This is a genomic window from Streptomyces sp. 5K101 (assembly GCF_046506645.1).
Classification (GTDB): domain Bacteria; phylum Actinomycetota; class Actinomycetes; order Streptomycetales; family Streptomycetaceae; genus Streptomyces.
The window spans coordinates 113,906-225,179 of the sequence record NZ_JBKFFO010000008.1 but is presented as its reverse complement, the minus strand read 5'-3'; the positions used below and the strand labels follow the sequence as shown (position 1 = coordinate 225,179).

104 protein-coding genes, 4 tRNA genes, 2 pseudogenes and 1 riboswitch (2 of these 111 cut by a window edge) are annotated in these 111,274 nt (G+C 72.1%); of the genes and pseudogenes, 62 read left to right on the top strand and 48 right to left on the bottom strand.

Annotated elements, in window-relative coordinates:
* Both ACLB9X_RS17985 and tesB read left to right on the top strand, forming a co-directional pair.
* A protein-coding gene (locus tag ACLB9X_RS17985) for an acyl-CoA dehydrogenase family protein (protein WP_410361385.1) crosses the window boundary here: on the top strand, positions 1 to 112 show its 3' end. The gene continues 1,046 nt to the left of window position 1, outside the view; only the last 112 of its 1,158 coding nucleotides appear in the window; the start codon falls outside the window, past its left edge; the stop codon is at positions 110 to 112.
* Positions 113 to 125: 13 nt separating this feature from the next.
* Positions 126 to 986: an acyl-CoA thioesterase II gene (gene tesB, locus ACLB9X_RS17980; protein WP_410361384.1), complete on the top strand. Its 861-nt coding sequence runs from the start codon at positions 126 to 128 to the stop codon at positions 984 to 986.
* 145 nt (positions 987 to 1,131) lie between these two features.
* Here tesB and ACLB9X_RS17975 read toward each other — a convergent pair whose 3' ends face one another.
* Together ACLB9X_RS17975 and ACLB9X_RS17970 are read right to left on the bottom strand one after the other, a co-directional pair.
* Positions 1,132 to 2,211 (bottom strand): sensor histidine kinase, encoded by a 1,080-nt coding sequence (locus ACLB9X_RS17975; protein ID WP_410361383.1) that lies wholly within the window; start codon positions 2,209 to 2,211, stop codon positions 1,132 to 1,134.
* A gap of 143 nt (positions 2,212 to 2,354) precedes the next feature.
* Complete coding sequence (locus tag ACLB9X_RS17970) at positions 2,355 to 3,017, bottom strand: response regulator (protein WP_410361382.1); 663 nt, start codon at positions 3,015 to 3,017, stop codon at positions 2,355 to 2,357.
* Between the two features lie 226 nt (positions 3,018 to 3,243).
* On the opposite strand from ACLB9X_RS17970, the gene ACLB9X_RS17965 reads away from it, so the two are divergent.
* Positions 3,244 to 3,537, top strand: coding sequence for a hypothetical protein (locus ACLB9X_RS17965; RefSeq protein ID WP_410361381.1), 294 nt, complete (start codon positions 3,244 to 3,246; stop codon positions 3,535 to 3,537).
* Positions 3,538 to 3,555: 18 nt separating this feature from the next.
* On the opposite strand, the gene ACLB9X_RS17960 is transcribed toward ACLB9X_RS17965, so the two are convergent.
* Positions 3,556 to 4,344 (bottom strand): phosphatase, encoded by a 789-nt coding sequence (locus tag ACLB9X_RS17960; protein ID WP_410361380.1) that lies wholly within the window; start codon positions 4,342 to 4,344, stop codon positions 3,556 to 3,558.
* Positions 4,345 to 4,476: 132 nt separating this feature from the next.
* Positions 4,477 to 5,070, bottom strand: a complete 594-nt coding sequence (locus ACLB9X_RS17955; RefSeq protein ID WP_410361379.1) for a TetR/AcrR family transcriptional regulator — start codon at positions 5,068 to 5,070, stop codon at positions 4,477 to 4,479.
* Positions 5,071 to 5,158: 88 nt separating this feature from the next.
* On the opposite strand from ACLB9X_RS17955, the gene ACLB9X_RS17950 reads away from it, so the two are divergent.
* The 5 genes from ACLB9X_RS17950 to ACLB9X_RS17930 all read left to right on the top strand — a co-directional run bounded on the left by ACLB9X_RS17950 (position 5,159) and on the right by ACLB9X_RS17930 (position 11,673).
* Positions 5,159 to 6,775 carry a carboxyl transferase domain-containing protein gene (locus ACLB9X_RS17950; protein ID WP_410361378.1) on the top strand — a complete coding sequence of 539 codons (1,617 nt, stop codon included), beginning with the start codon at positions 5,159 to 5,161 and terminating at the stop codon, positions 6,773 to 6,775.
* A 13-nt stretch (positions 6,776 to 6,788) separates the two neighbouring features.
* Complete coding sequence (locus ACLB9X_RS17945) at positions 6,789 to 8,750, top strand: acetyl/propionyl/methylcrotonyl-CoA carboxylase subunit alpha (RefSeq protein WP_410361377.1); 1,962 nt, start codon at positions 6,789 to 6,791, stop codon at positions 8,748 to 8,750.
* Positions 8,747 to 9,691 carry a hydroxymethylglutaryl-CoA lyase gene (locus ACLB9X_RS17940; protein ID WP_410361376.1) on the top strand — a complete coding sequence of 315 codons (945 nt, stop codon included), beginning with the start codon at positions 8,747 to 8,749 and terminating at the stop codon, positions 9,689 to 9,691. The genes ACLB9X_RS17945 and ACLB9X_RS17940 overlap by 4 nt, the downstream gene beginning before the upstream one ends.
* Before the next feature lie 7 nt (positions 9,692 to 9,698).
* Complete coding sequence (locus ACLB9X_RS17935; RefSeq protein ID WP_410361375.1) at positions 9,699 to 10,859, top strand: acyl-CoA dehydrogenase family protein; 1,161 nt, start codon at positions 9,699 to 9,701, stop codon at positions 10,857 to 10,859.
* Between the two features lie 271 nt (positions 10,860 to 11,130).
* On the top strand, positions 11,131 to 11,673 hold the full coding sequence (locus tag ACLB9X_RS17930) for a hypothetical protein (RefSeq protein ID WP_410361374.1): 543 nt from the start codon (positions 11,131 to 11,133) through the stop codon (positions 11,671 to 11,673).
* A 224-nt stretch (positions 11,674 to 11,897) separates the two neighbouring features.
* Here ACLB9X_RS17930 and ACLB9X_RS17925 read toward each other — a convergent pair whose 3' ends face one another.
* Positions 11,898 to 13,514, bottom strand: a complete 1,617-nt coding sequence (locus ACLB9X_RS17925; RefSeq protein WP_410361373.1) for a beta-N-acetylhexosaminidase — start codon at positions 13,512 to 13,514, stop codon at positions 11,898 to 11,900.
* A gap of 264 nt (positions 13,515 to 13,778) precedes the next feature.
* Between ACLB9X_RS17925 and ACLB9X_RS17920 the strand changes: the two genes are divergently transcribed.
* A complete protein-coding gene (locus ACLB9X_RS17920) occupies positions 13,779 to 14,057 on the top strand; it encodes a hypothetical protein (protein WP_147986599.1) in 279 nt (92 codons plus the stop codon).
* A 54-nt stretch (positions 14,058 to 14,111) separates the two neighbouring features.
* Positions 14,112 to 15,929 (top strand): glutamine--fructose-6-phosphate transaminase (isomerizing), encoded by a 1,818-nt coding sequence (glmS, locus tag ACLB9X_RS17915; RefSeq protein ID WP_410361372.1) that lies wholly within the window; start codon positions 14,112 to 14,114, stop codon positions 15,927 to 15,929.
* Positions 15,930 to 16,270: 341 nt separating this feature from the next.
* Here the strand turns inward: glmS and ACLB9X_RS17910 are convergent, their stop codons facing one another.
* Both ACLB9X_RS17910 and ACLB9X_RS17905 read right to left on the bottom strand, forming a co-directional pair.
* On the bottom strand, positions 16,271 to 16,843 hold the full coding sequence (locus ACLB9X_RS17910) for a GPR1/FUN34/YaaH family transporter (protein ID WP_410361371.1): 573 nt from the start codon (positions 16,841 to 16,843) through the stop codon (positions 16,271 to 16,273).
* 204 nt (positions 16,844 to 17,047) lie between these two features.
* A complete protein-coding gene (locus tag ACLB9X_RS17905) occupies positions 17,048 to 17,569 on the bottom strand; it encodes a universal stress protein (protein WP_177150970.1) in 522 nt (173 codons plus the stop codon).
* 1,193 nt (positions 17,570 to 18,762) lie between these two features.
* On the opposite strand from ACLB9X_RS17905, the gene ACLB9X_RS17900 reads away from it, so the two are divergent.
* The 5 genes from ACLB9X_RS17900 (at position 18,763) to ACLB9X_RS17880 (ending at position 23,043) form a co-directional block, all read left to right on the top strand.
* Positions 18,763 to 19,974 (top strand): GlxA family transcriptional regulator, encoded by a 1,212-nt coding sequence (locus tag ACLB9X_RS17900; protein ID WP_410361370.1) that lies wholly within the window; start codon positions 18,763 to 18,765, stop codon positions 19,972 to 19,974.
* 106 nt (positions 19,975 to 20,080) lie between these two features.
* Positions 20,081 to 20,701 (top strand): oligoribonuclease, encoded by a 621-nt coding sequence (orn, locus tag ACLB9X_RS17895; protein WP_410361369.1) that lies wholly within the window; start codon positions 20,081 to 20,083, stop codon positions 20,699 to 20,701.
* Between the two features lie 99 nt (positions 20,702 to 20,800).
* Positions 20,801 to 20,873 (top strand) — tRNA-His (locus ACLB9X_RS17890).
* Between the two features lie 189 nt (positions 20,874 to 21,062).
* On the top strand, positions 21,063 to 21,206 hold the full coding sequence (locus tag ACLB9X_RS17885; RefSeq protein WP_410361368.1) for a hypothetical protein: 144 nt from the start codon (positions 21,063 to 21,065) through the stop codon (positions 21,204 to 21,206).
* A gap of 1,495 nt (positions 21,207 to 22,701) precedes the next feature.
* Positions 22,702 to 23,043, top strand: coding sequence for a DUF397 domain-containing protein (locus tag ACLB9X_RS17880; protein WP_410361367.1), 342 nt, complete (start codon positions 22,702 to 22,704; stop codon positions 23,041 to 23,043).
* Between the two features lie 288 nt (positions 23,044 to 23,331).
* Here ACLB9X_RS17880 and ACLB9X_RS17875 read toward each other — a convergent pair whose 3' ends face one another.
* The 4 genes from ACLB9X_RS17875 to ACLB9X_RS17860 all read right to left on the bottom strand — a co-directional run bounded on the left by ACLB9X_RS17875 (position 23,332) and on the right by ACLB9X_RS17860 (position 28,465).
* Positions 23,332 to 24,258, bottom strand: a complete 927-nt coding sequence (locus ACLB9X_RS17875; protein WP_410361366.1) for an SDR family oxidoreductase — start codon at positions 24,256 to 24,258, stop codon at positions 23,332 to 23,334.
* Positions 24,259 to 24,708: 450 nt separating this feature from the next.
* The gene (locus ACLB9X_RS17870; RefSeq protein ID WP_410361365.1) at positions 24,709 to 26,184 is read right to left on the bottom strand and encodes a cellulose binding domain-containing protein; all 1,476 of its coding nucleotides are present in this window, start codon (positions 26,182 to 26,184) and stop codon (positions 24,709 to 24,711) included.
* Between the two features lie 188 nt (positions 26,185 to 26,372).
* Positions 26,373 to 27,767, bottom strand: coding sequence for a sensor histidine kinase (locus ACLB9X_RS17865; RefSeq protein ID WP_410361364.1), 1,395 nt, complete (start codon positions 27,765 to 27,767; stop codon positions 26,373 to 26,375).
* Entirely contained in the window at positions 27,764 to 28,465 is a 702-nt protein-coding gene (locus ACLB9X_RS17860; RefSeq protein WP_410361363.1) for a response regulator transcription factor, read from the bottom strand. The genes ACLB9X_RS17865 and ACLB9X_RS17860 overlap by 4 nt, the downstream gene beginning before the upstream one ends.
* Before the next feature lie 87 nt (positions 28,466 to 28,552).
* Here ACLB9X_RS17860 and ACLB9X_RS17855 point away from each other — a divergent pair, with 87 nt between their 5' ends.
* On the top strand, positions 28,553 to 29,080 hold the full coding sequence (locus ACLB9X_RS17855) for a hypothetical protein (protein ID WP_410361362.1): 528 nt from the start codon (positions 28,553 to 28,555) through the stop codon (positions 29,078 to 29,080).
* Here the strand turns inward: ACLB9X_RS17855 and ACLB9X_RS17850 are convergent.
* Together ACLB9X_RS17850 and ACLB9X_RS17845 are read right to left on the bottom strand one after the other, a co-directional pair.
* Positions 29,070 to 29,933, bottom strand: coding sequence for a spermidine synthase (locus ACLB9X_RS17850; RefSeq protein ID WP_410361361.1), 864 nt, complete (start codon positions 29,931 to 29,933; stop codon positions 29,070 to 29,072). The two genes, ACLB9X_RS17855 and ACLB9X_RS17850, sit on opposite strands and share 11 nt — an antisense overlap.
* Positions 29,934 to 30,365: 432 nt before the next feature.
* Entirely contained in the window at positions 30,366 to 30,794 is a 429-nt protein-coding gene (locus tag ACLB9X_RS17845) for a hypothetical protein (protein WP_410361360.1), read from the bottom strand.
* A gap of 247 nt (positions 30,795 to 31,041) precedes the next feature.
* Here ACLB9X_RS17845 and ACLB9X_RS17840 point away from each other — a divergent pair, with 247 nt between their 5' ends.
* Positions 31,042 to 32,472 (top strand): tetratricopeptide repeat protein, encoded by a 1,431-nt coding sequence (locus ACLB9X_RS17840; protein ID WP_410361359.1) that lies wholly within the window; start codon positions 31,042 to 31,044, stop codon positions 32,470 to 32,472.
* Between the two features lie 347 nt (positions 32,473 to 32,819).
* Here the strand turns inward: ACLB9X_RS17840 and ACLB9X_RS17835 are convergent, their stop codons facing one another.
* Complete coding sequence (locus ACLB9X_RS17835; RefSeq protein WP_410361358.1) at positions 32,820 to 33,416, bottom strand: histidine phosphatase family protein; 597 nt, start codon at positions 33,414 to 33,416, stop codon at positions 32,820 to 32,822.
* 136 nt (positions 33,417 to 33,552) lie between these two features.
* On the opposite strand from ACLB9X_RS17835, the gene ACLB9X_RS17830 reads away from it, so the two are divergent.
* The 7 genes and pseudogenes from ACLB9X_RS17830 to ACLB9X_RS17800 all read left to right on the top strand — a co-directional run bounded on the left by ACLB9X_RS17830 (position 33,553) and on the right by ACLB9X_RS17800 (position 40,261).
* Positions 33,553 to 34,431 carry a phosphatase PAP2 family protein gene (locus ACLB9X_RS17830; protein ID WP_410361357.1) on the top strand — a complete coding sequence of 293 codons (879 nt, stop codon included), beginning with the start codon at positions 33,553 to 33,555 and terminating at the stop codon, positions 34,429 to 34,431.
* Positions 34,361 to 35,530, top strand: a pseudogene (locus ACLB9X_RS17825) (hypothetical protein); the annotation flags it as partial. The gene ACLB9X_RS17830 and the pseudogene ACLB9X_RS17825, both read left to right, overlap by 71 nt.
* Positions 35,531 to 35,742: 212 nt before the next feature.
* Positions 35,743 to 37,332, top strand: coding sequence for a hypothetical protein (locus ACLB9X_RS17820; protein WP_410361356.1), 1,590 nt, complete (start codon positions 35,743 to 35,745; stop codon positions 37,330 to 37,332).
* A gap of 8 nt (positions 37,333 to 37,340) precedes the next feature.
* Positions 37,341 to 38,669, top strand: a complete 1,329-nt coding sequence (locus ACLB9X_RS17815) for an AAA family ATPase (RefSeq protein WP_410361466.1) — start codon at positions 37,341 to 37,343, stop codon at positions 38,667 to 38,669.
* A gap of 73 nt (positions 38,670 to 38,742) precedes the next feature.
* Positions 38,743 to 39,081 carry a hypothetical protein gene (locus tag ACLB9X_RS17810; protein WP_410361355.1) on the top strand — a complete coding sequence of 113 codons (339 nt, stop codon included), beginning with the start codon at positions 38,743 to 38,745 and terminating at the stop codon, positions 39,079 to 39,081.
* A gap of 459 nt (positions 39,082 to 39,540) precedes the next feature.
* Complete coding sequence (locus ACLB9X_RS17805) at positions 39,541 to 40,197, top strand: bifunctional DNA primase/polymerase (RefSeq protein WP_410361354.1); 657 nt, start codon at positions 39,541 to 39,543, stop codon at positions 40,195 to 40,197.
* Positions 40,188 to 40,261: transfer RNA gene (locus ACLB9X_RS17800), tRNA-Lys, on the top strand. The genes ACLB9X_RS17805 and ACLB9X_RS17800 overlap by 10 nt, the downstream gene beginning before the upstream one ends.
* A gap of 81 nt (positions 40,262 to 40,342) precedes the next feature.
* Here ACLB9X_RS17800 and ACLB9X_RS17795 read toward each other — a convergent pair.
* On the bottom strand, positions 40,343 to 41,683 hold the full coding sequence (locus ACLB9X_RS17795; protein ID WP_410361353.1) for a M6 family metalloprotease domain-containing protein: 1,341 nt from the start codon (positions 41,681 to 41,683) through the stop codon (positions 40,343 to 40,345).
* Between the two features lie 347 nt (positions 41,684 to 42,030).
* On the opposite strand from ACLB9X_RS17795, the gene ACLB9X_RS17790 reads away from it, so the two are divergent.
* The gene (locus ACLB9X_RS17790) at positions 42,031 to 43,860 is read left to right on the top strand and encodes a putative bifunctional diguanylate cyclase/phosphodiesterase (protein ID WP_410361352.1); all 1,830 of its coding nucleotides are present in this window, start codon (positions 42,031 to 42,033) and stop codon (positions 43,858 to 43,860) included.
* A 130-nt stretch (positions 43,861 to 43,990) separates the two neighbouring features.
* Here the strand turns inward: ACLB9X_RS17790 and ACLB9X_RS17785 are convergent, their stop codons facing one another.
* From ACLB9X_RS17785 to ACLB9X_RS17770, 4 genes are all read right to left on the bottom strand, one after another.
* Positions 43,991 to 45,718, bottom strand: a complete 1,728-nt coding sequence (locus tag ACLB9X_RS17785) for a glycosyl hydrolase family 18 protein (protein WP_410361351.1) — start codon at positions 45,716 to 45,718, stop codon at positions 43,991 to 43,993.
* A 210-nt stretch (positions 45,719 to 45,928) separates the two neighbouring features.
* A complete protein-coding gene (locus ACLB9X_RS17780; RefSeq protein ID WP_410361350.1) occupies positions 45,929 to 47,032 on the bottom strand; it encodes an LLM class flavin-dependent oxidoreductase in 1,104 nt (367 codons plus the stop codon).
* A 94-nt stretch (positions 47,033 to 47,126) separates the two neighbouring features.
* On the bottom strand, positions 47,127 to 47,846 hold the full coding sequence (locus ACLB9X_RS17775) for a decarboxylase (RefSeq protein ID WP_410361349.1): 720 nt from the start codon (positions 47,844 to 47,846) through the stop codon (positions 47,127 to 47,129).
* A complete protein-coding gene (locus ACLB9X_RS17770; RefSeq protein ID WP_410361348.1) occupies positions 47,843 to 48,619 on the bottom strand; it encodes an aspartate/glutamate racemase family protein in 777 nt (258 codons plus the stop codon). The genes ACLB9X_RS17775 and ACLB9X_RS17770 overlap by 4 nt, the downstream gene beginning before the upstream one ends.
* 98 nt (positions 48,620 to 48,717) lie before the next feature.
* On the opposite strand from ACLB9X_RS17770, the gene ACLB9X_RS17765 reads away from it, so the two are divergent.
* Positions 48,718 to 49,680 carry a D-2-hydroxyacid dehydrogenase gene (locus ACLB9X_RS17765; protein WP_410361347.1) on the top strand — a complete coding sequence of 321 codons (963 nt, stop codon included), beginning with the start codon at positions 48,718 to 48,720 and terminating at the stop codon, positions 49,678 to 49,680.
* Entirely contained in the window at positions 49,661 to 51,067 is a 1,407-nt protein-coding gene (locus ACLB9X_RS17760) for an amidase (protein WP_410361346.1), read from the top strand. Before ACLB9X_RS17765 ends, ACLB9X_RS17760 begins: the two co-directional genes overlap by 20 nt.
* Before the next feature lie 158 nt (positions 51,068 to 51,225).
* Here ACLB9X_RS17760 and ACLB9X_RS17755 read toward each other — a convergent pair whose 3' ends face one another.
* Positions 51,226 to 51,714: a DUF3830 family protein gene (locus ACLB9X_RS17755; protein WP_410361345.1), complete on the bottom strand. Its 489-nt coding sequence runs from the start codon at positions 51,712 to 51,714 to the stop codon at positions 51,226 to 51,228.
* Positions 51,715 to 51,783: 69 nt separating this feature from the next.
* Here ACLB9X_RS17755 and ehuB point away from each other — a divergent pair, with 69 nt between their 5' ends.
* From ehuB to ACLB9X_RS17725, 6 genes are all read left to right on the top strand, one after another.
* The gene (gene ehuB / locus ACLB9X_RS17750; protein ID WP_410361344.1) at positions 51,784 to 52,641 is read left to right on the top strand and encodes an ectoine/hydroxyectoine ABC transporter substrate-binding protein EhuB; all 858 of its coding nucleotides are present in this window, start codon (positions 51,784 to 51,786) and stop codon (positions 52,639 to 52,641) included.
* The gene (gene ehuC, locus ACLB9X_RS17745) at positions 52,638 to 53,378 is read left to right on the top strand and encodes an ectoine/hydroxyectoine ABC transporter permease subunit EhuC (RefSeq protein WP_410361343.1); all 741 of its coding nucleotides are present in this window, start codon (positions 52,638 to 52,640) and stop codon (positions 53,376 to 53,378) included. Before ehuB ends, ehuC begins: the two co-directional genes overlap by 4 nt.
* Positions 53,375 to 54,025 (top strand): ectoine/hydroxyectoine ABC transporter permease subunit EhuD, encoded by a 651-nt coding sequence (ehuD, locus tag ACLB9X_RS17740; RefSeq protein WP_410361341.1) that lies wholly within the window; start codon positions 53,375 to 53,377, stop codon positions 54,023 to 54,025. Before ehuC ends, ehuD begins: the two co-directional genes overlap by 4 nt.
* Complete coding sequence (ehuA, locus tag ACLB9X_RS17735) at positions 54,015 to 54,779, top strand: ectoine/hydroxyectoine ABC transporter ATP-binding protein EhuA (protein WP_410361340.1); 765 nt, start codon at positions 54,015 to 54,017, stop codon at positions 54,777 to 54,779. The genes ehuD and ehuA overlap by 11 nt, the downstream gene beginning before the upstream one ends.
* A gap of 166 nt (positions 54,780 to 54,945) precedes the next feature.
* Entirely contained in the window at positions 54,946 to 55,704 is a 759-nt protein-coding gene (locus tag ACLB9X_RS17730; RefSeq protein WP_410361339.1) for an IclR family transcriptional regulator, read from the top strand.
* 93 nt (positions 55,705 to 55,797) lie between these two features.
* Positions 55,798 to 55,871, top strand: a tRNA-Lys gene (locus tag ACLB9X_RS17725).
* A 168-nt stretch (positions 55,872 to 56,039) separates the two neighbouring features.
* Here the strand turns inward: ACLB9X_RS17725 and ACLB9X_RS17720 are convergent.
* The 3 genes from ACLB9X_RS17720 to ACLB9X_RS17710 form a co-directional block, all read right to left on the bottom strand.
* Positions 56,040 to 56,627 carry a lytic polysaccharide monooxygenase gene (locus ACLB9X_RS17720; protein WP_410361338.1) on the bottom strand — a complete coding sequence of 196 codons (588 nt, stop codon included), beginning with the start codon at positions 56,625 to 56,627 and terminating at the stop codon, positions 56,040 to 56,042.
* A 121-nt stretch (positions 56,628 to 56,748) separates the two neighbouring features.
* Positions 56,749 to 57,960: an SPFH domain-containing protein gene (locus ACLB9X_RS17715; protein WP_410361337.1), complete on the bottom strand. Its 1,212-nt coding sequence runs from the start codon at positions 57,958 to 57,960 to the stop codon at positions 56,749 to 56,751.
* Between the two features lie 87 nt (positions 57,961 to 58,047).
* Positions 58,048 to 59,334: a peptidoglycan-binding protein gene (locus ACLB9X_RS17710; protein WP_410361336.1), complete on the bottom strand. Its 1,287-nt coding sequence runs from the start codon at positions 59,332 to 59,334 to the stop codon at positions 58,048 to 58,050.
* A gap of 203 nt (positions 59,335 to 59,537) precedes the next feature.
* Between ACLB9X_RS17710 and ACLB9X_RS17705 the strand changes: the two genes are divergently transcribed.
* Positions 59,538 to 59,611: transfer RNA gene (locus tag ACLB9X_RS17705), tRNA-Lys, on the top strand.
* 83 nt (positions 59,612 to 59,694) lie between these two features.
* Here ACLB9X_RS17705 and ACLB9X_RS17700 read toward each other — a convergent pair.
* The 8 genes and pseudogenes from ACLB9X_RS17700 to ACLB9X_RS17665 all read right to left on the bottom strand — a co-directional run bounded on the left by ACLB9X_RS17700 (position 59,695) and on the right by ACLB9X_RS17665 (position 67,487).
* Positions 59,695 to 60,378, bottom strand: coding sequence for a class F sortase (locus ACLB9X_RS17700; RefSeq protein WP_410361335.1), 684 nt, complete (start codon positions 60,376 to 60,378; stop codon positions 59,695 to 59,697).
* A 1-nt stretch (position 60,379) separates the two neighbouring features.
* A complete protein-coding gene (locus ACLB9X_RS17695) occupies positions 60,380 to 61,009 on the bottom strand; it encodes a hypothetical protein (RefSeq protein WP_410361334.1) in 630 nt (209 codons plus the stop codon).
* Positions 61,010 to 61,102: 93 nt separating this feature from the next.
* Positions 61,103 to 61,882 carry an HAD-IIA family hydrolase gene (locus ACLB9X_RS17690; RefSeq protein ID WP_410361333.1) on the bottom strand — a complete coding sequence of 260 codons (780 nt, stop codon included), beginning with the start codon at positions 61,880 to 61,882 and terminating at the stop codon, positions 61,103 to 61,105.
* Positions 61,883 to 61,956: 74 nt separating this feature from the next.
* A complete protein-coding gene (locus tag ACLB9X_RS17685; RefSeq protein WP_410361332.1) occupies positions 61,957 to 63,483 on the bottom strand; it encodes an alkaline phosphatase family protein in 1,527 nt (508 codons plus the stop codon).
* A gap of 161 nt (positions 63,484 to 63,644) precedes the next feature.
* A pseudogene (locus tag ACLB9X_RS17680) lies at positions 63,645 to 64,094 on the bottom strand (2-aminoethylphosphonate ABC transporter substrate-binding protein); the annotation flags it as partial.
* A 188-nt stretch (positions 64,095 to 64,282) separates the two neighbouring features.
* Positions 64,283 to 65,056 (bottom strand): GntR family transcriptional regulator, encoded by a 774-nt coding sequence (locus tag ACLB9X_RS17675; RefSeq protein WP_410361331.1) that lies wholly within the window; start codon positions 65,054 to 65,056, stop codon positions 64,283 to 64,285.
* Positions 65,057 to 65,086: 30 nt separating this feature from the next.
* Entirely contained in the window at positions 65,087 to 66,127 is a 1,041-nt protein-coding gene (locus ACLB9X_RS17670; RefSeq protein ID WP_410361330.1) for a hypothetical protein, read from the bottom strand.
* 139 nt (positions 66,128 to 66,266) lie between these two features.
* Positions 66,267 to 67,487: an ROK family protein gene (locus ACLB9X_RS17665; RefSeq protein ID WP_410361329.1), complete on the bottom strand. Its 1,221-nt coding sequence runs from the start codon at positions 67,485 to 67,487 to the stop codon at positions 66,267 to 66,269.
* Between the two features lie 76 nt (positions 67,488 to 67,563).
* Between ACLB9X_RS17665 and ACLB9X_RS17660 the strand changes: the two genes are divergently transcribed.
* Entirely contained in the window at positions 67,564 to 68,652 is a 1,089-nt protein-coding gene (locus ACLB9X_RS17660; RefSeq protein ID WP_410361328.1) for a Gfo/Idh/MocA family oxidoreductase, read from the top strand.
* On the top strand, positions 68,649 to 69,161 hold the full coding sequence (locus ACLB9X_RS17655) for a heme-degrading domain-containing protein (protein ID WP_410361327.1): 513 nt from the start codon (positions 68,649 to 68,651) through the stop codon (positions 69,159 to 69,161). Before ACLB9X_RS17660 ends, ACLB9X_RS17655 begins: the two co-directional genes overlap by 4 nt.
* A gap of 485 nt (positions 69,162 to 69,646) precedes the next feature.
* Here the strand turns inward: ACLB9X_RS17655 and ACLB9X_RS17650 are convergent, their stop codons facing one another.
* The 4 genes from ACLB9X_RS17650 to ACLB9X_RS17635 all read right to left on the bottom strand — a co-directional run bounded on the left by ACLB9X_RS17650 (position 69,647) and on the right by ACLB9X_RS17635 (position 73,715).
* Positions 69,647 to 70,507: a fumarylacetoacetate hydrolase family protein gene (locus ACLB9X_RS17650; RefSeq protein ID WP_410361326.1), complete on the bottom strand. Its 861-nt coding sequence runs from the start codon at positions 70,505 to 70,507 to the stop codon at positions 69,647 to 69,649.
* A gap of 216 nt (positions 70,508 to 70,723) precedes the next feature.
* Entirely contained in the window at positions 70,724 to 71,476 is a 753-nt protein-coding gene (locus tag ACLB9X_RS17645; RefSeq protein WP_410361465.1) for an HAD family hydrolase, read from the bottom strand.
* Positions 71,477 to 71,503: 27 nt separating this feature from the next.
* The gene (locus ACLB9X_RS17640) at positions 71,504 to 72,268 is read right to left on the bottom strand and encodes a hypothetical protein (RefSeq protein WP_410361325.1); all 765 of its coding nucleotides are present in this window, start codon (positions 72,266 to 72,268) and stop codon (positions 71,504 to 71,506) included.
* A 178-nt stretch (positions 72,269 to 72,446) separates the two neighbouring features.
* Positions 72,447 to 73,715: an MFS transporter gene (locus ACLB9X_RS17635; protein ID WP_410361324.1), complete on the bottom strand. Its 1,269-nt coding sequence runs from the start codon at positions 73,713 to 73,715 to the stop codon at positions 72,447 to 72,449.
* 72 nt (positions 73,716 to 73,787) lie between these two features.
* On the opposite strand from ACLB9X_RS17635, the gene ACLB9X_RS17630 reads away from it, so the two are divergent.
* From ACLB9X_RS17630 to ACLB9X_RS17615, 4 genes are all read left to right on the top strand, one after another.
* Entirely contained in the window at positions 73,788 to 74,411 is a 624-nt protein-coding gene (locus tag ACLB9X_RS17630; RefSeq protein WP_410361323.1) for a TetR/AcrR family transcriptional regulator, read from the top strand.
* A 624-nt stretch (positions 74,412 to 75,035) separates the two neighbouring features.
* On the top strand, positions 75,036 to 75,818 hold the full coding sequence (locus ACLB9X_RS17625) for an AfsA-related hotdog domain-containing protein (protein ID WP_410361322.1): 783 nt from the start codon (positions 75,036 to 75,038) through the stop codon (positions 75,816 to 75,818).
* Between the two features lie 51 nt (positions 75,819 to 75,869).
* The gene (locus ACLB9X_RS17620; protein ID WP_410361321.1) at positions 75,870 to 76,460 is read left to right on the top strand and encodes a DUF2165 family protein; all 591 of its coding nucleotides are present in this window, start codon (positions 75,870 to 75,872) and stop codon (positions 76,458 to 76,460) included.
* The gene (locus ACLB9X_RS17615) at positions 76,457 to 77,437 is read left to right on the top strand and encodes a 3-oxoacyl-ACP synthase III family protein (protein WP_410361320.1); all 981 of its coding nucleotides are present in this window, start codon (positions 76,457 to 76,459) and stop codon (positions 77,435 to 77,437) included. Before ACLB9X_RS17620 ends, ACLB9X_RS17615 begins: the two co-directional genes overlap by 4 nt.
* Before the next feature lie 200 nt (positions 77,438 to 77,637).
* On the opposite strand, the gene ACLB9X_RS17610 is transcribed toward ACLB9X_RS17615, so the two are convergent.
* Positions 77,638 to 78,375 (bottom strand): YidC/Oxa1 family membrane protein insertase, encoded by a 738-nt coding sequence (locus ACLB9X_RS17610; RefSeq protein WP_410361319.1) that lies wholly within the window; start codon positions 78,373 to 78,375, stop codon positions 77,638 to 77,640.
* 97 nt (positions 78,376 to 78,472) lie between these two features.
* Positions 78,473 to 78,802 (bottom strand): DUF6412 domain-containing protein, encoded by a 330-nt coding sequence (locus tag ACLB9X_RS17605; RefSeq protein ID WP_410361318.1) that lies wholly within the window; start codon positions 78,800 to 78,802, stop codon positions 78,473 to 78,475.
* A gap of 253 nt (positions 78,803 to 79,055) precedes the next feature.
* On the opposite strand from ACLB9X_RS17605, the gene ACLB9X_RS17600 reads away from it, so the two are divergent.
* From ACLB9X_RS17600 to ACLB9X_RS17585, 4 genes are all read left to right on the top strand, one after another.
* Positions 79,056 to 80,147, top strand: coding sequence for a sugar ABC transporter substrate-binding protein (locus ACLB9X_RS17600; protein WP_410361317.1), 1,092 nt, complete (start codon positions 79,056 to 79,058; stop codon positions 80,145 to 80,147).
* Between the two features lie 240 nt (positions 80,148 to 80,387).
* On the top strand, positions 80,388 to 81,011 hold the full coding sequence (locus ACLB9X_RS17595) for a hypothetical protein (protein WP_410361316.1): 624 nt from the start codon (positions 80,388 to 80,390) through the stop codon (positions 81,009 to 81,011).
* A 146-nt stretch (positions 81,012 to 81,157) separates the two neighbouring features.
* Positions 81,158 to 81,682: a SigE family RNA polymerase sigma factor gene (locus ACLB9X_RS17590; RefSeq protein WP_410361315.1), complete on the top strand. Its 525-nt coding sequence runs from the start codon at positions 81,158 to 81,160 to the stop codon at positions 81,680 to 81,682.
* Positions 81,679 to 82,365, top strand: coding sequence for a hypothetical protein (locus ACLB9X_RS17585; protein WP_410361314.1), 687 nt, complete (start codon positions 81,679 to 81,681; stop codon positions 82,363 to 82,365). The genes ACLB9X_RS17590 and ACLB9X_RS17585 overlap by 4 nt, the downstream gene beginning before the upstream one ends.
* 111 nt (positions 82,366 to 82,476) lie before the next feature.
* Here ACLB9X_RS17585 and ACLB9X_RS17580 read toward each other — a convergent pair whose 3' ends face one another.
* On the bottom strand, positions 82,477 to 83,205 hold the full coding sequence (locus ACLB9X_RS17580) for a class E sortase (protein WP_410361313.1): 729 nt from the start codon (positions 83,203 to 83,205) through the stop codon (positions 82,477 to 82,479).
* Positions 83,206 to 83,318: 113 nt separating this feature from the next.
* Here ACLB9X_RS17580 and ACLB9X_RS17575 point away from each other — a divergent pair, with 113 nt between their 5' ends.
* From ACLB9X_RS17575 to ACLB9X_RS17525, 11 genes are all read left to right on the top strand, one after another.
* Positions 83,319 to 84,323: an SEC-C metal-binding domain-containing protein gene (locus ACLB9X_RS17575; protein ID WP_410361312.1), complete on the top strand. Its 1,005-nt coding sequence runs from the start codon at positions 83,319 to 83,321 to the stop codon at positions 84,321 to 84,323.
* 66 nt (positions 84,324 to 84,389) lie between these two features.
* Positions 84,390 to 87,530: a DUF3427 domain-containing protein gene (locus ACLB9X_RS17570; RefSeq protein WP_410361311.1), complete on the top strand. Its 3,141-nt coding sequence runs from the start codon at positions 84,390 to 84,392 to the stop codon at positions 87,528 to 87,530.
* Positions 87,531 to 88,059: 529 nt separating this feature from the next.
* Positions 88,060 to 88,908: a helix-turn-helix domain-containing protein gene (locus tag ACLB9X_RS17565; RefSeq protein WP_410361310.1), complete on the top strand. Its 849-nt coding sequence runs from the start codon at positions 88,060 to 88,062 to the stop codon at positions 88,906 to 88,908.
* A complete protein-coding gene (locus ACLB9X_RS17560; RefSeq protein WP_410361309.1) occupies positions 88,905 to 89,111 on the top strand; it encodes a DUF397 domain-containing protein in 207 nt (68 codons plus the stop codon). The genes ACLB9X_RS17565 and ACLB9X_RS17560 overlap by 4 nt, the downstream gene beginning before the upstream one ends.
* 185 nt (positions 89,112 to 89,296) lie before the next feature.
* Positions 89,297 to 90,037 carry a DUF6879 family protein gene (locus ACLB9X_RS17555; protein WP_410361308.1) on the top strand — a complete coding sequence of 247 codons (741 nt, stop codon included), beginning with the start codon at positions 89,297 to 89,299 and terminating at the stop codon, positions 90,035 to 90,037.
* Entirely contained in the window at positions 90,034 to 90,876 is an 843-nt protein-coding gene (locus tag ACLB9X_RS17550; RefSeq protein ID WP_410361307.1) for a helix-turn-helix domain-containing protein, read from the top strand. Before ACLB9X_RS17555 ends, ACLB9X_RS17550 begins: the two co-directional genes overlap by 4 nt.
* A 161-nt stretch (positions 90,877 to 91,037) precedes the next feature.
* A complete protein-coding gene (locus ACLB9X_RS17545; protein WP_410361306.1) occupies positions 91,038 to 91,259 on the top strand; it encodes a hypothetical protein in 222 nt (73 codons plus the stop codon).
* 356 nt (positions 91,260 to 91,615) lie between these two features.
* Positions 91,616 to 92,059 carry a glycine-rich domain-containing protein gene (locus ACLB9X_RS17540; protein ID WP_410361305.1) on the top strand — a complete coding sequence of 148 codons (444 nt, stop codon included), beginning with the start codon at positions 91,616 to 91,618 and terminating at the stop codon, positions 92,057 to 92,059.
* Between the two features lie 61 nt (positions 92,060 to 92,120).
* Positions 92,121 to 92,498 carry a hypothetical protein gene (locus tag ACLB9X_RS17535; protein WP_410361304.1) on the top strand — a complete coding sequence of 126 codons (378 nt, stop codon included), beginning with the start codon at positions 92,121 to 92,123 and terminating at the stop codon, positions 92,496 to 92,498.
* 20 nt (positions 92,499 to 92,518) lie between these two features.
* On the top strand, positions 92,519 to 93,127 hold the full coding sequence (locus ACLB9X_RS17530) for a YdeI/OmpD-associated family protein (RefSeq protein WP_410361303.1): 609 nt from the start codon (positions 92,519 to 92,521) through the stop codon (positions 93,125 to 93,127).
* 106 nt (positions 93,128 to 93,233) lie between these two features.
* Complete coding sequence (locus tag ACLB9X_RS17525) at positions 93,234 to 93,440, top strand: hypothetical protein (protein ID WP_410361302.1); 207 nt, start codon at positions 93,234 to 93,236, stop codon at positions 93,438 to 93,440.
* A gap of 41 nt (positions 93,441 to 93,481) precedes the next feature.
* On the opposite strand, the gene ACLB9X_RS17520 is transcribed toward ACLB9X_RS17525, so the two are convergent.
* Positions 93,482 to 94,420 (bottom strand): LysR family transcriptional regulator, encoded by a 939-nt coding sequence (locus ACLB9X_RS17520; RefSeq protein WP_410361301.1) that lies wholly within the window; start codon positions 94,418 to 94,420, stop codon positions 93,482 to 93,484.
* Positions 94,421 to 94,692: 272 nt separating this feature from the next.
* Here ACLB9X_RS17520 and ACLB9X_RS17515 point away from each other — a divergent pair, with 272 nt between their 5' ends.
* From ACLB9X_RS17515 to ACLB9X_RS17500, 4 genes are all read left to right on the top strand, one after another.
* A complete protein-coding gene (locus ACLB9X_RS17515; protein ID WP_410361300.1) occupies positions 94,693 to 95,649 on the top strand; it encodes an ABC transporter substrate-binding protein in 957 nt (318 codons plus the stop codon).
* Complete coding sequence (locus ACLB9X_RS17510; protein WP_410361299.1) at positions 95,646 to 96,629, top strand: amino acid ABC transporter permease; 984 nt, start codon at positions 95,646 to 95,648, stop codon at positions 96,627 to 96,629. Before ACLB9X_RS17515 ends, ACLB9X_RS17510 begins: the two co-directional genes overlap by 4 nt.
* A gap of 23 nt (positions 96,630 to 96,652) precedes the next feature.
* Positions 96,653 to 97,405 carry an amino acid ABC transporter ATP-binding protein gene (locus ACLB9X_RS17505; protein ID WP_410361464.1) on the top strand — a complete coding sequence of 251 codons (753 nt, stop codon included), beginning with the start codon at positions 96,653 to 96,655 and terminating at the stop codon, positions 97,403 to 97,405.
* 235 nt (positions 97,406 to 97,640) lie between these two features.
* Complete coding sequence (locus ACLB9X_RS17500) at positions 97,641 to 98,855, top strand: NAD(P)/FAD-dependent oxidoreductase (protein ID WP_410361298.1); 1,215 nt, start codon at positions 97,641 to 97,643, stop codon at positions 98,853 to 98,855.
* Positions 98,856 to 98,914: 59 nt separating this feature from the next.
* On the opposite strand, the gene ACLB9X_RS17495 is transcribed toward ACLB9X_RS17500, so the two are convergent.
* Positions 98,915 to 99,529 carry a hypothetical protein gene (locus ACLB9X_RS17495; protein WP_410361297.1) on the bottom strand — a complete coding sequence of 205 codons (615 nt, stop codon included), beginning with the start codon at positions 99,527 to 99,529 and terminating at the stop codon, positions 98,915 to 98,917.
* Between the two features lie 181 nt (positions 99,530 to 99,710).
* Here ACLB9X_RS17495 and ACLB9X_RS17490 point away from each other — a divergent pair, with 181 nt between their 5' ends.
* A complete protein-coding gene (locus tag ACLB9X_RS17490; RefSeq protein WP_410361296.1) occupies positions 99,711 to 100,658 on the top strand; it encodes a CHRD domain-containing protein in 948 nt (315 codons plus the stop codon).
* A 230-nt stretch (positions 100,659 to 100,888) separates the two neighbouring features.
* On the opposite strand, the gene ACLB9X_RS17485 is transcribed toward ACLB9X_RS17490, so the two are convergent.
* Entirely contained in the window at positions 100,889 to 102,595 is a 1,707-nt protein-coding gene (locus ACLB9X_RS17485) for a DUF445 domain-containing protein (RefSeq protein ID WP_410361463.1), read from the bottom strand.
* A 91-nt stretch (positions 102,596 to 102,686) separates the two neighbouring features.
* On the opposite strand from ACLB9X_RS17485, the gene ACLB9X_RS17480 reads away from it, so the two are divergent.
* On the top strand, positions 102,687 to 103,934 hold the full coding sequence (locus tag ACLB9X_RS17480; RefSeq protein ID WP_410361295.1) for an SGNH/GDSL hydrolase family protein: 1,248 nt from the start codon (positions 102,687 to 102,689) through the stop codon (positions 103,932 to 103,934).
* A gap of 200 nt (positions 103,935 to 104,134) precedes the next feature.
* On the opposite strand, the gene ACLB9X_RS17475 is transcribed toward ACLB9X_RS17480, so the two are convergent.
* Genes ACLB9X_RS17475 through ACLB9X_RS17460 form a run of 4 tightly spaced genes read right to left on the bottom strand, consistent with a single transcriptional unit; the run spans position 104,135 to position 107,443 of the window.
* On the bottom strand, positions 104,135 to 104,860 hold the full coding sequence (locus ACLB9X_RS17475; protein ID WP_410361294.1) for a DUF1707 domain-containing protein: 726 nt from the start codon (positions 104,858 to 104,860) through the stop codon (positions 104,135 to 104,137).
* Positions 104,861 to 104,873: 13 nt separating this feature from the next.
* Positions 104,874 to 105,830 carry an ATP-binding cassette domain-containing protein gene (locus ACLB9X_RS17470; protein ID WP_410361293.1) on the bottom strand — a complete coding sequence of 319 codons (957 nt, stop codon included), beginning with the start codon at positions 105,828 to 105,830 and terminating at the stop codon, positions 104,874 to 104,876.
* 16 nt (positions 105,831 to 105,846) lie between these two features.
* Positions 105,847 to 106,650 (bottom strand): ABC transporter permease, encoded by an 804-nt coding sequence (locus ACLB9X_RS17465; RefSeq protein WP_410361292.1) that lies wholly within the window; start codon positions 106,648 to 106,650, stop codon positions 105,847 to 105,849.
* Positions 106,643 to 107,443, bottom strand: a complete 801-nt coding sequence (locus tag ACLB9X_RS17460; protein WP_410361291.1) for an ABC transporter permease — start codon at positions 107,441 to 107,443, stop codon at positions 106,643 to 106,645. Before ACLB9X_RS17460 ends, ACLB9X_RS17465 begins: the two co-directional genes overlap by 8 nt.
* Positions 107,444 to 107,595: 152 nt before the next feature.
* Here ACLB9X_RS17460 and ACLB9X_RS17455 point away from each other — a divergent pair, with 152 nt between their 5' ends.
* A complete protein-coding gene (locus ACLB9X_RS17455) occupies positions 107,596 to 110,289 on the top strand; it encodes a transglycosylase domain-containing protein (RefSeq protein WP_410361290.1) in 2,694 nt (897 codons plus the stop codon).
* Here ACLB9X_RS17455 and ACLB9X_RS17450 read toward each other — a convergent pair.
* From ACLB9X_RS17450 to ACLB9X_RS17440, 3 genes are all read right to left on the bottom strand, one after another.
* Entirely contained in the window at positions 110,283 to 110,603 is a 321-nt protein-coding gene (locus tag ACLB9X_RS17450) for a DMT family transporter (RefSeq protein WP_177152551.1), read from the bottom strand. The two genes, ACLB9X_RS17455 and ACLB9X_RS17450, sit on opposite strands and share 7 nt — an antisense overlap.
* Before the next feature lie 31 nt (positions 110,604 to 110,634).
* A riboswitch (guanidine-III (ykkC-III) riboswitch) is annotated at positions 110,635 to 110,705 on the bottom strand.
* 59 nt (positions 110,706 to 110,764) lie between these two features.
* Positions 110,765 to 111,121 carry a GroES family chaperonin gene (locus ACLB9X_RS17445; RefSeq protein WP_410361289.1) on the bottom strand — a complete coding sequence of 119 codons (357 nt, stop codon included), beginning with the start codon at positions 111,119 to 111,121 and terminating at the stop codon, positions 110,765 to 110,767.
* A gap of 43 nt (positions 111,122 to 111,164) precedes the next feature.
* A protein-coding gene (locus tag ACLB9X_RS17440; protein WP_410361288.1) for a DUF3618 domain-containing protein crosses the window boundary here: on the bottom strand, positions 111,165 to 111,274 show its final stretch. It continues 211 nt past the right edge of the window; the window shows 110 of its 321 coding nt (coding positions 212-321); its start codon lies off the right edge, out of view; the stop codon is at positions 111,165 to 111,167.

Here is a 111,274-nt window from a genome sequence, read left to right as displayed (position 1 = left end):
CATGAACGAGTACCCGATCGCCCGCCTGTACGCGGACAACCGCGTCAACCGCATCTACGGCGGCACCAGCGAGGTCATGAAGTCGATCATCGCCAAGTCCATGGGCCTGTAAGTACCTTCACCCCATGAGCCCAGCACTCGACGAACTGCTCGATCTGCTCGACCTGGAGCAGATCGAGCAGAACATCTTCCGGGGCAGCTCGCGTTCCGCCCTGGTCCCGCGTGTCTTCGGCGGGCAGGTCGCGGCCCAGGCGCTCGTCGCCGCGGGCCGCACCGTCCCCGCCGACCGCACCGCGCACTCCCTGCACTCGTACTTCCTGCGCATGGGCGACCCCGGTGCGCCGATCGTCTACACGGTCGACCGCATCCGGGACGGCCGGTCGTTCACGACCCGCCGGGTCGTCGCGATCCAGCACGGGCAGCCGATCTTCCACCTGTCGGCGTCCTTCCAGGTGCCCGAGGAGGGGCTGGAGCACCAGGCGGACATGCCGGCGGCACCGGACCCCGAGTCGCTGCCGACGGCCGCCGAGATGCTGCCGCGGCACCTGCCGGCCGAGGTCGCCGAGCGGCTGGTCGAGGCCCGCGCCGCCGTGGACCTGCGCTACGCGGACACGCCCCCGTGGGGCAGCGTCGGCGAGCCGCGCGAACCGCGCTCGCAGGTCTGGTTCCGCACGAACGGCAAGCTGGCCGACGATCCGCTCCTCCACGTCTGCCTCGCCACCTATGTCTCCGACATGACGCTGCTCGACTCTGTGCTCCTCGCGCACGGGCGGGGCGGCTGGGCGGTCGGCGACGTCGTGGGCGCGTCACTGGACCACGCGATGTGGTTCCACCGGCCGTTCCGCGCGGACGAATGGCTGCTGTACGACCAGCAGTCGCCGTCCGCGTCCGGCGGCCGGGGCCTGGGGCAGGCGCGCATCTACACGCAGGAGGGACGGCTCGCGATCTCGGTCATCCAGGAGGGCGTGGTCCGCGTCCCCCGCTGACGTGACACCCCGGCCGCTCAGGCGGCCGGGACGTGCGCGGTGAAGGCGGCGCAGCCGCGAACCGTAGGGAAGCGCACCTCCGGGTAACTCCGGCTCTCTGGTTGACCGCCGGGCAAGGGCACCTTTTTCAGACGTCTCAGGCGTCTCAGGTGCCCTGGGCCGTCGACGCGCCGGCCGAGTCGGCCACCGGCAGCAGCGCGTCGAGTGCGTAGCCGCCGTCGGGTGTCAAGCCCGTGGACAGCGTGCCGCCCAGGGCCGCCACGCGGGTGCGCAGTCCCGGCAGGCCCTGTCCACCGCGGTCGGGGCCCGTGCGGGACGGTCCGGTGGGCCGGGTGTTGTGGACGGCGATGCGCAGGCCGTCCTCCGTACGGCGGACCACGACCGTGGCCTCGGCCCCCGGCGCGTGACGGCGGACGTTCGCCAGCCCCTCCTGCACGATCCGGTACGCCGCGTGCTGGACCTCCGGCGGGCAGTCGGCCGCCTCCAGCCGGTCCAGCTCGGCCCGTACACCGGCGCCGGCCGCCTCGACGAGCTCCGGGAGCTGCGCGAGGCCCTGGCTCGGGCGCCGGATCGTCCGGCGCAGGTCGGCCGCGGCCCGCCGGGCCAGCTCGCCGAGCGTCTCCGCTTCCTGCCGGCCGGCGGGGGACTCCACGGACGCGGCGAGCACCGACGACCGCAGGCTGATCAGGCTCAGGTGGTGGGCCGCGGTGTCGTGCACGTCGCGGGCGAGCCGTTCCCGTTCCCGCAGCGCGGCCTGTTCGGCGGCGTACAGGCGCTCGCGCTCCCGGGACAGTGCCAGTTCGGCGAGGCGGGCCGCCAGTTCGCGGCGGGCGCGGCCGAGGAGGCCCAGGGCGGCGGGCGCCACGGCCAGCAGGCCCGAGAGCAGGAGCCCGAGGGTGACGTCGGGGAGGGTCCACGGATAGTCGTCCATGTTCTGCCACGGCACGAACGAGACGACGGCCACGGCCGCCGACGAGGCGACGACCTCGCTGCGGCGCCGCTCGGACGCCGCGACGGCGTGCAGCGCCGCCATCGCCGGAATCCACAGCTGGCCGGTGGCCAGGGTGGGCAGGGTGAGGAGCATGACGGCGCGCGGGAAGCGCCGCCGCAACGGAAGCACACACGCCACGCCCGGCGTGGCCCAGAGCGCCCAGGCGGGCAGCCACTGCATGGTGGCCAGCGCCTCGGAGACGGCGGAGACCACGACCAGAGCCTCGACGGCCACGGTCGTCCACCCGGGCCCGCTGTGTCTGCGCCAGTTCCGCAGACGGCCGAGCGCGCGATGCACGAACCCCGGACGATCCAGACAGGCCGGACGGTCCGACCGGAGACGGTCGGCCCCCGTGCGAGCCACGCTCTCGCGCCCGCTCATGGCCCGACCGACCGGTGGACCACGGTCGCCAGCGCGACCCGGCTGTCGACCGACAGCTTCCGTTTGAGCGCGCCGATGTGGGTCTTGACCGTGGTCACCCCCATGCCGAGATGGGTCGCGATGTCGGCGTTGGACAGGCCCGCCGCGATCAGGGCCAGGACGTCCCGTTCGCGGGCCGTGAGATGGTCGAGGGCTTCGGGGACACAGGGGGCGGGCGCCGGCGCCGCGGCCGCGTACCGGGAGAGCGCCTCCGCGCTGCCGGACGGGGTGCAGACCACGCCGCCCGCCGCGAGCAGCCGCACCGCCTCGGTGAACATCCGCGGCTCGGTGGTCTTGAGCAGGAAGCCCGACGCGCCCTCGCGCAGCGCGTGTTCCACGTCGGCCGCGGTGTCGAGGGCGGTCAGCATCGCGACGGCGGGCGGCCGGGGCAGTGCCTTCAGGGCGCGCAGCACGTCGAAGCCGTGCGCGGACGGCATGTCGATGTCCAGGAGGACGAGGTCGGGTGCGAGGTCGCGCACGGCGTCGACGGCGTACGGGCCGTCGCACGTCCCGACGACGCTCACGCCGTCGGCCGAGCCGAGAACCTGCTGGAGTGCGGCGCGCACGAGTTCCTCGTCGTCGACGACGAGGACACGCACCGGCCTCAAGTCGTAGGGCAAAGGTCGTCCTGTGGTCTGAGCGATGCGGCAGCGGGTGCTGGGAGTCTGGATGCAGATCCTAGGCAGTACCCGCCGGGCATCCCCGCGCGCCCCACACGCGCGGGGCGGCTCGCGGTCACTGCCCCGGGACGCCACAAGCGTCCTCGCGGATCCCCGGGGGTCGACCACCCCCCGGGACCACGCCTGCCCGGGCGGCGCACCGGGACCGTCAAAGGAAACGGACACCGTGAGCGCTCAGCCGCCGGCCGAGGAGGAACCGTCGTACGACGACCCGTCGTCGTACGACGCGGCCGGCACCACCGGGTGGGCGACGGCGTCACCCGCCGCACGGGCGCTGTGGACCGTCGGCGGGGGGACGCTGATCGTGGGGTCCGTGGTGCTCCTCATGGTCCTCCGTGACTGGTCCGCCGGCCTCCCCGGCGGAGTCCGGCACTGTCTGGGGCTCGCGGTGCGGGGCGCACTCATGCTCATGCTGCTCGGCGGTACGTACGGCGTCGTGCGCGGCACCTGGCGCGACTGAGGGCCGGCCGGCCGGGCGTCACTCTGCCGGGCCCAGCCCGGCCGCGTCCAGCAGGTAGGCCGTCATCGGGTCGTAGAAGCGCGGGTCGGTCACGTGGTCGTCCAGCGGGACCGTCACCTGGAGGGTGCCCTCGGCCTCGCCGATGAACAGGGCCGGGTCGTTGCAGTCCGCGTAGCCGACGGCGTCGATGCCGCGCTGTCCCGCGCAGCCCGCCCAGCCGTGGTCGGCCACGACCAGGTCCGGCAGCGGCCGGCCCTCGCGCGCGAGACCGTCGAGGATCGCGGCCATCGGCGCGGGCGAGTGGGTGTGCCACAGAGTCGCGCCGCGCTCCAGCATGGCGACGTCGGCGAACTGGAACACCATCCCCTCGTCGGCCATCAGCCCGCCGGGGATCCGTACGATCTCGCATCCGGCGGCCCGCAGCGCCTCGGCGGTCTGCCGGTGCACGTCCAGCAGGCCGCCGGGGTGCCCGGTCGCGAACAGCACGCGCTCCTGCGCGTCGGCGGCCTTGCGCAGGCGCGCGGCCATGCGCTCCAGTGCGTCGACCGTCAGCTCCGGGTCGATGGTGTCCTGGCCCTGCCGGTGCTCCGGGTCGTCGCTGACGCCGCACCGCTCGGCCATGACCGCCAGCACGTCCTGCTCGTCGCTCCAGCGGTCGCCGAGCTCCAGCCCCAGCCAGTAGTGCCGGTCGCCGTTGGCGAGCTTGCGGTAGTGGGAGAGGTTGTTGTCGCGGGGGGTGGCGACGTCTCCGGCGATACGTGAGCGGACGAGGTGGTCGACAAGCGCGGCGCGGCTGGGTATCGGCATGAGCCCATTGTGCCGTGGGGTGCGCGGAGCGTACCCACCGTCTTGTCCAGCGGACGCGGCGGCCCGCCGCACATCGGCCGGCCGGCCGGAGGCCGCCGGCCCCTCAGCGGCCGCGCCCCGAGACGGGGGCCCTCAGCCGCCCAGGGACGCGAACGCCCCGTGCGCCAGCCGCCGCAGGAGCGACTCGGTGGCCGCGCGGCCCAGCGGGCCTCCCCCGTTCGCCCCGAGGTGGGGCGTCGAGTTGAGCAGGCCGAACACCGCGTGGACGGCGGCCCGCGCCTCGGACTCCGCGACGGCCGGGTGCAGCTCGCGCACCACGGCCACCCACAGCTCCACGTACTGGCGCTGCAGCTGGCGGACCAGCTTGCGGTCGCTGTCCCGCAGGCGGTCCAGCTCGCGGTCGTGCAGAGTGATCAGCGGGCGGTCGTCGAGCGCGAAGTCGATGTGGCCGTCGATCAGGGACTCCAGGACCGCGTCCGGGCCCGCCGACGCCTCCTCGACCCGCAGCCGGCCACCGCTCAGGAGCCGTTCGCTGATCCCCACGAGCAGCTCCGCGAGCATCGCGTCCTTGCCGGGGAAGTGGCGGTAGAGACCGGGTCCGCTGATGCCCACCGCGGCCCCTATCTCGTCGACGCCCACGCCGTGGAAGCCGCGCTCGGCGAAGAGGCGCGCGGCCTCCTTGAGGATCTGCTCGCGGCGCGTCGGGGCCGAGGTCCTGGTGCTCATGGGAATTCATTCTAGACAGGGCTGTTAGCGGTCGTTAACCTTGGAGCAACACGTTAACGCTCATTAACCGAGCAAGGGAGCTCGAGCAATGCAGCAGGCACCAGTGCTGGCGACCGCCGCCGACCCGGCGTCCGAGGCCTGGCAGGCCAACGAGGCGGCACACCAGGAGCTCGCCGACGGTCTGCGCGCACGCCTGGCGGCGGCCCGCCTCGGCGGCGGCGAGAAGGCGCGCGCCCGCCACACCGCGCGCGGGAAGCTGCTCCCCCGCGACCGCGTGGACACCCTTCTCGACCCCGGCTCGCCGTTCCTGGAGCTCGCGCCCCTGGCCGCGGAGGGGATGTACGACGGGCAGGCGCCGGCGGCCGGGGTGATCGCCGGGATCGGGCGGGTCAGCGGCCGTGAGGTCGTCGTCGTGGCCAATGACGCCACCGTCAAGGGCGGCACGTACTACCCCATGACGGTCAAGAAGCACCTGCGTGCCCAGGAAGTGGCCCTGGAGAACCGGCTTCCCTGCGTGTATCTGGTCGACTCCGGCGGCGCGTTCCTGCCGATGCAGGACGAGGTCTTCCCCGACCGCGAGCACTTCGGCCGGATCTTCTACAACCAGGCGCGCATGTCCGGCGCGGGCATCCCCCAGATCGCCGCGGTGCTCGGCTCCTGCACCGCGGGCGGGGCGTATGTGCCCGCCATGAGCGACGAGGCCGTGATCGTGCGCAATCAGGGCACGATCTTCCTCGGCGGCCCGCCGCTCGTGAAGGCCGCGACCGGCGAGGTCGTCACCGCCGAGGAGCTCGGCGGCGGCGAGGTCCACTCGCGGATCTCCGGCGTCACCGACCACCTCGCCGAGGACGACGCCCACGCGCTGCGGATCGTGCGGAACATCGTCGCGACCCTGCCGGAGCGCGGGCCGCTCCCGTGGTCCGTCGAGCCGGCCGAGGAGCCCAAGGCCGACCCGGCCGGGCTGTACGGCGCGGTCCCCGTCGACTCGCGCACGCCCTACGACGTGCGCGAGGTGATCGCCCGGATCACGGACGGCTCCCGGTTCGCGGAGTTCAAGTCGGAGTTCGGGCAGACGCTGGTCACCGGCTTCGCCCGGATCCACGGCCACCCGGTCGGCATCGTCGCCAACAACGGCATCCTGTTCGCCGAGTCCGCCCAGAAGGGCGCCCACTTCATCGAGCTGTGCGACCAGCGCGGCATCCCCCTGCTCTTCCTGCAGAACATCTCCGGCTTCATGGTCGGCAAGGATTACGAGGCCGGCGGCATCGCCAAGCACGGCGCCAAGATGGTCACGGCCGTGGCGTGCACACGCGTGCCCAAGCTGACGGTGGTCGTCGGCGGTTCGTACGGCGCGGGCAACTACTCGATGTGCGGCCGGGCCTACGGCCCCCGCTTCCTGTGGATGTGGCCCAACGCCAAGATCTCGGTGATGGGCGGCGAGCAGGCCGCGTCCGTGCTGGCCACGGTCAAGCGCGACCAGCTGGAGGGCCGCGGCGAGCAGTGGTCCGCCGAGGAGGAGGAGACCTTCAAGGACCCGATCCGCGCCCAGTACGAACAGCAGGGCAATGCCTACTACGCGACGGCCCGCCTGTGGGACGACGGCGTGATCGACCCGATGGACACCCGCCAGGTGCTGGGTCTTGCCCTGACCGCGTGTGCCAACGCCCCGCTGGGCGAGCCCGGCTTCGGCGTCTTCCGGATGTGAGGGACCTTCCACGATGACGATGTTCGACACCGTTCTGGTCGCCAACCGCGGCGAGATCGCGGTACGCGTGATCCGCACCCTGCGGTCCCTCGGCGTGCGCTCCGTGGCCGTGTTCAGCGACGCGGACGCCGGTGCCCGCCATGTGCGCGAGGCGGACACCGCCGTGCGCATCGGGCCCGCGCCGGCCGCCGCGAGCTACCTGTCGATCGACCGCCTGCTGGACGCGGCCGTGCGCACCGGCGCCCAGGCCGTCCACCCCGGCTACGGCTTCCTCGCGGAGAACGCGGGCTTCGCCCAGGCGTGCGCCGAGGCCGGCCTGGTCTTCATCGGCCCGCCCGCGTCCGCGATCTCGCTGATGGGCGACAAGATCCGCGCCAAGGAGACCGTGCGCGCGGCCGGCGTCCCGGTCGTCCCCGGCTCCTCGGGCAGCGGTCTCACCGACGAGGAACTGGCCGCGGCCGCCCGCCAGATCGGGATGCCGGTGCTGCTCAAGCCCTCTGCGGGCGGCGGCGGCAAGGGCATGCGCCTCACCCGCGTCGAGTCGGCGCTGCTCGACGAGATCGCGGCCGCCCGGCGCGAGGCGCGCGCGTCGTTCGGCGACGACACCCTGCTCGTCGAGCGCTGGATCGACCGCCCCCGCCACATCGAGATCCAGGTGCTGGCCGACGGCCACGGCCGTGTGGTCCATCTCGGCGAGCGCGAGTGCTCCCTCCAGCGCCGTCACCAGAAGATCATCGAGGAGGCGCCGTCCGTCCTGCTGGACGAGGCGACGCGGGCCGCGATGGGCGAGGCGGCCGTGCAGGCGGCCCGCTCCTGCGGTTACCGGGGCGCGGGCACGGTGGAGTTCATCGTCCCGGGCACCGACCCCACGCAGTACTACTTCATGGAGATGAACACCCGTCTCCAGGTCGAGCACCCCGTCACCGAGCTCGTCACGGGTCTCGACCTGGTGGAGTGGCAGCTGCGCGTCGCGGCCGGCGAGCGACTGCCGTTCACCCAGGACGACATCACGCTCACGGGCCACGCGGTCGAGGCGCGTGTCTGCGCCGAAGACCCCTCGCGCGGCTTCCTGCCCTCCGGCGGCACGGTGCTGCGCCTCCACGAGCCCCAGGGCGACGGAGTGCGCACCGATTCCGGCCTGACCGAGGGCCTGGAGGTGGGCAGCCTCTACGACCCCATGCTCTCCAAGGTCATCGCGTACGGCCCCGACCGGGCCACCGCGCTGCGCAAGCTGCGCGCGGCCCTCGCGCAGACGGTGACGCTGGGCGTCCCCACCAACGCCGGGTTCCTGCGCCGGCTGCTCGCCCATCCGGCGGTGGTCTCCGGCGAGATGGACACGGGCCTGGTCGAGCGGGAGGCGGACTCCCTCGTTCCCGACACCGTGCCGGACGAGGTGTACGAGGCGGCGGCGGCCGTGCGGGCCGCCGAGCTGGCACCGCCGGCCACCGGAGGGTGGACGGATCCGTTCTCGGTGCCGAGCGGCTGGCGGATGGGCGGCGAGGCGGCCCCGCTCGCCTTCTCGCTGCGCGTACCGGGGCTCGACCCCGTCACCCACACCGTGGGGCGCGGAGCGGCCGGCCGGGTCGAGCAGGACACGGTCGCCGTCGAGGTGCACGGCGTGAGGCACACCTTCCACCGCGCGGGCGACTGGCTCGGCCGGGACGGCGACTCCTGGCACGTGCTGGACCACGACCCCGTCGAGGCGGCCCTCAGCGGCACCGCGCGCAGCGGCGTGGACACCCTGGCCGCGCCGATGCCCGGCACGGTCACCGTCGTCAAGGTGGCGGTGGGCGACGTGGTGGCGGCCGGTCAGAGCCTGCTGGTCGTGGAGGCGATGAAGATGGAGCACGTCATCTCCGCCCCGCACGCCGGCACGGTCACCGAGCTGGACGTCACCGCGGGCTCGACCGTCGCCATGGACCAGGTGCTCGCCGTGGTCACCCCGGACAAGACGGACGAGGAGGCGCGGGCATGACCGGCATCGAGGGACTGCCGATGACGCTGCGGGCTCCCGGCCTGCCGCCGCGGGTGCGCATCCACGAGGTCGGCCCCCGCGACGGCCTGCAGAACGAGAAGGCGGTGGTCCCGGTCGAGGTCAAGGCGGAGTTCATCCGCCGGCTGGCCGGCGCCGGGCTCACCACCGTGGAGGCCACGAGCTTCGTCCACCCCAAGTGGGTGCCCCAACTGGCCGACGCGGAGCAGCTGTTCCCGATGGTCGGCGACCTCCCCGGGGTGCGGCTGCCCGTCCTCGTGCCGAACGACCGCGGCCTGGACCGGGCCCTGGGTCTCGGCGCACGTGAGATCGCCGTGTTCGCCAGCGCCACGGAGTCGTTCGCCAAGGCCAATCTCAACCGCACGGTCGACGAGGCGCTCGCCATGTTCGAGCCGGTCGTCACCCGGGCGGTCGAGCACGGCCTGCGGGTGCGCGGCTATCTGTCGATGTGCTTCGGCGACCCGTGGGAGGGCCCGGTCCCGGTCGACCACGTCGTCGCGGTGTGCCGGCGCCTGCTCGACATGGGCTGCGACGAGCTCAGCCTCGGCGACACGATCGGTGCGGCGACGGCCGGCCATGTGCGGGCGCTGCTCACCGCGCTGAACGACGAGGGCGTGCCGAGCACCAGGATCGCGGTGCACTTCCACGACACCTACGGCCAGGCCCTCGCCAACACCCTCTCCGCGCTCGAGTGCGGAGTGACCACGGTGGACGCCTCGGCGGGCGGCCTCGGCGGCTGCCCGTACGCGAAGAGCGCCACCGGAAACCTCGCCACCGAAGACCTCGTGTGGATGCTCGACGGCCTCGGCATCGAGACCGGGGTCGACCTCGGCCGGCTCACCGCCACCAGCGTGTGGATGGCCGAACAGCTGGGCCGTCCCAGCCCGTCCCGTACCGTCCGCGCCCTCTCCCACAAGGAGTGACTCCCTGATGTCCCTGGACCACCGGCTCTCCGCCGAGCACGAGGAACTCCGCCGCACCGTCGACGAGTTCGCGCACGACGTGATCGCGCCGAAGATCGGCGACTTCTACGAGCGCCACGAGTTCCCCTACGAGATCGTCCGCGAGATGGGCCGCATGGGCCTGTTCGGCCTGCCGTTCCCGGAGGAGTACGGCGGCATGGGCGGCGACTACCTCGCCCTCGGCATCGCGCTCGAGGAGCTGGCCCGCGTCGACTCATCCGTGGCCATCACCCTGGAGGCCGGCGTCTCGCTGGGCGCCATGCCGGTCTACCGCTTCGGCACCGAGGAGCAGAAGCGTGAGTGGCTGCCGCGACTGTGCTCGGGCGAGCTGCTGGGCGCGTTCGGCCTGACCGAGCCGGAGTGCGGTTCGGACGCGGGCGGCACCCGGACGACGGCCGTGCGCGACGGCGACGAGTGGGTGATCAACGGCTCCAAGTGCTTCATCACCAACTCGGGCACGGACATCACGGGCCTGGTGACGGTGACCGCCGTGACGGGGCGGACGGCGGACGGCCGTCCCGAGATCTCGTCCATCATCGTCCCGTCGGGCACACCGGGCTTCACGGTGGCCGCCCCCTACTCCAAGGTGGGGTGGAACGCCTCGGACACCCGCGAGCTGTCGTTCTCCGACGTCCGCGTCCCGCTCGCCAACCTGCTGGGCGAGGAGGGCCGGGGCTACGCCCAGTTCCTGCGCATCCTCGACGAGGGCCGCATCGCCATCTCGGCACTGGCGACGGGTCTGGCGCAGGGCTGTGTCGACGAGTCGGTGAAGTACGCGAAGGAACGCCACGCCTTCGGGCGGCCGATCGGCGACAACCAGGCCATCCAGTTCAAGATCGCGGACATGGAGATGCGCGCGCACATGGCGCGGGTCGGCTGGCGCGACGCGGCGTCCCGGCTGGTGCACGGCGAGCCGTTCAAGAAGGAGGCGGCGCTCGCCAAGCTGTACTCGTCGACGGTGGCGGTGGACAACGCCCGCGAGGCGACCCAGATCCACGGCGGCTACGGCTTCATGAACGAGTACCCGGTCGCCCGGATGTGGCGGGACTCCAAGATCCTGGAGATCGGCGAGGGGACGAGCGAGGTCCAGCGGATGCTGATCGCCCGGGAGTTGGGCCTCGGCGGCTGACCCATCTCTTGTGGCTCGGTTCGCCTCCGGGGCGCTTAAGCGTGTGTCGACGGTCGATCGTGCTCGATCCCTCGTTCCTCGGGACCTCCGCGCGTTCTCCCTTTCGACACCCGCGCGCCCCTTCGGCTCACTCGCCCACGGGTGGACTGACTCCGGTCACGGCCGTCGCGTCGCCGTACAGGCAGGGCCCCCGGCCAGGTTCTGAGGTTAGGCTCACCTACCTTCAGGCCTGGCCCCTGGCCGATTCAGCCGTACGGAAGCGGACATCGTCATGCCCAACGCCCGAGCACCCCACCTCACTCGCCGTGGCGTCCTCGCCGTCGGCGGCGCCCTCGGGCTGGGCGTCGCACTCGCCGCCTGCGGCAAGGACGACGCCGGGAGCGGCGGCTCGGGCAACGGCTCCGCGAAGGACGCGGGCTCCTGGTCCTTCAAGGACGACCGCGGCACCACCGCGGAGTCGAAGTCCGTCCCGAAGAACATCGTCGCCTTCACCGGCACCGCGGCCGCGCTGTACGACTACGGCATCCAGGTCAAGGGCGTTTTCGGCCCGACCAGGACGCGGAGGGCAAGCCCGATGTCCAGGCCGGTGAGCGCCGCCAAGTACGACGCGGACATCATCGTGATGGACAACCGCACCGGCACGCTGCAGCCCGCGGACCTCGAGAAGTCCAAGCCGACCTGGGCGAAGCTCCCCGCCGTCAAGGCCGGTCAGGTCATCCCGCGCGTCACCGAGCCCGTCTACTCGTACGCCAAGTGCGCGCCGATCCTCGAGGACCTGGCCAAGGCCATCGCGAACGCCGAGAAGGTCTCCTGACCGAGCCCGGGAAGACCCACCACCGGACAGCAACCACCAACGGTTTCATCGACCGCAGGCGCGTGACGTTCGTCGGCTGCGGGAACCGGGCCTGAGCGAGGACGGTCTGCGCGAGCAGCCCGATTCCGCGTGGACGCCGGGCGCGCGGCTCCGGCCCGTACGGACGGTGCGGGCGTCTGCCGTGGGGCACCCCCACGGCAGACGCCCGCCCTTCTTGCCGTCCGCTACTCCGCCGGCCAGGGAACCTGCGTCGAGCGGTAGTAGTCGATCCCCAGCGCCTCCATCCGCGGCCCCTGCGCCGCGAGCCGGAGCCGGTAGTCCTCCCAGTCGTGCGTCGCCGCGGGCGACCAGCCGAGCTCGGCCACACCGGGCAGGCGCGGGAAGGCCATGTGGTCGATGTGCGCGTTCGTCGAGATCGTCTCCGTCCACAGCGGCGCCTCGACGCCGGCGATCGCGCTCTCGGGGGCGCCCGGCAGATACGCGCCCGGGTCCCAGTCGTACGAGCGCCGGACCTCCACGTACCCGGCCCAGGACAGGCCCAGCTCGGTGTCCTTGTTGTACTTCATGTCGAGGTAGACCCGGTCGGCGGGCGACAGGATCAGCCGGGTGCCGTTCTGCGCGGCCCTCGCGACCTGCGCCTTCTCCGCGGCACTGGTGCCGTCCAGGCCCCAGTACTGGGCGAGCGCGCCCTTGGCCGGCGTGGCGCCGGTCAGCTGGTGCCAGCCGATCACGGTCTTGCCGTACTTCGCGACGATCGGCTGCACCCGGTCCATGAACGTCACGTAGTCCTCGTGGCTCGTGGAGTGGGCCTCGTCGCCGCCGATGTGGAGGTACGTGCCCGGCGTGATGGCGGCGATCTCCCGGATGACGTCGTCCACGAAGTCGTATGTCACCTCCTTGGGCACGCACAGGGAGCTGAACCCGACGGCCGTGCCGGTGTAGAGCGGCGGCGCGACGCCGTCGCAGTTGAGCTCGGCGTACGAGGCGAGGGCGGCGTTGGTGTGGCCGGGCATGTCGATCTCCGGCACGACCTCGATGTAGCGGTCGGCCGCGTACCGCAGGATCTCCTTGTACTGGGCCTTGGTGTAGTAGCCGCCCGGACCGCCGCCGACCTGGGTGGAGCCGCCGTAGGTGGCCAGCCGCGGCCAGGAGTCGATCGCGATGCGCCAGCCCTGGTCGTCGGAGAGGTGCAGGTGCAGCTTGTTGATCTTGTAGAGGGAGATGTTGTCGATGTAGCGCTTGACCTGGTCGACGGTGAGGAAGTGCCGGGAGACGTCGAGCATGGCGCCGCGGTGGGCGAAGCGCGGGCTGTCGGTGATGGTGCCGCCCGCGACCCGCCAGGGGCCGGGCTGGCGGATGTCCTTCTCCACCCTGGAGGGCAGCTGCTGGCGCAGGGTCTGCACCCCGCGGAAGAGGCCCGCGGGGCGGTGGGCGGTGATGGTGAGCGAGTCCCGCGACGAGTGGAGCCGGTAGCCCTCGTCGCCGAGCGTGGTGTCCCCGGCGCTCAGGCGCAGCCGGATGGCGCCGGCCGAGGGGCGGTCGGTGACGGGCAGGGCGAAGCCGGTGGAGGGGCGCAGCACCTCGGCGAGCCGGTCGCCCACCGCGCGTGCCGCGGCGGAGCCGTCGGTGCGGATGCGGGTCGCGGCGGTGAGCGCGAACGGCGCGCCGCCGGGCTCGACGGAGGCGGGGACGGGGACGGTCTGGCCGAGCGGGCGGACGGTGGGCTCGGCGGCCTCGGCGGGCGTGGCCGCGAGGCCGGAGGCCGCGACGCCCGACAAGGTGGCCGCCGCGAGGAGCAACAGCGAACCGAGCAGTCGGGGAATCGGTCTGGGCTGACTCACAGGGGGTCCCTTCGACGGGGTTCTCGACTGTGCGCAGTGCAACCGGACTGTCACCATGCGTACCTCGCGCCTCAACTGCGGTCAAGGTGTAGACCACTTACTCATTCCCCGGGACGAAGGAATCCCTTCCCCGCGGGGAACATCAGCAAGGGGGGCCCGGCGGGCAGGGCCGGCCGGCCCGCGTCCCGCCCGGCAAAGGGGCCTGCTGCCCGGAATCGGGCAGGATTCTTGCAAAGCCGCTCCTCCACCCCTCAATATCTACGGGTGCTCGAACACCGCCCGTCGTCCCATGACGACCTCGTCGACCATCTGGTGCGCAGCACCGCGCTCCAGCGCGGTGAGGCGGCCCGGGTGGTGCTCGACGTGCTGGCGTACTTCGACGAGACGACCGAGGAATTCGTTCGCCGCCGCCACCGCGAGCTTCAGTCCGGTGGCGCGGTGAACGCCGAGATCTTCGAGCGCATCGCGGCCGAGCTGCCGCACCGCGCCGTGGCGCCGCCGGAGCTGTCGCTCCGCCAGCTGCGCCGCATGGTCTACGGCTGACCTGCCGGTCGTTCACACCGGGCACACATCTGATCTACGGAGGGGCAAGACTTTATGTGCGGAATTGTCGGTTACATCGGCAAGCGTGACGTGGCTCCGCTGCTGCTGGAGGGCCTGCAGCGGCTGGAGTACCGGGGGTACGACTCGGCGGGCGTGGTGATCAACAGCCCCAAGGCCCCCGCCCTGAAGATGGTGAAGGCCAAGGGCCGCGTCCGCGACCTGGAGGCCCGCGTCCCCAAGCGCTTCGCCGGCACCACCGGCATCGCCCACACCCGCTGGGCCACGCACGGCGCCCCGAGCGACATCAACTCGCACCCGCACCTCGACCCCGAGAACAAGGTCGCCGTCGTCCACAACGGCATCGTGGACAACGCGGCCGAGCTGCGCGCCAAGCTCGAGGCCGACGGCGTCGTGTTCGCCTCCGAGACGGACACCGAGGTCATCACCCACCTGATCGCCCGCTCCCAGGCCACCAGCCTGGAGGAGAAGGTCCGCGAGGCGGTCAAGGTGATCGAGGGCACGTACGGCATCGCCGTCATGCACGCCGAGTTCGCCGACCGCATCGTGGTGGCCCGCAACGGCTCCCCCGTCGTCCTCGGCATCGGCGAGAAGGAGATGTTCGTCGCCTCCGACGTCGCCGCCCTGGTCGCCCACACCCGCCAGATCGTCACCCTCGACGACGGCGAGATGGCCACCCTCAAGGCCGACGACTTCCGCACCTACACGACCTCGGGCGCGTCGACCACCGCCACCCCGGAGACCGTCGAGTGGGAGGCCGCCTCCTACGACATGGGCGGCCACGACACGTACATGCACAAGGAGATCTGCGAGCAGCCCGACGCGGTCGACCGCGTGCTGCGCGGCCGGATCGACGACCGGTTCAACACCGTGCACCTGGGCGGCCTGAACCTGGACGCCCGCGAGGCCCGCGGCATCCGCCGCGTGAAGATCCTCGGCTGCGGTACCTCGTACCACGCGGGCCTGATCGGCGCCGGGCTGATCGAGTCCCTGGCCCGTATCCCCGCCGACTCCGAGCCGGCCTCCGAATTCCGCTACCGCAACCCGGTCGTGGACCCCGACACCCTCTACATCGCCGTCTCGCAGTCCGGTGAGACCTACGACGTGCTCGCGGCCGTCCAGGAGCTCAAGCGCAAGGGCGCCCGCGTCCTCGGCGTCGTGAACGTCGTCGGCTCGGCGATCGCCCGCGAGGCCGACGGCGGCACGTACGTCCACGCCGGCCCCGAGGTCTGCGTCGTCTCCACGAAGTGCTTCACCAACACGGTCGTCGCCTTCGCCCTCCTCGCCCTGCACCTGGGCCGCATCCGCGACCTGTCGGTCGCCGAGGGCAAGCGGATCATCGAGGGCCTGCGCAAGCTGCCCGCGCAGATCAGCGAGATCCTCGAGTCCGAGGACGAGATCAAGAAGCTGGCCGAGCAGTACGCGGACGCCAAGTCGATGATGTTCATCGGCCGGGTGCGCGGCTACCCGGTGGCGCTGGAGGCCTCCCTGAAGCTCAAGGAGATCTCCTACATCCACGCCGAGGCGTACCCCGCATCGGAGCTCAAGCACGGCCCGCTCGCGCTCATCGAGCCCGCGCTGCCGACGGTCGCGATCGTGCCGGACGACGAGCTGCTGGAGAAGAACCGCGCGGCGCTGGAGGAGATCAAGGCCCGCTCCGGCCGCATCCTGGCCGTCGCCCACCGCGAGCAGGAGAAGGCCGACCACACGATCATCGTGCCGAAGAACGAGGACGAGCTGGACCCGATCCTGATGGGCATCCCGCTGCAGCTCCTCGCCTACCACACGGCCCTGGCCCTCGGCCGGGACATCGACAAGCCGCGCAACCTGGCGAAGTCGGTCACGGTCGAGTAGCAGCCGCTACGGGCGCAAGTCCGCCCACCGCGTGGGCAGATGAACGCAAGGACCATGTCGGCCCACACCGTGGGCCGTTGGCCCCAAGGACCATGTCCGCCCATCCCATGGGCCCAAGGACCAGGTCCGCACCCCGTGGGCTGACGAACCAGGTTCGCCCACCCCGTGGCGTGGGGGTCCCCCCGGCGAAGCCAGGGGGAGAACCGAGCGCCCAAAAAAGGGAGAACGCCCCCTGTGCGTGCCACCAGCGCACAGGGGGCGTTCTGTCGTGCCGGCCGGCGTGCAACCCGTCACACCGGCCTGGGGGGTGCCTGACGCCTCCCGCGGGGCACCCCGGCCGCTCAGCCGGTGGCCGTCACTCCCCGGCCGGCAGCGCGCCCGCTGAACGTGGGCCACTTGGCGAGCGCCGCCGTCGCCCCGTACCACGCGGCGAGGCCCGCGACCGCGGCGACCCAGCCGCCCGCCTTGGCGAGACCCGCGTTGCCCGCGAAGGCGGATATCGCGCCGAGCAGCAGCGACAGGCACAGGAGGCCGTACACGCCCTGGCCGAGGATGCCGCTGCCGGAGGACGCCGCGGTCAGCGTCAGCGCGAGCAGCGCCCACAGCAGCAGGAACAGGCCCGCCGCCTCGGCCGAGACCTCACTGCCCACCCCGGTGCCCCAGGTGAACCAGAACGCGCCGAGCCCGGCGAACGCCGTGCCCGAAGCCCCGTCGCCCGCCCGGTACTCGAGCAGGCCGAGGACGAAAAGTGCGACGCCGCCGACCCAGGTCGCGAGGGACGCGGCGTCGGCCGCGGTGACGTTGTCGATCACTTGGGTGTTGCCGACGCCGAACGCCAGCAGGGTCAGTCCGAGCGCGAGACGGCCGAGGGTGTTGGTCGATCCGGCGCTTCCCGCAGAGACTCCGTTGTCCACGGCGGGCTCCCTTCCTGTCTGTGCAGTTGTGCTGCAGTGGTGCTGCCCTGTGCTGCGGACCCAGCGACCGGTATGTACCCTTCACAAGCGCACAATCCACCTGCTACGGATGAGTAGATTTCCGTATGTGCGAGGCGAGTTGACGACGCCTCACCTGCGGAGACAGAGGGAAGTGGAGTGACGCGTGGGGCGAGCCCCATGGGGTCACGGGATGACGATCACCGGGCGCTGGGCGCGCCGCGCGAGCCGGCCGGCGACGGAGCCGAAGATCCGGCCGACGATGCCGTGCGTGGAGCCGACCACGATGGCGTCGGCCGAGTACTCGCGGCCGACCTCCTCAAGCTCATGACAGATGTCGCCACCGCGCTCGACGAGGATCCAGGGGACCTCGGTCAAGTAGTCGGCACACGCCAGCTCCAGGCCCAGGACCTCGGTGCGGTGGTCGGGGACGTCCACGAAGACGGGGGGCTCACAGCCCGCCCAGACGGTGGTCGGCAGCCGGTTGGCGACATGGACGATGATCAGGCCCGAACCGGACCTGCGCGCCATTCCGATGGCATAGGCGAGCGCGCGCTCGCTGGAGGTCGAGCCGTCGAATCCGACGACGACTCCGTGCCGGAAGGCGGGGTCGCAGGAGTGGCATGACTCTTCGGCCGCCCGCAGGTCCGACAGTGGATCGGCTACCTGCTTGCGGTCCGCGGGATCGGGGAATTCGTGACCGGCCATCGATGTCTCGGCGAAGAAGGTCCTCGTGGGAGGGAGTCTGAGAAGGTGCGTCGGGTGGGGTGAGTGCGGATCCCTGTCCGGGAATCATCTTCCGAAGCCCATACCCCCAAGGGTACGGCGGCACTCCTCTCCTGCCCAGACCTTGCCGTGCCCTGCGCGGCGTTCCAGGGAGCATGCCCCAGCCCGATCCGTATGGCAATGCCGGGTGGCCACTACAGCCGTCTGTCGCTGCGCACAGTGACCGGACGACTGCACTCCTCGTTGACCCGAGGGCCCGGGCCTGGATCCGCCGGACAGGCACCGGGTCCACCGGACCGCACCAGACCGCCCGCCGTGCCCCAGGAGCTCAGAGTGCCCGCACCTCCGCCCGCCTCAGACCCCGTGCACCCCTCGGCCCCGCGGCGCGGACGGCGCCGGACCCCGCGTCCCGCCGCCGCTCCCGCCACGACTGCCCCTGGCTGGGCCACCGCGTCGCCCGACCCCGGTCGGAACACCGCACTGTCCGTCCCCTCCCCCGGCCGGGGGGCCGACGCGGCGGGCGACGTCGTGCGCTGGGCGGCCTTCACCTGCCTGCTGGTCCCAGTCGTGCTCGTGGTGTACGGGACGTCCGTCAGCAGGGCCGCGACCGCCGCGTTGGGGCTCGCGGCGATGACAGCCGCCTGCCAAGTGCTGCTGCGCCACTCGGCGCGGCAGGCCGCCCACGCGCGCATCCGGAGCGGCGTCCCGCAGGCGGGCCGGCGCAGCTGTGGGGCGCAAGGGGCGTGGCGGGGTGCTCACCGAGGTCCGGGAAGTGCGCCCGGCGGCTGACGAGTTCGCATCCTCACACCATCGGTTTTCAGCCAACTTCGCGACACAGCCCGGACCTTGCCGAAAGGGGCCGCCAACCCGCTTCTCACCAGGCAAGAAAGGACCGCACGCGGCGCGCGCACCCTACGGGGACGGGCCATGCCCGGAACGCGGACTTCCCTGCGGGCCCGTCGAGTGGAACGCTTCGTGATCGACAGCATCGCGCCAAGTTGCCAAGTCGACATAGCGGGGCATGCCGAACGTGTCACGGCGGCACCGCAGGACGCGTTAGATTCGATCATGAGTATCGAAGGCCGGGGGACTCGTGCAGAACCGAGGGGAAACGTGCAGGAGCGAAAGGCCCGAAAAGAACGGGGAGACGCGCACTTCGAGGGGGGCTTAGCGTCATGAGTCAGGACTCCGCTGCATCGGAGGCAGCACGGAGGCTTTCCGGCCGCCGTCGCCGGGAAGTCGTGGCGGTGCTGCTGTTCAGCGGCGGCCCCATTTTCGAGAGTTCCATCCCGCTCTCGGTGTTCGGAATTGACCGTCAGGACGCCGGAGTTCCCCGCTACCGCCTGCTGGTGTGCGGGGGTGAGGAAGGGCCGCTGCGGACCACCGGCGGCCTGGAACTGACCGCGCCGTACGGCCTGGAGGCGATCGGCAGGGCAGGCACCGTCGTGGTGCCCGCCTGGCGCTCGATCACCTCACCGCCGCCGCCCGAGGCGCTCGACGCGCTGCGCCGGGCACACGAGGAGGGCGCCCGCATCGTCGGCCTGTGCACCGGGGCGTTCGTCCTCGCCGCGGCCGGCCTGCTCGACGGCCGCCCGGCGACCACCCACTGGATGTACGCGCCGACGCTGGCCAAGCGCTACCCGTCCGTCCATGTGGATCCGCGGGAGCTGTTCGTCGACGACGGCGACGTCCTCACATCGGCGGGCACGGCCGCGGGTATCGATCTCTGTCTGCACATAGTGCGCACCGACCACGGCGCCGAGGCAGCCGGAGCACTCGCCCGCAGGCTGGTGGTGCCGCCGCGCCGCAGCGGCGGTCAGGAGCGCTACCTCGACAGGTCTTTACCAGAGGAAATCGGCTCCGACCCGCTGGCCGAGGTCGTCTCCTGGGCCCTGGAGCACCTCCACGAGCAGTTCGACGTGGAGACGCTGGCCGCCCGGGCGTACATGAGCCGCCGGACGTTCGACCGCCGCTTCCGCTCGCTGACGGGGTCGGCGCCGCTCCAGTGGCTGATCACCCAGCGGGTGCTGCAGGCGCAGCGGCTGCTGGAGACCTCCGACTACTCGGTCGACGAGGTGGCGGGCCGCTGCGGTTTCCGCTCGCCGGTGGCACTGCGCGGTCACTTCCGGCGGCAGCTGGGGTCCTCCCCGGCGGCCTACCGGGCCGCGTACCGGGCGCGCCGGCCGCAGGGCGAGCCGGGCCAGCCGTCGATGGTGGACGTTGTCGTGCCGGCCCAGGCCACGGCGGGGCTGCGCCGCGCCGCCGCGGCGGCCGCGGGCCTGCCGGGACCGACTGCCACCGCCTCCGCACCGCCCGAGGCGGTCCGGGGCGGGGGCGAGGTGTACGGCGGCCGCGCCGGCCTGCCGGGGCAGCGGAGCATGGGATAACGCGACAGGGGCCGTGAGCACCGGGCCGGGCGCGTGAGCGCCCGGCCCGGTCGCCGTCCCGGCACGCCCGGGGCCCGATCGTCACACGCCCCATAAGGTAGGGCGCATGAACGATCGCATGGTGTGGATCGACTGCGAGATGACCGGGCTCTCGCTGACGGACGACGCACTCATCGAGGTGGCCGCGCTGGTCACCGACTCGGAACTGAACGTGCTCGGCGACGGCGTGGACATCGTGATCCGCCCGCCGGAGGCGGCGCTGGAGACGATGCCGGAGGTCGTGCGCCAGATGCACACCGCCTCGGGCCTCCTCGACGAGCTCGCCGGCGGCACCACGCTGGCGGACGCCGAGGAGCAGGTCCTCGCGTACATCCGCGAGCATGTCAAGGAGCCCGGCAAGGCCCCGCTGTGCGGAAACTCGGTCGGCACCGACCGCGGCTTCCTGTCCCGTGACATGCCGACGCTGGAGGGCTACCTCCACTACCGGATCGTCGATGTCTCCTCGATCAAGGAACTGGCGCGCCGCTGGTACCCGAGGGCGTACTTCAACAGTCCGGAGAAGAGCGGCAACCACCGGGCGCTCGCCGACATCCGCGAGTCGATCGCCGAGCTGCGCTACTACCGCGAGGCGGTCTTCGTCCCGCAGCCCGGGCCGGACTCGGACACGGCGCGGGCGATCGCGGCGAAGCACGTGCTGCCCGCGGCACCGGCGGAGCCCGCGCCGTAGCCGCCCGGCCCCGTGGGCGACCCCGCGAAACCCTGGCGCGAGCACCCTCCGGAACCCTGTACACTTTTTCTCGGCCGGTCGGTAAAAGGACCGGTCGTGGTGGGTGTAGCTCAGCTGGTAGAGCACCTGGTTGTGGTCCAGGATGTCGCGGGTTCGAGTCCCGTCACTCACCCTGAATGATCAAGGGCTGACCTGTGAAAACGGGTCAGCCCTTCTTCATGCCCACATCCTTGGGAACACCGGGGGAACACCGCTGTCCGCGCCCGGTCGCGTCGTGGCCCGCCGCGGCCGGCGGCCCCACGGCCGAGTACGCGGCGAGGGGTTCGTCGAGCCCGGCGAGCGGCCCGGCGACATACCCCTCGTGAAGTGGGCCACACGCTACGTCGACCGCCTCACCGGAATCGACATCCGCACCCGCGAGGACGACCACCGCGAGATCCGGCTGCACGGTGCGCCCGACCCGGCCGGTCCACAGGGTGAGCGCGGGGAGAAGGGGCCGCCCTAGGAGTCCGGCTGCTCGATGCCGAGTCGACGCCGAACTCTGGCGCTCGACCGCCGACTGCAACCAGTGCCACGCCGGATGCCACGACAGTCCGAAGAGCGGCTGACATACCCGCACCACCTGTACGACACTCCAGCCGTCCGGCGTCACCAGCCGGGCGGCCGGCCCTACGAGCGGAGCAGGCAGTGACAGACACGGCGATCGCCCGGGACACCTACGCGCGCGCGCGTGCTCGCTGCCCCACCCGGCCCCCGGAAGATCGGCACACTCCTCGTCCGCGCACACGCCTGATTCCCCGACGCCCCGGTCGGTCCGCGTTTCCCTTCGCAGGCCGGCCGGGGCTCACTCGCGGACGAGGTCGGAAAGCGGTACGCCGATCGCGTCGGCGATGCGGAGCAGGGTGTCGAGCCGACCACCGTCCCGTACTCGATCTTCTGGTACGACGCCCGATCCATGTCGGCTCGCGCGGCAACCGCCTGCTCGCATTGTGTGATCTCGAATCACGCCGGGTACGCCCTGCACACCACAGTCCGGTCCTCCGCACCCTCCCCCAGGTGATAGGAGTGGCCGGCGGCGCTTCTGCCCGACGGTGGGGGCGTCGCCATACCCGCATTGCGGATTGGGGAGTTTGCTACTCACCTCGTGCAACCGCCGAGAGGGCGGCGGACATAGCCAGAGGGCTGCGGGAAGGCGAGTTCGCCACGGCGGACTGACGTCGCTCGGCATCCTCGGCCCTCGCTCGGGCGCCGTCATCGAAGACCCGTCGGGTCTGGCCAAGTACTGGTTCGTCGCACCCGGTACGGCGGAGGGCCGAGGCGTCACCAGCACAAAGGCGCTGGGCCGCGGATCGTACGTCGCCGTTCCCCCGTACCGCCGCACCCAGGGCCCCGGGCCCCGCTGGCGCATCTGCCCCGGCGACTGCTCATGGACCACTTCGGCCGCTGCCCAGCAGGCCGCAATCGAGGTCTCTTTGGACCCATCCACCAGAAACGTTCGGGCGTCGTGAGCCGCACGATCATCAAGGCGGCCGACTGGCATCTGAGCCTCGACACCGAGGACGACGCCCCCCGAAGAGCCTCTTCACGAAGTTCAGTGCACCATCTGCCACGCCAAGGCCCTTGCCACAGAAGGCCCGCCGAGACGTGGGCGCTCAAGGACACCGGCGAGCGGCCCGGGTGCCGATCCTTCCGCGCAACCCGCCACGTCGTTCTGGCGCGTCACGCCCGCGCCCGGCGACCCCTACGCCGAGGTGACGCCGTGACGTGTGCCGGCTTCCAGGTGACGCCGTGACGTGTGCCGGCTTCCACCGGGTCGTCACGCCAGGCGAGGACTACGAGGAGGGTACAAAGCTCTCCGCCGCGAACGCGGGCATCGCATTGGCCGTACACAAGGGCACCTGCCCCCGGAGGCCCGATCCGCCCCGGCCGAACTCCCTGGAAGGACCGCAGCGGGGGCGGTTGCAAGGACAGTCACGTCCCAAACGAAAGGACACACCACGATGGGCACCATCAGCAATGGGCTTGCCAGCAAGTCGTACGAGAACACGAACGCCTCCGGCCTGGACTGGCGCAAGTCCAGCCGGACGGACCTGGACCCGATCCTCAAGGACTGCGTGATCGTGGCCGCGGCCGACGATGCGCAGGGGCACCCGCACTTCAGCATCCCGGACGGCACCCGCATGGTCGCCCTCTCGGACGACAAGGACCCGTCCAGCCCCGTCCTGTACTTCAGCCGCGCGGAGATCCGGAAGTTCTTCGAGGGCGTGAAGGCCGGCGAGTTCGACGACCTCATGGCCACCGACGAAGAGATGGAGCAGGCCGCCCCCGTCGTGGCCGCCTGACGTGGATGCCGCCCAGATCCCCGCGTGTTCGCGTGACAGCGGCAGGCGGTGCGGCTACTCCGCGGGGAGTAGCCGGCCCGGGACCGGCACGAGAGTGCCGTGCCGTCGACGCCGGCCGACGCAGCTGGTCCTGTGGGCTGGGGCGCACTCCAGGGGGTGGGCCGGCGGCTGAGCCGGCTACCCGGTCTTCACCGAGCCGAGGAGGGTGTCGCAGATGCCGGCCGCCCGGACCGACCGATGCCTGCTCACGGACGGGGGATTGCCGCCGCGGCCCGCGAGCGGTGCCCGTCACCGATACCCGGTCGCGTCCGCCCGCTTGCCGGCGGCGTCGACCTCGACCAGGTAGCGCCAGCAGTCCGGACGCGAACCGTCGAGGTCGGTGAAGCCGTACTCCTGGGCGAGTTGCCCGCTGGACAGCGACTGGCCGTTCCAGCGTGCTACGTCGGCGTCACCGGCCAGCGCCGCGACCGCGCGTCCGACGTATGACGGGCTCTCCGAGATACAGAAGTGCGGCACCGTGGCCAGCGCATCGCGCCAGTTGTCCTCGGTGACGCCGAACCCGTCGAGCATCATCTCCGAGCGCAGCCAGCCCGGGGTGAGCGCCACCGCCGTGCCGCCGTGCGGCCTCAGCTCGTGTGCGAGTACAAACGCCATGCGCAGCACGCTGTTCTTGGCCAGGTCGTAGAAGTACGAGTTCCTGTAGTTCGCTCCGTTGTACGCGGATGTCCCGTCGGTCATCTCGACCACGAGCCCGCCCGGCTGCCGTACCAGCAGGGGCAGCAGGAAGTGGCTGGTGATCGCGTGGGTCTCCACGCCGAGGCGGAGCAGCCGCAGTCCGTTGTCGAGGTCGTGCTCCCAGACCGGCTTGTCGAACTCGAAAAGCCGCTCGCCGCCCCAGAGATCGTTGACCATCACGTCGAGCCGTCCCTGCTCGGCATCGATGCGCTCGGCCAGCGCCCGGACCCGCTCGGGCACCAGGTGGTCGGTCGGCACCGCGATGCCGGTTCCGCCCGCGGCGGTGACGAGTTCCGCGGTCTCCTCGATCGTCTCGGGGCGGTTGTACTCCGAGCGCTGTTCCCGCGTCGTGCGGCCGGTGACGTAGACCGTCGCACCCGCCCCGCCGAGCTGGACCGCGATGCCGCGCCCGGCGCCCCGTGAGGCCCCTGCGACCAGCGTGATCTTTCCGTGGAGTGCCGGTGTCGATGTGTCGGACATGAATTCCCTTCAGGTCCTTGACTGCCTGTACGGCCCGGTCCGCGTCCACCGTCGACGCCGACCGGTGACACCATGCTCGACTCAAAACCCGACACCCTGTGTCGCTTTTCCTCACCCTCTCGCAGACGCCGCCGAAGCCGACCAGCCGGATGCCGCACACAGCGACGACGGCTCGCCGCCTCATGGGGCCACGCCCGGGGCGGCAGGCCGACTGCCGCCCCTGACCGCCGGGCCTACAGGCATACGGCCATATGCGCGCCGCCTCACACGGGCGGCCACGAGGACTCCCGGACCGCCTTCGGCCGTGTGCTCAAGCGCCGACGGGGCTGCGATGCAGCCACCTCGGCGCTTCAGGCGCGGGTTCGGTGCGGAGCCCCACGGCGGCGTCGCGCTGGACAAGCCTCGCCGGCGTCGCCTGAGGCGCCAGGGCTCCCGGGGCGGAGCCCGGAATCACTTGTAGGCGGCGAACGCCTTCGTGAAGGCCAGCGGCTCCTGGAGGATCGAGCTGCACGTCGCGTCTGCCGCCGGCTTCTCCCCGCCCGCGCACTGCTTGTCGCGCGTCGAGGACCACATCGACAGCCATCCCAGGTTCTTCGACTCGGCGAACCGCACCAACTGGGTCGCGTCCTCCACCCTGAAGATCTCGGTGACCACGTCGTTGACGCCGATCATCGGCGTTACCGCGACGGTCCGCCACGCATCCGCGTCCGACAGCCCGAGGACGCCCTTGATCTGCGCCTGCGTGGCCGTGGCGGCCTGGATCGCGTACTCGCCCATGTCGCCGCTGTACGCCGGCCCGTAGTCCATCGCCATGATGTTGACCGCGTCGATGCGTACGCCGTTCTTCTTCGCGTCGGCGATCAGGTCGACGCCGGGCTGCGTCAGCCCCTCCGGCATCACCGGCAGGGTGAAGGAGACGTCCAGGTCCGGCTGCGACTTCTGGAGCTGGGCGATGGCCTGCGCGCGGCGGGAGTTGGCGGCCGTGTCCGGCAGGGCGGCGCCCTCCACGTCGAAGTCGACCTTGGTCAGCTTGTACGTGTCGACGACCTTGCCGTACGCCGTCGCCAGCTCGTCCGCCGTCGCGCAGTTCAGCGCCAGTTCCCGGCCGGCCGCGCCGCCGAAGGAGACGCGGACGTCGCCGCCCTTGGCGCGCAGGCCGTCGATCTGGGCCGCGACCTTGTCGTCGCCGAGTCCGGTGACGCCGCCCCACAGCGGGACGCAGCCGCCGCCCGCGGTGATGAAGGCGAGGTGGAACTCCTTGACGCCCGTCTTCGCGGCGGTGTCGAGCATGTCGTACGCCGGGTACAGCGAGGTGTCGATGTACGGCGCGTACCGCGCGGCGGCGCCCGGCTTCGGCGCACTCGTCTGCGTCGGGGTTGGGGTCGGGGTCGGGGTGGGCGTCGGGGTGGGCGGGGAGCTCGGGGTGCTCGGCGTCGGGCTCGGCGTGGGCTGCTCGGTGGGCCGGCCGCTGGGCTGCGGCGTCGGGCCGCCGTCGGCCGAGCACACGGCCCCGTCGATGAGGCAGGACGCCGGGTCGGCCGCCTTGCCCGTCGCGGAGGTGACGAAGCCGACCGTGACGGAGGCGCCGGGCGCGAGTTCCTTGTTCCAGCTCGCGGGCTTCACGGTGACGTGCCGCCCCGCCACGGTGTGCTCGCCGTTCCACAGGGAGCCGATAGTGGTGCCCTCGGGCAGGTCGAACTCCAGCGTCCAGCCGGACCGGGCCGTGCCGGTCTCGTTGGTGATGACGTACTGACCGGTGTAACCGCCGTCCCAGGTGCTGGTCCTGGTGTACGCGGCGCCGACCGCCGCGGCCTGCGCGGTGCCCGTGAGGACGACCGCCGCGCCGCCGATCACGGCCGTCACGACGACCGCGCCGACGGCCTTGGTCCTGACGCTCGCCCTGCGCCGGTGCGTACTGCTGCCCATCGCGTCCTGCCTCTGCGTTGCGGAAGTGCTGCTGGAAGGGGGAAGTGGGGGGTGGATGCGGCAGCACGCTAGCGACCGCGAAACGGACAATTGCCCGATCGCAGGCGGGCGTCGACTTCCTTAAAGCGTGCTTAAGGAAGGCATCGGGGCCGATTAATGATCGGGGCCCGGCCGGCTGGGAAGCGGTCTCAGACGGTCGCCCTGCGGCGCCGCTGCACCCTCCCGCGGTGACCGCGCCGGCGCTCGCCGCGCGCCGACTCGCGCGCGTCGAGCCCGATCCAGACGCGGACCTCCGTACCGCCGAGCACCGAGCGGCCGATGCGGACGTCGCCGCCGGTCGCCTCCGCGACCCGGCGGACGATGTCCAGGCCGAGACCGGTCGAGCCGTCCCTGGCTCCACTGTTGCCGCGGGCGAGCGCGGCGGCCGGGTCGGCGATGCCGCCGCCCGCGTCCGAGACGAGCACGATGACGGCGTCGTCGCTGTTGTGGACGTCGACGGAGAACGCGGTGCCCTCCGGGGTGTGCCGGAAGACATTGCCGAGCAACGCGTCGAGGGCCGCGGCCAGTTCGGGGCGGGCGACGGGGATGCGCACGGGCCGGTCCACGCCCGCGAGCCGCACCGTGCGGCCCTCGTCCTCGGCGAGCGCCGACCAGAACGTCATCCGCTCGCGCACCACTTCCGAGGCGTCGCAGCCCGCGCCGGGCCCGGCCGCCGCCGTCTGCGGCTTCGCCTCGCGCGCCGTACGGATGATGGTGTCGACCTCGCGCTCCAGCTGGGCGACCGCCTCCCTGGTCTGTTCGGCGGCGGCGCTCTCGCCGAGCGAGGCGGCGTTGAGGCGCAGCACGGTGAGCGGGGTGCGCAGCCGGTGCGAGAGATCGGCGGCCAGCTCGCGCTCGTTGGCGAGGAGCTGGACGACCTGGTCGGCCATCGAGTTGAACGCCACGGCGGCGGAACGCAGTTCGGGCGGCCCCTCCTCGGGGACGCGGGCCCCGAGCCTGCCCTCCCCCAGCTCCTGTGCCGCGCCCGCGAGTCGCTGGGCGGGCTGCACCATGCGGACGCCGAGCCGGTCGGCGACGGCGACCGACCCGACGACGAGCGCGAGGCCGACACCCGCGAGGACGAGCCAGGCGGTGTCGACGCCATTGGACACCTCGCCCTCCGGCACGAAGATCTCGACGACGGCGATCTGGCCGGTGCCGATGGCGGTGGGCTGCAGCAGCGCGGACCCGCCCGGCACGTCGGTGATCGAGGCACGACCGATGCGCTGCACGGTGGCGAGGTCCTTGGCGGCCGCGCGCCGGGTGCCGATCTCCAGCGGCACGCTGCCGAGGTCGCCGGAGGCGGGGATGTGCACGGCCATCCGGCCCGCCGCACCGGCGGGCGTGGACTCCACGGCCCGCTCCAGCGGCCGGCGTTCGGTGGTGACGGTGAGCGTCGGGCCGATGGCGGCGGCCTGCCGCTCGGCGTTGGAGAAGGCGCGGTCCCGCGCCATCTCCTTGATCACCATGCCGAGCGGCAGGGCGAAGGCGAGCACGACCATCACCGTGACGGCCAGGGAGACTTTGACCAGCGCCCATCTCATGGCCGCACGGCCTTCGGCGGCTCGAGCTTCACTCCCACTCCCCGCAGGGTGTGCAGGTACCGGGGGCGTGCGGCGGTCTCGCCGAGTTTGCGGCGCAGCCAGCTCAGATGGACGTCGATCGTCTGGTCGTCGCCGTAGCTCTGCTGCCACACCTCGGCCAGCAACTCCTTGCGGGGCACCACGACGCCGGGCCGGCCGGCGAGGAAGGCCAGGAGGTCGAACTCGCGGCGGGTGAGGTCCAGCGGGGCGCCGTCCAGCGCCGCCTGGCGGCGCAGCGGGTCGATGGACAGCCCGCCGACCCGAAGGACGCGGCTCGGCGGGGCGTCACCGGTGCCGGCGCGCGCCCGGCGGAGCACGGCGGCCATGCGCGCCGACAGGTGCTCCACGGAGAACGGCTTGGTGAGGTAGTCGTCGGCGCCGTCGTTGAGGAGCCGCACGATCTCGGCCTCGTCGTCCCGCGCGGTCGCGATGATGACCGGTACGTCGGTGATGCCGCGCAGCATCTTCAGGGCCTCGGCGCCGTCCAGGTCGGGCAGTCCGAGATCCAGAATGACCACGTCGAAGCGGAAATGGGCCACCTCGCGCAGCGCCTCCAGGGCCGTGCCGACGCTCCGTACCGTGTGGGAGGCGTCGGTCAAGTGCCTGATGAGGGCGGAACGCACGAACTGGTCGTCCTCTACCACGAGCACACTTGCCATGGGCGGCACCGTACGCCATCCGCGGGACACCGGTCCTGTGCACGGCGAGGCGGACAGCCGGGGACCGCGTGGTGCACTATGGCCCGGATGAGCAGAGGACTGGTGCACGCCCTGGCGTGGTCGCTGTCCACCGGAGCGGCGGTGACGCTGTCCTGGTGGGGCGTCCACACGGTCATGGCCGGGACCGCGTACGACCGCCCGCGCGCGCTGCCGATCACGGCGCAGACCTCGACCCCGCAGACGCCGTCCGAGGAGCCGGCGCCGCGTCCGCCGAGCCCGTCTCCCACGCCGTCCCCGGTGCAGCCGTCCACGACTCCCCCGCCGTCCCGCCCGTCGCCCGCCGAGCCGTCGAAGCAGCCGTCCCCCTCCGCATCCGCGGGGAACGTGAAGGGCTACACGGTCAAGGGCGGCCGGGTCGTCTTCGACATCGGCGAGAGCTCGGCCGAACTGGTGTCGGCGACTCCGGCGTCGGGCTGGCAGATGCAGGTGTGGACGCAGCCGACGTGGATCCGGGTGACGTTCACGGGGGACGGCCGTGAGGTGTCGGTGTTCTGCACCTGGAACGGCCATCCGCCGATGGTCCAGTTCGACGAGCGGGCAGCCCCTAGCTCTTGAAGACGGCCGCCGGCGGTACGGGCGAGTCCTTGGCGCTCGCGTCCGTGACGGGCGCCGCTCCACCCGTGAAGTCGGCGAGCGCCCGGCCGTGTTCGACGCGCCCCGCGAAGGGGTCGCCCGCGACGCGGCGGGTCAGCTCGGCGACCGGCAGCTCGGAGTCCGAGGCGAGCAGTACGGCGTTGCCGAAGCGGCGGCCGCGCAGCACGGTGGGGTCGGCGGCGAGCGCGAGCTCGGGGAAGACGGCGGCGGCGGTCGCGATCTGGGCGCGCAAGTGCGTGAGCGGGGGGCCGTCGGCGAGGTTGGCCGCGTAGTACGCGCCCGGGCGCAGCGCCCTTCTCACCTCGGTGAGGAACTCCGTACTGGTCAAGTGGGCGGGTGTGCGGGCCCCGCTGAACACGTCGGCGATGACGAGGTCCGCCCAGCCGTCCGGCACCTTGGCGAGTCCGGCGCGGGCGTCGGCCGCGCGGACCCGGATCCGGGCGCCGGGGTCCAACGGGAGCCGGTTACGCACCAGTTGGACGAGGGCGGCGTCGACCTCGACGATCTGCTGTGTGGAACGGAACCGGGTGGCGGCGACGTACCGGGCGAGGGTGAAGGCGCCGCCGCCGAGGTGCACGACGTGGAGGGGGCGGCCGGGCGGCGCGGTCAGGTCGATGACGTGGCCGAGCCTGCGCTGGTACTCGAAGGAGAGGTGGCTAGGGTCGTCGAGGTCGACGTGCGACTGGGGTGCGCCGTCGATGAGGAGGGTCCAGCCGCGGGGCCGCTCGCGGTCACCGACGAGCTCGGCGACGCCGCCGTCCACGCGTTCGACGACCCCCCCACCGTCCCGCTCCCGCTCCCTGCGCCTGCCCACACCCTCATTATCGCCCGCCCCACGCCCCCCGCCGCCCCGGGCCCTCCAACACCCCGCGCGGGGTCGCCACGCCCTCGGGCGGCATGCCCCGGTGGGCCCCCGCCGCGAAGCGGGCGCGGGGGACGGGGGCAGCGCCCCCAGGTCCCGTCAGAGTTTCGGGAAGGGGCGGGGTGGGGGACCATCCCAACGCCCGCCGCTACGGTGGGCCCGCGCCGCGAAGCGAGCGCGGGGGACGGAGGCAGCGCCCCCAGGTCTCGCTGAAGTCTCGGAGGCCCGGGTGGGGAACCACCCCAACGCCCACCACAACGGTGGGCCCCCGCCGCGAAGCGGGCGCGGGGGACGGGGCCGGCGCCCCCAGGCCTCGTCAGAGTTTCGGGAAGGGGCGGGGTGGGGGAATCTCACCCCACGCCAGGCAGACGCGCTCCGCGCGCCTCAGCGGCAGTTGTCCGCCGCCTCGATCAGCCGCGCCGCCTCCCCCAGCGCCTCCCTCAGCACCGCCGGGTCCGTCACCGCCTCCGCCCCCTCCGGCGGCAGCAGCCAGCCCGTGTCCCGTACCGGCTGCACACCCGGGACATCGGGAATCCGCAGCCCCCGCCCCGACGTCTGCGTGCACGCACTCCCCGGCACGTCCCACCCGTCCGCCGTGCCCGGCGGCACCAGGAAGCCGAGCGTGTCGCACGTCCCGTCGTGCAGCACGGGGCCCACTCCCGGCGCCGCCGCCGCGCGGCGCAGGATGTCGACGGCCTCCAGGCCCTGGCGCGCGGGCACCGTCACCAGGTCGCACGGCGCGGCAGGCGGCACGCTGCTGTCCGGGGTGGGCCCGTGGGCCACCGTGGTCGAGGGCGTCGCACCGGTCTCCATGCCGACCTCCAACAAGGGGATCCCCCTCCTCGCCGAGTCCCATAGGGAGACACGCGATCGGTCTCCCTAGGGTTCAACGGCCGTGCGCGTCAAGAGCTACGGCGGCACGCCGCCGCAAAGGATGGCAGTTCATGGCAGATCGCCACCGAGATGTCCCTTTTGTAGTTAAACCGTGGGTGAGCACCGCGTCACAGCAGGTACGTTCTTGCTCCGCCGGAACACGGCTGCACCAAGAGAGGGCTCGGCCATGGCGTCGTCGTCTCAGGCATCGAGGGCGCACCCCGCGCACCCCAACCTCGTTTTCCGCCGGCTGCGCGGATCTCGCTCCCCGGGCGAGTTCGCCACAGCCGTCCGCAGGGCCGCCCGCGAGATCGGCGAGCAGGTCTCGTGCGACGCCCGCTACATCGGCCGGGTCGAGGCGGGCGAGATCCGCTGCCCCAACTACGCCTACGAGCGGGTGTTCCTGCACATGTTCCCCGGTCTCACCCTGACCGACCTGGGCTTCACCGCCCGGGAGGACGTGCGCGGCCGCGGCCGCCGCGCGGCCTCCGACCCACCGGAGGCCCGTCGTCCGGCGCCCCCGTTCCCGCCGGGCCGCCTCTTCGACGGCGACCCGCCCAGCAACGACAGTGACATCGACGAGGAGAGCGACGTGCTGCGTCGCGCATTCATGACGAGCGGCTCCGCCACGGTGGCAGCCGCCTCCCTGGGGCTCGGTTTCGCATCCGGCTCCGGGTCCGGTTCCGTGCCCGCCCAGCGCCGGGTCGGCGAGGCCGAGGTCGGCGCCGTCGAGGAGGCGGTGCGACGCATCCGCCTCCTCCACGACCGGCACGGCGCGGACGGGCTCTACCGGCGGGCCGCCCAGCCCCTGCGGGCCGCGTACGCGCTGCTCGACACCGGGACGTGGTCCCGCAGGTCGACGGCGGACCGGCTGCACGCGGGGGCGGGCGAACTGGCCATCTCCGTCGGCTGGCTGGCCCACGACTCGGGCCGCTTCGACGACGCGCGCTCGCACTACGCGGAGGCGCTGGCCACCGCACGCGTGGCGGGCGTCCCGGCCCTGGAGGCGCACGCGTTCTGCAACACGTCGTTCCTGGCCAGGGACTGCGGCCGGTACCGGGAGGCGGTGCGCACCGCGCAGGCCGGCGGCCGCGCGGCCCGGCAGATCGCCTCGCCGCGGCTGCTGTCGCTGCTCGCGCTGCGGGAGGCGGGCGGCTGGGCGGGGCTCGGGGACCGCGCGGGCTGCGAGCAGTCGCTCGCCCGCGCGCACAGGTACTTCGAGCAGGGGCCCGCGCCCGACGACCCGGAGTGGATGTCGTTCTTCGCCGAGCCCGAACTGGAGGCGCTGCAGGCGCAGTGCTGGGCGGCGCTCGGCGACTTCACGCGCGCCGCGCACCACGCGCGCCGCGCGGCCGCACTGCAGGACCACCGCTTCACCCGCAACCTCGCGCTCTACCGCGCGGAGCTCGCCGCGGACCTGGCGTGCGCGGGCGCCCCGGACGAGGCGGCAGCGGCGGGTGAGCAGGTGCTCGCACTGCTCGGGGACGTCCGGTCGTCGCGTATCCGGACGATGCTGGCGGACACCGCTCGGGTGCTGGCACGGCACCGGCGGGCCGAGGGAGTCGCGGCCTTCCTGGACCACCACGCGTCGGCCACCCGCCGCGTGTCCCCCGCCTGAGCCGCCGCCCCGCGCGGGAGCGCGCGGGAGGCGGGACGTGCGCGGAACGGCCGGACGGCGCGGCACACGCGATCCCGCGCGAGACGGGGAACGTGTGCCGAACGGCCGGCCGCGCGCAGGACGGGCCCGCGCGGGCCTGCGCGAGTCGCACCCGACGTGTGGGACGCCGGCCCGCGGGGCGGCAAGCCGCGCGTAATGCGCCATCCGCACGGGACGCGGGCACGGGACGGCTGGCCGGGCGAGACGGCCGCCCGCGCGGGACGCGGAACGGCCGGATGCGCGCAATACACCATCCCGCGCGGGGAGGTCGGCCGCGCGTGAGCGCGGGCCCCGATCCCGAGCGCGGCTCAGACCTCCAGGTGCCCCAAGTCGTTCCAGCGCTCGAACGCCCGCTCCCCGTACGCCCATGACAGGACCGACAGGCTCGTCGGGTCGAGCCGGATACGCGCGCCGAACGAGATGTCCCGGCCCAGCCAGCGCGCGCCGATCGCGCGCAGGATGTGGCCGTGCGCGAAGACGAGCACGTCGCGGTCGGCGGACAGCGCCCACTCGATGACCTCGTCCGCCCGGGCGGAGACCTGGGCCAGCGTCTCTCCCTCCGGGACGCCGTCGCGCCACAGCAGCCAGCCGGGCTGCCGGGCATGGATCTCGGGCGGCGTCAGCCCCTCGTACGCCCCGTAGTCGTACTCCATCAGCGCGTCCCACGGCTGCGCCCGGTCCCCGAAGCCGGCCAGGGAGCAGGTCTCGCTCGCCCTTACGAGCGGGCTGGTGCGGATCTCGACACCGGGAAGCCCCGACCAGGGCGCCCGGTGCAGCCGCTCGCCCAGCAGCTTGGCGCCGCGCCTGCCCTCGTCGAGCAGCGGGATGTCCGTCCTGCCGGTGTGCCGGCCACTCAGCGACCATTCGGTCTGGCCGTGCCGAGCGAGCAGGATCCGCGGTGCCATGGGGGCTCTCCCTGATGTTCACGAATGCTTGTCGTTCCATCATCCCGTACCTCATCGGGAGGCAACCTCCGGGACGGGTGACGGCGTCCCCTACCAGGACGGGTGATCCTTCGAACTGAAGACGGAGACCGACCGGATGCCGCTCCCCGCGCAGCACCAACGGCCCCGCTGGTGGACCGAGCTGATGCTGATCGCCGTGGTGTACGCGGCGTACTCCGCCGGGCGGCTCCTCGCCCGCGGCGACGTGTCGACGGCCGTGGACCACGGACTCGCGGTACTGCGCGTGGAGAAGGCCCTCCTCATCAACGCCGAGCAGCCGCTGAACCGTCTCTTCACCGACACCCCGGCGATCGGCATACCCGCCGACTTCGCCTACGCGACCCTGCACTACCTGGTCACCCCGGCGATCCTCGTCTGGCTCTTCCGCCGCCGTCCCGCCCGTTACCGGGCGGCCCGGACCTGGCTGATGGTCTCCACCCTGCTGGGCCTGGCCGGTTTCACGCTCATGCCGACCTGCCCGCCGCGGCTGCTCGACGCGGCCCACGGCTTCGTCGACACGATGGCCCAGTACAGCGCGTACGGCTGGTGGGGCGGGGAGGCGAGCGCGCCGCGCGGACTCGGCGGCATGACCAACCAGTACGCGGCCATGCCGAGCCTCCACGTCGGCTGGGCCCTGTGGTGCGGTGTGATGCTGTGGCGGCACGGCCGTACGCCGCTGCTGAAGACCCTCGGCGTCGTCTACCCGTTGCTGACCACGGTCGTCGTCATGGGCACGGCGAACCACTACTTCCTCGACGCCGTCGCCGGGGCCGCCGTGATGGGCGCCGGGGCGTTGCTCGCGCCGTACGCGATGCGGCTCGCCGACCGGGTCACGGTCCGCTTCGCGCACGGGGCGACGCCCGCGGTTCCCCCCGTTGTCGGTGGTGGATGCGAGACTTCGGCGGGTGAGCGAATCCCCGGACAGCGCACCTCACCCCAAGGCGCCGACGACAGCACTCAGGCAGCGGCTCGCTGAGCTGCGCGGCCCCGCCGCGCAGCCCCATCCGCTGGACGCCCGCGCGCTCGCGGCCCTCGCCGCCAACCCCGGCTGCAAGCGGCGCGCCCTGCTCGACGGCGCAGGCGTGGACAAGGCCGCGCTGGCCTCGGCGCTCGGCTCCCCGGCCTCCTTCGGCCAGTCGCAGTTCGCGTTCATGCGGGGCAACGCCTTCGAGGCCAAGGTCAAGGCCGACGGGGGCAAGGAGTTGATGCGGCTGCTCGGTATCGACGACCCGCACGAGGTGCACATCCCCGACCTCGCGGCGACAGGCCCCGAGGGCCGTGCGGCCCGCACCGCGCTGGCGCTGCGCGAGGCGACCGGGGCCGGCGGCTTCGCGTTGCTCGACCACCCGATGCTGGCCCTGGACGTCGCGGGCTCTCCCGCGTATCTGGAGCCGGACGCGGTGGTGGTGCACCCCGACGGCCGGTGGACGGTCGTGGAGATCAAGTCGTTCCCGATGATCGACGCTGCCGCGGACGCCGCGAAGGTGGGCGCGGCGGCGCGGCAGGCCGCGGTGTACGTGCTGGCGCTGGAGCGGCTCGCGGCGCTGACCGAGGGTGCGTCCGTGGCCCACAGCGTCCTGCTGGTCTGCCCGAAGGACTTCACCAACATGCCGACCGCGTCCGTGGTGGACGTGCGCAAGCAGCTGTCGGTGACGCGGCGCCAGCTGACCCGGCTGGCCCGGCTCGAGGACATCGCGGCGGAGCTGCCCGACGGCGTGACGTTCGATGTGGAGTCGTGCTCGGCCGAGGAGCTCGCCGACGCCGTCGAACAGGTGCCGCACGCGTACGCGCCCGAGTGCCTGGCCGCCTGCGAGCTGGCGTTCCACTGCCGTGACCGGGCCCGGCGCGCGGGCGCGGTCGAGGCGCTGGGCCGGTCGGTGCGGGGCGAGCTGGGTGGACTCACGACCGTGGGGGACGTCCTCGCGGCCGCACGCGGTGAGGCCGGCGACCCCGACGACCCGGCGGTCGACGCGCTGCGCCGGGCGGCGGCCCTGCGCGCGGAGTCGCTGCGGACGGCCGGCCTGCTCCCGCCGCCCCGTCGGGGCCCGGACCACGCGGCCGACCGGGCCGCCGCGGTGACGGCCACCGCCGCCGACGGGGTCCCGTCCCCCGGCCCGGGGACGAACCACACGGCCGACAGGCCCACCGCGGGGCAAGCGGCTGCCACCGACCGCGAGACCGCCCCGGTGAGGGGCACCGCCACCGACGGGGCGGCTCCGAGCACCGAAGCCCCTGCCGGCTGGGCGAGCGCGGCGGCCCGCGCGACCCTGGCGAAGGAGGGCGTCGAATGTCGCTGATCTCGACCCTCGCGCGCCTGGAGGCCGTCGAGTCCGGGCATGCCCGGCCCCTCGCGACGGTGCGCCATCGCCATCTGTCCGAGCGTCCCCTGGTGTTCGTCCCGCTCACGACCGCGGGCGAGGCCGGTGCACCGCTCGGGGCGCTCGTCGGCACGGACCCCGAGGAGCCGCGGCTGCTCGTCGTGGCGCAGCCGCGCGACCGCGACCTGCGCTCGGCGTTCCTCGCGGAGCTGGCCGACGCCGTCCTGCCGTACATGGACGGCTTCGCCGACGACGTCGAGCACGTCGAGCGCAAGGAGACCGACGCGGAGACCGGCAAGAAGGTCACCGTCGAGGTCGAACTGTGCGCGGACGCCCCGCAGTTGATCGTACCGAGCCGTGCGGGCATCGAGTACGTACGACTGCTGGGCCGCTCGATGCGCTTCCGGCGCACGGCCGAGCAGGACCCCGACACGCCCCACCCCGCGCCCCCGCGCGTCCCGCTGCTGGGCCGCTGGCTCACGCACTACGGGGAGCGGGCCCGCGTGCCCGGCTCCTCCCTGCTGCTGGCCGCGACCGATCTGCTCAACCGGCACTGGGCCACCGGCCAGTCCTCGCTGGAGGACCAGCACTTGGGCGCCGTCCTCGCCTGGATCGACGCGGGCGAGGGCGAGTCGGGGGCCGAGGCGGCGCTGCGGGCGGAGCTGGCGCGCGACCGGGACGGGCAGCTGCTGTGCCCGCCGGCCGGCCCCGCGACCGACCCGGCGTTCGACAACCGGCTGCTCGCGCCCGCGATGGAGCGGTTCGACCGGGCACGGCAGCTGCTGGCGGCCGCGGAGGACGGGGCGAGCGCGGACGAGCGCCTGGGCGAACTGCACCGCGCGGAGCGGGAGATCCGCCGCCTGATCGCGAGCCAGTTGCGGCCCACGTGGTACGCGGTCTGGCGGACGATCGCGCTGATGCGCGAGCTGCCCGAGGGCTCCCGGGTGCCCGACCGCTGGACCCGCGACCGCTGGTCGTTCACCGCGCACCGCGACCGGGTGCGGGCCGGGGAGCCGCCGCAGCCCAGGCGCGACGACGCGGTGACCGCCGCGCAGAAGCTCGCCGCGCGTGAGAGCGCGCAGGCGCAGCTGGACGCGCACGAGGCGCTGGACGATCCGCTGGTGCTGGCCGGCCACCGGCTCGCGGGCCAGGCGTTCGCCGCCGAGGTGCTCGACGTGGAGATGGCCTGGTCCGAGTCGAAGCGCCCGAGCCCGCGCCCGTTGGTCACCGTCCGCACGGACGACCGCCCGCACCTGAGCGAGCAGGCGAAGGTGTACCGCTCGCTCGAAGGCAGGCCGCAGACCGCGGAGTTCGTGCGGTACGAGGGCGACGGCGTCCTCGTGCTGCGCATCACCGACCGCATGGGCCGCGCGAAGGAGCCCGCCGAGGGGTCCGTGCCGGCCAAGGGCGACCTGATCGACTGGACCCTGTTCGAGCACGACCAGCGGGGCGGCCCGAAGCTGCCCGACCCCGAGGAGACGCCGTGGACACACGGCGGACCTCCGCGCTCCGACACCGCCGAGAGCCCCGGCCTCGTCACCCCGGAGGACCTCCTGTGACGTCTCCCGTGACGTTCGACCCCGCGGCGGAGGCCGCGCGCGCCACCGCCGGCATCCTGCACGACACCCTCCACGGGGACGCCCGGGGCGTCGTCGTCGACTCGCCGCCCGGCGCGGGCAAGTCGACGCTCGTGGTGCGGGCCGCGCTCGAACTGGCGCGGGCCGGACGCCCGTTGATGGTCGTCGCGCAGACCAACGCGCAGGTGGACGACCTCGTGCTCCGACTCGCCGACAAGGAGCCGGAGCTGCCCGTGGGCCGCCTCCACTCCAACGACTCCGACCCGTACGACAAGGCGCTCGACGCCCTGGACAACGTCCGTACGTCGGCGAAGGCCGCCGATCTCGCCGGCCTGGACGTCGTGATCTCGACGGCGGCGAAGTGGGCCCACGTGCAGAACGTCGAGCCGTGGCGGCATGCGATCGTCGACGAGGCGTACCAGATGCGCTCGGACGCGCTGCTCGCCGTCGCCGGGCTGTTCGAGCGGGCGCTGTTCGTCGGCGATCCCGGCCAGCTCGACCCGTTCTCGATCGTGGGCTCCGAGCAGTGGGCGGGACTCTCGTACGACCCCTCGGCCAGTGCGGTCTCCACGCTCCTCGCCCACAATCCGGACCTGCCGCAGCACCGGCTGCCCGTCTCGTGGCGGCTGCCGGCGTCGGCGGCGCCGCTGGTGTCCGACGCCTTCTACCCGTACACGCCGTTCCGCAGCGGCACCGGCGCGGGCGACCGGCGGCTGGCCTTCGGCGTCCCCTCCGACGGCTCGGGCCCCGACCGGGTGCTGGATGAGGCGGCCGAGTCCGGGTGGGGCCTGCTGGAGCTGCCCGCCCGTCGTACGCCCAGGACGGATCCGGAGGCGGTCGGGGCGGTCGCGCTGGTGGTGCGGCGGCTGCTGGACCGGGGCGGGGCGGCGGTCTCCGAGGTCTCCGCCGAGCCCGTGCCGTTGACCGCCGACCGGATCGCGGTCGGCACCGCCCACCGCGACCAGGCGGCGGCGGTCCGCGCGGCGCTGGCGGACCTGGGGGTCTCGGGCGTCACGGTCGACACGGCGAACCGGCTGCAGGGCCGCGAGTACGACGTGACGGTCGTGCTGCACCCGCTGTCGGGCCGCCCGGACGCGACGGCGTTCCACCTGGAGACGGGCCGCCTGTGCGTCCTCGCCTCGCGCCATCGGCACGCGTGCATCGTGGTGTGCCGCGCGGGCGTGGGCGACCTGCTGGACGAACACCCCTCGACGGAGCCGGTGCAGCTCGGCGTGACCGTCAAGTTCCCGGACGGCTGGGAGGCGAACCACGCGGTGCTGGCGCATTTGGCCGAGCACCGGGTGAGCTGGCAGCCCTGAGGCCCTCTTGCGGCGAGCGGGACAATGGATGACGGCCCGGGGCCCGGGCCGTGGTGCGAGGAGGAGAACGGACATGGCAGAACCGGAGCGGACGACCGAGCGCAGGATGCGGCCGGCCCCGCTGCTCTTCGAGCCCTCGGAGGCTGCCGCCGACCCCGAGCACTTCTTCGACCTGGAGTCCATGGAGGACCCCGGGGAGCTGCTGTCCCGCGCGACGGAGCTCACGCTGGCCTTCCGGGCGGCGACGGACCGGGCGGTGGAGTTCCAGGCGATGGCCGCGGCCCAGCTGGCGGACCCGCGCCGCTTCGACCGGCTGACGCCGGGCGAGATCGGGGAACGGGCGGGCTGGACGGAGGACTACGCGAAGAAGATGATCGACTTCGGCCGCGACCTCCTCCGCGGGGCTCGCTGACCTCGCGGGTCCTTGCACCCCGGGGTACGCCGCGCCCGGCCGCGTGGTGGCCCTGCCACGGGGCGCCCGACCAGCGGCACGACGCCGACTCCGAGCTGGGCCCAGGCCCGGGTATGAAACAGGCCCACTACGCCCCGCGGGGGTCCGGGGGCGGAGCCCATGGTTTCGGGAAGGGGCGGGGTGGGGAAAGGCCCCCGGCTGGGTCACGCAGCCCGGACCTGTGCAGTTGGGTGCGGACGTACCCGGCGCGGAGCTGCCGCGTCAGGGCTCGGGGGCCAGCCCTCTACGCACTGCGCCCCCGTCGAGGGCGGACCCCGGTGTCCGGAAAGCCTCAGCGTCACGGTCCCGCATATGCCAGCCACACGCGGCCAGGCGCAAGATACTCCCCTCCGCCCCGCCCTGTCCCCGTTTCCGCCAACCCGCCGAAACCGGATCGTTACTGCCGGTAGACCTGGACGCATGAGTGCATGGCTGCGAGCCCGAGAGCACACCGCGGACGTCTTCGCCCTCCTGCGCGAGGAGAGCCGCGATCACGTCGCCGAGGTCACCCCGGCCGGCGCCGGGTGGCTCGCCTCCGCCCAGGCGTGTCCCCGGTCGGCGCTGGCGCTGTGGGAGGACCGGCCCACCTCCGCCGCCGTCCTCCCGTGCGGCACCGTCTTCGACGTCGTGAACGTGCCCACCGTCTTCGGGCGCCGGATGCTCGACCGGCTGTGGGACGAGGGCCCCGGCTCCGGGCCCGTCGCCATGCACCGGGGGCGCATGATGCTCTTCGCCGCCCCCGGCACCGCCCAGCGCCTGCCGGCGCTGCTCGACTGGGAGGTGGGGGTCGCCCCCGGACGACGTCCTGGTGGAAGGGGTGAAGCCGTCCCCCCGCTCATCTGTCACGGCATCGGCGACGCGGTGACCGTCCCGCCCCTGACGCCCTCCGACGCCCCTTCCGCGCCGCGCTGGCTTGTGGCCCCCGACACACGTCACCCCTGGCTGCCCGGGCCCGAGGTGCTGCTCTGGGCCTGTGTACGGACCGCTCGCGACGGGGCGCGGTCGGGTGTCCGCATATCGATTTTTCCTCCCGCCGAACAGGGTGCTAAGGTCTACGACGTCAGCAGGCGCCGCTAGCTCAGTTGGTTAGAGCAGCTGACTCTTAATCAGCGGGTCCGGGGTTCGAGTCCCTGGCGGCGCACAGACGGGAAAAGCCCCTCGCGAGAGCGAGGGGCTTTTTCGTGCCCGTGCGGCCGCGCCCCATCCCGCGCCCCCATCCCCCTCACGCCGTCGTGATCTTGACCGTCCACGCCCCGGTCGCCGTGCGGTCCGCCACCTCCACCCGGGTCCGCCCGCCCGGCGGGCCGGGCATCGTGAACGTCTCGCCCACCCGCAGCGGCGCGTCCGCCAGCGGCGGATAGACCGACTCGTCCCCGCACGCCTCGGTCTCCGGATGCGTGTCCACCACCTCGATCGGCCCGTCGCCGGACGCCGCCTCCCCCTGGACCCGGTAGAGCAGCACACCCTCGGTGCAGGCGAGCGCGTCGTTGCCCGTGGCGCTGCGCGCCTCGATCGCGAGCACGCTGTTGTGCCCGGTGCGCACCACCGCGAGCCGGGTACCGACGCTGCCGCCGCGCACGGGCGCGGCGGCGAGCGGTTCCAGGGTGACGATCTCCCTGCCGCCCGGCGGACCGGCGGCGCGGGGCGCCTCGTCCGGCCCGTTCACGCACCGGACCTCCGCCCGGCCGAGCCAGCCGAGCTTCCACTTGTGCCAGCCGAAGAGGTCGGGCGCGAGGCCGAACTGGCTGCCCATGACGTCCCAGTCGCCGACGTGGGTGTCCCAGTCGCCGAAGCCGCCGTCCTGCGGCCGGTGGTAGAGGTCGGGCAGGTCGAAGACGTGGCCGGTCTCGTGGGCCAGGACGTTGCGGTCCGGGGGATGGCGTTCGAAGACGGTGACGACCCTCCGGATCTCGGCGCCGTCGGTGGACAGCGGCCGGTCGAAGTTGACGACCTTGGTGGCGTCGGAGTCGACGCCGGGGGCGTCCGGGTCCGCGACCAGGTAGACCACGTCGTAGCGCGAGAAGTCGACGTCGTCGTCGGCCGCGTCGATCGCGTCCCGGAGGTAGGCGGCGCGCAGCTCGGGGTCCCAGTCACGCCTTATGTCGTAGACGACGGACGCCTTCGGCATCCGCACCCACTCCGTCTGCGGGTGCGCGCGCAGGAGGAACTTGCCGTACGAGGCGCGCCGGAAGAAGTCGCTCGTGGCGGGGAAGTGGTCGGCGGCGAGCTCCTGCGGGCTGGTGAGCGGGACGGAGTCCGGGAACGACAGGAAGATCATGACGGCGTCGAGCCGTTCGGTGGGCTGCGGATAGGAGGAGTTCCAGGAGTCCAGGCCGAGGGAGTGGTGGGCCTGCGTGCGGGGCAGGGCGCAGGGGCCGGCGGAGGAGGCGGCCACGGCGGGTCCGGCCACGAGGGACGTTGCCGTGAACGCCACGAGAGAGGTGAGCCCCGCGGCGAGACTGCGCAGGCGCCCCCCTTCCACTCTCCCGGGTGTTCCCTCGGGCGACCGCTGACCCTCCACGTGGACCTCCGGCTCGGGAATGCTGGATGCCTCACCCACCATGTGATGGTTTGCGGATGTTTGCCCTGTTCCGGTGCCCCACTCGGGTGACCGACCCGACACCGGGCCGATGCCGACCCGAGATGCGGCGACACTCCGAAGGCTCACGGAACGTCACATCCGGTCAGGTTGCTTCCCGCCCCGGTCGTGACCCGCGCAGAAACGATCGGCCGGGGTGCGCGAGCGCCCCGCACCGGGCCGGTGGCGCTGGAAGGGCCGCTGCGGCAGCCTCTATGATCGGCACACTTTCCCTGAGTTCTTGCGGGATTTCTTCGGTGAATGTCTCGGGCGGCCATCCCCCGACCACATTTGTACGACCCTGTACGACACACTGCATGCGGGAGTGAGCGGTGAGCGGAACCTCCGAAGGACAAGGGCCCGCGGGCGTCGCAGTCCCCGGAAGCGTCCGACAGTCCGTCACCGAGCGTGATGGTGCGGGCCGGAGCTCCGCCGAGCAGCGCGACTACCGAGCCGCCTTCAACGCCGCACAGCTCGCCATGGCCGTCGTCGACGACGAAGGACTCGTCGTCGGCGCCAACGACGCCTTCGCCACCCTCCTCGGCACCCCGCCCGCCGAACTGCAGGACCGGTACGCCGCCGACCTCATCGACCTCGCCTCCGACGCGCGCACCTGGCACGCCTACCGCGAGGTGCTGCGCGGCCGGCGGTCCCGGTTCCGCTGCACCCGCCGGCTCAAGCATCCCGACGGACGGGACCTTTGGGCGGAGGTCACCGTCGCACCCGTGTCCGGAACGGGCGACGTACTGCTGTCCGTCGCCGACATCAGCCACCGGCGCGAGCTGCACGCGCGGCTGCGCCATCTTCAGCTGCACGACCCGGTCACCCGGCTGCCCAACCGGGCACTGTTCTTCGAACGGCTCACCGCCGCACTGGACTCCTCACCGTACGACCACGGTTCCACGGGCCGGATCGGGCTGTGCTACCTGGACCTCGACGGGTTCAAGGCCGTCAACGACACGCTCGGGCACCGCGTCGGCGACCGGCTCCTGGCCGCCGTCGCCACCCGCCTGACCGAGTGCGCCGACAACAGCGGGGCGCGCGGCTGCGGTCACCTCGTCGCCCGGCTCGGCGGGGACGAGTTCGCCATCCTGGTCGAGGACTCCACGGGCACCGAACAGCTCGCGGACCTCGCGCGGTCCGTACTGGCGGCGCTCCAGCAGCCGTTCGACCTGGCCGGCCGGCGGCTGTCGGTGTCGGCCTCCATCGGCGTCGTGGAGCGCGCGGCGACCGGCACGAGCGCCACCGGGCTGATGCAGGCCGCGGACACGACGCTGTACTGGGCCAAGGAGGACGGCCGGGCCCGCTGGACCCTCTTCGACCCCGAGCGCAACGCCCACCGGATGACGCGCCAGGCGCTCTCCTCGACACTCCGCCCGGCCGTGGAACGTGGTGAGTTCGCACTCGAGTACCAGCCGCTGGTGGGTCTCGCGGACGGCGTGACCCGCGGGGTGGAGGCGCTGGTGCGCTGGAACCACCCGCAGTTCGGCACGCTGACGCCGAATCGGTTCGTCGCCATCGCCGAGGAGGACGGCTCGATCGTGCAGCTCGGGCAGTGGGTGCTGCGCACCGCGTGCCGCCAGGCGCGTCGCTGGCAACTCGACCACCCCGAGGTGGAACCGCTGTTCGTGAGCGTCAATGTCGCCGTACGGCAGGTGTGGGACTCCGACCTGGTGGCGGACGTCGCGGAGATCCTGGCCGAGACGGGGCTGCCGCCTCATCTGCTCCAGTTGGAGCTGACGGAGTCGGCGGTGATGGGCTCGGCGGGCCGGCCGCTCCAGGCGCTGAAGGCGCTCAGCGAGATGGGCGTACAGATCGCGATCGACGACTTCGGGACCGGCTACTCGAACCTCGCGTACCTGAGCCGGCTGCCGGTGTCCGCACTGAAGCTCGACGGAACGTTCGTCCGGGGGTTCCAGGACGAGGCCCACGCGAATCCGGCGGACGAGACGATCGTGGAGGCGCTGGTCGAACTCGCGCACCGGCTGGGGCTCACGGTCACCGCCGAGTGCGTGGAGACCTCGGGACAGGCGTCCCGGCTGCGGCGCATCGGCTGCGACACGGGGCAGGGCTGGCTGTACTCGCGGGCGGTGGCGCCGGAGCGGATCGCGGAGATGCTCGGCACGGGGGCGCGGGCGGAGCCTGCGGGGGCGTCGGGCTGAGGACGGGGCCGCTGCTCGGGGGCCGTTCCGCCGGCGGCCGGCCCCCGGTTGCGCAGAGGGACCCCCCGCGGCCGCCAGGCCGCGGGGGGAGAGGCCGGGGCGGGGTGGGGAGCCGTCCCGGCCTCGGTCATCAGCAGGCGCCCAGGTCCTGCCAGACGCCCCATTCACCCGTCGTGCCCGGCTCCTCGCCCTTCGTCCACCACTTCGCCCGCCACACGTGCCCCGCGTGGGAGACCTCCGTGGTGCCGGTGTACGTCTCGGTCGCGGACCAGGCCGGGGCCGTGCAGCCGGGGGCCGGGTCGGACGGGGAGGGCGTCGGATCCGTCGGGGCCGGCGTCGGGTCGGACGGCGAAGGTGTCGGGTCCGTCGGGGAAGGCGTCGGGTCCGACGGCGAAGGTGTCGGGTCCGTCGGGGAGGCGCCGACCGCCGAGACGATGTGCTTGAAGAGCGTGGCGTTCGCGTCCAGCCCGAGCAGCGAGTACATCATCGCGCCCGCCAGACCCCGGCTGTGGGCGTAGTCGGCCCGCGCCTGGATCGCCCTCCGGTCGAGGCCCGTGAAGAACTCGCCGTCCTTGTAGAAGTACGCCGCCTTCGCCTCGTCGTCCCAGAAGGTGGTCGCCGGGTTGTCGACGATGCCGCCGAGCTCCTTGTAGTGCGCGATGCCCGCCTGCTGGCTGACCGGGCGGGCGGCCGAGGCGCCGGTCGCGCTGCCGCCGAGGCCGTTCCTCGTGCCGGCCGGGACACCCTTCCAGCCGCGGTAGTAGAACTCGTAGCCCAGCGTCAGCTTGCCCGCGGGGAAGCCGCCGGTGATGCCGTACGCCGTGTTGCCGTCGATCCAGGCGTCGATGGCATTGTCGATCGAGTACTTCTGGGTGCCCGGCTTGATCGGGTCGGTCGGGTCCGACGCCGGGGAGTGGAGCGGCGACTGGTGGTACGCGGGCCCGTCGCCGTCCCAGGCGCCGTGCATGTCGTACGTCATGATGTTCGCGTAGTCGAGGTACGCGCCGATCTTGTCGGTCTCGATGTGCTTGATCTTGTCCTGGCCCGCCGGGAGGGCCGCGGTCAGCAGGTACTTCTTGCCGCCGTGCGCCGCGCCGTACTCGTCGAGCTGCTTGCGGAACTCGGCCAGCAGCAGCGTGAAGTTCTGCTTGTCCTCGGGTCCGTAGTGGTTGCCGAGGTGACCGTCGGGCGAGCCCGGGTACTCCCAGTCGATGTCGATGCCGTCGAAGATGCCGGCGGCCGTGCCGGGACCGCCGTAGCCGCCCTCGACGGGCAGGTCACCGGCGATGTACTGCTTGATGCAGGAGGACACCAGCTTCTTGCGGCTCGCGTCCGTCTTCGCCGCGTCGTGGAAGTACTTGGAGTAGGTCCAGCCGCCCAGCGAGATGTTGATCTTCAGCTGCGGGTACTTCGCCTTCAGCTCCTTGAACTGGTTGAAGACGCCCACGATCGGCTGGTTCCACGTGTCCGCGATGCCGTCGACGCTGTCGGCCGCGCTGAAGCTGCGCTGGTAGTCGGCGTACGAATCGCCCGCGCCGTCACCGGCGTTGGGGTTCGCGTCGTCGCCCGCCGCCTTGTTCGCCATGAAACAGGTGAGGTCGGTGGGGTGGATGTTGCCGAACGAGTAGTTGAGGACGTCGAGTTCGCCCGCGATGCCGCGGGTGTCCAGGTGCTTGGGGTAGAAGGCGTTGCCGTACACGCTCCACTGGTCGTAGTAGGCGATCTTGACGCCGCCTGCGGAGGCGGCGGGCGCGGTGTCGGCCGCCTGGGCGGTGTCCGGGCCGCCGACGGCGGTCAGCGCGCCGACGGCGAGCGCCACACCGGTGAGCGCGGCGAGCAAGGGCTTGCGGACGGGCACGTGCGGCCTCCGAGGGGGGTGCGTGGTACGGGAGTCGGAGCAGTGATAACGGTCCCGGGAACCCCGCGTCAATGGTCCGCACCAAATGAGGACTAGACCAATTTGGGCCCGTATCCGCTGGCCGCGGGCCTGCACCCGTTGCGAAAAACCGCTCGCCACACGGGGTGACGAGCGGTTTAAGCCCTCCTTAATGAGCCATGCGCGCGTGGCTCAGCGGCGAACCACTCGGGCCGGCAGACCGTACGCGTCCGCGATCAACTCGTAGCTGCGCAGGCGCACATCACCGCCGTGCGCGTTGGACGTGATCATCAGCTCGTCCGCCCCGGTGCGCTTCTGGAGGTCGTCGAGGCCCGTCCGCACGGCGTCCGGTGTGCCGTGGACGACGTTCGCCAGCCAGCTGTCGACGAACTCCCGCTCCATCGGGCTGAACGCGTACTCCTCCGCCTCCTTCGGCGTCGGGATCAGCCCCGGCCGGCCGGTGCGCAGCCGCACCACCGACAGCGCTCCGGTCAGCACCTGGCGACGGGCCTCCCGCTCGTCGTCCGCCGCGAGGGCCGAGACGCCGATCAGCGCGTACGGAGCGTCCAGCACCGCCGAGGGCCGGAAGCTCTCCCGGTACAGCTCCAGGGCGGGCAGCGTGTTCTGCGCGGAGAAGTGGTGGGCGAAGGCGAAGGGCAGCCCGAGCGCCCCGGCCAGCCGGGCGCTGAACCCGGAGGAGCCCAGCAGCCAGACCGGCGGGCGGGCCGGGGACTGGACGCCGCCGGGCGAGGTGGCCTGCACCGGTCCGGGCACGGCGTGGATGCGCGCGTACGGGTGCCCGTCCGGGAAGTCGTCGTCGAGGAAGCGGATCAGCTCGGCCAGTTGCTGCGGGAAGTCGTCGGCGCCCTCGTGCAGGGTGTCGGAACGGCGCAGGGCGGCCGCCGTGGCGCCGTCGGTGCCCGGCGCGCGTCCGAGGCCGAGGTCGACGCGGCCCGGCGCCAGCGCCTCCAGCGTGCCGAACTGCTCGGCGATGACCAGCGGGGCGTGGTTGGGCAGCATCACGCCGCCGGAGCCGAGCCGGATGCGCTCGGTGTGCGCGGCGAGGTGGGCGAGGATCACGGCCGGGGAGGACGAGGCGACGCCGGGCATGGAGTGGTGCTCGGCGACCCAGTGCCGGTGGTAGCCCCGGCTCTCGGCGAGGCGGGCGATCTCCACGCTGGTGCGCAGCGCGTCGGAGGCGGTGCGTCCGCTGCCGACCGTGACCAGGTCGAGCACGGACAGGGGGACGGGGGCGGTGCCGGCCGCCGTGCCTCGGATCTCGTCCACTGCGTTCACGGGTGGGGCCCTCCTGGTGAGTCGTACGTACGCCGACCACACAACAGGAGGCCATCTCCGCTTTATTCCCGGCGGCCGCGGGCCGATGAGCCGGTCAGTCCTTGCGGGCGAACAGCCTGCCCAGCTCGTCCGACCAGGCGCCCCTGCGCTCCGCCAGCCGCAGCCCTTCCCACACCGTCACCTGGTTCGCCGTGAGGACGGGCTTGCCCGCCGCCTCCTCCAGCTCCGACAGATGGGCCACCGTGTGCAGGGCGGTGTCCGGCATCAGGACGGCGTCGGCCCGCGGGTCGTCCCCGTCCCGCAGCAGCTTCAGCACCTGCTCGCGCCCCCAGGTCGCCACCTCGGCCGCCGTCACGATGCCGCTCGCCCGGGCAGCCACCACCTCGATCCCGGCCGCCCGGAGGAAGCGGGCGAACAGGTCCGTGACGTCCTCGGGATACGTCGCGGCGACCGCCACCCGCGCGGCCCCCACCTCCCGTGCGGCATGGGCGAAGGCGAACGACGTGCTCGACGCCGGGAGGCCGGCCGCCAGCGCCAGGGCCCGGGTCTGCTCGTGGGCCCCCTCCCACCCGTACACGAACGAACCGCTGGTGCAGGCCCACACCACCGACTCGGCGCCCGACAGCCTCAGCTCCTCCACGCCGGCCGCCAGCCGCTCGGCCGAGCCCATCTCGCGCAGCGCGTCCTCACGGTGCGCGTCCTCACCGATGTCGGTGTGGACGATCGGCAGGTTCACACCGGTCAGCAGCGTCTCGATACGGGGGTAGTCGTCCTCTGCCGCATGCCCGGGGTAGAGCAGGCCCACCGTCGTCATGTCACGCCCTCCTGTCCTTCCGGCTCCGCCGTCGCCGCCGTGGCGTCCATCAGCAGAGCCTGATAGGGGCCGACCGCGCAGGCGCCGATGGCGCGCAGGGCCGACCAGATCGTGACCTGGTTGGCGGAGACGACCGGAATCCTCAGCTCGGCCTCCAGCTGCGGGATCACGTCGTACGTCGGCAGATTGGTGCAGCTGATGAACAGCGCGTCGGCGCCCTCCACCGACACCTGCCGCGCCATGTCGACCACCGCGCGGTACGGCACTTTCCAGATGTGCCGGGTCAGCCCGAGGAAGGCCCGGCCCACCACCGTCACTCCCGCTTCCGCCAGACAGTCCTCCAATGACCGGGTGACCGACTCCGTGTAGGGCGTCAGCAGCGCGATCCGCCGGGCCCCCAGCTCGCCGAGCGCTTCGAGGAGTGCACCGGACGTGGTCAGGGCCGGCACGTCACCGGCCGTGCGCATCACCTCGCACAGGGCGCGTTCCCCGGCGAGGCCGCCGACAAAACTGCCCGATGCGCACGCGTAGGCGACGATCTCCGGCTCGGACGCGCTCAGCGCCCGCACCGCCTCGCGCAGTGTCTCGTGCTCGCTCACCAGCCGCGCGAGGTCGAGCGAGACGCCGACGGGCACGAACGGGGTGCGCGTCAGACGCAGCGAGATGTCGTCGGGGACCCAGCGCCACAGCTCCCGGTCCAGAGCGAAGTCGAAAGGGGCCACCACGCCGATGCCGTGCTGCGGCTCCGGCCCGAGAAAGGAGACGACATCCATGCGCTCAGCCCCCTTGGCGTCTTGTTGACGACGGTAGGTTCCGGTGCGAGCGTGGGTCAATCCGTACATGTGCGACGTGACGAGGTGGTCTCCGACCGATGGCCGAACCCACTCTGCTCGTGCTGAACGTGGACCCCCCGCCGCGCCTCGGCCGCCTCACCGGCAAGGTGCGGGTGGAGTACGCCGACGAGGAGACGCTCGCCGCCCGACTCCCCGAGGCGGACGTCCTGTTGGTGTGGGACTTCGCCTCCGACGCGGTCCGGCTGGCCTGGCCCGGCGAGGGTCCCCGGCCCCGGTGGGTGCACACGCCGAGCGCCGGCGTGGACCGCGTGCTGTGTCCGGAAATCGCCGCGTCCGACACCGTGGTGACCAATGCGCGTGGCATCTTCGAGCAGCCGATCGCCGAGTACGTGGCGGCGCTCGTCCTCGCCATGGCGAAGGACCTGCCGGGGACGCTGGAGCTCCAGCGCCGGCACGAGTGGCGGCACCGAGAGGGCCTCGCGCTCGCGGGCAGCCGAGCCGTGGTGGTCGGCGCCGGGCCCATCGGGCGGGCGGTCGCCGGCACCCTGCGGGCGCTCGGCGTCACCACGGCCGTCGTGGGCCGTCAGGCCCGTCCCGGCATCCACGGCGAGCGGGACCTCGACCCGCTGCTCGCCCGCGCCGACTGGGTGGTGTGCGCGGCGCCGCTCACGCAGGAGACCGCGGGGATGTTCGACGCGCGCCGCTTCGGCCTGATGCAGCCGTCGGCCCGCTTCGTCAACGTCGGCCGGGGACCGCTCGTCGTCGAGGGCGACCTCGTCGACGCCCTGCACAAGCGGTGGATCGCGGGCGCGGCCCTCGACGTCTTCGTGTCCGAGCCGCTCGCGCCGGACAGCCCGGTGTGGGACGTTCCCGGGCTGATCGTCTCCCCGCACATGAGCGGGGACACGGTCGGCTGGCGGGATCGGCTGAGCGAGCAGTTCGTCGGAATGTACGAGCTGTGGGCGGCCGGGGAGCCCCTGCCGAACGTGGTCGACAAGAAACGTGGGTACGTCCCCATGCATGACCACTCGCCTGACTGACCTCACCGCTCGTCAACTGCTGGCCGGATACGCACAGGGCGACTTCTCCCCCGTCGACGCGACCCGCGCGGCGCTGGAACGCGCCGAGAGCGTGCAGCCGCTGGTCAACGCCTTCGTCCGGATCGACGCCGATGCGGCCGTCGCCGCGGCCGAGGCGTCCGCGGAACGCTGGCGCCGGGGCGAACCCCAGGGGCTGCTCGACGGTGTGCCCGTCACCGTGAAGGACCTCGTCCTCCAGCGCGGTGTGCCCACGCTGCGCGGTTCCCTGACCGTGCGCGCGGACCGGGCGTGGGACGAGGACGCGCCGTCGGTCGCGCGGCTGCGGGAGCACGGCGCGGTGTTCCTCGCGAGGACGACGACGCCCGAGTTCGGCTGGAAGGGCGTCACGGACTCGCCGCGGCACGGCGTGACGCGCAATCCGTACGACCCCTCGCGCACTGCGGGCGGCTCCAGCGGGGGCGGCGCGGCGGCGGTGGCGCTCGGCGCGGGCCCGCTGGCGGTCGGCACGGACGGGGGCGGCTCGGTCCGCATCCCGGCCTCGTTCTGCGGGATCTTCGGCATGAAGCCGACGTACGGGCGGGTGCCGGTGTATCCGGCGAGCCCCTTCGGGAGCCTGTCCCATATCGGGCCGATGACCAGGGACGCGGCGGACGCGGCGCTCATGCTCGACGTGATGAGCGGCGAGGACTGGCGGGACTGGTCCCATCTGGGGCCGGCGCCCGAGGTCCGGCAGGGGCTCGGCGAGGGCGTGAAGGGCCTGCGGATCGCGTACTCCCCCACGCTCGGCGGTCAGGTCGCGGTCCGCCCCGCCGTCGCCTCGGCAGTACGGCGGGTGGTGGGTGCGCTGGCCGGCCTCGGCGCGTACGTCGAGGAGACCGACCCGGACCTCACGGACCCGGTCGAGGCGTTCCACACCCTGTGGTTCACCGGCGCGGCCGCGCTGGTGCAGCGCCTCGGTCCGCGCCAGCGGGAGCAGCTGGACCCGGGCCTGCGGGAGATCTGCGCCGTCGGCGCGCGGCGCAGCGCGCTGGAGTACCTGGCGGCGGTGGACGTCCGGGCGGAGCTGGGCCGGCGGATGGCGCGGTTCCACACGGCGTACGACCTGCTGGTCACGCCGACGCTGCCGTTGACGGCGTTCGAGGCCGGGGTGGAGGTCCCGGCGGGGTCGGGTCACCGTCGGTGGACGGGGTGGACGCCCTTCACGTACCCGTTCAACATGACGCAGCAGCCGGCGGCGACGGTGCCGTGCGGGCTGGACGCGGAGGGGCTGCCGATCGGCGCGCAGCTGGTGGGCCCGCGGTACGCGGACGGGCTGGTGCTACGGGCGGCCCACGCGCTGTACGAGTCGGGCGCGGTGGGGGTGCCGGGGGCGGTGGCGCTGGGGTAGGGGCGGCGGGGGTTGCGGGGGCTCCGCCCCCGGACCCCCGCGCCTCAAGCGCCGGCGGGGCTGCAATGCAGCCCGGCCGGCGCTTGAGGCCACCGCGCGAAGCGCGGTACGGGGTCCGGGGCTTGCCCCGGTTTCGGGATGGGGCGGGGTGGGGAACGTCACGCTCTCCGGAAAGAGAGCGTCTCCCCCGCCGCGCCCCCGCGCCAGAGGTCCTGGCAGGCCGAGGCCATCTCGGGCAGGCCCTCCACCACCTCGCCCCACACGATCCCCGGCACCCACCCCGTGTCCCCGTTCAGCAGCAGGTTGTTGCGCTCGTAGAACAGGGCCAGATCCACCGTCACGGGCGCCGCGCGGCTCTCGTAGCCGTACGACGACGTGCCCAGCTGCACATCGGTGAAGGTGAAGTAGCACAGGTCGCCGGGGATCGGCGTCACCGTCGGGTTCTCCAGCGGCGGTTCGTGCGGCGCGAAGGCCGGGAAAAGGGCATAGATCTCATTTCGCGCATACTTCGCGTGGTACACGTCCGCGGACAGCGGCAGCGCGTCCCACACCGCCGCGCAGGTCAGCGGGGCCTTGTCGGTCAGGAGCCGGGCGGTGCACCGCACTCCGCGCCGGTCCAGGGCAACGGTCAGGTATCGGTCGGCCATTTCCTACGCATACCCGCGAGTGACCCGGGTAGCCGCGCGCCCATGGCTCGTAGAAGACAAGCACGATCGATGAGCAGACGCTCCCTGCTGCTCGGCACCGCGGCGGCGGGCGCGTTCACCGCCGTCGGCGCCGCGGGCTGCGGCCGGGTGCCGTCCGGCGACGCGCTGGCCCGCCTGAAGTCGCAGGGCACGGTGCGCCTCGGCATCGCCGGGGAGGTGCCGTACGGCTACGTCGACGACCAGGGCGAGTTCACGGGCGAAGCGCCCGAACTCGCCCGGGTCGTCTTCCAGCGGCTCGGCGTCGACCGGGTGCAACCGGTCGCCACCGACTTCGCCTCCCTCATCCCCGGGCTGAACTCCCAGCAGTTCGACGTGGTCTCGGCCGGGATGTACATCAACAAGGAACGGTGCGCTCAGGTCGTCTTCGCCGACCCCGAATACCAGATGCTCGACGCGTTCATCGTGCGCAAGGGCAATCCGAAGAACCTGCGGACGTACGAGGACGTGGTGCGGGCGGGGGCGAGGCTGGCGACCGGTACGGGCTATGCGGAGATCGGGTACGCGGTCGCCGCCGGCATACCCGAGAAGGAGATCGTGATCCTCCAGGACCAGGTGGCCGGGCTGAACGCCGTCGAGGCCGGCCGCGTGGACGTCTTCGCCGGCACCGCGCTCACCACCCGCGAGGTGGTCCGCAAGAGCGCCCGGGCGGAGGCGACCGAGCCGTTCGCCGCGGTCGTGGACGGCAAGAAGCAGATCGACGGCGGCGGTTTCGCCTTCCGTCCCACCGACACCGAACTGCGCGACGCGTTCAACGTCGAGATCCACAAGATGAAGAAGAGCGGTGAACTCTTCCGCATCCTGAAGCCCTTCGGCTTCACGGAGAGCGAGATGACCACCCTGACTGCCGAGGAGCTGTGCACGAAATGACAGCCGGACTCTGGCAGAACTGGGTGCTCCCCGGTATCTGGATCACCGTTCAACTCCTCCTCTACAGCACCGTGCTCGCCGCGGTCGTCGCCTTCGGCGTCGGCGCGGCCCGCACGCACCGCTCGCGCACCGTCCGCTTCCTGGCGGGCGCGTACACCGAGATCTTCCGCGGGACGTCGGCACTGGTGCTGATGTTCTGGCTGTTCTTCGTCGTGCCGCCGCTCCTGGGCTGGCAGCTGGTGCCCATGTGGGCCGCGGTGCTGGCGCTCGGCCTGTCGTACGGCGCGTACGGCGCCGAGATCGTGCGCGGCGCGCTGAACGCGGTGCCCAAGGCGCAGCGCGAGGCGGGCGTCGCACTCAGCCTCACACCCTGGGAGCGGATGCGGCTGATCCTGCTGCCGCAGGCGGTGCCCGAGATGGTCCCGCCGTTCTGCAACCTGCTGATCGAGCTGCTCAAGGGCACCGCCCTGGTGTCGCTGCTCGGCGTGGGCGACGTGTCGTTCGCCGCGTACCTGGTGCGGCTCGCCACCCAGGAGAGCGCGCAGATCTACACGATCAGCCTGGTGATCTACTTCCTGCTCGCGCTCGCCGTGACCCGGTCCATGAAGGCCCTGGAGCGCAGGACGAAGCGGAACGTCGGCATCGAGACCGAGCCCGGCCTGCTGGGCGGGATGCTCCCCCGGCGCGCCGCGGCCGGGACCGCCGGCGCCACGGTGTCGGGGGGTGCGGCCAAGTGACCTGGGACTGGTCCGCGGTCGCGGACTTCATGCCACGCTTCTGGGACGGTGTGCTGGTCACCCTGCAGGTGCTGGTGCTCGGCTCGCTGATCTCGTTCACGCTCGGCCTCGTGTGGGCCATCGCCTTCCGGGCGCCGAGCCGCCTCGTGCGGTGGCCGGTGAATCTCGTCACCGAGTTCATCCGCACGACCCCGCTGCTGGTGCAGCTGTTCTTCCTGTACTTCGTGCTGCCGGAGTGGGGCATCCGGTTCTCCGCCCTGACCACCGGCACGATCGCGATCGGGCTGCACTACTCGACGTACACCGCGCAGGTCTACCGGGCCGGCATCGACGCCGTGCCGCCCGGGCAGTGGGAGGCGGCGAAGGCCCTGAGCCTGCCCGCCCACCGCACCTGGTTCGCGGTGATCCTGCCGCAGGCGGTCCGCCGGATCACCCCCGCGCTCGGCAACTACGTGATCGCGATGCTCAAGGACACTCCGCTGCTCGCCGCCATCGGCGTGCTGGAGATGCTCCAGCAGTCGCGGCTGGAGAGCGCCTCGACGTTCCAGTACACCGAGCCGCTGACCGTGATCGGTCTCGCCTTCGTCCTCATCGCCTATCCGGCTTCTCTTCTCGTACGAGCCCTGGAGCGCCGCCTTGTCCACTGACATCCACGACACCACGCCCGACGAACTGATCCGGTTCGAGAACGTCACCAAGAGATTCGGCGACACCACGGTCCTCGACGACCTCTGCTTCTCGGTGAGGTCCGGCAAGCACGTCACCCTGATCGGCCCGTCCGGCTCCGGGAAGACGACGATCCTGCGCCTGTTGATGACGCTGGAGTCGCCCGACGAGGGCACGATCCAGGTGAACGGCAGCCGGCTGTTCCCGGCCGCCGAGAAGGAGCGCCGCGAGGCGCGCAAGAAGATCGGCATGGTCTTCCAGCAGTTCAACCTGTTCCCGAACATGACCGTGCTGCGCAACATCACCGAGGCGCCGGTGCGGGTGCTCGGCCTGTCCAAGGACGAGGCCGAGACACGGGCCCGGGAGCTGCTGGACCTGGTGGGTCTCGGCGACCGGGCCGACGCGAAGCCGACGCAGCTGTCCGGCGGCCAGCAGCAGCGGGTGGCGATCGCCCGCGCGCTGGCGATGCGGCCGCAGGTGCTGCTGCTCGACGAGGTGACCTCGGCACTCGACCCCGAGCTGGTGGCCGGCGTGCTGGATCTGCTGCGGGACATCGCGCGCACGACGGACATCACGATGGTGTGCGTCACGCACGAGATGAGCTTCGCCCGGGACATCTCCGACGATGTCCTGATGTTCGATTCCGGCAAGGTCATCGAGTCGGGTCCGCCGGAAAAAATCTTCTCCGAGCCGGAGCACGAACGCACGCGCGAATTCCTCGGCGCGGTGCTCTGACCATTCACTCCGCCGCACAGGTGTGACCGTGGCATATGCCAAGGTCAGGCGCTCCAGCGTATGCCGCTGGGGCGCCGCATCCTTTACGCCAACAGCCCATCCTCAAACGGCTCTTGGCCGCTATCGTGGTACGGAAGCTTGCGGTCACAACCTTCTAGGGGGAACCGTGGCGCTGAAGCCCGAGCCGACCGCGCCGTTCCACTCGGTGCAATACGTCTTGCGCGTCCTGGAGACGGTCTCCAAGCACGGTGGGGGCGTCACCGACGTCCAGATCGCCCGCGAGACCGGCCTGCCCACCGGTCATCTCGCTTCCATGCTGGTTATGCTCCGTCGCGAGGGCTATGTCGAGCAGGTTGCGGACGGGGCGTATGTGATCGGCGACTCGCTGTTCCTGCTCGGCTCCGGCGCCACCCGCAAGGAGGCCCTGGAGGCCAAGCTCCAGGAGACCCTGACCCAGCTGCGCGATTCGGTGGGCGCCGCCGTCTACATCAGCCGCTACATCGACGGCGAGGTCAAGATCACCCAGTTCGCCGACGGCCCGCGCACGCCGAGGGTCAATGAGTGGGTGGACTTCCGCTCGGCCGCTCACGCCAGCGCCGTCGGCAAGTGCCTGCTCACCCAGCTCGACGTGAACGGCCGCCGCGACCACCTCTCGCGTCACAAGATCACGCGCCTGACCTCGCGGACGATCACCAGCGAGCGGCTGCTCTTCTCGAAGCTGGACGCCCAGCCGCCGACGGTCCCCGTCCTCGACCTGCAGGAGTACGCGGTGGGCACAGTCTGCGCCGCGGTGCCGTTGACGGCGGGCTCCGCCGTGGGCTGCCTGGCGCTGTCCCTGCCGATCGAGCACGCCCACCGCCTGCGCTCGGCGGCGGACGCGCTCAACCGCAAGGCCGCTCCGGTGGTGCTCTCGCTGGCCATCTAGGGGCCCGGACGGCCGTCGTCCCGGGTGGTCGGGAGCACCCTTTGGGACCAGGTACTATTAATGAGTCAGCCGCTCCGAGCGGCAGGCAAAGAGGCGCCGCTAGCTCAGTTGGTTAGAGCAGCTGACTCTTAATCAGCGGGTCCGGGGTTCGAGTCCCTGGCGGCGCACCCACAGCGAAGTCCCCTCGCCCAAGGCGAGGGGACTTCGTCGTGCTCAGGCCACGGACGCGCCGGCCGGCGACGCCGTCACGCCGAGGACGGCCACCGCGTGACAGTACGTCGCGACTGTCGCAGTGCGTGAGGTGCGCGTCGCGCCCGGGTGCCGGGGCGCCCGCGTCAGAACTGGACGTCGGAGCAGGCGTAGAACGCGTTGGCTGTGTCGTGGACGGTCCATACCGCCAGGATCAGGTGACGGCCGCTGCGCTGCGGCAGGTTGCCGGAGTGGGAGAGCGTCGCCGGCGGCTGCTGACCGCCGTAGGGGACGGTCAGGAAGGGCTGCGACTCCAGGGCGGCCCTGGTCAGCGGCTGGCTGGGGTTCCAACCGGCCTTGGTGATGAAGTACTTGAAGTCGGTGGTGCGGTGCCGGGCGGTGAACTGCCACCGGAAGGTGTAGTTCTGGCCGGAGCTGACCCTGGTGGTGGGCCAGGCACCGCCCCGCGGGTCGTCGAGCTGCGCGAACTGCGACAGGCCCGCCGAGCAGATCCTGCCGTCGGCGGGGCCCGCGGCGGGGAAGCCCTTGGGGCCCTCGACGCTCTGCGGTTCCCACTGGATGGGACCGCAGTTGCTCACGGTGCCGTTGGCACAGAGCTTCTGGCGGCTGATGGGTGAGTCGGTGTAGCCGTGGCTGCTTGCGCTGCCGGTGGCGAGCAGGGTGGCGCCCGTCACGGCGAGGCCGACCACGGCCGCACCTATTTTCTTTCGCATGCTGGCTCCAGGAAGAACGTGGGGGAGTTCTGTGGGACGTGCGGCACGCGTGCAGGTAGTACCTGTTCCGGTCTAGACCAAGTTCCAATGTATTGACGCGCGTTCGTCATGTCCAGACCAATCACGAGGGGCGGTGCCACCCGTCCGCGCCCACGCTCCGGCCCGTGTAGAAGGCAACGGTCAGGTCCTTCACCAGCGCCTTGCGCTCGTAGTCGTCCGGGTCGATGAGACCCCGGCCGGTGAGCCGGTTCACCGTGTCGTCCACGGCGTCGACCACGGCCGTGAGGACGTCGTCACGGTGGCGTGCGTCGATCGCCGCGATCCGGCGGCGCTGCACGGCCTGCGCCACCTCGGGCGCGTAGTCGATCGCCGTCGGCCGGACCGCGAAGATCTCGATGCCCACCGGGGCGCACTCGGCCGCGAGGGCCTTCGTCAGCGTGGCCCCGGTCGTCTCGGTGTCGCGCAGCGTGGGGCCCGCTTCCCCGGCGGGGGCCGCCGCGTCGTAGACAGAGGGAGCGTCGGCGGGCAGCTGCGAGAACACCCGGGCGGTGACCGCCTCGATCTGCTCCCTGAGGTACGTCTCGTGGTCCTCGACACCGAGCACCGCCCGCGCGGCGTCCTTGACCCGCCACACGACGAGCACCACCACCCGCAGTGGCGTCCCCTCGGCGTCGCGGGCGGGCAGCGGCTCGCTGCGCCAGTGCCGCAGCCGTACGTCGACGCGGCGGCGCAGCACCAGCGGGCTCATCCACACCAGCCCCGTACGGCGCACGCTGCCGTGGTAGTCGCCGAAGAGGGTGAGGACCCAGGCGTGGCCGACGGTCCCGCGACCGAGTCCGCCGAGCCCGAACAGCGCGAGCAGGACCCCGAGGGCGAGCAGGCACCACAGGTCGATGCCGATGCCGCCGTACGGCGGTGGTCTTCTTCCGAACAGGGCCCCGAACACGTCCGGCACGGCCCCCGTCCCCCACAGCACCGCGCCGATCCCGGCGAGCGAGCAGGTCCCGGCGACGAGCCCGATCCAGCCGGGCAGCACGGGGCCGGGACGCTCGGCCAGCGACGGGTCGACGGGCGGCACGGGGCCCTCAGGAGCCGCCGGCGCCGGTGCCGGCGCAGGCGCCGCAGGCGGCGGGGTGGACCGGCCGATCCTCGGCTGCTCGCCGGTGCCCTGCCGCCGGGACACCACGGCGGGCCTGACGTCCGAAGGCGGTGTGAGCGGCCGGTTCTCGTCCCGGAAGAGCAGGTGCACCGGGATCTCGGTCGTGGTCTCGGCCGCGATGACGGGGTTGCGCCGCTGGCCGTCGGACGGGGCGGTGCCCTCCGGCTCGGACATCGTGCTGTTCATTGCCGCCTCGGCTTTCGCTCATTGCTCGTGTCGGCTCGTACGCGTGACGGATCGGGGGCGGGAGCGGCCCGCCGGTCAGCCGGCGGCGAAGAGCCGCCGCCAGGTGTCGGGGCCCGGGTAACCGTCGGCCTCGGCGCCCCGCCAGCCCTGGGCGAGCTGGAACGCCGCGGTGGCACGCCGGTCGGCCTCGGACCAGTGGGGCGAGGGGCCCGAGGGGTAGTACCTGCCGTAACCGCGCTGAATCAGCTGCCGGCCGAGCCGGGTGACGTGCTCGCCGGACCGGCCCGGCTGGAACTGGTCGCGCCCGGGGAAGGCGGGCACGCCGGCCCTCAAGCCGTGGGTGGCTTCGGCCGGGATGTCCTTGCCCTGCCCCTTCGCCAGCAGCCGCCATGTGTGGGGCCCGGGCAGTCCGTTCGCCTCGGCGCCCCGCCAGCCCTGGGCGAGCTGGAACGCCTCGGTGGCACGCCGGTCGGCCTCGGACCAGTGCGGTCCGGGCGCGTCGGGGTAGAAACGTCCGGCGCCGCGCGCGATCAGCATCTCCCTGAGCCGGGTGACGTACTTGTTGGCGGCGCCGGGGCCGAAGGAGGCATGCCCCGGGTAGGGCGTGAAGGGGCTCTGGGAGCCCTCCGTCGTCGCCGAGGCGACGACGCCCTTGTAGCGGTAGGCGACGTAGCTCGCGGAGTGGTTCCAGTACGCCATGGGCGTGGCCTGCTTGCGGGTGTGCGGCTTGGTCTGCTCGTACGCGATGTAGTAGGAGTGCGTGTAGTCGGTCCAGCCGCCGAAGATCGTGACGTGCGAACCCTTCGTCGGGTCGGCCGGGTTGTGGAAGAGCAGGATGTCGCCGGGCTGCAGGTCTTCGCGGGGGATGCGGTGGCCGAAGTCGGCGAGGCTGCCGGTCCACTCGTTGCTCGCCAGGTTCCAGGCCATCGAGACGTAGCCGGAGCAGTCCTGGCGGTAGCCGTCGGACCAGTACGCCGACATGCTGTACGGCACCTTCGCGCCGACCCACTTCTTCGCACGATTGATGATCTGTGCCCGGGTCGAGGTCCGCAGGACGGGCTTCCCCGGGGCGGGCTTGCCCGACGGCCTGTGCAGCGGGCCCGCGGCCCCTTGTTCGGTCGGCGGCGGCCCGGGGTCGGAGGAGGGCGCGGACCGCGCGGCCGCGGGGGCGTGACCGGCTGCCGCCGCCGTCCCCGCGCCCGCGCCGCTGAGAACCACCCCGATGGCGGTGACCAGCACCAGCACGCGGCGGCAGCCGAGGGCGGACGGATGTGCTGTGACTGCGAGCGCCCTGCGCCGGTGAACGCATCCGGCGCAGTCGCAGTCACCGGGCTCGTACTCCTCGAAGACCGGCACGGCCATTGATGTCCCCTCCGCAGCTGCGGTCGACAAGATTTTCTGACGGCGCTTCACGGGCGTCGGCGTCCCAATTGTCCCGACTTGAGGCATTTTGACCGATAGGGCGTGGGAAACCGATGATCCGACAGGCCGGGCGCGGCGGCGGAGCCTTGGTGCTCCGGCGCGGAGCACCCCCGGACGTCGGGTAGAGTTCTCCAGGTCAGCAGGCGCCGCTAGCTCAGTTGGTTAGAGCAGCTGACTCTTAATCAGCGGGTCCGGGGTTCGAGTCCCTGGCGGCGCACCGACACACAAGGCCCCTCGTCCGGCGGACGAGGGGCCTTGTGCTTTTCGTCCGCCCGGCCGGGGGCGGGCGGCGTCGCGTCGCTAGCGCGTGCCCGTCAGGTACGCGGAGACGACGACGTTGGCCGTGTAGCTGCCGGTCGCCGGGTCGAAGGCGCCGCCGCAGGTGATCAGGCGCAGCTCGGCGCGCCCCTCCTCACGGGGCCCGTAGACCGCGCGCGCGTCGAACCGATCGCCGGCGAAGACGCGCACGTCGTCCACGGTGAACTCGGTGATCCTGCCGTCGGCCCCCGTCACCCGGATCCGTTCGCCGGGCCTGGCCGCGCTCAGGCCGTAGAAGACGGCGGGCCGCGTCTCGGTGTCCACGTGGCCGACGAACAGCGCCGCGCCCCGCTCGCCGGGCCGCGCGCCGCCGCCGTACCAGCCCACGGTGTCCGGCGTCTCGAAGGACGGCGGCGCGACGGCGCCCCGCTCGTCGAGACCGCGCACGACGACGGGGGCGGAGATGTCGAGGGCGGGCATCTCGACATGGCGTGGTTCGGCGGCGTCGAGCGGGGCGTGCGCGGGGGCCCTCGGGACACCGGGCGGACGGCCGACCGCCGCCATGTCCCCCGTGGTGAGCGCCGCCCGGCCGGCCGCTCCGCCGGGGGCGCCACCGCCCCAGAGCCACAGGACGAGCACGAGGAACGCCCACAGCACGCCGACGACCGCCCGGACGGTGCCCGAGCCGCCGGTGCCGGGCCGGGTGCGCGGCCGTGTGCCGGACATCTCAGTCGGAGTCCGCACGACGGCGGCGGACGTTGCGGACGCTGCGGACGCTGCGGACGCTGCGGACGGCGACCACGACGGCGGCGGCGCCCGCGAGCACCAGGCCGATCACCGTCTGGGTGGAGCTGGGGCCGGCGTCCTCGGGGTCGACGGCGGCGACGGGCGCGGCAACCGCCATGGTGCCGCCGCCGCCCGCGCGGACGGGCGCCACGGGGGACGCGGGCGGCGACGCTTTCACGGGCTCGGCGGCTCCCGACAGCCGGCCCACGACCCGGAGGCGGCCGGCGGAGGGGTACTCCCGGCCGTCGCAGCGGACGCGCACGTCGTAGGTGCCGGTCGAGACGTCCGGCCGCACCTTCGCCGCACCGATCAGTCCGCGCGAACCGAGCCGGGCCGTCAGCTTCGCGTCCGCGACGAAGACGTCGGATCGCGCGGTGGCGGTCGAGTCCGTGCAGCCGGTGGCGCTGATCCCGACCTTCCCTCCGGAAGCGGTCGTGGCGGGGGCGAGGATCGCTTTGGCGGAGTCGTCGGCAGCCGCCGCCGTAGCGGAAGCGAGCATCAGCGCGGCCGCCGCCGTAGCGGGGGCCAGGATCAGCGCGGCGGAACGGAGAGCTATGGAACCTGCACGCATCGTGAACCTCCTGATAGGCCAAGAGTCACGCGCGTGGGCCGATCCCGCATCCGCAGAGGTGGTCGCCCGGCCCCGAAGGGGCCTGTGACCTGCCTAGACGCGGTCCACCAGGTCGGCGATCGAGTCGACGACCTTCGACGGCCGGAAGGGGTACTGCTCCACCGCCGCGGGCGTCGTGGACCCGGTGAGCACCAGGAAGGTCTGCATGCCGGCCTCCAGGCCCGCGAGCACGTCGGTGTCCATGCGGTCGCCGATCATGGCGCTGGTCTCGGAGTGCGCGCCGATCGCGTTGAGCCCGGTCCGCATCATCAGCGGGTTGGGCTTGCCCGCGAAGTAGGGCTCCTTGCCGGTCGCCTTGGTGATCAGCGCCGCGACGGAGCCGGTCGCCGGCAGCGGGCCCTCGGTGGAGGGTCCGGTGTTGTCCGGGTTGGTGCAGATGAACCGGGCGCCCGCGTTGATCAGCCGGATCGCCTTGGTCAGCGACTCGAAGCTGTACGTGCGCGTCTCGCCGAGCACGACGTAGTCCGGCTCGTGGTCGGTGAGCACGTAGCCGATGTCGTGCAGCGCCGTCGTCAGGCCCGCCTCGCCGATGACGTACGCGGTGCCGCCGGGGCGCTGGTCGTCGAGGAACTGCGCGGTGGCGAGCGCCGAGGTCCAGATGTTCTCGACCGGCACGTCGAGGCCCATGCGGGCGAGCCGGGCGTGCAGGTCGCGCGCCGTGTAGATGGAGTTGTTGGTGAGCACCAGGAACGGCTTCCCGGTCTCCCGCAGCTTCTTGATGAAGGCATCCGCGCCCGGGATCGGTACGCCCTCGTGGATGAGGACACCGTCCATGTCGGTGAGCCAGGACTCGATCGGCTTGCGCTCTGCCATGTGGCGGACTCCTGCCGTGCATACGTGCGTGCTGGGGGCGCCGCGACAGCACTGTGGCGACGCCCCCAGCCTAATCAGGAAGCCTGGATCCTGACCCCGTCGATCACCCAGTACCAGTTGTTGGAACCGGTGTAGCGGAAGCGGAAACTCACGTTGGAGGCGCCCGCGGGCACGTTCACCGAGAGGGACTGCGGCTGGGACAGGACGTCGGCGGTGTAGCTCTTGACCACGGTCGGCGTACCGCCGTTGAAGGAGGCGAGGACCTGCGCGGTCTGGCTGCCCTCCTGCCGGTAGAGCGTGGTGAAGGAGAGGACCGCCCTGCTCGCGCCGGAGACGTCGTACGCGGGGCTGACCAGCGTCGAGTCGTACGTGCCGGAGAAGGACGTGTCCGCCCACTCGTCGGAGTCGGCGACCGCGAAGACGCCGCGCGAGCGGACGTTGAGCTCACGGGACTGGCCGGCCTGCGTCCGGGACCAGAACTCGTCGGTGGCGAAGGCCCAGCCGCGCCACTCGGTCACGCCGCCCGTGCCCATCGCGTTGTTGATGACGGACCAGCCGCTGGGCGGGGTGTGCGTGAAGCCGATGACCCCGGCGGGGATGCCGGTCTCGTCGACCCTCGGCGAGAGCGCGGAGTACAGGGTGTCGAAGGGGTCGGCCGAGCGCTCCTGGATCGGCTTGCCGTCCAGGCCCCAGGCCGGGTCCGGGTCGATGCCGAGCTGCTTGTAGACGGTCGCGGCGACGTCGACGAGCCGGGTGTCCACCGGCCGCGCACCGGCGGCGATGCCGGGGCCCTGGGCGAGGACGAAGGTGCGCCGCTCCTCGATGGCGCTGCCGCCGTGACCGCCGGCGTCGAGGTGGCCGTGGTCGGTGGCGACGACGACGGTCCAGCGCTCCTGGGCGTAGGTCGGGCGCGCCTTGATCGCCGCCCACAGGCGGCCCACGTACGCGTCCTGGACGTCGATGGCGTCGAGGTACGCCGTGCTCCGGGCACCGGAGTTGTGGCCGACGATGTCGGTCTGGCCGAAGTAGACGAAGAGGACGTCCGGGTTCTGGTGGCGCAGGATCGATTCGGTCTCGGCGGCGATGGTGGCGTCGTGTCCGGTGTAGCCGTCGCGGTCGCCGTCCAGGACGAGTTTGGCGTCGGCGCCCGGCGTGACCGTGCCCTGGCTGTCGAGGGGCTTCCAGTCGACGGCGGCGTACGTCGACAGCTCGGGCCGCACCTGGGCGAGGCGGGCCAGGAAGCCGGGGTAGCGAGTGTAGTTCTTGCCGGCGAACGAGTTGTCCTTGACGCCGTGCTTGTCGGGCCAGACGCCGGTCGAGATCGTCGACCAGCCGGGGCCGGAGGAGGTGGCGGCCATCGGCGAGGCGTACAGCAGGGAGAGACCGTACGTGCCGTTCGCCATCATCGCCTTGAGGTGCTGCGCTTTCGCGGCGTCGATCCGGTCGTGGCGCAGGCCGTCCATGCCGATCACGAGCACCTTGTCCGTGCTGGTGCCGTTCGGGAAAGCCGGGGCGGCCGCGGCGAGGGTGGTGGCGGCTGCCGCGGCGGTGGCGGCGCCCGCGGCGAGGACGGTGCGGCGGGAGATGCCGTCGATCGGCATGGATTCCTCCGTCGAGAGGTCGGCGTTCGAGAGGTCGGCGTTCGTCGGGAAGGTGGAGGTGGCACACGCGCGCCAACGCCCCTGGAAATACAGGGGCGTTGGTCCGTACCCGTTATCTTTTCGCTACCTGGCGACGGTCGCCAGAGCCGTGCGGTGAACTCTCAGCTACCCGTCGCGGACTTCCACGCGTCGATGTACGCGGGGAGGTTCTTGTCGACGTCCTTCCAATCCGGCTCGAAGACCTCGACGCCCTCCAGGAGCTTCGCGAGCTCGATCGCGTTGGCGTCGACCGGCTTGACATCCTTGCGGGCCGGGAAGCCGCCGCCGATCTCGCTGACCTGCTTCTGGGCCTGCTCGGCGAGCATGAAGTCGAGCAGCTTCTTCCCGTTGGCGGTGTGCGGGGCGTCCGCGACGAGGCCGGCGGCGTAGGGCAGGGCGAACGTGGTCGGCTTGCCGCCCTCCTTCGCGGGGAACCAGATGCCCAGGTTGGGCATGGACGCGGACTGCGCGAAGTTCATCTGGACGTCGCCGTTGGCGACCAGCAGCTCGCCCTTGTCGACCTTGGGCGCGAGCTTGGATGTGGACGACGAGGGGCCGATGTTGTTGGCCTGGGCTTCACGGAAGCCGACGGCGGGCACGCGGCCACCGATGCCCTCCCACACCCGGAACGGTTGTGGGGGACGGTGACCCGCAAGGGGCCCGGCGGCGACGGAACGGTGAACGGCCCGTCCAACCTGGCCTAGACCCGTTACCTTCTCGTGATCTCACCCGAGGGTGCCGGGCCCGTCGGCGGGCGGCGTCAGCCGCCGGACGGCTGCGCCGCGAGGTGGGTGGTGAAGCTGAAGCGGTCGCCGCGGTAGAGCGTGCGGACGCGCTCCAGCGGCGTCCCGTGCGTGTCCCGGGACAGGCGATGGATGAGCAGCATCGGCAGCGCGGGCGGTGCCCCTATCAGCAGCGCCTCGCGCGGGGTTGCGAGCACCGTCTCGATCCGCTCGTCCGCGTCGCCGAAGGTGATGCCGAGCCGGTCGCGCAGATAGGCGTAGAAGGAGGAGTCGGGGTCGAAGTCGGTGCCCAGATCCGGTACGCGCGCCACCGCGACGTACGTGCTCTCCAGCCCCACCCGCTCGTCGTCCGCGAGCAGCACCCGCTCCATGTGCCACACGGGCTCTCCCGGCTCCGCGCCGATCTCGGGGGCGAGGGCGGCGGAGCAGGGAAAGCGGTCCAGCGTGATCAGGTTGCGGACCGGCCTGCGGCCCTGCCGCCGTACGCCCTCGGTGTAGCTCGCCAGCGACAGCGGCTGCTCCAGCTTGGGCCCGGCGACGACCGTGCCGCGGCCCTGCCGGCGCAGGCGCCCCTCCAGCAGCAGCTCGCGCAGCGCCTGACGGACCGTCTCGCGCGAGACCTCGTAGCGCACGGCGAGATCGCGCTCGGTGGGCAGCAGCCCGCCCTCGCCCAGTTCGTCCATCACCTGGGAGATGCGGGCCTTGACGGCGTAGTACTTGGGGATGCGGCCGTGCTCCGGAATGCCGGAGCGGACGGGGGCGCCGGGTGCCTGGTCGTTCGGGTAGTCCACCTGAGGATGCTTGCAGACGTGGTTGAACGCTCAGCGTCGGCGTGCCCCGCAGCGGCGGGACACCAGGACCACCAGTCCGGTGCCGATCGCGATGACTGAGCCCGCGACGGCGACGCGGACGGCGGTCCCGTAGCCGGTGGCGGCGAGGTTGTCGGGGGGACGGGCGAGGACCGGGCCCTCGGGGGCCTCCGTGACGTCGAAGCGGTAGTCGCCCGACGCGCCGACCCAGTCGCCGTCGCCGCCCGTGCGCTGCACGACGGCGGCGTTGACGGTGACGGTGTTGGGCGCGGTGCCGGCGGCGAGCGCGAGGCGGACCTTGACGGTGACGGTCTTCCCGGCCGGTACGACGAAGCCGCGGAAGCCGTCGTCGAAGGCGCCGACGATCTCGTCCTCGCTGGTGCCCTCCAGCGTGACGGGCCGCCAGCGTCCGGCGTCCTCGTCGCGGAACTGGACGTCGACCTTGTCGGCGGTGAGGCCGGGGCCGCGGCCGGTGAGGACGACCACGGGGTGGATGCGGTGGCACAACTCCCGTGTGGTGTTGGTGAGATCGAGCGCGACGTTCTGGAATCCGCCTCCGGGGTGGACGGTGCGCGGGCCGCCGTGGATCCGCGTGCGGATGGGGAAGTCGGGGTCGGCGGCGTTGCCGCAGGTGGGCTGCTGATCGGCGGGCAGCTCCCCGGCCCGGTCGTCCCCGACGCGAGGGGCACCGGGGGGCCCGCCGGCCGGTCCGGCACCGGCACCGGCCTGCGCGGGGGCGCCGGCGGCGCCGCTCCCGGCCGCCGCCCGCAGGGCGGCCGGGGACAAGGTGGCCGGGGCGCGCCGGGCGGCCTCCGCCGCGCGCCGGCTCTCTGCCGCCGACGCGATCCCGGCGGCGTGACCGGCCGACCCGAGCGCCGGGGCGGACACCGTCGCGTGGACGCCCGCGCCCGTCGCACTCACGGTGGTCAGGGCCTCCGCCGGAGCGGCCTCCGCCGCGCGATGGGCGGCGGAGGCCGCGAGGGCGGTCGCGGAGGGCACGGCCGTCAGCGCCGCTGTCGCGGCTGTGAGGGCGAGGGCGTTGCGCAGTCGCATGAGGGGCCTTTGCTTGCTGGCGTACCGCCGGGACACCCGCGCCGTGGCGCAGGCTCAGCCATCGTCGCCCGTGCCGGTCCACGGCGTACGGTCGCGTACCGCCGAACAGCGGCCCCGCACCCCTCCCGTCAGCGCTTTCTCATTCACCCTCGTTCGCGGCGAACGCCGCCCGCGCCCGGCCGAACACCGGAGCCAGCACCAGCTGTGCCGCCCCCTCCGCGACCGTGCGCCACCCCCCGCCCGCCGTCGTCACCGGCACCCGGCTGCGCGCCGCGACCACCGCGCCCACCCCGCGGACGAACTCCTCCTCCGCCGCGTCCACCACCCGGCCCCCGAGCACCACCCGGTCGATGTCGAGCAGCTCGACCAGGTTGGCGGCGCCGACGCCGAGCACCCGCGCCGCGCCCGCGACGTCGCCACGGGCGACGGCGGCCAGGCACAGCGCCTCGACGCAGCCCCGGTTGCCGCAGCCGCACGCGGGCCCGTCGAGCTGGACGACCTGGTGCCCGAACTCCCCCGCCCCCGTCCGCGCGCCCCGGTAGAGCTCGCCGCCGAGCACGAGTCCGGCGCCGAGTCCCGTACCGAGGTGGAGGTACGCGAAGGAGTCGCCGGGGCCGCGCAGCGCCAGGCCCAGCGCGGCGGCGTTGGTGTCCTTGTCGAGCACCACGGGCAGCCGCAGCCGCGCGGCGAGCGCGTCGCGCAGCGGGTAGCCGTCCCACTCGGGGAAGCCGGTGACGCGGTGCGGCACGCCGGTGACGTGGTCGAGCGGCCCGGGCATGGCCACGCCGACGCCGAGCACCCGGGGGCCGCCGCGGCCCGCCGCATCCCGTACGTCTCCCGCAGCCCTCGCTCCCGCAGCCGGCTCCCGGACGTCCCCCGCGCCCTCAGCGGCCGGCTCCCGAACCTCCCCCGTGGCTCCCGCGATCAGCTCCCGTACCTCGGCAGCGGCCCCCGCCAGCACCACCTCCGCGCCCGCGCCCAGGTCGAGCGGCGCCGTACGGGTCGCGACGCAGGTGCCCGACAGGTCCAGCAGGACCGCCGTCAGCCGGTCGCGGTCCAGGTGCAGGCCCACCGCGTGGCCCGCCGCCGGCAGCAGGCGCAGCACCGTGCGGGGCTTGCCGCCCGTGGAGGCGCGCCGCCCGGCCTCCGCCGCCAGGCCCTCCTCGCGCAGTCGGGCGACGATCTTGCTGACGGCCTGCGGGGTCAGCCCGGTTCCCTCGGCGAGTTCGATGCGGCTGATGCCGGCTTCTCCGGCCGTACGCAGCAGGTCGAGCACCAGCGCGGCGTTGTGGCTGCGCAGAGCGAGAAGGTTCACCCCGGCCCCGCCGCCCCTCGCCTCGGCGCCGTCGCCTCGTTTCATGCCCGCCTCCACCGTCGTCACCCTCCCATTCTCCGCAGCGGTTGCACTTTGGCAACAGCGTTGCTTAAGTGGAGCCATGACTGGACCCGGCTCTCCCCTCCGCGTCGGACTCGTGGGCTACGGCCTGGCGGGCTCCGTCTTCCACGCCCCACTGATCGCCACCACCGACGACCTCGTCATCGACACGGTCGTCACGTCGAGCGAGGGGCGCCGGGCGCAGGCCCGCGCCGCCCTCGGCGACGGCGTGCGCTTCGCGGCGGCCCCCGACGAGCTGTGGGAGCGCGCGGACGAGCTGGACCTCGTGGTCGTCGCCTCGCCGAACAAGACGCACGTCCCGATCGCGACCGCCGCCCTGGAGGCCGGCCTCGCGGTGGTCGTGGACAAGCCGGTCGCCGGCACCGCCGCCGAGGCGCGCGCCCTGGCGGCACTCGCCGACGAGCGCGGTTTGATGCTCTCGGTCTTCCAGAACCGCCGCTGGGACAACGACTTCCTCACCCTGCGCCGACTCGTCGCCGACGGCGAGCTCGGCGAGGTCCAGCGGTTCGAGTCCCGTTTCGAGCGCTGGCGCCCGCAGCTCAAGGGCGGCTGGCGCGAGTCGGGCGACCCGGCCGAGATCGGCGGCCTGCTGTACGACCTGGGCAGCCACGTCGTCGACCAGGCGCTGACCCTGCTCGGCCCCGCCGCGCGGGTGTACGCGGAGTCCGACGTACGCCGCCCCGGCGCCGCGGCCGACGACGACACGTTCATCGCGATCACGCACGAGGGCGGCGTCCGCTCGCACCTGTACGTGAGCGCGACCACCGCCCAGCTCGGTCCCCGATTCCGGGTTCTCGGCGCGAAGGCCGGGTACGTGAAGTACGGGCTGGACCCACAGGAGGCCGACCTGCGCGCCGGCAGGCTGCCGGCCCCCGGCGAGCCCTGGGGCGTGGAGCCCGAGGCGCTGTGGGGCCGGATCGGCACCGGGGAGTCCCCGGTCACGGGCGGGGGCACCCCGGTCGAGACGCTGCCGGGCGACTACCCGGCCTACTACGCGGCCGTCGCCGCCGCCGTGCGCGACAAGACCGCCCCGCCGGTGACCGCGCTCGAGGCGGCCGCCGCCCTCGACGTCCTGGAAGCCGCCCGCCGCTCCGCCCGTGACGGCGTGACCGTGGAGATCACCGCATGAGCACCCCCCGCCAGCACCTCACCGTCGACGAGATCGTCGAGCAGGAGCGGCGGCTGACGCTGCACCGCTTCACGCACGACGACGCGTGGAAGCTGGGCAGCCTGCTCGTCGAGATGGCGCACCTGCGCGCCGCGCCCGTCGCGATCGACATCCGGCGCGGCGCCCAGCAGCTGTTCCACTGCGCGCTGCCGGGCTCCAGCGCCGACAACGACGCCTGGATCGACCGCAAGCGCCGCGTCGTCGAGCGCTACGGCGAGAGCTCGTACCTCGTCGGGGCGCGGCACCGCGCCAAGGGCACCACGTTCGAGGAGTCCTCGCGCCTGGACCCGGACGTGTACGCGGCCCACGGCGGCTCCTTCCCGATCACGATCGAGGGGGTCGGCGTCGTCGGCTCGGTCACGGTCTCGGGCCTGCCCCAGGCCGAGGACCACGCGATGGTGGTCGAGGCGCTGGAGCGTTTCGCGGCCCACGCCGACGGCTCGAGCGGCACGGCGGGCCCGCCTTCCTGACCGACCGCCGCCCGGCGGAGGCGCCGACGCGATCGGGCCACGTGTGGCGCTACGCCACGGCAGCCACCACCGGCGGTGGTGTCCACGTAGGCGGCCAGGCCGCCGACGGTAACCGCCGACGCCACCGAACCGCGCGGGCCGCTACGCGCCGACGGTCCCACCACATCGGCCAACTACGCCACGGCAGCCTGCCGACGCGGTCGGCCACGTAGGCCACTGGGCCACGGGCAGCCACCGCCGACCCGATCGGGCCATGTGGGCTGCTGTCCGCTGGAGGTTCGGCGATGTCGGCCACTACGCCACCGCAGACACTGCCGGCGCTGGTGGCCACGTCCGCCGCCAGGCCACGGCAGCGGCCGCGGGCGCTGATGGCCACGTGTGGCGCGCGCTGCACCACCGGCAGCAACCGCCGACGCCGCCGGGCCACGTGGGCCGCTACCCGCCGACGCAGTCGGACCACGTCCGCCGCCACGCCACCGGCGGCGCTACGCGTCCTTGAGCTCCTGGCGCTGTCGTCCGAGCCCCTCGATCTCCAGCTCCACCACGTCGCCCGCGCGCAGGAACGGCTTCGGCTCCGGCCGGCCGAGCGCGACGCCCGCCGGCGTACCGGTGTTGATGACGTCGCCCGGGTACAGGGTCATGAACCGGCTGAGGTAGCGGACGACATCCGCCACCGGGAAGATCTGGTCGGCCGTCGTGCCGTCCTGCTTGAGCTCGCCGTTCACCCAGAGCCTGAGCCACAGCGCCTGCGGGTCGGCCACCTCGTCGGCGGTCACGAGCCAGGGCCCGAGGGGGTTGAACGTCTCGCAGTTCTTGCCCTTGTCCCAGGTGCCGCCGCGCTCGATCTGGAACTCGCGCTCGGAGACGTCGTGGGCGACCGCGTACCCGGCGACGTACGACAGCGGGTCCTCGTCGTCGGCGATGTAGCGCGCCGTACGTCCGATCACCACCGCGAGCTCGACCTCCCAGTCGGTCTTGCGGCTGCCGCGCGGCACGAGCACGGTGTCGTCCGGGCCGACGACCGTGTCCGCCGCCTTGAGGAAGACGACGGGCTCGGCCGGGGGCTCGGCGCCGGTCTCGGCGGCGTGGTCGTGATAGTTCAGCCCGATGCACACGACCTTGCCGACCCGCGCCAGCGGCGGCCCGATGCGGAGTCCGGCGGCGTCGAGTACGGGCAGGTCACCGGCTTCGGCCGCGGCGCGGATCCGGTCGAGGGCGGCGGCGTCCGCGAGCAGCAGGCCGTCGACGTCCGCGACGAGACCGGACAGGTCGCGCAGGGTCACCCCGTCCTCGTCGAGCAGGGCGGGGCGCTCGGCGCCCGCCGTACCGACACGCAGCAACTTCATGGTTTGTCTCCCCTGGTCGAGTGCGTCGAGTGCGGACCCGGCCCGACAGGTGCGGCCGTCGGAGGATCGAAGGGTTGGTTGATCCTCCAAGACATCCGACCACCCTGCAAGACCCTGTTCACAAGCTGGTCCCTTACCCGGCGGTGCGGACGGTGAGGAACCGGGCAAGGGGAAGCCGCGCGACGCGACGGGGGGAGCGCGCCGCGCGGCGGTCTGTCACCGGGCGCGCGTGCCGCACACCCAGCGCTCGGCGCTCGCGGGCATCGACCACTCGGCCACGGCGCAGCCGCAGCCGCAGGGCAGGTCGGCCGTGTCGAGCGGTTCCGTGCCGGCCGGCAGCACGGGCCACCCCCGGCTCCGGGCATGGTCGAGCAGCACCTCGTCGCCGCCGACGACGGCGGGCGAGCCCACGGCGAGCAACAGCGGGAGGTCGCTGGCGTGGTCGCCGTACGCGTGACAGTCGGCCGGGTCCGCGCCCGCGGCGGCGATCGCCTTGAGTGCGGCCACACCCTTTGCTTCGCCGATCATGGGCGTGTCGACCTCGCCCGTCAGACGGCCGCCACCGTCGAGCAGCGGCTCCGTGCACAGGATCAGGTCGGCCCCGACCTCCTCGGCGAAGGGCTGCAGACAGGGCCGGAACGAGCCGGACACCAGCGCGATGCGGTGACCTGCCTGCCGGTGTTCGCGCAGCGCGCGGAGGCCGGACGCGATGAACGGGGGGCCGACGCGCCCGCCGTGGCGGACCGCGGTGTACCAGGCGCGGCCCTGTTCCATCAGCTCGTGCCAGGAGGCGCCCGCGTAGAGCCGGTAGTAGGCGCGGTTGATCTCGGTGCGGTCCACCCCGGCACCGGCCATCTCGCGGAGCCGGCCGTGTTCGGCCGCGTACTGCTCGGCGGGCAGCCGGAAGCGGAGGAAGTCGAACATGCTCTTCGTGTTGAGAAGCGTCTCGTCGACGTCGAAGAAGGCGATGGCGTTGATGGTCCCGGTCCTTCCCGGTCAGCCGTTGGCGACGGCGTAGGGCGACGGCGGCTGCGGTCCGCTTCCCTCGCGGGCGGCGATCCACTTGTCGTGCAGCCACATCTCGGTCCCGCGCCGGCCGGCGTCGCTGTCCCAGCGGACGTCGCGTTCGTAGGTGATGACCTGGCCGTCCCCGTCGACGATCACCCAGGTGTAGCGGCCGTTGTCGTGGTGCGTCTTGACCTTGAGCCCGGTGATCGTGTGCGCAGCTCCGGCCGGGTCGCGCACCTCCTCGTCGTGGTCGTTCACCCACTGGACGTCGAGCCCGTCGGCGTATCCGGCGGCGAAGCCCTTCAGCCAGGTGAACGCCGCGTCCCGGGCCGCGTCCTCGTCGGTGGCCCTCGGCGCACGTGCGGCGGCGGCGGTCATCCGGGTGTAGCCGAGGAGGGTGCCGTCGGCGCCGACGACGGTCGTGATGTGCTCGCCGCCGAGGTCACGCGGGGTGCCCTGCTCATAGCGGACGACGGTGACGGGCCGGTCGTCGTGGCGTTCGGACCGGATCTGCACGGGAGTCCAGCCGTCGGGCAGCGAGAGCCCCGCCGTGGTCAGGGCGCTGCGGGATTGTGCGACCGCCGCGTTGCGGTCCCGGGTCGTGGTGGGCATGGCTGAGGGCTCCTCGATCTGTGCGGTGGCGGCGGGGCGGGACGGCGCGCTGCCGTCGTCGCCGGTGACGGCGAACGCGGTGGCGCCGAGGGCACCGGCACCTACGAGCACCAGGGCCGTGACGAGTGTGCGGTGACGCATGGTGGACCTCGCTTCCTTGGATGCGGACGGGGTGGGGGCACCGGGTGGCGCCGTGGCCGCGCCGACTGACGCGTACGTCCCGGCGGGCCGCGGTGCGTGCGGGATCAGCCGCGGGCGCGGTGGCGAACGGCGCGTGCGCGATCAGCGGCGGGCCCGGTGGCCCGCGGCGCGTGCGGGATCAGCCGCGGGCGCGGTGGCCCATGGCGGCCAGCACCGCTCCGGCTCCGAGCAGGCCCGCGACGACGGCGAAGACCGTGTCCAGGCCGCCGGGGAGCGCGGCGACGAGCTGCGGTCCGACGCTGGCGCCGATGAAGAGGGCGAAGGTGTACAGCGCGACGGCCGCGCCGCGGGCGGGGCCGGCCTGCGAGCCGATGGCCTCGACGAGTGCGGGTGCGGTGACGGCGATGCCGAAGACGAGCACGAACAGCAGCGCCCCGAGCGGGACGACGCCGATGTCCCCGCTGCCCGAGAGCAGCGCGCCGACGAGCGCCACGAAGCCCGCGAGCAGCAGTGCGGCGACCACCCGGCGCACGGCGGGCAGCTTGACCAGCCACGGGGTGAGCAGCGGGACCAGCACCATCGCCGGGAGCGAACTGGCGCGGAGGGCGAGCATCGTGTCGGGGTTGCTGGTGAGGTCTCGCGGCCCCACGAGCTGGAGGCCCGTGTAGACGGCGACGAAGCCGCACAGCAGCGTGACGGTCGCCAGGAGGAGCAGTACGAGCGAGGGCTTGGCGATCAGCCGGCCCATGGCGCGGTACGCGTCGAGCGCGGACGTCGCCACGGATCCCCGGTCTTCGGCGAGGACGCCCCGCAGGAGCAGCGCGCCGCCGACCAGGCCGGCCGCGCAGACGAGGAAGACGGTGCGCCAGCCGCCGAACTCGGCGACCGACTGGGAGAACACCTGGCCGAGCACCCCGGCGGAGAGGAACGAGCTGGTCAGCCAGGTCATCGCGGTGACCCGGCGGGCGGGCTCGATGCGTTCGGCGATGTACGCGAAGGCGGGCGGCGCGAACGTGGCGGCGGACAGCCCCTGGACGGCGCGGATCGCGCATCCGGTGACCAGACCGGGCGCGGCGGCGACGGCCGCGGTGGCGACGGCGGTCACGAACAGCCCCGTGACGATGAGGCGACGGCGGCCGAAACGGTCGGAGAGCGGGCCGGAGAAGAGGAAGCCGCTCGCGTAGCCGAACCCGAACGCCGTGGCCGTCCAGCCGGCCGCCGAGGTGGTGGTGGACCAGGAGTCCGCGAGCCGTCCGAGCACCGGCAGGACGGTGTAGAGCTGACTGACGACGAGCACGCCGACCGCACACAGGGCGAGCACGGTCCGCACGAAGGGAACGGCGTCCGAGGCTGCTGCGGCGGGTGCCGGTACAGGGCGCGACTGCTGGGCGACGCCCTGGAGGTGGTCCCGGGCAGGCGCGGAGGAGCCGGCAGGGGTTGGAGTCATGCACAGCATGGAACCAACCAACTGGTTGGATGTCAAGGCCCGTCCAACCAGACGGTTGGCTAGAGTTTGCCTATGGCGCGAGACGCAGCACTGACGAAGAAGAAGCTCCTGAACGCGGCCCGGCAGGAATTCGCCGCCCACGGCATGACCGGGGCACGGGTCGACCGGATCGCCGAACTGGCCGGCGTCAACAAGGAACGCGTGTACGGCCACTTCGGCAATAAGGAAGGACTGTTCGCGGCGACGGTCGGCGCCGCCCTGGACGAACTCGCCGAAGCGGTCTCCAAGCCCGGCGAGGACGTGGCCCAGTGGGTCGGCTCGATCTACGACTTCCATCGCGAACGACCGGAACTCCTGCGGCTGCTGCTCTGGGAGGCCCTTCAGCACACGGACGACGAGCTGCCCGGCGAGCAGGAGCGGGCGGCACGCTACTCCGTCAAGGTGGACACCCTGGCGACCCAGCTCGGCGTCCCCGCCGGACCGGACGCGGCGGCGACCCTGCTGTGCCTGATCGGTCTGGCCGCCTGGCCGAGCGCGGTGCCGCAACTCGCCCGGCTCGTCGTCGGACCGCACGCCGACACCCCCCACACCCAGGCCGTGGTGCGCGACCGCGTGGTGTACCTGGCCGGACACATGGTGGACGGCATCCGGAGCGAGGGGCGCGAACAGGCCGGAGGTGACACTGTCGCGCGGTAGCACTTGATCGAGATCGTGACCTAGGCCACACCAGGTTGCCAACCAACCGGATGTTTGGAAGTGTTGTCCATGTCGCGAGGCGGAGCCTCCCCTCGCGACGGTCGACAGATCTCGGGGGGGATCCATGCAATCCGGGCAGTTTCCGCGTGAAGTGACACTGCGTCCGCCGACATGCCTGCACGCGTGTCGGTGCGGACCCCACCACGCGTAGCCCCACCTCGGTCCGCCCTGTCACCGGGGCGACTCCGCACGGCCGACGGCGTCCCGAACTCTGTGCCGTGCCCTCATTCCTGCTCCCGCGCACCCGTCGTCGCGTGCCCGGAGCTTTCGCGCCACCTCTCTTTTCCCATCCGCACCTCACCTTCATCGACTCCGTGCGCACCCGCGCAGCCCACTGGGCTGTCACCGCGGAGGCGGCACACAGCCGCGCCGTACGTACGGAGAACGCACCCACGGCTGCTGCCGGCGCGTCAGGTCGGCGCGCCGCCTCGCTGCCGTGCACGGATCGACGGCACCGCGGTCGGCCGCCGATCGGATCAGTGCGTCCGCGACCAGCCGTAACAGCGCCAACAGCCATAACAGCCAGGAACACCTCGGAACCAGCCGAAGCCAACGGGAGGAACCATGTCGGAACAGCTGCTCAAGAGCGTCTGCCTTGTCGGTGACCGTTTCAGCTCCTTCGCCGCCCACGACGGCGTCCACACTGTCAGCTCCTTCGCCTCTGCCGTGCGCGCCGGCGCCTACGACGGCCTCACCGGCCCCCTTCTGCTCTGGGAGGGTCAGGGCGTCAGCGCCTACGACCGCGACTACGTCCGCGACGCCCTGGAGGCCGCCGGCCTCACGCGCAAGATCATCATGCAGCCCAACGACCCCGAGGTCGTACCCCGCGCCGAGGCGCACAAGCACCGCGAGGTCAACGTCCTGATCGCCGGGCTCCAGCAGCAGGGCCCCGACACCTACCGCGCCGCGCTGCGGCTGCACTCCGACAACGAACTGCTCCTCGACCACCAGACGGGCGAGCACATCCAGGGCATGGTCGTCATCGAGGCGTTCCGTCAGATGTTCATGGCCTTCTGCGACAAGTTCGTCGCCTCACAGTGGCCGGAGCACCGCCATTACTACATCTGGCACAGCATGGACATCAGCTTCGACAACTTCCTCTTCCCGCTCGACGCCGAGGTGCTCTGCACGGTCGAGAGCAAGGAGACCGACGACGCCTCGCGTCTGAAGTTCACCGTGGACCTGGAGATGCACCAGGCCGGCCAGCGCGCGGCCCGCGCCCGGATCTCGTTCACCGCCTACGACGCCGACCGCCTGGCGCCCAAGGAGCACCGCCTCGCGAGCACGGCCGTGACCGCCGTGATGGACGGTGCCGCTCCCGAGCCCGCCGTCGCCAGGACCGCCTGACCTGCCCGTCCCAGCAACGTCTCGTCGAACAGCCAGTGAGAGGAATATGTCATGAGCTTGACAGAAGCTCCCCGTAGGACGAACCGGTCGGGCGGCCTTCCCGCAGGTGACCCGGCCGACAATCGCAGCGGCCTGCACCTGCTCACCGTGGTGCTCCTCGCCGGGGTGACCGCCTGGCTGACCCTCATCGCCGTCAACAACGCCACCGACTTCGGCACCAACAAGGCGCTGCTCCAGGTGACGATGAACATGCAGCCGCTCATCGACGACCCCGTCCGCGGGAACGGACTCGAATGGCGGGCACTGCCGAACGGCCTCGCCGCCCCCGCGCTGATCGCCGTGATCGTCTACCAGTTCGGCACCGTCGCCCTGATGTGGCGGGCGGTGGCCACCGGCATCCGTGCCATGCGGAACCCTTCCCTCGGCATCAACGGCTACGTACGCCAGGTCAACCACGCGCTCGTGCCGTTCCTGCTGCTCTTCGTCGGCTTCCTCGTCAGCGGACTGTGGTTCGGCTACTGGTTGCACCTCGGGCCGGTGCAGATGGTCCACTTCACCCTGCTCATCATCGGCACGCTGATCGCTCTGCTCACCAACCTGCTGCCGGTGGCGAACCGCGCTCTGACGGAGGTCTCGCGATGACTGCCGTCCCCGCCGTACCCCTTCCCGCAGGGCTCATCCCCGCCGTACTCGGCACCGGCTCCTGGGTGCCCGAGCGCGTCGTGTCGAACACCGAAGCCGTCGCACACACCGGCGGTCCGGGAGACTGGATCACCCGCAAGACGGCCATCGTCGAACGCCGCTGGGCGGACCCTTGCACCACCACCGCCGAAGCCGCTGCCCACGCCGCACGCAAGGCGCTGGAGCAGGCCGGCATCGGCCCGGAGCAGCTTGGGCTGATCGTGCTGGCCACCTCGACGCCGGACAGCTCGCAGCCGCCGACCGCCTGCGCGGTGCAGGCCGCACTCGGTGCGGACGGCGCGGCCGCGCTCGACGTCAACGGCGTCTGCACCGGCTTCCTGTTCGCCCTCGCGACCGCGCGCGGCATGCTCGCCACGGGCAATGCCGGCTCGTACGCGCTGGTCATCGGCGCGGACCTGTACTCCCGCATCCTCGACAGGACCGACCACCGCACGGTCGTCCTCTTCGGTGACGGTGCGGGCGCGGCCCTGCTCGGCCCCACAGGCGACCAGCGCCGCGGCGAGATCGTGGCCACCCGGCTGCGCAGCCACGGACAGTGGCGGCACCTGATCACCAGGGAACACGGCGACTGGTTCCGGATGGACGGCGGCGGGGTGCGGGACTTCGTCACCGCCGAAGTCCCGCTCGCCGTCAAGGACTTCCTCGCCGAACAGGGTGTGGACGGCAGCCAGGTCCGGCATCTCGTCGCCCACCAGGCCAACGGGACCATACTCGACGCCCTGGTCCCGGAGCTGGGCCTCGCCGACGACGTGGCCGTGCACCGCACGATCGACCGCTACGGCAACACCGCGTCGGCATCCGTTCCGCTCACACTCGACCAGGCCCTGCGGGCCGGTGCGGTTGCCTCCGGGGAGCTGGTGCTCCTGCTCGCCTTCGGCGGCGGCATGGCGGTCGGCGCCGCGCTGCTCCGGGGCTGAGGCCGCGCCCCGACGGCCCCCGGCCCCTGCCCCTCGTCCCGCGTCCGTGGGGCGGGGGCCGGGGCCTTCTCCGTCCGCGCGGGAGGCGAGGAACGCGAGGTGGCGGGTACGGCGCACTCCGGCCCGCCTGCCACGGCCGGCGTTGCCGCGGCAGGCGCAGACCTCCAGGCCTGCCACGGCAGTCCCTGCCGTTCCGCTGCCTACGCCGCCGGGACCGGCGCCCCCGCAGACGGCATGTCCCGGTAGAGGAACACGCGCTCCACCGCGGACCAGGTCGTGCTCGTGACGACGTACAGCGCGGCCGCGAGCGGCACCACGGCGACGGTGATCAGCGTGGCGAACGACATCAGCGGCACGATCCTGAGCAGCGCGCTCCCGCCCGGCATCTGCTCGGCCGCCGCGGGCGCGGCCGCCATCTGCCGCTTGGTGCGCCGGTAGGTGAACGTCGCCACGGCGGCCACGACCGCGAAGAGACCCAGGTACACGAGCCCGGCGCCGCCGAACACCCCGCCGTCCGCCGGCGCGTCCGCCCAGCGCCCGCCGAGCGGGGCGTCGAAGAGAGTGTGGTCGAGCAGCCCATTCGGCTCGCCGCCGATCCGCGCGTTGGAGAACAGGTGGTACATGAGGAAGAACGCCGGCACCTGGAGCAGCGACGGCAGGATGCCGGCGAGCGGCGACACCTTCTGCCGCGCGTACAGCTCCAAGGTGGCCTGCTGCAGCCGCTGTCGGTCACTGCCGTGCTTCCGGCGCAGCTCGGCGAGCTGCGGCGCGAGCCGGGCGCGGGCCTTCTGCCCGCGGGCGGCCGAACGGGACAGGGGATGGACGGCGAGCCGTACGAGCACGGTGAAGACGACGATGGCGGCGGCGGTGGCCGAGGCGGCGAACAGCGGGTGGAGCAGGTCGGCGAGGCGCTCGACGAGATCGGCGAATACGGACATGGATGGGCCCCTCCGGGGGTCGTGTCGTGCCGGGGAACGGGTCATGCGGGGCATGGCGGCATGACGGCCCGTGGAGGGACCTTCGAGGGGTCTGTCGCTACACGGCCGCCGGGAGCAGGCGGCCAGGAGCGCGGGGTCGCGTGCGGCCCCGGGCGTCAGGGTCGCGCTGCGGGAGGAAGGCTGTGCGCTGCTCGCGGTCGCGGAGCGCCGTCCGCACCCGCGTGCGCGGGACGGCGGGCGCGCTGCGCGCGCTGATGACGGCGCAGACGACGAGCGCGGTGCCGGCCGCCGCGGTGGCGGCCGCGGCGAGTGCGACGGCTGCGGTGAGGCCGGCGCCGTCGACGAGAAGAGCCTCGACGAACACCTCGACGAGGAGGAAGAGCAGGAGCACGGCGGGACGGAACACGCTTGCGGTGCGACCGGCCACGCGTCCCCCCTTGTCCCCTGTCCGACGTCCGACTCTTCCGTTCTTGTACACGAGCGGTGGCGCTGTTGGGTTCCCGCACGCGCAGAAAAGCCGACGGACAGCGCTTTCCCGCCACCTTCGCCACTTGTTCAACACGCAATACCGTTGTCATCACGTTACGTAGGCAGCTCTTGACGCCCAGCAGCGGCTCAGAGTTGGCTTTGCGCCATCTCGGCCGAAAATAGCGGCCTGTTCGGGAGGTTGGTTTTTACAAATGATGAGACCTGTGCGTACTGCCGCGGCGGCCGCTTCAGCGTCTGTCCTCGCGTTCTCGCTCGCCGCGTGCGGCAGCGAGGCGAACTCCGGCGTGATCAGCAACGACATCGTCGTGGGCCTGCTCCTCCCCGACCGGGAGGCAGCGCGCTACGAGAAGTTCGACCGGCCGGTCATCGAGGACAAGGTCAGCAGGCTGACGATCGGCGAGGGCAAGGTCGTCTACGCCAACGCCAACCAGGACGCCGCGCTGCAGGCCCTCCAGGTCGAGAACATGATCAGGGACGAGGTCGACGTGCTGATCCTGGACGCCGTCGACGCCAAGGCCATCGCCGGGAGCGTCGCGAAGGCCGAGAAGGCCGGCATCCCGGTCGTCGCCTTCGACCGCCTGGCCGAGGGCCCGATCGACGCCTACACGTCCTTCGACAACGAAGACGTCGGCCACGTGCAGGGCAAGGCGCTCCTGAAGGCCCTCGGCGACAAGGCGAAGGGCGGCCGGATCGTCATGGTGAACGGCGCCCTCACCGACCCGAACGCCGCGCTGTTCAAGAAGGGCGCCCACGCCGAGCTCGACGGCAAGGTCACGGTCGGCAAGGAGTACGACACCGACGAGTGGAGTCCCAAGAACGCCGAGGCCAACATGAAGGCCGCGATCGAGGAACTCGGGGGCGCCGCCGCCATCGACGGCGTCTACTCCGCGAACGACGGCATGGCGGGCGGTGTCATCGCCGCCCTCAAGGCCGCGGGCGTCACCGAACTCCCGCCGGTCACCGGCCAGGACGCCGAACTCGCCGCCGTACAGCGCATCGTCTCCGGTGAGCAGTACATGAGCGTCTACAAGCCGTACGCGCCGGAGGCCGCCGCCGCGGCCGAGATGGCCGTGGCGCTCGCCAAGGGCGAGTCGCTCACGACGGTCGCCCAGACGCACGTCGACAGTCCGACCACCAAGGACATCCCCTCCGTCCTGGTCCCGGTCATCGCCCTGACCCAGGCCAACATCGAAGAGACGGTCATCAGGGACGGCATCTACACGGCCGACGAGATCTGCACCGGGAAGTACGCGGCCGCGTGCGCGGAGCTGGCGATCGGCTGACGCCCGGGACCGGCGGACCGGCACGGGCCGGCCGGCGCGACCGGATGTGCACCGGCCGGCGCAGCCCGGCATAGGCCACGGCGTACCAGCCGCCGCGGGCAGGCTCACCGGCCGCCGTTGGAACACCGCCCGAAAAAATCTTGCGGAGCATGTCATCCGCAGCCGCCCCCCGCGGAGTTGTGAAGGGTGGAGAGGCGCCCTCCTCCATGTTCACTCCACTCCGCAGGGAGACGCTCGCCCATGATCGGGATGAAGAAGTACGTGGCAGCAGCGGCCGTCGTGGCCGCCCTGGTGGGGGCGCCGACCGTCGCGCGTGCGAGCGGTTCCGGGGGCGACCCCGGAACCGCGCCCCAGGCGGTGGCCGCGGCCCCCGCCGCCCCCGCGCGCACGGTGTCCGCCGCCGAGGTGGCCCATCCGGCCACGGGGGTACGGGTGGTCAAGCCCGGCGAACGGGTGCAGGCCGCGCCCGGGGTGGAGCTGTGGCTCACCAGAGAGGGCAAGCACTGGTCCACCCCGGACGTGCCCGACCAGTTCCGCAGCGTCGTCGACGGCAACATCGACCTGAGCCGTCCCGGCATCAGCCTCCAGGCCGAGCCGGTGGACGCGGCGGGCACCAGCACGTACTTCCTGTCCGGCCTCTACTACGGCACCTACGACGCCGCCCGCGTCGAGGTCGTCACCGCCGACGGCACGCTCGCCGCGCGGATGGTGACACTGCCCGGCCACCGGAAGTGGGGCGCCTGGTACGCCACCAGCCCGCTGCCCCCGTCCCAGGGCGGGACCGGCGGCGACTCGTTCCTGCGCAGCTTGCGCCTGTACGACGCGCGCGGCGAACTGCTCGTCGAGCACGATCTCGCCTTCTAGCCTCGCCTTCCGGCCCTGGTCTTCGGCCGGTGCCGCGCCCCGGTGCCGCGCCTGGTGGGGGCCCGCAGCCGTACGGCCCCCACCACCGCGGGTACCAGCCCCCGCCCCCCGCCGCCACCGCCCCGACGCCGAAGGAACCGCCGCCTGTGAAGCAGGAGAGCCAAGGTGAATTCGCCGAGTTCGCCGCTGCGGCCTGGCCCCGCCTGGTGCGTACCGCCACGTTGCTCACCGGCGACTTCCACGAGGCCGAGGATCTCGTACAGACCACGCTGACCAAGGTCTGGTCGCACTTCCGGCGCGTACCGCGCGACGAGATCGACGTGTACGTACGGCGGGCGCTGATCAACAACAACATCAGCCGGGTCCGCAGACGCCGCGTCGTCCACCTCCTGATGCCGTTCCTGCCCGACTCCGCCCAGCGCGCCCACGGCGACCACGCCGACGCGGCCGACCGCCGCACGGCCGTGCTCCAGTCGCTGTCCGTACTGCCGGACCGGCAGCGCGCCGTGATCGTGCTGCGCTACTGGGAGGACATGAGCGAGCAGGACGTCGCCCGCGTCCTGGGCTGCTCCGTCGGCACGGTCAAGACGCACACACGGCGCGCGCTGCAGACTCTCCGTTCTCATCCTCTGTTCACGGAGGACCTCTCCGACTCCGGAGCCCATCCATGACGTCCGAAACCGGCCTGCGGACGGTGCTGACCGACACCGCAAGGGACATCACGCCGTCACCGGTCCCGCTGGCCTCGATCGAGCGCGCGGCCCGTGTCCGCCGTCGCCGCCGCGCCGTCGGCGCGGCCGCCGTCGGTGCCGCGCTGGTCCTCGCCCCCCTGACGTTCGTCGCCGTCGGACGCATCTCTCCTCCGGACCGCGTCGTCGTCCCGCCCGCCGTCAGCTCGCCGCCCGTGTCCCCGTCGCCGAGCCCGTCGGCGACCCGCTCGCCCCTGCGGGTGGTGGCATCGGGGGAGCGTGTGCGGGTGGCGCCGGGCGTGGAGCTGTGGCTGACGCCCGAGGGCAAGCACTGGACGCAGTCGGACGGCATCGAGAACTTCCGCAGCATCGTGGACGGCAACCTGGACACCGCGATCCCAGGCGTCAGCATGCAGTCCGAAGGAAGCCCCGAGCGTCTCGTCCTGTCGGGTCTCTACTACGGCACGCCGGACGCCGCGCGCGTCGAGATCCGGACCGCATCGGGCTCCCTCACGGCCTCCCTCCTCACCTTGAAGGGCCGGCCGAGCTGGGGCGTCTGGTACGCGGTCGTCAACGGTCCGGGGATGAGCGGCCCGGACTACGTCCGCGCCATCAGGCTCTACGACTCCGCCGGCCGCGTGGTCGTCGACCAGTCCATGTCCTGACCCGGTCAGCCCGTCTCCTGGCCCGGTCAGTCAGTCCATGCCCCGCACCCACCAGCCCATGCCCTGCACCGGTCAGCCATGTCCTGGCCCGTCAGCGGGGTCCTGTCCCCGTCAGTGGGGCCGCATGGAGGTCAGCTTCGCCCAGACCACGAGCCGGTACCGGGAGCTGAACTCCGGGGTGCAGGTCGTCATGGTGAGGTAGTAGCCCGGCTCGCCGTACCCGGCGGACGGCCGCACGGCGCTGCGCGGCACCGGCGCGATGACGCCGGTGTCCCAGGGCGTCGTCTGCGGGAGCCGCTGGTCCACGGCGTAGTCGAAGATCCCCTCACGCGTCTCGATCCGGACGGTGTCGCCGGGGCGCAGCCGGTTGATGTACCGGAAGGGCTCGCCGTGGGTGTTGCGGTGCCCGGCGACGGCGAAGTTCCCGGCCTGGCCGGGCTGCGCCGTGCCCGGGTAGTGGCCGATGTACCCCCGGTCGAGGACGCCGCGTCTGCCGACGCCGTGCGCGACGGGGGCGACGACGCCGAGGCGGGGGATGCGGAGGACGGCGTAGGCCTGGTCCCAATTGGGCGATTCGGGAGGTTCATGAGTTTTGCGCGGTTTGCGCGGCGGCGGTGTGGTCGACTCCGGCTCCGCCGCCTGCCTCCCCCAGTCCCGTTCCAGGGCCTGGACCTGGCGTTCGGCCCCCTGCCTGGCCTGCCGGTTTGTCCACCAGAGCTGGTGGACCACGAGCAGGAGGACGACGAGCCCGAGGGTGACGGTCACCTCGGCGGCGGCCCACAGCCCGCGGGCGAACGCCGCCCGCGCCCGCCGCCGCCCCGCCCCGCGCCTCTGCCGCACGGGCGCAGGGTAGGGCCGGGGGCGTCAACTCACCAGAGCCGAGGCCCACTCCGTAACCGCTTGCCGCGATACGCCACTCCGCACCTGCACACGACCGCAGTACGGTGTGGTGCATGCGCCCCGACACGCCTGCCGACCACACCGCCGAAGCCGAGCGCCTGCTGCGCACCGCAGCGCAGTATCCCGAGGACGACGAACAGCTGCTGCTCCAGGCAGCGGCCCACCTGGAACTGGCCGGCGACCGCGGCCGCGCGTCCAGCCTGTACGACCGCCTGCTGGCCGCGGAGCCCGAGCACCCGCAGCTGATCAAGGCCCTCCAGGCGGCCAATCTGTGGGAGTACGGCCACGAGGCGGAGGCCCGCGCCCTGATCGCCGGCATCCGCATCGCGGCCCCGACGGAGGCCGCGCCGTGGGAGATCGTCGCGGAGACGCTGGAGTCGCACGACGAGCTGGAGGCGTCCCACGAGTGCTTCACGGAGGCGCTGACGCTGCTGCTGCCCGAGGACGAGGAGGTCCCATACGCGACGCGCTCGCTCCTCACCGGCCGCCACCGCGTACGCCGCCTGCTGGGCCTGCCCCACGACGACCACGACGCCCTCGCCGACCGGGTCCACACGGCCCACACACCGGACATGACGCTCGACGAGCTCCACGACCCGAACCGCCTGTGGGCGCTGGGCTCGGACAACCCGGCGGAACTCAAGGCCGAGATCGCCCGCATCCGCTCGGAACTGGGCTCGTTCCGCTCGGCCCTGTCGCGCCCGTTCCCGGTGGCGGTCCTGCACTGGCCCCAGCCGGAGCTCGCGGAACTCCTGGAGGCGTACCCCGAGCTCACGGCGGAGTACCCCTCGCACGAGACGCACCTCGCGACGATCGAGTCCTCCCTCCGCGACCTCGCGGCGACGGGCACGGAAAACCTGGGCATCGTGACGGCCACCGTCCCGTCCTACGAGGCCTTCGCCGCCTCGGAGTCCGCACCCCCGTCGAACGTCTCCCTGCTTCCCCAGTACGCCACGACCCTGGCGGCCCGCGGCCGCGCGGTCGCCTGGCCCCCGACGAGGGGGGCGGGCTGCTGGTGCGGGTCGGGGGCGGCGTACAAGGAGTGTCACGGGGGGTGACCCTCCGGCCCCGGCTGTCGGTGGTACCTGCTATCACTGGCAGTGCCGACAAGGGGAGGGAATGCGATGCCGGGTCCCATCGATGCCAGCCAACCGGTCGCCGGTCTGTACGAGCAGCTGATCACCTTGCGGCTCGAGACTCAGCTGAAGACTCTCAGCGGCGACCGATGGCATGCCATCGACGGCACAGTGGGACCGGAGTCATCGCCCCATGTGATCGCCCGGCATGTCGCAGAAACGATGAGGCGGGTGTTGGAACGACTGCCTGCCGACGAGCGCGTCCACGCCGCCAACCACATCCTCGAATCGATGAACACCATCGAGGGCGCACGGGAATGGGTAGATCTGGTAGCTGACGGGCCTCGCCAACTGCTCGCCATCGCCGAGCAGGAAGCCAAGGGCGTCTACGCCATCAGGCCCGCAACTCCCCTCTCCGAGACGGCGCTCATCACCAATTCTCCCGAGGACCCGAGCCTTGGCTTTGAGCTGCGCACCGAACTGGCCACAGCCGACCGCGTGGACCTGCTCTGCGCCTTCGTCAAGTGGCACGGGCTCCGCGTCATCGAGCAGTCGCTGGAGACGGCCCATGCGCGGGGTGTCCCGATCCGAGTCATCACGACCACGTACATCGGCGCGACCGAGCGCCGAGCCCTCGACAAGCTGGTCCAGAAGTTCAACGCCGAGGTGAAGGTCAACTACGAGCTCCGGTCCACGCGCCTCCACGCCAAGGCCTGGCTCTTCCGCCGCAACAGTGGGTACGACACCGCATACGTCGGCAGCTCCAACCTCTCGAAGGCTGCCCTCCTGGACGGCCTTGAGTGGAACGTCCGCTTGTCATCCATTGCGACCCCTGACGTGCTCCGCAAGTTTGAAGCGACCTTCGACTCTTACTGGAGCGATTCGGCCTTCGAGCTCTACCGCCCTGATCAGGACGCCACTCGGCTCGACGAGGCGCTCCAGTTGGCAGGCCGCGGCACGACCAGTGCCCCGGAACGCCATCTCACCCTCTCGGGGCTTGAGGTTCGCCCCTACCCTCACCAGCGCGACATGCTGGAACGACTCGAAGTGGAACGCGAGGTCCACGACCGACACCACAACCTGCTGGTCGCGGCCACCGGTACAGGCAAGACCGTAATGGCCGCTCTGGACTACAAGAGGCTGCGGCAGAAGTACGGCAGGGACCTCCGACTGTTGTTCGTCGCTCACCGGCAAGAGATCCTCCGTCAATCCCTGCGGACCTACCAGGACGTTCTGGTGGATGCGAACTTCGGGGAAGAGCTGCACAGCAGCCTGGTTCCAGAGGAGTGGAACCACGTCTTCGCAAGCGTCCAGTCACTCAATGCGCGCACGCTGGAGCGTTTCACACCAGACCATTTCGATGTCATTGTCATCGATGAGTTCCACCATGGTGTTTCGCCCACTTACCACAAGATCATCGACCACTTCACTCCTCTGGAGCTGCTCGGCCTGACCGCTACCCCAGAGCGGATGGACGGCCGTAACGTCCAGGACGAGTTCTTTGACGGGCACATCGCAGCCGAAATGCGACTGTGGGAGGCGCTGGAGAATGACCTGCTGAGCCCCTTCCACTACTTCGGCGTGACCGACAACACTGACATGAGTGCCGTCGCCTGGAAGCGGGGGTCGTACGATGCGTCAGCGCTCAGCAACCTCTTCACCGGAAACGACGCCCGCGCCCGCCTGGTGGTGCAGGCCGTGAGAGACAAGGTGAGCGATCCCGGTTCGATGCGTGCCCTCGGGTTCTGCGTCTCCGTCGCCCACGCTCACTTCATGGCCGACTTCTTCCGCCGCGCCGGCCTGAACGCAGTGGCCCTCTCGGGCGAGTCACCGCGGGAGGAGCGCCGGGTCGCCCTTGCGGCACTGAGCTCTGGGGACATCCAGGTCATCTTCTCCGTCGACCTCTTCAATGAGGGACTGGACATCCCCGACGTTGATACCCTGCTGCTCCTACGTCCTACTTCCAGCGCCACGGTCTTCCTCCAGCAGCTGGGGCGTGGGCTGCGGCGGAGTGAAAACAAGGCAGTTCTCACCGTCCTGGACTTCATCGGTCAGCACCGCGCGGAGTTCCGCTTTGAGGAGCAGTTCCGTGCGCTGACCAACCTGACGCGTAACCGTCTCCTGGCGCACGTTGAGCATGACTTCCCACAGCTGCCCTCTGGGTGTCAGATCATTCTTGAGTCCAAGGCCAAGGAACTGATCATTGACAACATCCGGAGCCAGATCAGCGTCAACGTGACGCAGTTGGCTCGCGAAGTGCGGAGTTACGGCGAGCCGCGCCTGTCGAGCTACTTGCGGGAAAGCGGACGGGAACTAAAGGAGCTCTACCGCGGGAACGGTAACTCATGGACGGGCCTTCTTCGTCGGGCTGGCATGCTCACGGAGCCGGCCCCTGAGGGCGAAGAAGCACTCCTCAAGCGCGTACCCGCTTTCCTTCATGTCGACGACCCTCAGCGGGTCGGGGTCTACATCCGCCTCCTTGAGGACAACGCGCCCGCGTACAGCGAACTCGACAAACTGCAGCGTGGCTACGCACGCATGCTGTTCTTTTCGCTGTGGCCCCTGGGCGGCGACTTCTCCAGCTATCAGGAAGCGCTGGACTCGTTGCGTCCGCAGCAGGCGTTCCGCGACGAACTCCGTCAAGTCTTGGCGTACGCCCTTGACCAGGCTGACCATGTCCCCGTCCCGCTGTACGGCCCCCTCGCTGACCTTCCACTGACGATCCACGCCTCGTACAGCCGCGAGGAAATCCTCCCGGCCTTGAGCCAGTCGGTCATTGGCGGCTTCATGCCCGGCCACTTCCGTGAAGGCGTGAAGTGGTGCGAGGACGTCCAGACGGATGCCCTCCTGATCACCTTGGAGAAGGACGAGAAGGACTTCTCGCCGCAGACGCGCTACCGGGACTACGCCCTGAGTAGTGAGCTCTTCCACTGGGAGTCCCAGAACCAGACGTCCGACTCTTCCCCGACGGGCATCCGCTACCAGTCCCACAAGGCGAACGGCTCGCACGTCCTCCTCTTCGTTCGCCGCTACAAGAAGACGGACATCGGCGGTCCCCAGCCGTGGATGCTGCTGGGGCCGGCCGAGTACGTCGAGCACAAGGGCAGCAAGCCGATGGGAATCACGTGGAGGCTAAGGCACGAGATCCCTGCCGACGTCTGGACCTACTCGGCGATCGCTACTGGTTAACCGATCTCCGTGGCGGCGCACAGCCTCGGCCCCGGCAACGGACGCGCCACCACTGTGGCCTTCAGACACCGCGAGATCGGTCAGGATCTCGCACCAGGTGACCTTCTGGTCTTCTCTGATCTGCACTCCCCAGCGATCGCAGAGCGAGTCAACTAGGGACATACCCCTCCCGGACTCGGCATCCGGCGTTGCCTGGAGAAGTGTCGGCAGCGCCCGCGTATCCGGGTCGTAGACCTCGATCGCAGGAACGTGTCACGCATCGATATGGCGAGTGTGGTTGGGGTACCGAATCCAACGTGGTTGATGACGTTCGCGACCAGTTCGCTCACACAGGTCTCGGCGACGTACGCCTGATCGGTAAGGCCCCACGTTCGTAGGTGCAGTCGCACGATTCTGCGGAGCGCGGCCACTTCTGCCGGTTCGGCCAAGAACGGTAGTTTCCACGGCCTCCTCGGCACGCTTGCGTCGACGCTCATGCCATCCCCCCTGACGCGGAGACTGAACACCCGCTACTGAAGAGAGGGTTGGGATGGCCGGCTCACCAACGGCGCGACGCCGACGTCTGTCGATCGAGCTGAAGAAGCTGCGCGAGACAAACGGCTTCACCTGCGCGCAGGTGGGAGAGGCACTGGACTGGAGTGGGTCCAAGGTCAATCGCATGGAGACTGGCACCGGACGCGTACAGCCCTCAGATGTTGAGGCGCTGTGCCGCTTCTACGGCACGGACGACGAGCTCCGTGAGTTCCTCAAGTCGCTGGCCCGGCAGGCCAAAACACGAGGTTGGTGGCAGGCCCACGGCAGCGGGATTCCATCTTGGTTCTCGATCTACATCGGGCTGGAGCAGGACATCTCCACGTTCCGGCAGTACCAGTGCGAGTTCCTGCCAGGGCTGATGCAGACGCCCGCGTATGCCACCGAGTTGCACCGCGCCACCAACCAGATGGCCGCCGACGATGTGGAGCGGGCAGTCCACGTCCGGATGGAACGTCAGGCAATGCTCACCCGAGAGGACGCTCCAGACGCCTGGTTCGTCGTGCATGAGAGCACCCTGCGGAACGTGGTCGGTGATCGAGCGGTGATGCGTGAACAGCTCGAACGCATTCTGGATTCGCTTGAACTCCCCAGCGTCACACTGCAGGTGCTGCCGTTCGATGCCGGTCCTTACCCTGCCACGGGCTCGTTCACCCTGATGGGCTTCCCTGACCCTGAGGATCCGGACATCGTGTACCGGGATGGCATCACCGACGCCATCTACCTGGAGGGGGCGGACGATGTGCGGGAGTACACGCGAGCCTTCGACAATCTGAGAGCCGCTGCCGCGAGCCCTCATCGCTCGGTCCAACTGATCAAGTCATTGCTGAAGGACTACGTACGATGACCAACCCCAATCCGACCTCTTCCAGGGGCCCTCAGTGGTTCAAGTCCTCCCACAGCAATGGGTCTGATGGTGAGTGCGTGGAGTGTGCGCAGGCCGGGACTGGCATCTTGGTACGCGACTCGAAGCGACCGGCGGGACCGGTGGTCGCCGTGGCGACCGACGCCTGGCGAACCTTCGTAGAAGGATTCTCCGTCCGGCTTTGAGTTCGTGTCGCAAGGCGTGGGCATCCGGCCCAGGGGCCGAGTGCGAGCCGCCGCTTCCTCGGGATGGCCGGTTGCGCGCAACCGGCCGTGACCGCCGCAGACCCGCGCAATCTTCCGCAATCTGTCGCTGCGTTCGCGGCCCGCTGCAGCATCCTGGACACCCGGCCAACCAGCTAGGAGGACACATGACGCTGCGGTTCATCGGTACGACCAGTGAAAGCGGCGACTGCCCTACGCTCTATGAGATCGAGGGAAGTACCGACATCCTCATCCAGGGGGACCGCGTCAGCAACCCGGAGCGTCTGGCCCAGCTCCGCGACGTCAAGGAGTCGGAGACCTTCGTGACCGTGCCGCGGGATCTGCTCGTCCGGTTCGCTCCGCGGGCCGAGCGGAATCCCATGGTGCCCTTCCAAGAGGTCGCCCACATGTTCAGGGAGTTCAAGCACACCGCGTTCCGGCTGGAGACCCGTCGCGGCTATGCCACCGATCGGAACGGCGCCACGTGGCGGCGGTGGCAGGCCGGTGAGGAGATCTCCGTCGAGCCCGTCAATGACTGGCGCCGCAACGTCGCCGACCAGGTGGCCCAGGGGAAGCGCTTCGAGCGGGTTCGCCTCGTTGACTCCCCGCCCACCGAGGGGCAGCGCTTCCTGCTCGCCACCGGTCTCGGCAACGTGGCCTCGGGCGAGGACATCCGCAACCTGCCCCGCGCGGAGGCCGAACGGCTAGGCCTGCCGGACTTCGACTTCTGGCTGTTCGACTCCCGCGTCGTCGCGCGCTTCGTCTTCGACGAACAGGACACAACGTTGGGAGTCGTCCTCAGCGAGGACCCCGCCGAGGTGCTCGCCGCCTGCCAGGCTCGTGATGCGGCCTGGCATCACGCGGTCCGTACCGCAGAGTTCCAGAGGCAGGTACGTTCGTCCATGTGAGCACGGACTTCCAGACTGCCCGGATCATTCTCGGTGCGCGCCTCAAGGAGCTGCGCACCGAGGCGGGCCTGGACGGCAAGGGCGTGGCAGCGCGCCTCGGCTGGCAGCGGTCGAAGGTGTCTCGCCTGGAGAACGGCAAGCAGACGGCCACAGCGGCCGATCTCAGCGCCTGGGCTCAGGCAGTCGGCCGACCGGACGTCACCGACGAGTTGACCAGACAGCTGTTCGGGCTGGAGACGAAGTACCGGTCCTGGCGTAGACAGTTGACGGGTGGCCATCGAGCCCGGCAGGAGCTGGCCATCCTGGAGACCGCAGCGACCCGGACAATCCGTGGCCTGGAGGTCACTCGCATCCCCGGTCTGTTCCAGACACCGGATTACGCACGGCACGTGTTCGAGTCCAACGCCGAGTTCCGGCAGATGAAGAAGGACGTCGAGGAAGCGGTTCGTGCCAGAGTTCGTCGACAGCAGGCCCTGTACGAGCCCGGCAAGCGATTCCGGTTCCTCATCTGGGAAGGCGCCCTGTACGTGCGGATGTGTCCGCGCAAGGTGCACGCGGCACAACTGGACCGTCTCATCGGCCTGATCGGACTCGACACGGTTGAGCTGGGCATCGTGCCCTTTGGAGCACAGCTGCGCCGCACCCCGGCTCACGGCTTCTGGATCTATGACCGGCGGCTCGTCATCGTCGAGACCATCAACACGGAAATGTGGCTGGACGACGAGGAATCGATCCAGCTGTACGAGCGTGCCTGGGAATGGCTCGATGAGGCTGCGGTGTACGGCGCCTCCGCTCACCGGTTGATCAACAGGGCCTGCTCGTCGATGGGCGTTGAATAAGCAACGCCGCCAAACCATGCCCTCCACCCGCGCAATCCAGCGCAATCGCCGGCAATCGCGCAACCGGCCTCCCTAACGTGCTAGCCATGGACTTACACACCAACAGGGAACGGCCCCTCAGGTGTCACTGTCACAGCGGCCCGTCCTCCACCACCATGTGCATGCGCCAGTCCGGACCGCCGCTCACCACGTACGCCGACGCACCCTCCCAAAAGCAGCGCGATCTCTCCTCCCCGGCCCACGCCATGCGTCCGGTCGGCCTGCCCCTGTGCTGGTCACCGAAGCCTGACGCACCGGTCCGCTGCTGCACCCCGCCGCCCGGCCATGCCGGCGACCACTTCCACGAGTACTCGGGCGCGACCTGGCGACAGGGACCGACGTGAACACCGCCTCCACGCCGCGCCGCTGTCGCGAGGTCCCGATCCCGCCGGCTTCCGCGCTGTCCTGGGAGGCGTATGCGGGCCGCGCCTGTTACGCCTGTGACAGACAGCTCACCCGGGGTGCCGTCCTTGTCGGCCGCGCCGCCGGGCAACAAGGCGCCCACGTCCTCGACACCGACGTCTACGCCTGCCCATGAGCCGTCCGCGGGTGCCGTCGATCACCCGCGGGCCTCAGCTCCCGTCCCGGACCAATTCCCTGGCAGGACCGGGTCCGGGACGGGCGGGCCCCGCGAGGAGCCCTGCACGCACCACGGCTCGCGGGTAGGCCGCGTGCCGAGCACGTACCGAAGGAGCATCCCATGGCCGCTCTCGCAACAGAACTGGTCCACGGCCGCAGCCTCGTCGAGCCGGAATTCTTCGGCCGGCTCGTGAACTTCCTCGTCCAGGAGGAGAAGATCACCCGCGAGCGGGCCGAACGCGTCATGGACCAGGCGCTCGCCTTCCTCCACATGTCCGCCCACCGCGCCGAGGGCCTGTCGCCGTCGCAGGCCGTCGATCCCGGCTGGCACGCCTTCATGCTGCACACCCGTGAGTACGCCGCCTGGTGCCAGGAGCAGTTCGGCCGGTTCCTCCACCACAACCCGTTCCCCGCCCCGCAGCTCTACGACGGCGCGCAGATGCGGGCCACCGTCGCCGCCATCGAGGACGCCGGGTTCGTCGTCGACCACGACCTGTGGGGCACGGCTGCGAACTGCAACCCGCCCGCCTGCTGCGGCGACGGAGGCGGATGCGGCGGCAAGTAGCCGCCCTGTTCAACGCGCGGCCGCCGCCCCGGCGGCCGCGCCCGCACGGCACGGAGCCGCCATGCCCACCCTCGACATCACCGCCGTCAGCCGACTCACCCTCTTCCCGCTGCACGGACTGTCCGTCGCCTACACCACCCACTCCAGCGACCAGCGGGGCCTCGGTGACACCGCCGTCGTGGCCGTCGTCGAGCCCTACGGCGCCACCGGCGACCAGCTGTGGCACCTCGCAGCCGGCATGTACGCCAATCCGCCCACCGCCCAGACGCAGGCTCGCTGGATTCTCACCCAATGCACGCGCGCCCGGATGTGCCGCGCCCGCCGTTACCGCGACCTGCCCACCGCCAGGTGGACGGCGACACTCACCCGCACCGTCCACCTCGATGCCCTGTTCGCCAACCACGACATCCTCCGCACCGGCACTCTCACGATCGAATAGCGACGGAACCGGAAAGGGTCATGACAATCGGCCGAGTGTGGTTCGCTTCTGGGGTGACTCAGGACTTGGAGATCGTCGCATTCGCATCCGCCGAGGCATTCGAGGCGTGGCTCGGCGAGAACCACGCCGTCTCGCCCGGCATCTGGCTCAAGCTGCGCAAGAAGGGCCCGGGAATCGTCGCGCTGGACTACGCCCAGGCGCTCGACGCAGCACTCTGCTACGGCTGGATCGACGGCCAGAAGGCCACGTTCGACGACCAGTGGTGGCTCCAGCGGTTCACCCCGCGCCGGCCGAGGAGCAAGTGGTCCAAGGTCAACCGGGACAAGGTGGCCGCCCTGACCGAGCAGGGCCGGATGCAGCCGCCCGGGCAGGCCGAGGTCGACCGCGCCAAGGCGGATGGACGCTGGGAGGCGGCCTACGACAGCGCGAGGACCGCCACGGTGCCGGACGACCTCGCGGCGGCCCTGACCGCCGCCCCGGCCGCGGCGGCGTTCTTCGAGACGCTGGACCGGCAGAACCGCTATGCGGTCCTGTACCGGATCCAGGACGCCAAGAAGGCCGAGACCCGTGGGCGCCGGATCGAGAAGTACGTAGCGATGCTGGCGAAGGGCGAGAAGCTGTACCCGTAGTCCGGGTCGCAGTACACCGAGCAGGCCCCGCCTCGTGTCAGCGTTCGTCACCTGGGCTTCCCTGCCGTACCCGCGAACGAAGCCCCGAGCAAGTAAGGATGCCCCCGTGGCCGACCGCATCAGCGCGCTCATCTCCGCCCTCGGCGTACTCCCCGCCTCGTTCCTCCTCGTCTACGCCGTCCGCGAGCATCGAGCGGGCTCGTCCGTCCTCTGGGTCGTGGCCGGGGCGCTCCTGGTCCTCGTCGCGTGCACCACCCTCGTGCGGGACGTCCGGCGGCTGCTGGCGGCGCCCGAGGGGGACCGAGAGGACTGAGTCAGCCGGCGCTCCCGGCGGCCCGGACCGGTGCGGGACCATCACACCGCCGTCGGCAGGTCCCCCGCCTCCGACAGTTCCGCGTCGATCGTCGTCGCCGCCGACCGCAGCACCTCGACCGCCTGGTCCAGGAACGGGTTCGGGTCGCCCGAGCGGCGGACCGCGAACACCCGGCGTACGTGCGTGGTGTTGGCGAGACGGATCAGGTGGACGTCCTCCGACTTGCTCAGGGCCAGCTCCGGCACGATCGCGACGCCGAGGCCGTTCCGTACGAGCTCGAAGGGGAGGTTGTAGTCGTTCGTGCGGAAGATGACCTCGGGGCGGAAGCCGCCCGCGGCGCAGATGTGGAAGAGGGAGCGGGCCGCGTCCGTGTCCTCGCGGTAGCAGATCCAGCGTTCCGCCGCGAGGTCGCTGACCTGGATGCGTTTGCGGCGGGCCAGGCGGTGTCTCTTGGGGACCAGGACGTACAGCGGCTCCTCCAGGATCAGGGTCCGCTCCAGGTCGGGCGGGTCGTTGCGCGGCACCGTGCCGTACTCGAAGATCACGGCGAGGTCGAGCCGGCCCTCCGCGACCGCGGGCAGGGTGACCGGCGGATCGCCCTCCTCGTAGCGGACGTCGACGTGCGGGCGGTCGCGCAGGAACTCGGTGAGGACGGCCGGCATCAGGCGGAAGCCCGCCGACCAAAAGCTGCCGAGATGCAGCCGCCCGCGTTCGGCCGCCGCGAAGGAGCGCATCTCGTCCTCGGCGGCCTCCAGGTCGGCGAGCAGCCGTGCCGCGCGGCGGGCGAGTTGGGCGCCGGCGGCGGTCGGCCTCACACTGCGCGGCGAGCGCTCGAAGAGCAGCACGCCGAGGGCCCGTTCCACCGAGGCTATCTGCTGGGAGACCGCGGACGGGGAGTAGCCGAGGCGGCGGGCGGCGGTGCGCAGTGAACCGGTGGCGACCACATCGCGGATCGCCTGCAACTGCGTCGGGGTCAGCATCAGGCGAACTTAACAACGGTTCGGACGACGGGGCCAGAGGTTGCCCACGATGAAGTGCCCTCCTGCCGGGGCGCGTCGGCTGCTCGACGGCTGGACTCGCAGGTGGACGAGGGTGAGCCGACGGAGCCGAGCAACAGGACAACTGAACAATGTGTACGGCAATGTTCGTTCTGTTTCATCTTGTGTCGCCGGTTCGACTGGCGCAGATTGAGCGGCATCGAGCGGCAGGAACCGGCCACGTCATGGCCGGCCCACCAGCGAAAGGCACTGCCATGGACATACGGCTCCCGGGGCCCCGCGCCCGTCGGACGAGGCGCGCCGCAGCTGTCGGCGTGGCGCTGGCCGGACTTCTTCCGCTGCTGGCGGCGTGCGGCGGCACGCCGTCGGCCGGAGCGAGCGGGCCGGGATCGGCAGCGGCATCCGGCCAGGCGGCTGTGCAGGCGAAGGACCCGAAGCTCGCGGCGCTGCTGCCGAAGAAGGTGCGGGACTCCGGCGAGCTGGTCGTCGCGGAGGGCGACGACTATCCGCCTCTGGTGTCCCTCGGTCCGGACAACAAGACGCTGGTCGGCATGGAGCCGGAGCTCATGCGGGCGATCGGGCAGGTGCTGGGCGTCGAGGTGACGTTCTCCAAGGCCAGCTTCGACAGCATCATCGGCGGCGTCCAGTCGCGCCGTTACGACCTCGCCATCCAGGCCATGCTCGACAAGCCGGAACGCCGGCAGCACGTCACGTTCGTCGACTACTTCAGGACCAGCAGCGCCATCCTGGTGCAGCAGAAGAACGCGGAATCGATCGGCTCCCTGGACGATCTGTGCGGCAGGACGGCGGCCGTCGAGAACGGCACCGCCCAGGTCGAGGACATCGAGGCGCAGGCGAAGAAGTGCGAGGCCGCCGGCAAGCCCGCCGCGAAGGCGCTGGTCTTCCCCGACTCCGTCGGCTGCTTCCAAGCGCTGTCCACCGGCCGCGCCGACGCCTTCGTCGGCGGCACGCCGACCGTCGCGTACCAGGCCGGGCAGTCGAACGGGCAGCTGCGCCAGGTCGGCGAGCCGTACCGCTTCCTGCCGTACGGAATCCTGGTCAACAAGCAGGACAAGGACCTCGTCGAGGCCGTGCGACAGGCCCTGCAGAAGCTCATCGACAACGGTGCGTACGGCGAGATCCTGAAGCGCTGGGACGTCGAGTCCGGCGCCCTCGACCGGGTCACGGTGAACGGCGGCGCGGCGGCATGAGCGAGTCCACGCTCCGCACCGCCCACGTGATCAAGGCGAGCGCGGGCCGCAGGGAGATCGACGCGGTGCCGGTGCGCCGTCCGGGCCGCTGGTTCGCCTCGGCGGCGCTCGTGTTCCTCGTGGTCTTCCTCGTCGAGGGATGGGCCTCGAACGAGCGGATGCAGTGGGCGACGGTCGGCGACCACCTCTTCACTCCCGTCGTCCTCGAAGGTTTGGCCACGACGCTCTGGCTGACGGCGGCCGCCATGGCCATCGGTGTCGCCGGTGGTGTCGTCCTGGCCGTGATGCGCCGGTCCGCGAACCCGCTGCTGTCGCGGCTGAGCTGGGTCTACGTCTGGGCGTTCCGCGGCACACCGCTCCTGGTCCAGTTGCTGTTCTGGTACTTCCTCGCCGCGATCGTGCCGGAGGTCGGGCTGGGGGTGCCGTGGGGGCCGACCTTCGTCGAGTTCGACACGAACACGCTGGTGACCCAGACGTCGGCCGCGCTGCTCGGCCTCGGGCTGCACGAGGCCGCGTACATGGCGGAGATCGTCCGTTCCGGCATCGCCTCCGTGGACGACGGGCAGACGGAGGCGGCCCACGCGCTCGGCATGACGCGCCGCCAGACCCTGCGGCGCATCGTGCTGCCGCAGGCGCTGCGCATCATCATCCCGCCCACGGGCAACCAGGTGATCTCCATGCTCAAGACCACGTCCCTGGTCTCGGTGATCGCCGTGCCCGAACTGCTCACCTCCATCCAGGCGATCTACTCCCGCAACTTCCAGCAGATCCCGCTGCTGACGGTGGCCTGCGCCTGGTACCTGCTGGCCGTCTCGGTGCTCAGCGTCGGCCAGTACTACCTGGAGCGCCGGTACGGGCGGGGCGCGAGCCGTGATCTGCCGCCCACACCGCTGCAGCGCATGCGCACCGCCCTCGCCGGTCGCGGGACGTCGCCGCAGGCCCCCGTACGCCCGAAGCCCGTGCCCCAGGAGGACCGATGACGACGACCGCCACCGCGCCACCTGTGGTGCGTGCCGAGGGTGTGCACAAGAGCTTCGGCCGGACCGAGGTGCTCAAGGGCATCGACCTGACCGTCGCCGCGGGCGAGGTGATGTGCCTGATCGGTCCGTCGGGGTCCGGCAAGTCGACGTTCCTGCGGTGCATCAACCACCTGGAGACCATCGACGCCGGACGGCTGTACGTGCACGACCGGCTGATCGGCTACGAGGAGCGCGACGGCCGCGTCCACGAGCTCACCGACGCGGCGATCGCGCGGCAGCGGCGGGGCATCGGCATGGTCTTCCAGCGCTTCAACCTGTTCCCGCACATGACGGCGCTGGAGAACGTGATGGAGGCCCCGGTCCAGGTCAGGAAGGAGTCCAGGACGGAGGCCCGGGAGCGTGCGCAGTCCCTGCTCGCCCGCGTCGGACTGGCCGACCGGGCCGGCTCCTACCCGTCGCAGTTGTCGGGCGGCCAGCAGCAACGGGTGGCGATCGCGCGGGCGTTGGCGATGCGGCCCGATCTGATGCTGTTCGACGAGCCGACGTCCGCGCTGGACCCCGAGCTCGTGGGCGAGGTCCTCGACGTGATGCGCGGGCTCGCCGAGGACGGCATGACGATGATCGTCGTCACGCACGAGATGGGGTTCGCCCGCGAGGTGGGCGACTCGCTCGTGTTCATGGACGACGGTGTCGTCGTCGAGTCGGGCGACCCTGCCGAGGTGCTGGGCTCTCCGCGTCACGCCCGCACCCAGGCGTTTCTCGGCAAGGTCCGCTGACTGGTAGCCGTACCGCTCCCGGCAGCGCGGCGCGTCCAGGCGCGGGTACGGGGCGGGTTCGGCCTCGACTGTCGTGCCCGCCGCCCCTTCCCGCGCCGCGCCATGCCCGACGCTGCCCCATTTATCACCTATGCCGTGGTGCCGGTGCGGGCTTCTCCGGCACCTGTCCCCGCCTCCCGGCATCGCCCCGCCCGGCGGCCGCCCCTCCTTCCCGTATCACTCAAAGGAAACACCCATGCCTCGTGTCCTCGTCGTCGGAGCCGGCGTGCTCGGTGCCTCCGTGGCGCACCATCTGGTCCAGGCCGGTGCCCATGTCACCGTGATCGACGCCGGTGGCCCGGCCGCCGGAACGTCCAGCGCCACCTTCTCCATCGACGTCAGCCACCTCAAGACGCCGTTCAGCTACTACGCGTTGAACCGGCGCGGTGCCGAACTGCACCAGCGGCTCGGCGAGGAGCTGGGCGGCGCCGACTGGCGCCACCCCGCGCCCCTCGTGCAGTGGGGCCACACCGAGCAGGAGCAGCACGTCATCCGTGAGCGGGCCGAGCGGCTGCGGGGCTGGGGCCACGCCTGCCGCTCCGCCCACCCCGCCGAACTGACCGACCTCGCGCCGGGCGTCTCCATGGACGCCTGCCGGGCCGACGAACTCGTCGTCCACGAGCACGCGTGCTGGTACGACGCCCCGCTGTTCACGCGGCGGCTGCTCGACCGTGCGGCTCTGGGCGGCGCGGACATCCGCTTCGGACTGCGGGTCACGGAGGTGCTGCGCACGGGAGAGCGGATCACCGGTGTGGTGGCGGAGGGCCGCCGGTTCGAGGCGGACTGGGTGGTCAACTGCGCGGGGCCGGACGCGGGGCGCATCGCCGCGCTGGCGGGTGCGTCGCTGCCGCTGAACCGGGTGCCCGGGCTCGTCGGGGAGAGCACGCGGCTGCCGGAACGCGACTGGCTCGGTGCCATCCTGGCCGCGCCCGGCGTCGATCTGCGGCCCGCGCCCGACGGGCGGGTCGTGTCGATCTCGTGGCCGGTGGACGCCATGCTGCCGCCGGACGCCGAGGGCGCGGCGGACACCAAGGACGCGGCGGATGCGGCGGACCCGGCACGGCGGGCCGACCCGGCGCTGGAGCGGAAGCTGCACCGCCTGGGCCGGGAGGTGTTCACGCCGCTGCGGGCCGCCGGGATGGCGGGCGTCCGGCTCGGAGTGCGTCCGGTGCCTGCGGACGGGCTGCCTCTGGTCGGCTGCGCCGCCGCAACTCCCGGTCTCTACACGGTCGTCACGCACAGCGGTGTCACCCTGGCACCGGCGCTCGGCCTGCTCGCCGCGCAGGAGATCGTCGGCGGCACCGCCTGCGCGGAGCTCGCCGACTACCGTCCGGACCGTGTCCCGGCCACGGACGTACTCGACGAGAGCGTGCAGGTCATGAGCGGCGCCGCCGCGATCACGGCGGCGTGAACCGGGGGACGCGCGGGCGTCCTCGGGGCAACGGACGCGGCGGTGGCGGGGTGATCGGCTCAGACCACCGTCTCCGCCTCCGTCTTGATCAGCTTGCCGTCCGCGGCGATCACGAACCATTCGCCGTCCAGGCCCTGTCCGTTGACGTCCCCCGGGGTCACGTCGCCCACGTAGTAGTAGAGCGGCCAGTCCCCGTAGACCGCCTGTTCGGCGCCCGCCCCCAGCTTCGTCTCCTTCAGGAGCGCGGCCTCGGTGCCCGGGCCCGCCTTCACGTCGGTCGCGGAGATGAGGGCCGGCCAGACCGCGATGCAGTCGGCGTCGCAGGTGGCCTGGCCCGGCTTGTCCTTGGTGAAGCCGTAGAGCGTGCGGCCCTTGTCGTCGACGAGGATCGTGCCGAGGTCGGTCTCCGCCGTCCTGACCGTGACGGTCACGGGGGCGGGTTCGGGGCCGGCGTCGGGGGCGGCGTCGGCCGGGGCCTCCGAGCCGGCGGCGGCGTCGGCGGGCGGCTGCTGGGGCGGGGGCTGTTCGGCGCTCGGTGCGGCCGGCCGCGCCGCCCCATATCCGGAGCCCGATCCTCCGGAGTCCTCGCACGAGGTCACCGTGAGCAGCGCCAGCGCGACCAGCGGGGCCGCGAGCAGGGTCCTGGTCCGGGCTGTGGTGCGGGTGCCGCGCATGGTGAGATCCCCTCGGATTCCGGTCTGCGGGAAGGAACGTACGGCGGGATGTACGGGCCCGGCCGACCGGCCGTTCACTCCTCTTGGCGGCGGCTCCCGTTGAACGGCGCGCCGGGAAGTCCCGTACTTGACGCCGACCGGCCACGACCGGGCCGGCCCCCGAACGGGAGGTTCCTCCGCCATGCACAAGCGTCATGTCTCCGTCTCGGCCGCCGCCGCCCTCGTGCTCGCCGCCGCGGCGGGCACCGTTCCCGCATCCGCCGACGACCGTCACGCAGGCGGCCGCGGTACGGCGCAGGACGGCGCGGTGACGTTCACGAAACCGGCGCGCGGCCACGCCGTCACCTTCGCCGCCGTCCTCACCGGCGCCCACGAGGTCGCCGAGAAGGGCGGGCCCGCCGTGAACGACCCCGACGGCCGGGCCGTCGCGCTCGTCAAGGTGAAGGGCGACCGGGTCGTCTTCGCGATGCAGTGGAAAGGGTTCGTGCCGAGCCAGGGGCACATCCACCAAGGCGTCGCCGGGCAGAACGGCGACGTGACGGTCCCGCTGTTCGGCACCGAGATGCCCGACACCGTCCACTCGGCGGCCGGGCACACGGTCCTCACCGACGCCGCGCTCGCCGACAGCATCCGCGAGCATCCGTCGGGGTTCTACCTCAACCTGCACAGCAAGGAGTTCCCGGGCGGCGCCGTGCGCGGGCAGCTGAAACGCCTGAAGCGGAACATCAACCCGCTCCACATCATCAAGGGCGGCAAGCTGCGGGCGCTGCAGAACGGCGCGCAGGAGGTGCCGGTCACGGACCCGCACAAGGTCGGGGACGACGACGGGTACGCCGTGACCTTCCTGCACCCCGCGGGCCGCAGCGTCGACTTCTCGCTGGCGTGGGTCAACATCCAGGCGCCCCAGGCCGCGCACATCCACAAGGGCGGGTTCGGGAAGAACGGGGACGTGGTGCTGGGACTCGTCAACAAGCCGGTTCCGGAGGGTCTGTTTGCCGTCTCCGGGCGGCTGGAGCACCAGCACAAGGGCCTGCTGAAGGAGATACGCCACAACCCGTGGGCGTTCTACTCGAACATCCACACCAAGAAGTTCCCGGACGGCGCGGTGCGCGGCCAGCTGTTCCACTGAGGGGGCGGGGCCGGGGCGGCGGAGGGCGTTCTACGCCGGGCCGGTGACAGCGCGAGGCCGGCGAAAGAGGCACTGAACGCTTCCGGCCCGCCGTACGTATTCCATGACACCTCCCCTAGAGGCGCTGGGCGCATGACCGTCGGCAGGGACCGGTCACGCGCCCAGCGCACGTCCGCACGGCGGAGACGGCCCCCTCGGGAGCCCGGCGCACCGCGGAGACGCGCGCCCCCTCAGGCGCCCAGCGCATGGGCGACGGTGTAGATCAGCAGGCCGGCAAGCGCGCCGACCACCGTGCCGTTGATCCGGATGAACTGCAGGTCGCGGCCGATGTGCGCCTCGATCTTGCGGGTGGTGTGCTCCGCGTCCCAGCTCGCGATGGTCTCCGAGATCAGGGAGGTGATCTCGGAGCGGTACGTGGTGACCACGTACACCGCCGCGTCCTCGACCCAGCCCTCCACCTTCGCCTGCAGCCTGCCGTCCGTCGCCAGCCGGGCGCCGAGGGACAGCAACGAGGCGCGGGCGCGCAGCCGGAGCTCGCTGCGGTCGTCCTCCGCCGCCGAGATGATCATGCCGCGCACGGAGGACCAGGCCGACGCGATCACGTCCTGCACCTCCGAGCGCGACAGCATCTCCGACTTCATCCGCTCGACGCGCTCCCGCGTCTGCGTGTCCGACTGGAGGTCGGCGGCGAAGTCCGCGAGGAAGCGGTCGATCGCGCCGCGCGCCGGGTGGGACGGCATGTCGCGCGTCTCGCTGATGAAACGCAGCAGCTCCCGGTAGACGCGCTCGCCGACCTTCCGGTCCACGAACCGGGGCGTCCAGCCGGGGGCGCCGCCCTCGACCGCGTCCATGACGGAGTCCGAGTGGAAGACCAGCCAGTCGTGGGCGCGGGCGAGGATCAGGTCGACGGCCCGGTGGTGGGCGCCGTCGGCCACGACCTTCTGGAGCGTCTTGCCGATACCGGGCGCGATCTCGGCGGCCTCCGCGCGGCGGGTGATGGCCTCGCCGACGACCGCTTGCACGTCGGAGTCGCGCAGGACGGTGAGCGCGCCGCGCAGGGCGGTGGACAGCTCGGCGGTGACACGGTCGGCGTGGGCGGGCTCGGCGAGCCAGGCGCCGAGGCGGCCGCCGATGCCGAGGGCGTGCAGGCGGGCGCGTACGACGTCCTCGGAGAGGAAGTTCTCGCCGACGAAGAAGCCGAGGGAGGCGCCGAGCTGGTCCTTCTTGTTGGGGATGATCGCGGTGTGCGGGATGGGCACGCCGAGGGGGTGGCGGAAGAGCGCGGTGACGGCGAACCAGTCGGCGAGCGCGCCGACCATGCCGGCCTCGGCCGCGGCGGCGACGTATCCGGCCCAGGGGCCGAGTCCCGCGTTCTTCGCCCAGGTGGCGAGGACGAAGATCAGCGCGACGAGGAGCAGCAGGCCGGTGGCGGTGGCCTTCATCCGCCGCACGCCGCGCCGTTTCTCCTCGTCGGCGGCGGTGTACGCGAAGCCGGGCAGCCCGGCGCGGGAGCGGGCGCGCCCGGCGGGCGGGAGGGCCTCGTCCCGGGTGCTCCGCATCCGGCTGGAGGTGTCCGGCAGCACGACGTCCGTCCCGTCGGCCCGAGTCCCCGCGGACGCGCGGGCCCCGCCGGAAGCGTCCGGCAGCACGACGTCCGCGCCACCGGTCGTCTCCGAGCCGGAGTCACCGACGGGGCCTCCGGTCACGGGAGTGTGTGGACGTCCGGCGCGTGCGCCGCCGGTGCCGCCGTCAGAGCTGGAGACGCGGCTCCCGGCGTCCGCGCCGTCAGCCCGGACGCCGTCCGAAGGTCCGGCGCGCTCCGCGCCGGAGGCCCCGGCCGTGTCCCCGGGGCGCCCCGCGCCACCGGCCCGGCCCGCGCGGTCCGCGCGCTCCGAGGCGTCCGGCTCATCCGGTTCTGTACGTTCCATCCGCTCCACCCGTCCGCGCGTGGGTACCGTACGCATTGTCCCTCCCTCGTGTACTCCTGGGCGGCGCGTCGAGTTCCCGGGCATGGCCGATGATGTGTTCATGAGCAAGCGTTCGGGGTATGCGGGTCTCGCTGCCCTCACGGCCGCGGTCGTCCTGATCTGCGGCGGTATCTACATCGGGGTCGGGGCCGTCAAGACCAAGCCGGCCGTTCGCAAACCCCGGGCGGCCACTCCCCTGTGGATCGGCACCTGGGCCGCCGGCCCCGTCGGCCTCGCGCCCGCGGCCACCGCTCCTGGCGCGCCCAGCGGGCCGCACGGCCGGTCGGTGCGCAACGTCGTGCACACCAGCATCGGCGGCACCGCCGCCCGTGTCACCGTCTCCAACCTGTACGGCACCCTGCCGCTGCGCGTGTCCGCCGTCTCCCTCGCCGTGCGCGCCGGCGACGACGGTCCGGAAGCCGTGCGGGGGACGCTGCGGCCCGTCACGTTCGGCCGGGCGACCGGCGTCACCGTCGCCCCCGGCGGGCAGCTGGTCAGCGACCCGGTCGTCCTCCGCATCCCGTACGACGGCGATCTCCTGGTCACCGTCCACACGCCCGCTCCGGGCGGACCCGTGACCTCCCACCCGCAGGCGCGCCAGACGTCCTACCTCGCCGACGGCGACCACACGCGCGACGAGGCGGGGGACGCGTACCGGACGGAGACCCGCTCCTGGCACCACGTCACCGCCGTCGACGTCCTCACCGCGGAGGCGCGCGGCGCGGTCGTCGCCGTCGGGGACTCGATCACCGACGGGGTGTCCTCCACGCCGGACACCAACCGCCGCTGGCCCGACGTGCTCGCCGACCGGCTGGCCGGCCGGTACGGCGTACTGAACGAGGGCATCAGCGGCAACCGGCTGCTGAGCCAGGACCGGGGGCCCAGCACCCTCGCCCGCTTCGACCGCGACGTGCTCGCACGCTCGGGCGCCCGGACGGTGATCGTCGCGATCGGCATCAACGACCTGCTGCGCGCGCCGTACGCGCCGACCGGGGACGGCGTCGTCACCGGCCTGACCGAGCTGTCCCGCCTGGCCCACGCCCGGGGGCTGCGCGTGATCGGCGCGACCCTCATGCCGTGCGGCGGCCACCTGCGCTGCACCCGCGCCGTGGAGGCCGAGCGCGTCAAGGTGAACGCGGCGATCCGCGCGGGCGGGATCTTCGATGCGGTCGTCGACTTCGACCGGGCGCTGCGCGACCCGTACGCACCGGAGCGGCTCCACCCGGTGTACGACTCCGGTGACCACCTCCACCCGAGCGACGCGGGCTACGCCCGGATGGGCACGTCGGTGGACACCACGTCGCTGTGACCGGGGCCCGGAAGGGGCCGCCGCACCGCCGTGCGCGGGCCGTGCTCCGGACCGGGACGCCGGGCCGCCGTGCGCGGGCCGTGCTCCGGGCCGGGCCGCCGCGACGCCCTGCCCGCGCCCCCCGAGGGGGCCGCCGCGCCGCCGTGCGCGGGCCGCGCGCCTCCCGACCGGGCGGCCGCGACGCCCGCCGCGGCGAGCCGTCAGTCGCCCAGCTCCTTCTGGCCGTGGCCGCCGTGGCCCAGGTGGCCTCGGCGCTTCGCGTCCTTCGTCAGGCGGGCGCGCTCGGACCGCTCGGCCTTCAGGCGCTGCTTCTCGGCCTTCGTGCGCTTGCGCTCCACGCCGACGCCGCCCATCAGGGCCAGTCCCTTGACGATCACGCGCGGCGCGGACGGGTCCGGTGTGCCGTCGACGCTGCCGTGCTCGCCGAAGCCGCCCAGCAGGCCGATGCCCCTGACCTCGACGTTCAGGTCGGGCGGGACGACGACCTGTACGCCGCCCATGATCGTGAAACAGGAGATCACCGTCTCGCGGTCCTCGAAGCGGGCCTCCCGCAGATCGAGCTCGCCGCCCCCCATGAGGGTGACCGCGGTGAACCGGCGGCCGATGGTCCAGGTCCCCCTGCGCCCGAACCCGCCCCAGAAGGCGAACGCCCCCTTCGAGGTCGCCGGCCGGCCGACGCGCTCCGCCCAGCCGCCGGACGGCGCGGCGGGAGCCGCCGCGTCGACCGGCACCACCGTCCCGGCCGTCGGCAGGTCGCGCACCAGCGGCGCCAACTCGCCGTGCGTACGCGCGCCGTACGCGGCCTCGAGGCGCTGCTCGAACTCCTCCATGTCGAGCCGTCCCTCGGCCACGGCTTCGCGCAGCCGCTCGGCCACGCGCTCCCGTTCGGAGTCGGACGCACGCATCTCGGGGAGTTCGCTCGTCATGTCGCCAGACTAGTCAAGCGGATCGGTCCGCGTACATCTTTGCGATCACGGCCTCGATGTCCGGCTCCCGCACCGACAGGTCGACCAGCGGATACCGTTCCGCCAGGGCCGCGACGAGGGGCGCCGCCGACATCGAGGCGGGGAACGCCAGCCACTGCCTGGGGCCCTCCACCTGCACCGTCCGCGCCGCGTCCAGGACGATGGGCGGGATCTCCCGCTCCAGGTCGACGACCAGCGTCCGCTCGCTCTCCCCCACCTCGTGCAGCCCGGAGAGCGCGCCGTCGTACATCAGCTTTCCGTGGTCGATGACCATGACACGCTTGCACAGCTGCTCGATGTCGGTGAGATCGTGCGTGGTCAGCAGCACCGTCGTACCGCGCTCGGCGTTCAGGTCCCGCAGGAACTCCCGCACCTTCGCCTTGGACACCACGTCCAGGCCGATGGTCGGCTCGTCCAGGTAGAGCACTTCGGGGTCGTGCAGCAGGGCGGCCGCGATGTCGCCGCGCATCCGCTGGCCGAGGGACAGCTGACGGACCGGCACGTCCAACAGCTCGCCCAGATCGAGGAGTTCGACGCAGCGGTCCAGGTTGGCGCGGAAGACGGCGTCCGGGACCCGGTACATGCGGTGCATCAGCCGGTACGAGTCGCGCAGCGGCAGGTCCCACCACAGGGTGGTGCGCTGCCCGAACACCACGCCGATCCGCTGTGCCAGCCGGGTGCGTTCGCGCGAGGGGTCGATACCCGCGACCCGCAGGCGGCCGCCGCTGGGGGTGAGGATCCCGGTCAGCATCTTGATGGTGGTGGACTTCCCGGCGCCGTTCGGGCCGATGTAGCCGACCATCTCGCCGCGCGGCACGGTGAAGCTGATGCCGTCCACGGCCCTCACCCGGTGCCGCTCACGGCGCAGCCGCCCCACCTTGCGGCGTACGTCGAAGACCTTCTCGACCCCGTCGAGTTCGATGAGATCCATGACCTGACCAGCCCCCTCAGTTTCCCGTGCTGCGGTACGAACGAAGGCCCACACGCCAGGCCAGTGCCGCCAGCGCACAGCACCCCGCGGCCACCAGGGGCGGCAGGAACGCCAGCCAGCCCGGCAGCCCGAGGGGGTCCTCGCGGCCCAGCACGTACAGCGACGGCACCCAGTTGACGAAGGCCAGCGGCACGACGAACGTCACGCCGCGCACCAGGTCCTTCGCGAAGATCGACGGTGGGTACTGGAGCAGGGTGTTCCCGCCGTACGTGAAGGCGTTCTGCACCTGGGAGGCGTCCTGCGCGACGAACTGGAACGCCCCGCCCGCCACGAACACGGACGCGAAGATCGCCCCGCCACTGAGCACCATCAGCGGCACCATCGCCACCTTCACGGCCGTCCACTCGATGTCGAGGGACACGAGCCCGTAGCCGAGCACCAGCAGGCCCTGGGTGATGCGGCCGAGCCTGCGCAGCGCGAACCGGTCGGCGGCGACCTGCACGAGGACGGGCACGGGCCGCACCAGCAGCGTGTCCAGCGTGCCGTCGCGCACACGCCGGCCCAGCCGGTCCATCGACCCCATCACCAGGTCGGCGAGGCCGAAGGCCGTGCTGGTGGTCCCGTACAGGAACGCGATCTCGGGCAGCGAGTAGCCGCCGAGCGCGTCGACGTGGGAGAACATCAGCAGGATCGTCACGAAGTCGAAGCCGGTGGCGGCGAAGTTGCCGAACGCCGTCATCGCGAACGAGGCCCGGTACGCCATCGTGGAGCGGACCCACATCGCCACGATCAGCCCGTACGCCCGCAGTGCCTCAGCCACCCTGGACCACCACCCGTCGTGTCGCGACCGACTGCAGCAGGCGTCCGGCGGCGAGCAGCGCGAGCGCCCAGCCGGCCTGGAAGGCGTAGGCGCCCAGCAGGTCCCAGCCGGTGTGCCGGCCGAGGAAGACGTCGGCGGGGATCTGGAGCAGCAAGGACCAGGGAAGGGCCCGCGCCACCTCGCCGAGGACGCCGGGGAAGAGGTTGAGGGGCAGCAGCATCCCGGAGAAGAAGAGCGCCGACAGCCAGCAGATCTGCATGACGCCCGCCCCGTCCATCAGCCAGAACGCGGACAGGGCGACGAGGAAGCGCACCGCAAAGCTCACGACGACGCCGAGCGTGACCGCGAGGAGGAAGGCCAGCCAGGTCAGCGGGGAGGCCGGCATCACCAGGTCGAAGGCGAGCGAGCCGAGCACCATCGGCACGATGCCGCGTCCCAGCAGGTGGAAGGCGGCCCGGCCCAGGTCGCCCGCGAGCCACCACAGTTGGAGGTCGGCGGGGCGGTAGAGGTCAATGGCGATGTCGCCGGTGCGGATGCGTTCGATCAGCTCGTCCTCGAAGCCGCCGCCCATCAGGGCACAGGTCATCAGCAGCGCCTGGCCGAGCCACACATAGGTGAGGGCCTGGGAGAGGTCGTATCCGCCGAGCTGCGGACGCTCGTCCCACAGGGCGATATAGGTGTACGCCAGGATGAAGCCGAAGACGGTGTTGGTGAACACCCCCGCCGCCGTGGCCACCCGGTACGTCGCATGGCGCCGGAACCCACTCGCCGCGACGACCGCGTACAGCCGCACAACAGCTCCTTCCCACGCGGACGATGCGTCCGGCCGGGCCGGACACCAAAGCGCACGACCCTAACGGAGCCGGTCACCGGGTCGCGAGCGCTTTTCCGGCCGGAGTGCCGGGATGCACGGGATAACGGGACAAAAAGGGCACTATGGGGGGCATGAGCGACGAGCCGCAGCAGGGCTGGACACCCCGCGACGCGACAGTTCCGACGCGGTCAGCCCCCGCCGCGGAGGCCGCACCCGCCGTGCACGGCACCCCCGGTGAGGAACGCCCATCCGCCGCGCACGGAACGCCCGCCGCGCAGGGCGCATCCGCCGTGCGCGGCAGACCCGCCGAGGAACGCCCATCCGCCGCGTACGGAGCCCCCGGGGAGGAACGCGCATCCGCCGCGTACGGCACGCACGCCCAGGAACGCCCATCCGCCGCGTACGGAGCCCGCGTCGCGCGGGGCGCATCCGCCGTGCGGGGCAAGACCACCGCGCGCGGCGGCGGCAAGGGCCGTCGCCGGCGCACCGGCTGGCGGCGTGTCATCCCGACCTGGCGCATCACCCTCGGCACCCTCCTGGCCGGCGCGCTCCTGCTCATCGGCGGGTTCCTGGCCGGATACCTGCTCGTCGACATCCCCCCGGCCAACGCCGCCGCGGTCGCCCAGACCAACGTCTACCTCTACAAGGACGGCACGCCGATCGCCCGCGACGGCGAGATCAACCGGGAGAACGTCCCCCTCTCCCACGTGCCGCTCGGCGTGCAGCACGCGGTCCTCGCCGCCGAGGACCGCGACTTCTACTCCAAGCCGGCGATCGACCCCCCGGCGATGCTCCGCGGCGCCTGGAACACCGTCACCGGCAAGGGCAAGCAGTCCGGCTCCACGATCACCCAGCAATACGTCAAGAACTACTACCTCGGCCAGGAACAGACCGTCACCCGCAAGGTGAAGGAGTTCTTCATCGCGGTGAAACTCGGCCGCGAGGTCAGCAAGAGCGAGATCCTCCAGGGCTACCTGAACACCAGCTACTTCGGCCGCAACGCCTACGGCATCCAGGCCGCCGCGCAGGCGTACTACGGCAAGGACGTCACCGACCTCGACATCGCCGAGGGCGCCTACCTCGCCTCGCTCCTCAAGGCGCCCAGCGCGTACGACGTCGCCGCCCACCCCGACAACCGGCCCGCCGCGCAGAGCCGGTGGCACTACGTCCTCGACGGCATGGTCAAGGAGCGGTGGCTGAGCCCCGCCGCACGCGCCGTGATGGACTTCCCCGCCCCGCGGCGCGCCCGGGCGGCCGACGGCCTGTCAGGCCAGCGCGGCTACATCGTCCAGGCGGTCACGGAGTACCTCACCGCCAAGGGGATCATCGACGAGGACACCCTCGCCACCGGCGGCCACCGCATCACCACCACCCTGGAGCCGGACAAGCAGGACGCCTTCACCGACGCCGTCGACGAGCACGTCACCTCGCGGCTCGACACCGCCCGCAAGGCCGACCGCAACGTCCGTGTCGGCGGCGTCTCCATCCACCCGGCCACCGGCAGGGTCCTCGCCATGTACGGCGGCGTCGACTACACGAAGCAGTTCGTCAACAACGCCACCCGCCGCGACTACCAGGTCGGCTCCGCCTTCAAGCCCTTCGTCTTCACGGCGGCCGTCGAGCACGGCTCCACCACCCAGGGCGGCCGCCCCATCACCCCCAACACCGTCTACGACGGGACCAGCGAGCGTCCCGTCCAGGGCTGGACCGGCGCGCCGTACGCGCCCGCCAACGACGACGACGTGTCCTACGGCCGGGTCACCGTCAGCCGCGCCACCGACGAGTCCGTCAACGCCGTCTACGCGCAGATGGCCGTGGACGTCGGCCCGGCCAGGGTCCGGCAGACCGCGGTCGACCTCGGCCTGCCCGCGAAGACGCCGGACCTGACCGCAGCGCCGTCCATCGCGCTCGGCACCGCGACCGCCAGCGTCCTCGACATGGCGCAGGCGTACGCCACGCTGGCCAACCACGGCCGGCACGGCGCCTACACGCTGGTCGACAAGATCACCAAGGACGGCACCGAGATCGACGTGCCCGCCCCGCGGATGCGCCGCGTCGTCTCCCGCGAGGCCGCCGACACCACCACCGCCGTCCTGCGCAGCGTCGTCGACGGCGGCACGGGGACGGCGGCCGGAGCGGCCGGCCGGCCCGCTGCGGGCAAGACCGGCACGGCCGAGGAGGACCGGGCCGCCTGGTTCGCGGGCTACACGCCCGACCTCGTGACCGTCGTCGCCGTGATGGGCCAGAACCCCGACACCGGCGCGCAGACCTCGCTGTACGGGGCGCTCGGGAACAGCCGGATCAACGGCGGCGGGGTGCCCGCCGACATCTGGGCCCGCTACACGGCTGCCGCCCTGAAAGGCAGCCCGGCGCGGGACTTCGAGCTGGAGGTGGTCGAGGACATCGAGGAGGGCCGGCACCCGTTCGACGAGGAGGACGGGGAGGAATGGGAGGACTGGGAGGACTCCGAGGAGTCAGAGGACCTGCGGGATCCGGAGGGCCGGCGGGATCCCAGGGATCCGTACGAGCCCCGGGAGCCCGAAGGCCCCGGCCGCACGGGCGGCCCGAGCCAGGGCGGATCGTGGGGGCGCGGCGGCCCGGCCGGGCCCGGCCCTTCGGCGAGCGCCCCCGCCCCCGGCGTACCAGCCACGGGCGGACCCTCCGCCGGCCCCACCGGCCCGGGCCCGGGCGGGACGGTCGGCGGGCCCCCGACCGGCGGCGCGCTCACCCCGGGTCCCACCCCGTCCGGCCACACCACGGTCCCGAGCGGGACCCCCGGCCCCGTCAGCCCCACGGGTGCCCTCCCGAACGGCGGGCCTCAGTGACCGGAGGTCGCCTTCAGCCCCACGACGGCCACCAGCAGCAGACACACGAAGAAGATCCGGGCCGCCGTCACCGGCTCGTTGAGCACCAGCATGCCGACCACGGCCGCGCCCGCGGCGCCGATGCCGACCCAGACGCCGTAGGCCGTGCCGATGGGCAGCGTCTTCGCGGCATGCGACAGCAGCACCATGCTGGCGACGATCCCGAGACCGGTGAACACGCTCGGCCAGAGCCTGGTGAACCCGTCGGTGAACTTCATCCCGATCGACCAGCCGACCTCGAGCAGACCGGCGACAACAAGCAGAACCCAGGCCATGACGGCACCTCCGAGACGCGGAACAACACGGGGTGCGTCGTCTTTGCCTGACCCGGTACGGCGCGTCTCGTCGGGGTCCGTCCAACGTAGCAAACGGCACACAAAAGGGCTGGTGACCTCCGCCACCAGCCCCTGCGGCCCCGACCGGGGGCTCCGGTCCCCTACAGGTACAGGCCCGTCGAGTCCTCCGACCCCTGGAACCGGTCCGCCGCCACCGCGTGCAGGTCACGCTCGCGCATCAGGACGTACGCCACGCCCCGCACCTCGACCTCGGCCCGGTCCTCCGGGTCGTACAGCACCCGGTCGCCCGGCTCCACCGTCCGTACGTTCTGCCCCACCGCGACGACCTCCGCCCAGGCCAGCCGCCGGCCCACGGCGGCGGTCGCCGGAATCACGATGCCGCCGCTGGAGCGCCGCTCACCCTCCGGGATGTCCGTCCTGACCAGCACACGGTCGTGCAGCATCCGGATCGGAAGCTTGTCGTGCTGGGGGCTGTGCTGATGACTGTTGGTGCTCACCCGTCGAACCTACCTGCCCGTCGGCCCTCCGTACGCCGCAGGGTCACGCCCGTCGCCTGCGGGCCGAGACGGCCAGCAGTCCCACCACGCCCAGAGCGACGACCGCCACCGGCACCACCCGCTCCAGCCGCGGCGTACCGTCCTCCGAGACGA

Bases quoted from the DNA above. Each gene is read 5' to 3' on its own strand.
- tesB (WP_410361384.1), top strand. From the start codon at position 126: ATGAGCCCAGCACTCGACGAACTGCTCGATCTGCTCGACCTGGAGCAG.
- ACLB9X_RS17960 (WP_410361380.1), bottom strand. From the start codon at position 4,344: ATGCCGATACCCAGCCGCGCCGCGCTTGTCGACCACCTCGTCCGCTCA.
- ACLB9X_RS17955 (WP_410361379.1), bottom strand. From the start codon at position 5,070: ATGAGCACCAGGACCTCGGCCCCGACGCGCCGCGAGCAGATCCTCAAG.
- ACLB9X_RS17950 (WP_410361378.1), top strand. From the start codon at position 5,159: ATGCAGCAGGCACCAGTGCTGGCGACCGCCGCCGACCCGGCGTCCGAG.
- ACLB9X_RS17945 (WP_410361377.1), top strand. From the start codon at position 6,789: ATGACGATGTTCGACACCGTTCTGGTCGCCAACCGCGGCGAGATCGCG.
- ACLB9X_RS17940 (WP_410361376.1), top strand. From the start codon at position 8,747: ATGACCGGCATCGAGGGACTGCCGATGACGCTGCGGGCTCCCGGCCTG.
- ACLB9X_RS17935 (WP_410361375.1), top strand. From the start codon at position 9,699: ATGTCCCTGGACCACCGGCTCTCCGCCGAGCACGAGGAACTCCGCCGC.
- ACLB9X_RS17930 (WP_410361374.1), top strand. From the start codon at position 11,131: ATGCCCAACGCCCGAGCACCCCACCTCACTCGCCGTGGCGTCCTCGCC.
- glmS (WP_410361372.1), top strand. From the start codon at position 14,112: ATGTGCGGAATTGTCGGTTACATCGGCAAGCGTGACGTGGCTCCGCTG.
- ACLB9X_RS17905 (WP_177150970.1), bottom strand. From the start codon at position 17,569: ATGGCCGGTCACGAATTCCCCGATCCCGCGGACCGCAAGCAGGTAGCC.
- ACLB9X_RS17900 (WP_410361370.1), top strand. From the start codon at position 18,763: ATGAGTCAGGACTCCGCTGCATCGGAGGCAGCACGGAGGCTTTCCGGC.
- orn (WP_410361369.1), top strand. From the start codon at position 20,081: ATGAACGATCGCATGGTGTGGATCGACTGCGAGATGACCGGGCTCTCG.
- ACLB9X_RS17880 (WP_410361367.1), top strand. From the start codon at position 22,702: ATGGGCACCATCAGCAATGGGCTTGCCAGCAAGTCGTACGAGAACACG.
- ACLB9X_RS17875 (WP_410361366.1), bottom strand. From the start codon at position 24,258: ATGTCCGACACATCGACACCGGCACTCCACGGAAAGATCACGCTGGTC.
- ACLB9X_RS17870 (WP_410361365.1), bottom strand. From the start codon at position 26,184: ATGGGCAGCAGTACGCACCGGCGCAGGGCGAGCGTCAGGACCAAGGCC.
- ACLB9X_RS17865 (WP_410361364.1), bottom strand. From the start codon at position 27,767: ATGAGATGGGCGCTGGTCAAAGTCTCCCTGGCCGTCACGGTGATGGTC.
- ACLB9X_RS17860 (WP_410361363.1), bottom strand. From the start codon at position 28,465: ATGGCAAGTGTGCTCGTGGTAGAGGACGACCAGTTCGTGCGTTCCGCC.
- ACLB9X_RS17855 (WP_410361362.1), top strand. From the start codon at position 28,553: ATGAGCAGAGGACTGGTGCACGCCCTGGCGTGGTCGCTGTCCACCGGA.
- ACLB9X_RS17845 (WP_410361360.1), bottom strand. From the start codon at position 30,794: ATGGAGACCGGTGCGACGCCCTCGACCACGGTGGCCCACGGGCCCACC.
- ACLB9X_RS17840 (WP_410361359.1), top strand. From the start codon at position 31,042: ATGGCGTCGTCGTCTCAGGCATCGAGGGCGCACCCCGCGCACCCCAAC.
- ACLB9X_RS17835 (WP_410361358.1), bottom strand. From the start codon at position 33,416: ATGGCACCGCGGATCCTGCTCGCTCGGCACGGCCAGACCGAATGGTCG.
- ACLB9X_RS17830 (WP_410361357.1), top strand. From the start codon at position 33,553: ATGCCGCTCCCCGCGCAGCACCAACGGCCCCGCTGGTGGACCGAGCTG.
- ACLB9X_RS17820 (WP_410361356.1), top strand. From the start codon at position 35,743: ATGTCGCTGATCTCGACCCTCGCGCGCCTGGAGGCCGTCGAGTCCGGG.
- ACLB9X_RS17810 (WP_410361355.1), top strand. From the start codon at position 38,743: ATGGCAGAACCGGAGCGGACGACCGAGCGCAGGATGCGGCCGGCCCCG.
- ACLB9X_RS17805 (WP_410361354.1), top strand. From the start codon at position 39,541: ATGAGTGCATGGCTGCGAGCCCGAGAGCACACCGCGGACGTCTTCGCC.
- ACLB9X_RS17795 (WP_410361353.1), bottom strand. From the start codon at position 41,683: ATGGTGGGTGAGGCATCCAGCATTCCCGAGCCGGAGGTCCACGTGGAG.
- ACLB9X_RS17775 (WP_410361349.1), bottom strand. From the start codon at position 47,846: ATGACGACGGTGGGCCTGCTCTACCCCGGGCATGCGGCAGAGGACGAC.
- ACLB9X_RS17770 (WP_410361348.1), bottom strand. From the start codon at position 48,619: ATGGATGTCGTCTCCTTTCTCGGGCCGGAGCCGCAGCACGGCATCGGC.
- ACLB9X_RS17765 (WP_410361347.1), top strand. From the start codon at position 48,718: ATGGCCGAACCCACTCTGCTCGTGCTGAACGTGGACCCCCCGCCGCGC.
- ACLB9X_RS17760 (WP_410361346.1), top strand. From the start codon at position 49,661: ATGACCACTCGCCTGACTGACCTCACCGCTCGTCAACTGCTGGCCGGA.
- ACLB9X_RS17755 (WP_410361345.1), bottom strand. From the start codon at position 51,714: ATGGCCGACCGATACCTGACCGTTGCCCTGGACCGGCGCGGAGTGCGG.
- ehuB (WP_410361344.1), top strand. From the start codon at position 51,784: ATGAGCAGACGCTCCCTGCTGCTCGGCACCGCGGCGGCGGGCGCGTTC.
- ehuC (WP_410361343.1), top strand. From the start codon at position 52,638: ATGACAGCCGGACTCTGGCAGAACTGGGTGCTCCCCGGTATCTGGATC.
- ACLB9X_RS17720 (WP_410361338.1), bottom strand. From the start codon at position 56,627: ATGCGAAAGAAAATAGGTGCGGCCGTGGTCGGCCTCGCCGTGACGGGC.
- ACLB9X_RS17715 (WP_410361337.1), bottom strand. From the start codon at position 57,960: ATGTCCGAGCCGGAGGGCACCGCCCCGTCCGACGGCCAGCGGCGCAAC.
- ACLB9X_RS17710 (WP_410361336.1), bottom strand. From the start codon at position 59,334: ATGGCCGTGCCGGTCTTCGAGGAGTACGAGCCCGGTGACTGCGACTGC.
- ACLB9X_RS17700 (WP_410361335.1), bottom strand. From the start codon at position 60,378: ATGTCCGGCACACGGCCGCGCACCCGGCCCGGCACCGGCGGCTCGGGC.
- ACLB9X_RS17695 (WP_410361334.1), bottom strand. From the start codon at position 61,009: ATGCGTGCAGGTTCCATAGCTCTCCGTTCCGCCGCGCTGATCCTGGCC.
- ACLB9X_RS17690 (WP_410361333.1), bottom strand. From the start codon at position 61,882: ATGGCAGAGCGCAAGCCGATCGAGTCCTGGCTCACCGACATGGACGGT.
- ACLB9X_RS17685 (WP_410361332.1), bottom strand. From the start codon at position 63,483: ATGCCGATCGACGGCATCTCCCGCCGCACCGTCCTCGCCGCGGGCGCC.
- ACLB9X_RS17670 (WP_410361330.1), bottom strand. From the start codon at position 66,127: ATGCGACTGCGCAACGCCCTCGCCCTCACAGCCGCGACAGCGGCGCTG.
- ACLB9X_RS17665 (WP_410361329.1), bottom strand. From the start codon at position 67,487: ATGAAACGAGGCGACGGCGCCGAGGCGAGGGGCGGCGGGGCCGGGGTG.
- ACLB9X_RS17660 (WP_410361328.1), top strand. From the start codon at position 67,564: ATGACTGGACCCGGCTCTCCCCTCCGCGTCGGACTCGTGGGCTACGGC.
- ACLB9X_RS17655 (WP_410361327.1), top strand. From the start codon at position 68,649: ATGAGCACCCCCCGCCAGCACCTCACCGTCGACGAGATCGTCGAGCAG.
- ACLB9X_RS17650 (WP_410361326.1), bottom strand. From the start codon at position 70,507: ATGAAGTTGCTGCGTGTCGGTACGGCGGGCGCCGAGCGCCCCGCCCTG.
- ACLB9X_RS17640 (WP_410361325.1), bottom strand. From the start codon at position 72,268: ATGCGTCACCGCACACTCGTCACGGCCCTGGTGCTCGTAGGTGCCGGT.
- ACLB9X_RS17635 (WP_410361324.1), bottom strand. From the start codon at position 73,715: ATGACTCCAACCCCTGCCGGCTCCTCCGCGCCTGCCCGGGACCACCTC.
- ACLB9X_RS17630 (WP_410361323.1), top strand. From the start codon at position 73,788: ATGGCGCGAGACGCAGCACTGACGAAGAAGAAGCTCCTGAACGCGGCC.
- ACLB9X_RS17625 (WP_410361322.1), top strand. From the start codon at position 75,036: ATGTCGGAACAGCTGCTCAAGAGCGTCTGCCTTGTCGGTGACCGTTTC.
- ACLB9X_RS17620 (WP_410361321.1), top strand. From the start codon at position 75,870: ATGAGCTTGACAGAAGCTCCCCGTAGGACGAACCGGTCGGGCGGCCTT.
- ACLB9X_RS17615 (WP_410361320.1), top strand. From the start codon at position 76,457: ATGACTGCCGTCCCCGCCGTACCCCTTCCCGCAGGGCTCATCCCCGCC.
- ACLB9X_RS17610 (WP_410361319.1), bottom strand. From the start codon at position 78,375: ATGTCCGTATTCGCCGATCTCGTCGAGCGCCTCGCCGACCTGCTCCAC.
- ACLB9X_RS17600 (WP_410361317.1), top strand. From the start codon at position 79,056: ATGATGAGACCTGTGCGTACTGCCGCGGCGGCCGCTTCAGCGTCTGTC.
- ACLB9X_RS17595 (WP_410361316.1), top strand. From the start codon at position 80,388: ATGATCGGGATGAAGAAGTACGTGGCAGCAGCGGCCGTCGTGGCCGCC.
- ACLB9X_RS17585 (WP_410361314.1), top strand. From the start codon at position 81,679: ATGACGTCCGAAACCGGCCTGCGGACGGTGCTGACCGACACCGCAAGG.
- ACLB9X_RS17575 (WP_410361312.1), top strand. From the start codon at position 83,319: ATGCGCCCCGACACGCCTGCCGACCACACCGCCGAAGCCGAGCGCCTG.
- ACLB9X_RS17570 (WP_410361311.1), top strand. From the start codon at position 84,390: ATGCCGGGTCCCATCGATGCCAGCCAACCGGTCGCCGGTCTGTACGAG.
- ACLB9X_RS17565 (WP_410361310.1), top strand. From the start codon at position 88,060: ATGGCCGGCTCACCAACGGCGCGACGCCGACGTCTGTCGATCGAGCTG.
- ACLB9X_RS17560 (WP_410361309.1), top strand. From the start codon at position 88,905: ATGACCAACCCCAATCCGACCTCTTCCAGGGGCCCTCAGTGGTTCAAG.
- ACLB9X_RS17555 (WP_410361308.1), top strand. From the start codon at position 89,297: ATGACGCTGCGGTTCATCGGTACGACCAGTGAAAGCGGCGACTGCCCT.
- ACLB9X_RS17545 (WP_410361306.1), top strand. From the start codon at position 91,038: ATGCGCCAGTCCGGACCGCCGCTCACCACGTACGCCGACGCACCCTCC.
- ACLB9X_RS17540 (WP_410361305.1), top strand. From the start codon at position 91,616: ATGGCCGCTCTCGCAACAGAACTGGTCCACGGCCGCAGCCTCGTCGAG.
- ACLB9X_RS17535 (WP_410361304.1), top strand. From the start codon at position 92,121: ATGCCCACCCTCGACATCACCGCCGTCAGCCGACTCACCCTCTTCCCG.
- ACLB9X_RS17530 (WP_410361303.1), top strand. From the start codon at position 92,519: ATGACAATCGGCCGAGTGTGGTTCGCTTCTGGGGTGACTCAGGACTTG.
- ACLB9X_RS17520 (WP_410361301.1), bottom strand. From the start codon at position 94,420: ATGCTGACCCCGACGCAGTTGCAGGCGATCCGCGATGTGGTCGCCACC.
- ACLB9X_RS17515 (WP_410361300.1), top strand. From the start codon at position 94,693: ATGGACATACGGCTCCCGGGGCCCCGCGCCCGTCGGACGAGGCGCGCC.
- ACLB9X_RS17510 (WP_410361299.1), top strand. From the start codon at position 95,646: ATGAGCGAGTCCACGCTCCGCACCGCCCACGTGATCAAGGCGAGCGCG.
- ACLB9X_RS17500 (WP_410361298.1), top strand. From the start codon at position 97,641: ATGCCTCGTGTCCTCGTCGTCGGAGCCGGCGTGCTCGGTGCCTCCGTG.
- ACLB9X_RS17495 (WP_410361297.1), bottom strand. From the start codon at position 99,529: ATGCGCGGCACCCGCACCACAGCCCGGACCAGGACCCTGCTCGCGGCC.
- ACLB9X_RS17490 (WP_410361296.1), top strand. From the start codon at position 99,711: ATGCACAAGCGTCATGTCTCCGTCTCGGCCGCCGCCGCCCTCGTGCTC.
- ACLB9X_RS17480 (WP_410361295.1), top strand. From the start codon at position 102,687: ATGAGCAAGCGTTCGGGGTATGCGGGTCTCGCTGCCCTCACGGCCGCG.
- ACLB9X_RS17475 (WP_410361294.1), bottom strand. From the start codon at position 104,860: ATGACGAGCGAACTCCCCGAGATGCGTGCGTCCGACTCCGAACGGGAG.
- ACLB9X_RS17470 (WP_410361293.1), bottom strand. From the start codon at position 105,830: ATGGATCTCATCGAACTCGACGGGGTCGAGAAGGTCTTCGACGTACGC.
- ACLB9X_RS17455 (WP_410361290.1), top strand. From the start codon at position 107,596: ATGAGCGACGAGCCGCAGCAGGGCTGGACACCCCGCGACGCGACAGTT.
- ACLB9X_RS17450 (WP_177152551.1), bottom strand. From the start codon at position 110,603: ATGGCCTGGGTTCTGCTTGTTGTCGCCGGTCTGCTCGAGGTCGGCTGG.